The sequence below is a fragment of the Stenotrophomonas terrae genome (genome assembly GCF_039674165.1).
GTDB classification, from domain to species: domain Bacteria; phylum Pseudomonadota; class Gammaproteobacteria; order Xanthomonadales; family Xanthomonadaceae; genus Stenotrophomonas; species Stenotrophomonas terrae_A.
Window position 1 is genome coordinate 1 of the sequence record NZ_JBDJMY010000004.1, and the last position, 111,601, is coordinate 111,601.

Consider the following 111,601-nt stretch of genomic DNA (forward strand, 5'->3'; position numbering starts at 1 on the left):
AGCCATGCTCGGCAGGGGCTCTACCGGTAATGCCCCAGCCGAGCATGGCTCGGCTCTACATTTGCAGGCCCCAGCCGAGCGTGGCTCGGCTCTACATTTGAAGCAGAGCTCGGCCCTAGCGATGCACGCTACCAATGCTCGCCGCCGGGTAACGCAGGCCCGCGGCCGCATCCACCGGGAACACCGCATCAATCCGTGCCAGGTCCTGCGCACTGAGCACCACATCCAGCACACCAAGGTTCTCCTCCAGGTACGCCAGCCGCTTGGTGCCCGGGATCGGCACCAGGTCATCGCCCTGCGCCAACACCCAGGCCAGCGCCAACTGCCCCGGGGTCACGCCCTTGTCGGTGGCAATCGCATTTACCTGCTCCACCAGCGCCAGGTTGCGGGCGAAGTTCTCACCCTGGAAGCGCGGCGAATTGCGCCGGTAATCACCGTCCTCGAAATCGGCAGGGCTGCGGATCGCGCCGGTCAGGAAACCGCGCCCCAACGGCGAGTACGGCACGAAACCGATACCCAGTTCGCGCACCGTCGCCAGCACCTCGTTCTGCTCCGGCTCGCGTGACCACAGCGAATACTCGGTCTGCAGCGCGGTGATCGGGTGCACCACATGTGCGCGGCGGATGGTCTGCGGCGCCGCTTCGGACAGGCCCAGGTAACGCACCTTGCCCTGCTCGACCAACCGCGCCATCGCACCGACGGTGTCCTCGATCGGCACCTGCGGATCGACGCGATGCTGGTAGTACAGATCAATATGATCCACGCCCAGCCGCTGCAGGCTGGCCTCGCAGGCAGCCTGCACGTATTCCGGACGGCCATCGACCCCACGCGCCTGCGCATCGTTGGCATCCAGTCGCACGCCGAACTTGGTGGCCAGGAATACCTGCCCGCGACGGTCAGCGATGGCCTTGCCCACCAGCACCTCGTTGGTATGCGGGCCATACATGTCGGCGGTGTCGAGCAGGGTCACACCACGCTCCAGCGCCCGGTGGATCACCGCAATCGAGGCGGTGTCATCGCCACGGCCACCGTAGAACGCGCTCATGCCCATGCAGCCCAGGCCCAACGCGGAAACAACCGGGCCATCACGGCCAAGCACTCGGGTTTTCATGGGCAACTCCAACTCAGGAATGGGGATGGCCACTGTAGGCGCTCGCCACTATGCCGATAAAGACGGATACTCCGCACTGACCATGAAGCCTGACTTCACAGTAGAACCCTCACTGTTGCCGGCTCTGGCGGCTTTCGCCTGCGTGGCAAGGCATGCCAGCTTCCGCCATGCCGCGATCGAACTGGCGGTGTCGCCGTCGGCGCTGTCGCAGACCATCCGCAACCTCGAACGCCGGCTCGGCACCCGACTGCTGCAGCGGACCACGCGCCGGGTTGGCCTGACCGAAGCCGGCCAGCGCCTGCTGCAGGACACCGCGCCGGCTCTGGCCCGCATCGGCGAAGCCCTGCACGCGGTGGAAGCCAACCGCGACGTCGCCACCGGCCAACTGCGCATCACCGCGCCGCGCTTTGCCATCGAATACCTGCTGCTGCCGCACCTGCCCGCCTTCCATGCCGCCTATCCGCAGGTGGAAGTGGAGCTGGCGATGCAGGCGGCCCTGGTCGATGTGGTCGGCGAAGGCTTTGATGCCGGCATCCGCCTGGGCGAGTCGCTGGCCGATGGCATGATCGCGCTGCCGCTGGGGCCGCCGCTGCGCTGGACGGTGGTAGCCGCGCCCGGCTATCTGCAACAGCACGGCGCGGTGCAGACACCCGAAGCACTGATCGGCCATGCCTGTATCCGCCACCGCAACAGCAACGGCCGGGTCATGCCTTGGGAGTTCAGCCGCGACGGCCGCGACTTCACCCTGGATGTCAGCGGGCCGCTGCTGCTCAACGACAGCACCCTGGCCCTGCAGGCCGCGCGTGAAGGTGTCGGCCTGCTGCAGGTGTTCGAAGCCATCGCCCGTGCCGACCTCGCGGCCGGCCGCCTGCACAGCCTGCTCGATGATTGGCAGCCACCGTTTGCCGGCTTCCACCTGTACTACCCATCGCGCGAACAACTGGCACCAAAGTTGCGGGTTTTTCTCGATTTCATGCGCGCTGCCAACGCGTCCGCGACATGAGAGCTGACTTCCGGACGTGTCGCGCTTGCCTGCATGGCAACAGCACCGCAAGCTGATAGCCCAATACCTCCGCGAGCACCCGATTCCGGCATGCGCCGCCTCGACCGTCACCTGGGCCAGCTCTGGGCCCACGAAAAAGCCAGCTACGGGCTGCGCGTGTTCATCGCGCTCACTGCCGCCATCGCCTATGGCTGGTACGACGGTCATATCGAAGCCATCCCCGGCCTGTTCCTGGGCATCATCGCCAGCGCCATCGCCGAGACCGATGACAACTGGTGGGGGCGCACCAAATCGGTGCTGCTGTCGCTGCTGTGTTTTGCCGCCGCTGCGGCCGCGGTCATCGTGCTGTTTCCGCATCCACTGCCGTTCATCGCCAGCCTGGCACTGGCCGCGTTCGGGCTGACCCTGCTCGGCGCGCTGGGCGAACGCTACGCCTCCATTGGCCAGGCCACGGTGACGCTGGCGATCTACGCGATGATCGCGCTGGACCAGCACCACAATGTCAGCCAGCAGCAGGCACTGCGCGAAGTGGTGCCGCTGCTGGTCGGCGCGGCCTGGTACGGGCTGCTGTCGATCCTGTGGACGGCGATGTTCGCCAACCGCCCGGTGCGCGAGCGGCTGGCGCGGCTGTTCTTCGAACTCGGCCACTACCTGCAGCTCAAGGCCGATCTGTTCGAGCCGGTGCGACAAGGTGATCTGGAAGCACGGCGGTTGGCCCTGGCCGAGCAGAACGTGCGCGTGGTGCAGGCGCTGAACATCGCCAAGACCGCCATCCTCAGCCGCTTCGGCCGCTCCGGCCGGCCCGGCGTGCAGTCCGGCCTGTACTTCCGTCTGTATTACATGGCGCAGGATTTCCATGAGCGCGCCAGCTCCTCGCATTACCCCTACGAAGCCTTGGCCGACGCCTTTTTCCACAGCGACGTGCTGTACCGCTGCCGGCGCCTGCTGTCCCTGCAGGGCAAGGCCTGCCAGACCCTGGGCCAAGCCATCCGGCTGCGCCAACCCTTCGACTATGGCGAGCGCACCCGCATCGCCGGCCAGGACCTGCAGTCGTCCCTGCAGTACCTGCGCGAACAGCGCAATCCGCAGTGGACGCGCCTGCTGGGCTCACTGCAGCTGCTGGCCGCCAACCTGACCAACATCGAGCGGCAGCTGTCCGAAGCCGCCCTGGCCGACACGCCGCTGGAAGGCATCGACACGCGCCTGCGCGATTCCTCGCCGCACACCCTGCGCGAGATGGGCACGCGCCTGCGCCAGGCGCTGACCCCTGGCTCGCTGCTGTTCCGGCACGGCGTACGCATCGCACTGGCGCTGATCGCCGGTTACGCACTGCTGAAGCTGGTGCATCCGGAAAACGGCTACTGGATCCTGCTGACCATCGTCTTCGTCTGCCGGCCCAACTTCGGTGCAACCCGCCTGCGGCTGGTGCAGCGCATCGCCGGCACCCTGCTTGGCCTGGGCGTGACCTGGGCGTTGATGCAGCTGTTCCCCGGCACCGGCCTGCAGTTGCTGCTGGCGCTGGCGGCGGCGCTGTTGTTCTTCATCACCCGCACCGACCGCTACCTGCTGGCCACGGCCGCGATCACGGTGATGGCCTTGCTGTGCTTCAACCTGATCGGCAATGGCTTCGTGCTGATCTGGCCGCGCTTCCTGGACACCTTGATCGGCTGCGCCATCGCCGCCACCGCCTCGCTGCTGATCCTGCCGGACTGGGAAGGCCGGCGCCTGCACAAGGTGATGGCGCAGGTGATTGCCACCAGCACCGCCTACCTCGATGCCGTGCTGGCCCAGTACCGCAGCGGCATGCGCGACGACCTGCCCTACCGCATCGCCCGTCGTGACATGCACAACGCCGACGTGGCGCTATCGGTGGCCCTGTCGAACATGTTGCGTGAGCCCGGCTATGCGCGCGGCAATCTGGATGCGGGCTTCCGTTTTCTCGCCCTGTCCAACACCTTGCTGGGCTACCTGTCGGCCTTGGGCGCACACCGCGCGCAGGCCGATGCAGTCAATGAAGATGCCCTGGTCGCCAGCGGCCAGCGGCAGCTGCAGCAGTCACTGCTGGAGTTGGCTTCCGCGCTGGGCAAGCGCCAACCTGCAGCACCGCAGGAAGATGAGATCGCGCTGGCCGATGCGCTGGAGCAGATGCCCGATGAGATTGATGACAAGTCGCGGCTGGTGCGCACCCAGCTGGCATTGATGTTGCGGTTGTTGCCGAAGCTGCGGGCGGCAGCGGAAGAGGCGATCTTGCCAGCGTCTGTGGGAGCGGAAGCAACAGCGCGTTGAGCTGCTGCTGGGTGAATTGGGCTTTTGGTTTGCGGTTGGCTTTAGCTGTTGCTCTTCTCCTCTCCCCTTGCGGGAGAGGATGCCGAAGGCAGGAGAGGGGAAGCGGCGAAGCCGCTTGGCTCACGCAGCCTCAGATTGCATACACATCGGCCGCGCACTGTCGCCAGCTTCGCGGCTTACGCCGCTCCTACAAACGCGGGGTCACCGCCAACGTTGGCATTACGAGCTTCGCGGCTCATGCCGCTCCCACAACTTTGGCTTTAGCTTTAGCTTTGGCTTTGGCTGTCGTTCTTCTCCTCTCCCCTTGCGGGAGAGGATGCCGAAGGCAGGAGAGGGGAAGCGGCGAAGCCGCTTGGCTCACGCAGCCTCAGATTGCGGACACATCGGCCGCGCACTGTCGCCAGCTTCGCGGCTTACGCCGCTCCTACAAACGCGGAGTCAGCTTCTATCGATGGGTTGCTAGCTTCTCGGCTTACGCCGCTCCTACAAACGCAGGGTCAGCTTCTATCGATGGGTTGCTAGCTTCGCGGCTTACGCCGCTCCCACAAAGGCGGGGGCAGTGCTTACTGCGGATTCGCGGCTCATGCCGCTCCCACAGGCTTGCCGGCCTGCTTGCGCACCGGCAGGAAATACACCAGCAGGCTGATCAGCGCCAATACGCCGCCCAGCATGCAGACGCCGTTCCAGCCATAGCGCGTCCAGGCCATCGTGCTCGCTACCGAGCCGCTGGCGCCGCCAATGAAATAGCAGGTCATATAGGCCGAGGTGATGCGGCTGCGTGCACTCTCGTCCAGCTGATAGATCACGCTCTGGTTGTTGATGTGTACCGCCTGCACCGCGATATCCAGCAACACCACGCCAACAACCAGTACCGCCAGCGACACCGGTGCGAGTGCCAGCAATACCCACGACAGCAGCATCATCAACAGGCCACCTATCGCCACCGCGCGGCCATGGCCGCGATCGGTCAGCTTGCCGCCGCTGCTGGCGGCCAAGGCACCGGCCGCTCCGATCAACCCAAACAAACCGATCGTGGCAATCGAATAGCCGTACGCCGGGCCGGACAACAGAAACGCCAGCGGCGTCCAGAACACGCTGAAACCCGCGAACGACAACGCACCCAGCAGCGAACGCTGGCGCAGCACCGGCTCCTCACGCAGCAACACCAGTACCGAGCCGATCAGTCGCGGGTACGACATGCGGGCGCTGGGCTGATGCGCTGGCAGCAGCCGCGCCAGCACCACCGCCAGTACCAGCAGCGCCACGCAGGCCACCCAGTAAATGGTGTGCCAGGAACCCAGCCCGGCCAGCAGGCCGGAAGCCGTGCGCGCCAGCAGGATGCCCAGCAGCAGGCCGGCCATGACGGTGCCAACTACCCGGCCGCGATGCTCTGGCGCGGCCAGACCCGCCGCATGCGCCAGGATCACCTGCGCCGCAACCGCACACAGGCCGGACAGCGCCGTGCCCACCAGCAGCTGCGTGAAGTGGGTGGCGCTGGCGCAGATCGCCAAACCCACCGCCGCCAGCACGAACAAGCCCACGATCAGGCTGCGGCGTTCCAGCTTGTCGCCCAGCGGCACGATCAGCAGCAGGCCTGCGGCATAGGACAGCTGCGCCACGGTCACCACCCAGCCGGCCTGCTCGGCGCCGATCTGGAACGCATCGGCCAGGATCTGCAGCAGCGGCTGGGCGTAATAGTTACCGGCCACGATCACGCCGGTTGCCGCCGCCAGCAGCAGGACCAGCGCCTGGCTCAAGGGGCGATGGAGGGAAGAGGACACAGGGGTATTCATGGGCAGGCCTGGAGGGGTACGGCGCTCAGTCTGGGCCGCAGCCATTGATGACACAAATGTATTGTTTTCATCCCATCCATCTGTTTCAGTGATGGCATGTTCACATTGCGCCAGCTCGAATTTGCCGTCGCCGTTGCCGAGGAAGGCGGCTTCACCGCCGCCGCGGCACGCTGCCACACCGTGCAGTCGGCGCTCAGCCACCAGATCGCGCGGCTGGAAGATGCCTTTGGCTCACGCCTGTTCGAACGCAGCCACCGGCGCGTACGCCCCACCGCCGCAGGCGAGGTTTTCCTGCACAACGCCCGGCTTACCCTGCAGGCCGCTGCGCGCCTGCAGGAAGAAATGGCGCTGACCCTGGGCACGGTGCGCGGGCGTATCAACATCGGCCAGATCACCTCACTCAACGTGGTCGACGTGCCGGCCCTGTTGGCCGCCTTCCGCGCGGCCCATCCGGCCGTGGAGGTACACCTGAAAGTCGGTATGAGCGATGTGCTGCTGGCCGAACTGGAGGACGGCCGGCTGGATGTGGCCCTGGTCGGCGTCGGCCCGCAGATAAGCCTGCCGCCCCAGCACCGCCTGCTGCACGAGGAAGGCCTGTCGCTGGTGATGCCCATCGACCACCCGCTCACCCAGCAACGCACGATTCCGTTGCAGGCCTTGCAGGGCCTGCCGCTGGCGGCATTGGTGACCGGTGCCGGGGTGCGGCGCATGCTCGATGACGCTCTGCGCGAGCGCGGTATCCAGGCGCAGCTGCAATATGAGGTTACCCACAGCGAACTGCAGCAGCAGCTGGTCGCCGCCGGCCTGGCCGTTGCCGTGGTCCCCGACAGCATGGCCGCCCGCATGCAGCGCACGGTGGTGCGGCCGCTGGTCGAGGACTTCCGCTTCCGCACCTGTGCGGTATGGCGGGCCGATCCCACGCCGGCAGCCCGCGCCTTGTTGGGCCTGCTGCCTGCAAGCCAGGCCTGAGAGGCGTCTGCAATACACGCGCAGCTTGATCAATAGCGACACGCGGTTCTGCTAATGTGCCGCGCAGCACCGAGGAGACACGATGTCCGGCCACAACCAGTTCGCCCTGCTCAAGCAGCGCCGTTTCCTCCCGTTCTTCATCGTCCAGGCGCTGGGCGCGTTCAACGACAACATCTATCGCCAGGCGATCATCGGCCTGCTGTTCTATCTGGGCGTCAGCAGCGAAGAACGCACGCTGTACACCAACCTGGCGCCGGCGCTGTTCATCCTGCCCTACTTCCTGTTTTCCGCCCTGGCCGGGCAGATCGCCGAAAAACTGGAGAAGCAGAAGCTCATCGTGATCACCACCACCATGGAGATCGTGGTGATGTCGCTGGCCGCCGTGGGCTTCCTCACCCAGAACATGCCGGTGCTGCTGATCGCGCTGTTCTGCACCGGCCTGCAATCCACCTTGTTCGGCCCGGTCAAATACTCGGTGCTGCCGTCCATCCTCAAGCCCGAGGAACTGACTGGCGGCAACGGCCTGGTGGAAATGGGCACCTCCATTTCCATCCTCACCGGCATGATCGCCGGCGGCATGATCTTCACCCTGGCCGGTGCCTACGGCCCGATCGTGGCCGCTGTCGCCATCATCGCGCTGGCCCTGATCGGCAATATCACTGCGCGCATGATTCCCCGCGTGGATGCCGGCGCCCCCGAGCTCAAGATCAACTGGAACCCGATCAGCGAATCGCTGGCGGTGCTGCGCCTGGCCAAGAAGCAGAAAGCGGTGCGCAACACGATTCTGGGCGTGTCCTGGTTCTGGTTCTTCGGCACCGTTCTTACCTCGCAGCTGCCCACCTATGCCGTGGTGAATCTCGGCGGCGACGAGGTGCTCTACATCTTCGCGCTGGCGCTGTTCTCGCTGGGCACCGGGGTTGGCTCGCTGCTATGCGAGAAGCTGTCCGGGCGCATCGTCGAGATCGGCCTGGTGCCGTTGGGCGCGTTCGGCATGAGCGCGTTCCTGCTGGATCTTTACTTCGCGCGTACCGGCGTGGTGACCGCCACCGGGTTGGATGTTGTCGGCTTCGTCCAGCAACCTGGCAGCTGGCGCATCATCATCGACCTGCTCGGCATTGGCCTGTTCACCGGCTTCTTCGTGGTGCCGCTGTTTGCGCTGATCCAGAGCCGTACGCCGAAATCGGAAATGTCGCGCGTGTTCGCCGCGCTCAACATCCAGAATTCCGGCTTCATCGTGCTGGCAGCGGTGTTGGGGCTGGTCACGCAGAGTCTGCTCGACTGGACCATCCCGCAGTTGTTCCTGGCGCTGGCCATCGGCAACGCCCTGGTCGCGATCTACATCTTCAGCATCGTGCCCGAGTTCCTGATGCGCTTCCTCAGCTGGGTGATGGTGCACACCCTGTACCGGTTGCGGGTCAAAGGCGTGGAGACCAACGTGCCGGATGAAGGCGCGGCGCTGATCGTCTGCAACCACGTCAGCTTCATGGATGCGTTGATCCTGTCGGCCGTGATCCCGCGTCCGGCGCGCTTCGTCATGTATTACCGGATTTTCAACGTGCCGGTGATGCGCTGGATCTTCAAGACCGCCAAGGCCATCCCGATCGCCAGCCCCAAGGAAGACGCCGCGCTGATGCAGCGCGCCTTCGACGAGGTGGATGCGGCGCTGGCCGAAGGCGAACTGGTCTGCATCTTCCCCGAGGGCGCCTTGACCAAGGATGGCGAGATTGCCGCCTTCAAGTCCGGGGTGGAGAAGATCCTGGCGCGGCGGCCAGTGCCGGTGGTGCCGATGGCGCTGAAGGGCATGTGGTCCAGCATGTGGAGCAGGCGCGACAGTCGATTGGGGCAGATGCGGGTGCCTCGGCGCTTCCGCGCCCACATCGAAGTGGTCGCCGGGCCGCCGGTGGACGGGGCCAGTACCGATGCCCCCCAGCTGGAAATCCTGGTGCGCAAGTTACGCGGAGACGAGGCCTGAGTAGGAAAGACCACTTTCCAGAAATAGGACAAGTGGCTAGGCTAGCCTCCAATGTGTCTGCCGGGGAACGCAGCACAGCTCAGGAGCAAGGGGATAGATGGACAGCACCACGCCAGCACTGCCAGCCGTACCGCCTGCGCCGCCAAGCGCGCCGCAGCAGGTACATCACTACTATCACCCGCAGAAATCCGGCGGGATAGCCGCGCTGCTGGAAGTGCTGCCGGGGTTTTTCCAGGTTTTCGGTATTGGTCATCTGTACGCGGGCAATGTCGCCACCGGGCTGATCATCATGTTCGGCTACTGGGCGCTGGCGTTCGTCAACTTTCTGCTGTGCTTCGTCTTCATCGGTTTCATCACGTGGCCTCTATGCTGGGTTGCCACAATGATCATCTCGCCGCTGACTGCGGCGAATGCCTGCAAGTCGCGCTGATTTTTCAACAAGGAGTTTTACGTGAATACAAGCAGTCCCGCCGTATCCAACAACCTCGTCTGGGCGATCCTGTCCACCCTGTTCTGCTGCCTGCCGCTGGGTATCGTTTCCATCATCCACGCTGCCAAGGTCAATGGCCTGCTGGCTGCTGGCGATATCGCCGGCGCGCGTGATGCCGCCGACAAGGCCAAGAAGTGGGCCATCTATGCTGCTGGTGCGGGCATCGTCGTCAGCATCCTGTACATCGTGCTGGTGATGGTGCTCGGCGTCGGCGGCGCAATGAGCGGCGCTTCCGGCTACTGATGAAACCGACAGGCCGGCCGAATCTGGCCGGCCTGTTGTTGTCCTGACATGCGGTTCCCGCAACACCTGCTGCGCTACATGCCCTTGGCCGCGATTGCCGGCATCGGCGTGGGCGCGGTGGCGGTACTGAGCCGCATCGACCCGAATGCTCCGGGCAACCCGCTCCCCTCCTGTCCCTTCTATGCCTTGACCGGCCTGTGGTGCCCGGGCTGCGGCAGCACCCGCTGCCTGCACGCGCTGGTGCACCTGGACCTGCCCCAGGCGATGGCGATGAATCCGCTGTTGATCGTATCGATCGTGCCGGTGCTGGTGATGGCACTGCATGGTGCAGGGCTGTGGCCGGCAAAGCTGGGCTGGCTGGTACGGTTATTCGCGCAACCGATCCCATGGCTGGTGCTGATCGTGTCCTATTGGCTGCTGCGCAACCTGCCCTGGTACCCGTTCAACCTGCTGGCACCGGGCTGAAGGCCGGCTCGGCATTCGCGTAGCCCGGGTAAGCGCAGCGCACCCGGGGCAGCGGCCAACAGCCAACAGCCTTGGATCCAACCAGATTTTTGCTTCCCGGGTGCGCGGCGCTTACCCGGGTTACGGCCGCTTCCGATTGACGTTGGCTCAGCCCACCCAGCCGGCAATAACCAGCAGCGCCAGCACCGCCATCCACAGCAGCAGCGTGCGCCAGACCAGGCTCATCGCATCGCGCAGTTCCGGATAGCGCTCGTCCACCGGCACCTGCCCGGCCAAGCGCGCCTCTTCTGCTTCTTCGACCAGCTCGGCACCCACGCTGGCACGCGCGGCCTCGGCCAGAAAGCCAAGCTGCAGCGACCAGCGGTTGCCCGCCGCGCGGCGCCAGGCCGAAAACACCGTATCGAAATTGCCCACCAAGGCCATCGACAGCGTCATCAGCTGTGCCACCGGCCATTCCAGCACCGCCAGCAGCCAATCACCTGCGCGCCGCTCCTCGGCGGACAACAGCACCGATTGCGCGCCCTGCGAGGACTGCGCCAGCAAGCGGTATAGCAGCACACCCAGCGGGCCCAGCAGCAGGAACCAGAACAGCGGCGCAAACCAGCGTCGCAGTGCATTGAGCACGGTTGCCTCGACCAGGCCGGGCGCATCCTCGCGCAGGCTGCCGCCGGCCGACTGCAGTTTGGACACCGCCAGCGTGGCGGCCGCAGCGTCCTCGGCATCGATCACCGCTTCAACATCGCGGTCCAGGTCACGCGGCCCCCAGCACAAGGCCAGCACGATGATGCCGAACAACAGCGATGGCAGGCCGAACAGTCGCCCGTCCAGCGCCCATTGCAGCAGGCCCATCAGCACTACGCAGGGTGCGATCGCCAGCAGTACCGCATAGCGGCCCGCCGATTCACCCAGCTGCGCGCGCACCCAGCCCAGGTAGCGCCCGAACCAGCGCCAGTCGCGCAGGCTGGCCAGCAATGTGGGTGCCACATGGCCAAGTACCAGCGCTGCGATTACCGCTACCAAGGTTGTGAACATGCGGGTCCTCCGGCCTGCGATTGTAGGCCCTGGCGGGTCGTCCCCCGCCGCCGCTGCACCTGCCAGCCCGCACTCATGGGCGCTGGCTCTGGTACCAGTGCTCGATCAGGGTGCGAGCAATCGACAGCCGTTGCGGCAGCAGGATGCCCTGCCCGTCATCGTCAGTGTCACGTTGCAGGGCCGCGCCCACTTCCTCGACGCTGAACCAGCGCGCGTCCTCCAGCTCGCCGTCCACGGTCGGCACGTCGTCGTGCGCGCTGGCCCGGAAACCGACCATCAACGCGCCCGGGAACGGCCACGGCTGGGTGCCCTGGTAATCCGCCTGGATCACCCGCACCCGTGCTTCCTCGAATACTTCACGGGCCACGGTCTGTTCAAAGGTTTCACCGGGTTCGACGAAACCGGCCAGCACCGAATAGCGGCGCGCGATCCAGTTGCTCTGCCGCCCCAGCAGCAGCCGGCCATTGTTTTCAACGGCGACGATGACCGCGGGGTCGACACGCGGGTAATGCTCGGTGCGGCACTGGTCGCAATGGCCAATGAAACCGGAACGGCCAAAACGCACCGCCGAACCACACACCCCGCAGAACCGGTTGCGCGAATGCCAGTACGACATGCCGCGCGCATAGCAGAACACGTCGACCACCTCGGCCGGCCAGTTCACCGCTGCCTGCCGCAGGTCCATGCGTTGCGGTGCCTGCACGGTCAGCGTTGCTGCCTCGGCCACGAACCAGGCCCGGCCCTCACGCAACCCAAGAAAGATCGCCACGCCCGGGCCACCGCCCAGCTCGCCACCACTAAACAGCGCCGGCTGTTGGTGATCGTCAGCGAACGCGGTGCCATCGGCATCGAGTACAAGCACCTGTGCATTGGGCCACAAGGCCGCCAGCGCATCAGCGTCACCGCGCACGCCATCGGCACGGTCCAGCGGCGCGCCGACAAAGGCGTGCCCGGCAAAACGGGATTCAGAATTCAGCATCCGCCAGAGCCTGACGACAAAGCGCCGCCATCGCAAGCGTGGCCGGCCGCAAAGCGGCCGCAACGGCTTACATCGAGAAGCTGCTGCCGCAGCCGCAGGTGGTGCGGGCGTTGGGATTGCGGATCACGAACTGGGCGCCGGTCAGGCTTTCGCTGTAATCCACCTCGGCACCCATCAGGTACTGCAGGCTCAGTGGATCGACCAGCAGGGTGACGCCTTCGGTGATCACCGCCAGATCGTCTTCGGCACGGTTTTCATCAAACTCGAAACCGTACTGGAAGCCGGAACAGCCGCCGCCCTGGATGTACACACGCAGGGCGAGCGCATCATTGCCCTCGTCCTGGATCAGCTCACGCACCTTGGCCGCAGCCGCCGGGGTGAAATTCAGCGGACGGTCCAAGGATTGGTAATCAGGCGCCGGCTGAACGCCGGGCAGGGAAACTAGGGTGCTCATGGTGCTCAGGATGGGGGCGGCAGGCCCCTGTTTCAAGCTGCAGCGGCTTCAGCTTTCTTGGACTTCTCGGTGGTCTTGGCATCTGGTGCCGGCAGCGCGGCCATCGCGGCGGTATGCAGCAGGCGGCCATTGAGCTGGGCACCGGCGCTCATTTCGACCACGGTGTAATGCACATTGCCGGTGACACGGGCGCTGGGCGTCAGCTCGATGCGCTCACTGGCGTGCACGTCACCTTCCATGCTGCCACTGAGCACCACCACGGCAGCGCGTACTTCGCCCTCGATCCGGCCATGCTCGGCCAGGGTCAGCATTGCCTTGGCGTCTTCCTCGGCCACCACTTTGCCGATGATCCGGCCTTCCACATACAGGCTGCCGCTGAACACCACGTCGCCGCGGATTTCCACCTGCGAACCGATCAATGCGTCTACGGCCATGTCGCCGTCGTGCTTGGACTTGCTTTTGAACATGTTTATTCCCCTCTGCCGTTGCCGGCGAGTTTCCAATCGAATGTCTGGTTGGAGCCCCCCCCGGGTCCGGAGAGGGAGACTCGCACACGTTGCGGCGTGAAATCCCGGGGCAGCATCACGCTACCGTCCAGTTGTTGAAAATAACGGAAGGAATAATCCTGCCCCGGCGCACCTTTGCGCTGATGTAGGTCGTCCCAGCTGACTGTTGTCAGCTTTCCGTCCTTCACCCCCTCAACCGAGAACCGCAGCTGGCCCTGGCTGATCGCGCCGCGATTCAGGTTCTGGGTCAGCACCACGCTGTAATGCCAGGTGCCGGCCGCTTCCGGGGAAAACTCCACTGAATGGGCGTTCAGCCCCTTGCGCTGACTGGTGGAGCCCACCAGCCGTTCATAGAAAGCCACGTCGGCACGCAGGCCGGCAATCTCTTCATCGCGCTCGCCCAGCGAAGTCTGCACTTCATTGTTGGCGGCGCGGCTGATCTTGTCCGAGGCCTCCAGCGTGGCTTGGCGTTGCCGCAGCTCTTCCAGCTGGCTGCGCTGCTGGCTTGCCAGCGCCTCGCTCTGGCGCAGTTTTTCGCGCATGCCGCCGGCATCGGGCGAGGCGTAGCGCGCCGCCAACCAGCCAACCAGCAGCAGCGACAGCAGCCAGGCGCCAGCCAACAGGGCAATCGGCACCCAGCTCGGGCGCGTACTCGCACCGCCGCGCGGGGTGATCTGGAAACGGGAAGAAGGTCGGTGGGTCATGGCAGGCTCCAGTGGCCCCGGAAGGGCGGCACATGCGCTCAGTCTGAAACGACGGGCCAGTGTAAACGACACGCCTGTACACGCGCTTGCGGGTGGATGGCTGGCAATCACCGCAGCCATGCTCGATAGTTGCGATCCTGCTCACAGTACTCCGGCCGGACTCTCCCCATGACTGAAGCCCATGTATTCGTCATCGGCATCTTGCTGGCCTGGCTGGCCGGCATCCGTGTCTACCTGACCGTGTTCGGCGTCGGCATGGCCGGGCTGATGGGCTGGGTGGACCTGCCCCCGGCGCTGCAGGCCACCGAGTCCTGGTGGGTACTGGGCACCTCCGGCGCGCTGGCCGTGGCCGAGTTCTTTGCCGACAAGATCCCCGGCGTGGATTCGATCTGGGACCTGCTGCAGACCCTGGCGCGGGTTCCGGCCGGCGCCTTCCTCGCTGCCGCCACCCTGTCGCCCAATGGCGAACTGAGTACCGGCGTATTGGCCGCGGGCGCCGGCATCGCGCTGACCAGCCATGGCCTGAAGGCCGGCACCCGCGCCCTGCTCAATACATCACCGGAGCCAGCCAGCAACTGGGTGGCATCGTTTGCCGAAGACAGCGTGGTGATCGGCGCCCTGGCATTGGCCTTTGCCCATCCGTGGTTGGCATTGATCTTCGTGATCAGCGCCAGCGTCATCGGCGCCCTGGTTGTCTGGCTGGTTTGGCGCACGCTCTGGCGTGGGCTCAAGCGCATGTTCGCCAGCGCCGACACGCCAACATCGGCAATCCCCACGCCCGGCGACCACTCGCTGCCGCCCGCCCCCTGAACCATAATCCCCTGATGGCCAGCACCGACACACTCACCGCATCTGCCCGCCCGCTACGCGCGGAAACTCCTCCTGCCGATTACTCGCAGCGCTGGAGCGTGCGCAACGCGCCGCCTACCGAGGCGGTGCAGGCGCAGCTCAAGACCGGCCAGGACAGCGGCGCGGCGGCGCTGGCCAGCGATGTCGGCGATGACACCCCGTACCGGGTGCTGATCGTCGAGGACAACCGCTCGCAGGCGCTGTTTGCGCAGAGCGTGCTGCACGGCGCCGGCATGCAGGCCTTCGTGCAGATGGACGTGGAAGGCGTGCAGCAGGCCATCAGCGAACACCGCCCCGACCTCATCCTGATGGATCTGCACATGCCCGGGCTGGACGGCATGCGGCTGACCGCGATGATCCGCCAGCAGCCGCACCAGCAGCTGCTGCCGATCGTATTCCTCACCGGTGAGGCCGACCCCGACCGCCAGTTTGAAGTGCTCGACTGCGGCGCCGACGACGTGCTGGTCAAACCGATCCGCCCGCGCCATCTGGTCGCCGCCGTTGCCAACCGCATCCGCCGCAACCGCATGCAGCCGCTGGGCAAGGTCGAGGCCGGCCCGCTGTTGAACAACCCCGAAACCGGCCTGCCAACCCGCCACAACGTGATGCAGCAGCTGCACGCCGCTATCGCCGAGCGACAAGCGGCCGGGCTGCTGTTCATCGAGATCGCCAGCGCGCTGGGCCTGCGTGAGCGCTATGGCTACGCCAGCTACGAGCGCTTGATGGTGCAGGCCGGGCAGCGCCTGGCCGAGAACCTGCGCCCGCATCTGCTGGCCCGGCTCAATGACAACAGCTTCCTGCTGCTCAGCCGCGGCATGGACGCAGCCGATGTGCCGGCGCTTGCGCAGCGGGTCCGCGAAGGCCTGTCCGCGCAGCCGTTTGCGCCACGCGAGGAAGAATCGGTGTTCCTTCGCTGCGTGGTCGGCCATGCCCACCTGTCACAGGACCTCAACGACGCCGATGCCGCGCTGGAAGCGGTGGAGCGCACCGCCCTGCAGGCGCGGCTGAGCACGGCCGGCATCGCCGCCTATGAAAGCAACGACGTCGCCATCAACAACGAACACCTGGCCCTGCTGGAAGGCCAGATCGAGCTGGCCTACCAGCCCATCGTCGCCGTCGCCGGCGGCGATACCGCCCAGTACCAGGTGCTGCTGCGCCTGCGCCAGAGCAATGGCACGCTACTTTCTGCCGGCCAGGTTATTCCCGCCGCCGAGGCCGCCGGCCGCATCGCCGACCTTGACCAGCAGGTGGTCGAACACGCGCTGGGGCTGCTGCATCTGTACCAGTTCGCACAGCCGCCAATGCGTCTGTTCCTTTCCCAGTCGATGCGCAGCCTGGCGCGCAGCGCCTATGCGGAATGGCTGCTCAATGCGTTGCAGGAACGCCAGGTGGCCGGCAACGGCCTGGTCATCGACGTGCGCCTGTCCGATGCCCTGGTGCACGCGGTGAGCCTGCAGCAATTCTGCGCGCAGCTGATGCCGGCCGGGGTGCAGTTCTGCCTGAGCCAGTTTGAGCCCAGCGCCGAAGCCAATGCACTGCTCACCCAGCTGCCGTTGAGCTTTGTGCGCATGGCCGCGCGCTACGCCGAAAGCCACACCAACCAGAAGCTGCGCGACGAACTGCGCGGTGCGATCGATCTTGCCCACCGCGCCAACCTGCAGATCATCGGCCAGCAGATCGAAGACCCGCAGGCCGCCGCAGCCATGTGGATGGGGGGCATCGATTTCATCCAGGGCAATGTGGTGCAACGCGCAGGTAGCGAGCTCAACTTCGACTTCCAGAACGCGGTGCTGTGAGCGCGCCCACATCGGCGGCTTCGCGCGTCTGGGCGCTGCTTGCAGCCGGCAGCGCCGCGGCTGCGGGCGCGCTGGTATTTGTGCCGGCAGCACCTGCACTGGCTGTCCCTGGCTGCGCTGCGGCGGCCACGGTCGCGGCATTGCTGGCCGCCTTCTGCGCCAGCCGTCACCTGCGCCAGATCCACGCAATGCAGCTGCGGATCGAGGAAGCGCAGCTGGAAAACAAGCGCCTGCAGGTTGCGGCGCAGGGCCACAGCACGCTGGAACAGGCATTGCTGCAGGCCAAGCAGGCTGCCGAAGCCGCCACCTTGGCCAAGGGTGAATTCCTGGCCACGATGAGCCACGAAATCCGCACCCCCTTGAACGGCATCCTGCCGATGCTGGAGCTGGTCGCACAGGGCCCGCTGAGCCTGGAACAGCGCAACATGCTGGACACCGCCACCGACAGTTCACGGCAGCTGTTCCGCATCGTCGACGACATCCTTGATTACTCCAAGCTGGAAGCGAACCGGCTGGAGCTGGAAATCACCACCTTCAACCTGCGCGAAACCCTGGACGGCATGCTGCGGCTGATGCAGCGCGCCGCCGAGCACAAGGGCCTGCGCCTGTCACTGCAGATCGACCCGGCGGTACGCCTGTCGGTGCGCGGCGACCCGGTGCGGCTGCGCCAGGTGCTGGGCAACCTGCTGGTCAACGCGATCAAGTTCACCGAACTTGGCGAGATCAGCATCCACGTCAAGCGCCTGGGCGAAACCGCTGCCCAGCACCGCCTGCGTTTTGAAGTCCGCGACACCGGCATCGGTCTGGACGCCAGCCAGGCGCAGCGCCTGTTCAACGCCTTCACCCAGGCCGATGCCTCCACCACCCGCCTGTACGGCGGCACCGGTCTGGGCCTGGCCATCTGCAAGCGCATCGTCGACCTGATGCAGGGCAGTATCGGCGTGCAATCCGAACCGCTGCGCGGCTCGACCTTCTGGTTCGAGATCCCGCTGCTGAAAGTGATCGGCGACCTGCACCAGCCCGAACACCTGCGCAACGTCCGCCAGGTGCTGGTAGTCACCCCCGAGCCACGGCTGCGCCAGCGGCTGCAGCTGGTGCTGCCCAACTGGGGCTATGAGCCGGTGATCGCCAACAACCTGCAGGAAGCGCTGGAGCGCCTGCGCAAACCCACCGTCTCCGGCATCTTCCATGCGCTGATCGGCGACTTGGAGCCGCTGCGCAACAGCGCACCAGCGCTGCAGCGCGCAGTCGAGCGCATGGAAGACAACCGCCCGCGCGTGCTGTGGCTATACGGTGACGCGCCGATAGCCGATGCATTGCGCGACGGCGCTACCCTGCTGCCGCGGCAACTGCCCGACACGCAGCTGCGCAACGCCCTGGCCGAACCGCTGCAGCTGGCGCCGAGTCCGGACCCTGCACTGCAGTTGTGGAAAGGCAGTGATATCGCCGCACCGCCGCAGGCAATCCGGGCAACTGCCGCCTCCAGCGCGCCTGCGCTGGCGACGCCGGCCCAGGCTGCAGTCGCGGTTGCTGCACCGGCAACGACCAGCCCGGCCACCGCAGTCGCCGACCTGGCCGGCATGCAGGTACTGCTGGTCGAGGACAACTCGGTGAACCTGATGGTCGCGCAGAAGCTGCTCAAGATACTGGGCGCGCAGGTCGACACCGCCGAGAACGGCGCCATCGCCATCGACAAGATGCACGGCAAGCGCTACGACGCGGTACTGATGGACTGCCAGATGCCGGTACTGGACGGCTTTGCCGCCACCGGCCGCTGGCGCGAACATGAAGCCAGCAGCGGCGCACAAACGCGCCTGCCGATCATCGCCATTACCGCCAATGCGATGGCCGGCGACCGTCAGCGCTGCCTGGACAGCGGCATGGACGAATATCTGTCCAAGCCCATTTCACGCCCGCAACTTCTGTCCTGCCTGCTGGCGTTCAAGCCCGCATCCACTGCAACTACCGATCTGGTTACCCGCATGCCCACCGCCGACCTCTCCGCCAACGCACTGGCTGCCGCCTCCACCGCACATACCGATGGCATCACCGCCTCGGTGCTGGAGCGCAGCGTGCTGGACGAACTGTTTGACATTGCCGGTGAGGAAATCAACGCCATCATCGACGTGTTCCTGGAAGAAACCCCGCAGCTGGTAAGAGACCTGCAGGAAGCTGCGGTAATGCCCGACCTGCTGCGGCTGGGGCAGCTGGCGCACAGCCTCAAATCCTCCAGCGCCAATGTCGGCGTACTGGCCCTGTCCGAAGCCGCTCGCCGGCTTGAGCACGGCGCACGCACCGGCACCCTGGAGCGACCAACAGTGATGGTGGCCTTGATAGTGGCCGAGTTCGGGCGTGCGCGGCTGGCGCTGACCGACTATCAAGCCAGTCAGCGCGGGCAGGCCCCGGCCGCGTACTGATCGCGCTGCTGCGCGATCAGTCTTCCAGCTTGGTGAGCAGGTAGTTCGGCTCGCCGATGCGCGCGATCAGATCGAGCTGGGTTTCCAGCCAATCGATGTGCTCTTCCTCCGAATCGAGGATCTTCACGAACAGCTCGCGGCTGACGTAATCGCTGGTCGATTCGGCATAGGCCACGGCGTCGCGCAGCACCGCCGCCGCTTCGTTCTCCAGCGCCAGATCGCACTTGAGGATTTCGGTGGGGTTTTCGCCGATGCGCAGCTTGCCCAGCGCCTGGAAGTTGGGCAGGCCTTCAAGGAACAGAATGCGATCGGAAAGCACATCGGCGTGCTTCATCTCGTCGATCGATTCCTTGTATTCGTGTTCGGCCAGCTCGTTCAAACCCCAGTTCTTCAGCATCTTGGCGTGCAGGAAGTACTGGTTGATGGCGGTCAACTCGTTGTAGAGGACCTTGTTGAGAAATTCGATGACCTTGGCGTCGCCTTTCATGGCGCTGACTCCGACTATTGGAACCAGCGCACTTTACCGTTTGCCGGCAGACAATGAAGGAACGCGAATCGTGATCATTAGCCAGCGCTGTTGGCGCTGGCGGCAAGGCCGGCTCAGGCCGCCCGCAGCAATGGCAGGGGCAGTTCGCGGCTGGCGCGTGCCTGCTCCAGCAGGCCGGCGGCCATGTCCAGGCAGGACCCGCAATTGGAGCCGCAACCGGTACGCATGGTCAGCTCGGACACGCTGTCGCAGCCGGCAAGCGCGGCTTCACGGATCTGATGATCGGTAACCCCAGTGCAGATGCAAACGTACACGGCTTGACGCCCCTGAACCCGGCACGTATCGGCCGTGTCAGCATTCAATCGCAAATGCGAATGGTTGTCAATTTCGGGCGTTAATCATTATTAATCTTCTTGCCGCGCCACACGCCAGGCCGCCGCGGTCGCTTGCGCGGGCGCTCATGGCCGGCACTGCTGCCAGGCATCCACGCCTCCTGTGCGGCCGCTGGCATCGCCTGCACGCCCTGCCCGGCGATACCCCGCGCCAACGGCGCCAGGTGGCGCAGGGCGCGTGCATAGACGCCACGCTTGAAGATCACCACATGTTCCACCGGGTACCAGAAGTCCACCCAACGCCAGTGATCGAACTCCGGCGTATCGGTTTCATCCAGACGCACATGCGCCTCGTCACCGGTCAGGCGCAGCAGGAACCAGACCTGCTTCTGGCCGATGCAGACCTGTTTTTCGGTGTGCCGGATGGCCCGCGTAGGCAGGCGGTAGCGAAGCCAACCGGGGGTCGCCCCCAGGACTTCAACGTGTTCAGGCAGCAGGCCGGTTTCTTCCTGCAATTCGCGATACATGGCCTCGACCGGGGTTTCGTCGGTATTCATGCCACCTTGCGGGAACTGCCAGCCATCCCGGCGCACACGTCGTGCCCAGAACACCTGCCCGTCTTCCCGCATCAGCACAATGCCGACGTTCGGTCGATAGCCGTCCGGATCGATCACGATGCGGACTCCTAAAATTTCTACTGTCGACGACTCTGCCATGGCTGCTGTCATGCCACAAGCAAAGAAAAACCTGTTGACAAAATGGTGCGACACCACCAGAATTACCGGCTCCCAAGGCTATGTAGCTCAGCCGGTTAGAGCACAGCACTCATAATGCTGGGGTCGGTGGTTCGAGTCCACCTATAGCCACCATGGGACGCAGGTTTGACCTGCACTACAGCCCCGTCGCCAAGCGGTAAGGCATCTGACTCTGACTCAGACATTCGGAGGTTCGAATCCTTCCGGGGCTGCCAGACACAAAAGGGCCTGATCGAAAGATCAGGCCCTTTCTGTTTCATCCCGCTACACCCAGGCCAACCCACCGGCCAGATGTGCGATAATTGCCACACACAATAGCCCCGTCGCCAAGCGGTAAGGCATCTGACTCTGACTCAGACATTCGGAGGTTCGAATCCTTCCGGGGCTGCCATATTGAAAAAGACCTGATCGCGAGATCGGGTCTTTTTTTTGTCTGGCGTTCCGGTACTGGAGAGGCCAGCGGCGCGCCGAATCAAAACCGCCCAGCCAACCCCAAAACGACAAAAGCCCGGCCGAAGCCGGGCTTTTGCTTTCCCAGTGGGATTCCGAAGAATCCCACCCCGAAGCGATTAACGCTTGGAGAACTGGGTGGCGCGACGTGCCTTGTGCAGGCCGACCTTCTTACGCTCGACTTCACGAGCGTCACGGGTCATGAAGCCAGCCTTGCGCAGCTCGGACTTCAGGGTTTCGTCGTACTCGACCAGCGCACGGGCGATGCCCAGACGGATCGCACCGGCCTGGCCGGTGGTGCCGCCGCCGGCAGCAGTGACAAGAATGTCAAAGCTCTCGGTGTTCTGGGTCAGTTCCAGCGGCTGACGCACGATCATGCGTGCGGTCTCACGGCCAAAGAACTCGTCCAGCGGACGGCCATTGACGGTGATGTTGCCAGTGCCCTTGCGCAGGAACACGCGAGCGGTGGAGGACTTGCGGCGGCCAGTGCCGTAGTTTTGAGTGATAGCCATGATTAGATATCCAGAACCTGCGGCTGCTGTGCTGCGTGCGGATGCTCAGTGCCGGCGTAGACTTTGAGCTTGCGGTACATCTGACGGCCCAGCGTGCCCTTCGGCAGCATGCCCTTGACGGCGTGCTCGATCACGCGCTCCGGGTGACGCTCAAGCGCCTGCTCCAGAGTTTCGGTCTTCAGGTTACCGATGTAACCGGTGAAGCGATGGTACTTCTTGTCCTTCAGCTTCTTGCCGGTAACAGTAATTTTGTCGGCATTGATGACGACCAGGTAATCACCGGTGTCAACGTGCGGGGTGTAAACCGGCTTGTGCTTGCCACGCAGGCGGCGAGCCAGCTCGGTGGAAAGACGACCCAGCGTCTTGCCGGCGGCGTCAACGAGGTACCAGTCGCGCTGGACGGTCTCGTTCTTTGCAGTGAAAGTGCTCATAAAGAACTCAGGTAGGTCGGGCTGATTGCGGCGAGATGAACCACCGGAACTTTGCCACGCGTTGTGAAGGTGAAACAGAAGAGGCGGGATTGTACTGGCCGCAGGCCCCCGGCGCAAGCCGCGCCCCTGAACGGCCACCTGCCCGTGGCTTGGCAGGTCAAGGGCCAGCGGCGAGAATCGCCACATACCCCACAGCACTGCCCGCCATGATCACCGCCCGCGTACACACGCCACTGGACCACCTGCTGACCGAAGCCCAGCGCGCCCTGGATACGGTGTTCGGCAATCCGCCGGCCGCCCGCCCCAACCCGGCTGGCGACACCCCCGAGGTGGTACTGGAGCCGGCCGAGGTCCGTCATGCCGCCGGCCTGATGCGCATCAACCACGTCGGCGAGGTCTGCGCGCAGGGCCTGTATTTCGGCCAGGCAGCGGTCGCCCGCGACCCGGCCACGCGCGCGCACCTGCTCGAAGCGGCGCAGGAAGAGACCGACCACCTGAGCTGGTGCGCGGACCGCCTGCGCGAACTGGACAGCCGCCCCAGCCTGTTCAACCCGCTCTGGTATGCCGGCAGCTACACCATCGGCACCTTGGCCGGCCTGCGCGGCGATGGCTGGAACCTGGGCTTCGTGGTGGAGACCGAGCGCCAGGTGGAAGCCCACCTGGACGAGCACCTGGAAACCCTGCCAGCGGCCGATCAGCGCAGCCGCGAGATCCTCAAGGTGATGAAGATCGACGAAGCACGCCACGCAGAACACGCCGAACATGCGGGCGCGCGCAAGCTGCCCTTCCCGATCCCATCGGTGATGGCGCTGGCCTCCAAGGCAATGAAGGCCGTGGCGTCCCGGATGTCGCGCCGAGCCCTGCGCGGCTGGGGCCTTACCTGTTGCGCCGAGCCATGCTCGCCGGTGGCTTTACCGGGAAAGCTGCTGCCGAGATTGGCTCGGCACTACATGGCCACGGTTTCTGCATAAGGCCCTGCCGAGCATGGCTCGGCACTACATGGTCAGGGCTTCTGCATAGGGCCCTTGCCGAGTATGGCTCGGCACTACTAGCTGACCATTTTCAGGCCGATCACACCGGTCACGATCAGGCCGATGCACAGCAGGCGCGGCCAGCTGGCGCTGTCACCGAACAGGATCACGCCCGCGATCGCCACGCCCACGGCGCCAATCCCGGTCCAGATCGCATAGCCGGTACCCACCGGTATCGTGCGCAGCGCCTGGGTCAGCAGCCATAGGCTGATGCCGGCAAACACCACGGTGAACACACTCGGCCAGAGCCGGGTAAAGCCTTCGCTGAACTTCAGGCCCAGCGCAAATCCAATCTCGAACAGGCCCGCAAGCAGCAGGTAAATCCAGGGCATCGCCAACTTCCTTTACAAAAAAAAAGACGGCGGCCCGGTGAATTCACACCGGGCCGCCGTCGGCAAACGTCTGCATCAGATGCAGGGCGGGCCGTCCCGCCTGTTTTTGCGCAGACCGGCACGCCGGCCTGCGCGGTTTTGCTTACTCGGCCAGGTTGCGGCCGTGGAACAGCTCTTCGATCTCGCGGCGCAACAGTGCCTCGATCTTCATGCGTTCCTTGAAGGACAAGTTCTTTGCCTTCTCTTCGAACAGGTACTTGTCCAGGTCAAAGTCCTGCAGGTGCATCTTCGTGTGGAAGATATTTTCCTGATAGACATTGACGTCGAACATCTCGTAACGCGACTTGATGTTCTTGGCCAGGAAGTTCTGGATCGAGTTGATCTTGTGATCGATGTAGTGCTTCTTGCCCTTTACGTCACGGGTGAAGCCACGCACGCGGTAATCCATGATCACGATGTCTGATTCCAGACTCTCGATCAGGTAGTTCAGCGCCTTCAACGGCGAAATCACGCCACAGGTAGCCACGTCGATATCGGCGCGGAAGGTTGCAATACCTTCCTGCGGGTGCGTTTCCGGATAGGTGTGCACGGTGATGTGCGACTTGTCCATGTGCGCGACCACGGCATCGGAGATCAACTCCTTGCCGGCCTGCTTCTTGTCGATCACCGGTTCCTCGGAAATGAGAATTGTGACCGAGGCACCCTGTGGGTCGTAATCCTGACGCGCAATGTTCAGGATGTTCGCACCGATGATTTCAGCTACATCGGTGAGGATCTGCGTGAGTCGATCGGCGTTGTATTCCTCGTCGATGTACTCGATATAACGCTGGCGCTCTTCTTCAGTACGCGCATAGCAGACGTCATAAATGTTGAAGCTCAAGGCCTTGGTGAGGTTGTTGAATCCTTGCAACCTCAGGCGAGGCAACGGCTTGACCACGGCGGTCGATCCTGTAGATGGTGGGAAAGGCGGAAGTATGGGGCAAAGTTCCTCCCTGTGATACTTGCACCGTGATGCCCGTTTGCCCCTTATGCTCAGCGTCGTTAAGCTTGCCCATTAAGCAAGTTCATCCAAACTGTGAACGCCATCATGAGCCAAGGTAACGCCAACACCGTGTCCAACGTGCGTCTTGCCTCCAGCCCGCTGGCGCTGGACATCGCTACCATCGACCGATTCCTGGCCCACAGCCACCGTCGCCGCTACCCGGCGCGCACCGATGTGTTCCGTCCGGGTGACCCTGCAGGAACCATGTATTACGTGATCAGCGGCTCGGTCAGCATCATTGCCGAGGAGGACGACGACCGTGAATTGGTCCTGGGCTACTTCGGCGCCGGGGAGTTCGTCGGCGAAATGGGCCTGTTCATAGAGTCGGACAAGCGCGAAGTCATCCTCCGCACCCGCACCCCCTGCGAACTGGCGGAGATCAGCTACGAAAGGCTGCACCAGCTGTTTCTGGGCCCACTGTCAGTGGATGCGCCCAAGCTGCTGTACGCCATTGGCTCGCAGATTTCCCGCCGCCTGCTGCACACCAGCCGCAAGGCCAGCCGCCTGGCCTTCCTGGACGTGACCGACCGCATCGTGCGCACCCTGCACGATCTGTCCAAGGAACCGGAGTCGATGAGCCACCCCCAGGGCACCCAGCTGCGCGTCTCGCGCCAGGAAATCGCCCGTCTGGTGGGGTGTTCGCGGGAAATGGCCGGCCGCGTATTGAAGAAGCTGCAGGCCGACGGGCTGCTGCATGCCCGCGGCAAGACCGTCGTGCTGTACGGGACGCGCTGACCGGCGCTGATCCGTATTCACGTAGCAAGCCCGCGGGTTTGCGGCCCGCTGTGCGGCGCCGCAGACCGTGTGGCCACAAACAGGCGCGTAGCAACGCGCCTGACCGGGCCGGCGCCTCGAAACTGTTGAGGCACGGCCCCAGCGCATCAGCCTTCAAGGCCCCGCGCCTGACCTCGCCCCCTTTGCCAAAGGGGGCTATGGCCTGATTTACCTCGGGACAGCCCGCTGCCATGCAGCCCGGGCAAGCACCGCGCACCCGGGGCTTTGACGCATTGGTGGGCACAGCCGCCCACCGATGGCGCTTTCGCAAACTTCCCAGTGGCAGTGCGTTTACCGGGACTACAAGGGAGCGCCCTGTTCACCTGACTCGAAAAAGCGTGTTGCCGCGGCGCGCCGGCTACGGCACCGGGGCTCTGTACCCGTCATTTGGCGAACACCACGTGAGTGATTCCACCGACATCCGTTCACAGCATCCCCCTGTTGCGCAAAACAAGACACGGCCATTTGCTGCAGAAAATGACGCCTTCAAACTGTGAACTCTGTCGTCGGCCAAAATCTCAACACGTCCTGCGAATTGATCGATTTTCAGGATCTGTGTGGGTCCGCCGCTTCAGCCCCTTAAAAGCACGATGATTGAGGATATAGCGGCAACTTAGCTGCTGTTTGGCGCTGATTCGCGTAAGGAATCAACTCAATTCATTACTTGCCGATGTAGCTTTCCTTGACCTGCCCTGCCCCGGACCGCAGGCTTGGGGAATGGAATTTGGCAGCGAATTTTACTGGTTCATCCTGATCGGCCTGGGCGCGCAGCTGGTGGACGGCGCTTTGGGCATGGCGTTCGGGCTGATTTCGTCCTCGGTCCTGCTGAGCATGGGGCTGCCGCCAGCGGCGGTCAGCGCCAGCATCCATACCGCCGAGGTGTTCACCACGGGCGCGTCCGGGGTCTCGCACCTGGTCGCCGGCAACGTCGACAAGCGCCTGTTCTTAAGGCTGGCGATACCTGGCGCCGTTGGCGGTGCGATCGGTGCCTATGTACTGACCCAGCTACCCGGTGACGTGGTGCGCCCCTTCATCTACCTCTACCTGCTGGTGCTGGCGATCTTCATCCTGGCGCGCGCGGCGGGCAAGTTCATGGCCACGCAGGAAGTGAAGCGGGTGCCGGTACTGGGCTTCTTCGCCGGCCTGCTGGACGCCACCGGCGGCGGTGGCTGGGGGCCGGTGGCCACTTCCACCCTGCTGGCCCGTGGCGGCCAGGCACGCACCACCATCGGCTCGGTCAACGCCGCCGAGTTCGTCGTGACCTTGTCGATCTCGGCCACCTTCCTGTTGTCGATGGGCCTGCAGCACCTGTCCATCGTCGCCGGCCTGCTGGTCGGCGGGATGATGGCCGCGCCGGTGGCGGCCCTGCTGGTGAAGCGGGTCAAGGAGCGCTGGGTGCTGATCGCCGTCGGCGTGCTGGTGCTGTCGATCAGCCTGTTCCAGATCGGCATGGCGGTGGTGAAGCTGCGCGGGGCTTGAGGCGCTTGAGGCGATCTTGCTCTTAATAGCCCCTCTCCCGTTCACGGGGTGAGGCGTAGCTTGCGAACCACAGGTTCGCTGCCCGTCGAACGACCTTGCGCCAGCGCAAGGGCCGGGGCGCATAGCGGGGGTTGGGGGTGAGGGCAGCTTTTGCCTTGAAGCCTTAAAAGCTCCCCTCATCCGCCCTGCGGGCACCTTCTCCCGCATGCGGGAGAAGGGAGATTCCCACATGCCTGCAATCTGATAGCCCCTCTCCCGTTTAGGGGAGAGGGGTTGGGGTGAGGGCGCTTTTAAGCTCCAAAAGCTCCCCTCATCCGCCCTTCAGGCACCTTCTCCCGTAAACGGGAGAAGGGATGTCGGCTCCGGTGGGCTCTGCAGGTGCGTCAAGAGCGCCCTCATCCGCCCTACGGGCACCTTCTCCCGCAAGCGGGAGAAGGGATGTCGGCTCCGACTGGATCGTTGCCTGCTCCGCTTTGGATTACTTGGGCAGCGGCTCGCCGCCGCGCCCCGGGCAACCCCAGTTGAGGATCGGGGTGCCGGCCGGCAATACCTTGCCGAAGTAGGCCACGCGCGAATGCTTGGGGTTCACCACCACCGGCGCCTTGGCGGCTTGCAGCAACGGCAGGTCGGCGGTGCTGTCGGAATAGGCGATGGCGATGTCACCGTAGCCGCGTTCGCGCAGCATGCGCATCTTCTCTTCGTTGTGGCAGTGGCGGGTGGCGCCCATCGCGCCCAGACGCGGGCCTACTTCACTGCCGATCACCGGCACGCCCTGCTCGGCCACGAACGCCAGGATCGCGCGGGCCAGTTCCGGCGGCGCGCCAGTGGCCACGATCACCCGGTCCCCGGCACGCCGGTGCGCGGCAAATACCTGCAGGGCATGCGGCAGCAGATGCTGGCGGATCTGCGGCTCGTGCCTGAGCACGTACTGGTCGATCACCTTGTTGAACTCACGCGCCTGATGCAAGCCGAAGGTGGCGATCCAGACATAACCGGAAATACCGAAACGGCGCGTCGGCAGCAGCGCGACCAGCGGCCCCAGCAACGGCGTGGCGAGGATGGCCGCCAGCAACCGCAGCGGATTGCGCTTGATCAGCCAGGCGAACAGGTGGCTGCCGGAATCACCGTCATACAACGTGTGATCGAAGTCGAAGACGACCAGCTGCGCGTCGTCGCGGGGGGGCGGATAGGGCTCAGTCATGCGGGGAAGAATAGCTGACGCAGGCCCTCACCCGGCTCTTCAACGCGCATGAAGGTCTCACCCACCAGGAAGGCGTTGACGCCCGCATCGCGCATGATCTTGACGTCGGCCGGGCCCATGATGCCGCTCTCGGTAACCAGCAGGCGGTCACGCGGTACCGCGTCCTTCATCGACAAGGTGTTGTCCAGCGACACCTCGAAGGTGCGCAGGTTGCGGTTGTTGATGCCGACCAGCGGCACCGGCACCTGGATGGCGCGTTCCAGTTCGTCGATGTCGTGCACTTCCACCAGCACGTCCATGTCCAGTTGCATGGCCAGGTCGGACAGCTCGGCCAGCTGCCGGTCGTCCAACGCCGAGACGATCAGCAGGATGCAATCGGCGCCGAGTACGCGCGCCTCGACCACCTGGTACGGATCGATGACGAAATCCTTGCGCAGCACCGGCAATGTGCACGCCTCGCGCGCCTGCCGCAGGTACAGGTCGGCGCCCTGGAAGAAATCCACATCGGTCAGCACCGACAGGCAGCTGGCACCGCCCAGCTCGTAGCTCACCGCGATATCAGCCGGATGGAAGTCCGGGCGGATCACACCCTTGGACGGGCTGGCCTTCTTGACCTCGGCGATCACCGCCGGGTCGCCGTTGGCGATGGCCGCATTCAGCGCATTGGCGAAGCCGCGCACCGGTGAGGCGTCGGCCACGCGCGCCCGCAACTCGGCCAGCGGCACGCGGCTGCGGCGCTCGGCTACCTCCTGCACTTTGCGGGCGAGGATGGTGTTGAGGATGTCGCTCATGGATCTGCTTCCTGGAAGACGGGCGCTGCTGACGCGGTTGATCGGGTGACTACTGGGCAATTATCAGGGATTGCCGGCCAGACTGCGGCTGGTGGCAACGTACTGCTGCATGCGCGCGCGGGCGCTGCCATCGGCAATCACCGCGCGGGCACGGGCCAAGCCGTCGGCGATGCTGTCGGCGACGCCGGCCACATACAGCGCGGCGCCGGCGTTGAGCGCGACGATATCGTTGGCCGGGCCCGGCTGGTTGTCCAGCACCGCGCGCAGCATGGCGATGGATTCCTCAGGATTCTCAACCTTCAGGTTGCGGCTGGCCGACATGGCGATGCCGAAATCCTCCGGATGAATCTCGTATTCGCGCACCTTGCCATCGCGCAGCTCACCGACCAGGGTGCCCGCGCCCAGCGAAATCTCGTCCATGTTGTCGCGGCCCCACACCACCAGCGCACGCTCGGCGCCCAGCTCGCGCAGCACACGCGCCTGGATACCGACCAGATCCGGGTGGAACACGCCCATCAGGATGTTAGTGGCGCCCACCGGATTGGTCAGCGGACCGAGGATGTTGAAGATGGTGCGCACGCCCATTTCGCGGCGTACCGGCGCGACAACTTTCATCGCCGGGTGGTGCATGGGCGCGAACATGAAGCCGATGCCGGTCTGCTCGATGGCCTGCGCCACCTGTTCCGGCTGCAGCTCGATAACCGCACCCAGCGCTTCCACCGCGTCGGCACTGCCAGACTTGGACGACACACTGCGGTTGCCATGCTTGGCCACTTTGGCGCCAGCCGCAGCCACCACGAACATCGAGCAGGTGGAGATGTTGAAAGTATGCGAGCCATCACCACCGGTGCCGACGATATCGACCAGATGGGTCTTGTCGGCCACCTGCACCGGCAGCGCGAATTCGCGCATCACCGTCGCCGCGCCGGCAATCTCGCCCACGGTTTCCTTCTTGACCCGCAGGCCGGTGAGGATGGCCGAGGTCATGGTCGGCGAGATTTCGCCGCGCATGATCTGCCGCATCAGATCGACCATCTCGTCGAAGAAGATCTCGCGGTGCTCGATGGTGCGTTGCAGGGCTTCCTGCGCAGTGATGGTCATGACAACTCCAGAAATCAGGAAATAACGATGTAATCGCTTTGGCTGTGGATGCCAGCGTGCGCGCCGCCGCGCAGCTGCACGTGCAGGCCACCGATCGGCCCGACCGGCAGGCAGCTGTCCACTTCCAGCAGCGCATCGCGGTGCGGCATGATCCACTGCGCTTGCGCCTGTGCCAGCGCCTTGCGCTTGGCCTCGGCGACATCGGCAGCGACCACCAGCAGGTAGCTGTGGGCCTCGCCGAATTCGCCTTCGACGTAGCCGCCGAGATTGACGAAATACAGCGCCGGTGCACCGGCAGCGGGCGCGTCCTGTGACAGGCGCACCTGCCAGTCCTCGACGCCATCCACCGTCATCCACGAATCCAGATGCAGGCCGGCAGCCTCGCCGAACCATTGCTGGCGCAGCTGCGGATAGGTCTGTTCGATCGTGGGGCCGATGGCGAACACCACGTCATGCACTTCGGTGTTGGCACGCGCATGGCGGCCGCCGAGCATCACCACGAATAGACGGAAATCTTCCAGGCTCATGCCGTCGGCCTCGCACTCAGTGCCAGGCGCAGGCCAAAGCCAATGAAAAGCACGCCGGCCAACTTGTCCAGCCATTGCAGGCCACGCGCGGCCCAGCGGCTGCTGCGCACACGGTCGGCAGCCAGCACGTAAGCGGCATTGATCGGCAGCGCATTCACCATGAAGATCAAACCCAGCAGCGCGAACGCCAACGGCTTGTTCTGCACGGAAGGTGCGATGAACTGCGGCAAGAACGCAAGAAAGAACAGCACCACTTTCGGGTTCAGCACATTGGTCAGGAAGCCACCGGCAAACACCTGCCAGAACGAGCCGGCGCTGCCACTACTGGCCGCGATATCGGCCTGCAAGGTGGAGTCGCCGGTGTTGCGCAGCAGGCGCACGCCTACCCACAACAGATAGGCCGCGCCGATCCACTTGATCATCGTGAACAGCATGGCCGATGTCGCCAGCAACATGCCCAGGCCAAACGAGGCCAGCGCCACATGCACCAGGCAACCTGCGTTGATGCCGGCAATGGCGGCAAACCCCGCGCGGCGGCCGCCGCGCAGCGAGCGGCTGATGATGTACAGCACATCCGGGCCCGGCGTCAGGTTCAACAACCAGCCGGCCAGCATGAACAGCAGCAGCTGGCTGGGTTCGATCAACATGTGCGGTCCAGGAAGTTCTTCATCAGCGCGTGACCATGCTGGGTGAGGATGGACTCGGGATGGAACTGCACGCCCTCGACCGGATACTCGCGGTGGCGCAGGCCCATGATCTCTTCCATGGAACCGTCCGGGTTTTCGGTCCAGGCGGTGATTTCCAGTACCGACGGCAGCGTGTTCTTGTCCACCACCAGCGAGTGGTAACGGGTGGCCTCGTAGCGGTCCGGCAGGCCGGCAAACACGCCCTTGCCTTCATGGCGGATCGGCGAAGTCTTGCCGTGCATGATGTTGCTGGCGCGGATCACATCACCGCCATAAACCTGGCCGATTCCCTGGTGGCCCAGGCACACGCCGAACACCGGAATCGTCGGGCCCAGCTGGCGGATAACCTCCAGTGACACACCGGCTTCGTTCGGCGTTTTCGGGCCGGGCGATACCACGATGTGCGAAGGCTGCAGCGCGGCGATTTCAGCAACGCTCATCGCGTCATTGCGCACCACCTTCACTTCGGCACCCAGCATCTGCAGGTATTGCACGAGGTTGAAGGTGAAGCTGTCGTAGTTGTCGATCATCAACAGCATGGTCAGGAACTCATTGGGCGATCAGGAAGATCGCGTAGACGTTTTCGGAAAGAGTGATGCTGCCGGCTTCCAGCGATTCGGCGAGGCCATCAGCTGCGCGTGCATTTGCCTGGATGTCGGTGGGGGGCGCAGGTGGACCCGGAAGGCCGCCGGACCCGTGCGACCCCGGCCATGTCCCCGCTTGAACGCCGTAAGCGAAATTCGGAGCGACCTCGGAAATCGTGTACAGCCCACCCAGGCGCACGCCATAGGAATCAGCCAGTTTCTGGGCCGTATCACGGGTTTGTTGCGCGGCTTGGCGCTTCAACTCGGCGCGCACTGCGGCCTCATCCTTGTAGCTGGTGGTGATACCCGACACCTGCAGTTCTTCGCTGGTTTTCAAATTGCCGAGCAGGCGACGCACCTCGTCCAACGAAGTGAACTGAGCGGACAAGGAGCGCTCGACCTTGGTGCCGGAAAAAACTCGCGCGTTGTTCTCGTACTTGTACTCGGGAGCGATACTAAGCGCGGACGCCTGCACACTGTCGCGCAAGGCGTGCTGCGCCTTGAATGCGGCCAGTATCTGCACCGCATTGGCTTGCGCGCGATCGCGCGCAGCGGCGGGATCCTTGTCAATCGAGCGCAGAGTCACATTGATGCCGAATTGATCCGGCACAACTTCCCGCTGCGCCTGACCTTTCACCAGCAGATGTGGCTGCGACGGAAGGCTGTTGGCCTGCCCCCATGCCTGCGGAGCGACAGCCAGCAACAACGATGACCACAGCAACATGTTCGACAGCTTCATGCGGCACTCCTTGTCAGGGTGAAAAGAACAACGGTGAGATCACTACGGTGCAGTCGGGGGCCAGTTACAGCCCCTTCGCCGCCTGCGCCACCGCACGGAACAGCGCGCGGCCCTTGTTCATGGTTTCCTGCCATTCGGCATCCGGATCAGAGTCGTAAACCACGCCGCCGCCGGCCTGCACGTACAGGTAACCGTCCTGGATCACCGCCGTGCGGATGGCGATGGCGGTATCGGCATCGCCGTTCCAACCGATGTAACCGACCGCGCCGGAATAGACGTTGCGCTTGACCGGCTCCAGCTCGCGGATGATTTCCAGCGCACGGATTTTCGGTGCACCGCTGACGGTGCCGGCCGGGAAGGTCGCGCGCATCACGTCGCTATAGCTCAGCCCAGCCTTCAAGGTGCCGGTGACTTCGCTGACGATATGCATGACATGGCTGTAACGCTCGATCACGAACTGCTCGCCAACCTTGACCGAGCCCGGTTCAGCGACACGGCCGACATCGTTGCGGCCAAGATCAATGAGCATCACGTGCTCGGCGCGCTCCTTGGGATCGGCCAGCAATTCGACTTCCAGCGCCTTGTCCAGCTCCGGCGTAGCACCGCGCGGGCGGGTACCGGCGATGGGGCGCACGGTGACGATGCCATCGCGCAGCCGCGCCAGGATTTCCGGCGAGGAGCCGACCACCTGGGTGCCGCCGACATCGATGAAATACATGTACGGCGACGGGTTCAACGCACGCAGCGCGCGGTACACATCGATAGGCCGCGCACGGAACGGCACGCGCAAGCGCTGGCTCGGGACTACTTGGAAGATGTCGCCGGCACGCACGTATTCCTGCGCCTTGCGCACCACCGCGTGGTATTCCTCGCGGGTGAACGAGGATTGGAAATCCTGCTCGTCGATGGCATCGGATACCTGCGACTGCGGGTAACCGGCACCGCCCTGGCGCAGGCGATGGGCCAGCTCATCGAGGCGACGGTTGGCGCGTGCCCAGGCCTGCGGCTGCGCCGGATCGGCGTGCACGATCAGGTAAAGACGGCCCTTGAGGTTGTCGAATACTGCCAGCTCTTCGGACAGCATCAGCAGGATGTCGGGCGTGCCCAGTTCGTCAGGCTTGTCGCCCGCGCCCAGGTGCGGCTCGATGTACTGGATGCACTCGAAACCGAACCAGCCGACCAGGCCACCGGTAAAGCCCGGCAGGCCGTCCAGCTGCGGCACCGAGTACTGCTTGCGCAGCACTTCCACCTCGGCCAGCGGATCGGCCACTTCGCGGCGCTCGACCACTTCGCCCAGCTCGCTGACTTCCAACGTATGCCCGCGGAAGCTGTAGATGCGACGTGCCGGCATGCCGATGATGGAATAACGCCCGAAGCGTTCGCCGCCTTCGACCGATTCAAACAGGTAGGTATACGGGCCGTCGGCGAGCTTCAGATAGACCGAAAGCGGCGTGTCCAGGTCGGACAGCACTTCGCGGACGACGGGTACGAAATTATGCGGGTGTGCGGCGTGGCCTTCAGCGGCCAGCTGCTGGAACTGCTCTTGCGTGATCAAGACGGCTTTCCTTCCGGGAATCGACGGTGGCGGTACGGACGACGGCAACGGGCCACCATCGCCACCAGCGGCGAGCGGAAGAAAGGGAACGCTTGGTCGTCAAATTGAACACCCTGCAACTCTACCGCAAGAAGGCGCCCGTGTGCATCTGCAACATGGGCAGATGCTTGCAGCAGCAACGATTCAAGCGCCCAGCAAGGGGGTGTGCGCCGGCAGATGCAGGCGCACCCGGCCCACCACGCACTGTATGTGGAAGCGCCGTGCCTGCAGCGGCTCGCCGTCCAGATTCAGCGTCAGCGGCTGCTCCGCCTCGATCCATACCTCGCGCAGCCGCGCGCGTTCAGCCACCTCCTCCAGTGCGGCGTGCTTGCCTTCGCTGAACAAGGTACCCAGGGTCGACATGACTTCACCGGACAGTTCCGGCACCACGGTGAGGTCCAGTAGGCCGTCATCAAGCAGGGCGTCCGGACACAGCTGCTGGCCGCCGCCGGCCTGCCGACCATTGCCGACACCCAACGCGATGAAATCGCCCTGCCAGTCGAAGCCTTCGCCATGGATATGCGCCTGGATCGGCTCGATCCGGCCCAGCTTGGCCACGCCGGTGATGACATAGGCCAGGCCGCCAAGCATTTTCTTCAAGCCATCGTTGGTTTCGACGGTGACTTCGGTACCGAAACCGCCGCTGGCCAGGTTGGCGCACCAGTGCACCTTGCCGTCGCCGTCAACGCGCAGCAGATCGATCAGCCGCGCCGGCGCCTGGCTTGGCAGTTGCAAGGCTGCCAGCGGCTCGATCGGAATACCGGCTGCGGTGGCGAAGTCGTTGGCGGTGCCCAGCGGCAACAAGGCCAGCGCCGGCAGCTGCGCTGCATCCTGGCCGGTATGCGCGAGGGCCTCGGCCACTTCGCTCAAGGTGCCATCACCGCCACCGGCGATCACCACCGGTGCAAGCGCGGCGATGGCTTCGCGCACGTAGCGTTCGGCATCACCCGTTTCCCAGGTCACCCGCACCTGCAAGCCCTGCCCTTGTGCACGCAGCTGCGCGACCGCTTCACGCACGGCATCGTCACCGGCGGATTTACCATTGAGGATCAGGTACCAAGGCGCTGCTTGCATGCGGTTCTCCATTGAAGGCGCTCAGCCTAGCAAGCGGCTCACTGCAGGCAGATGAATGTCACACCCTTGTCATGAGGCATCCGGAGAATGAAAGGCCATAGCAAGGAAGACGGATGGAGGCAGGATCAGCCTCCCACAGCATTCCCCGGCCGCAACGGTAACGTTGCGGCTTTTTTTTGCTTCACCTGTAGAGCCGAGCCAAGCTCGGCTGGAGCATTGCCGGCAGAGCCTCTGCCGAGCATGGCTCGGCACTACCTCATTCGCCTTTGGCGAATTTCTCCAATGCATCGCCTTGCAGGCGATACACCGTCCATTCGTCCTGCGCTACTGCACCGGCCGCTTTGTAGAAATCAATGGCCGGTGTATTCCAATCCAACACCGACCACTCAAACCGCCCACAGCCCTGCTCCACCGCCAGCTTGGCGATGTGCTGCAGCAAGGCCTTGCCAGCACCGCTGCCACGCGCCTCGGGGCTGACGTACAGATCTTCCAGGTAGATGCCGTTGCGGCCCAGCCAGGTCGAATAATTGTAGAAAAACACCGCATAACCGATGGCCTGGCCATCGCGTTCGCAGATCAGCGCCTGCGCCTTGGCATCGGCGCCGAACAGGCTGGCACGGATGCCGGCCTCATCGGTCTGCACGGAAGATTCAGCCTTCTCATAGATGGCCAGTTCGCGGATGAAGTGCAGGATCAGGCCTGCGTCATCGGCAACTGCCGGACGAATCTGCACTTCAGCCGCGCGCATTACTCAGCCCCGTGCCGCAGCGACATTGCCGCGCATCCTGGCAATCATCGCGGCGTAGTCGGGTGCGTTGAAGATGGCCGAACCGGCGACGAAAGCATCCGCACCTGCGGCAGCGATCTCACCGATGTTGTCGGCCTTTACACCGCCGTCCACTTCCAGCATCACCGGCTTGCCGAGCTTGTCGATCATCGCCCGCACTGCACGCAGCTTGTCCAGCGTGGACGGGATGAATGCCTGGCCGCCGAAGCCCGGGTTGACCGACATCAGCAGCACCAGGTCCAGGTCTTCCAGCACCCAGTCCAGCACCTCGACCGGGGTGGCCGGGTTCAGCACCAGGCCGGCCTTGCAGCCGTGCGACTTGATCAGCTGGATGGTGCGGTGGACGTGGCGGCTGGCTTCCGGGTGGAAGCTGATGATGCTGGCACCGGCCTCGGCGAAGTCCGGCACGATGCGGTCCACCGGCTCTACCATCAGGTGCACGTCGATCGGCGCAGTCACGCCGTGCTTGCGCAGCGCCTGGCAGACCATCGGGCCGATGGTCAGGTTGGGCACGTAATGGTTGTCCATCACGTCGAAATGGACCCAGTCGGCACCGGCCGCCAGGACGTTGTCGACCTCTTCGCCAAGCTTGGCGAAATTGGCCGAAAGAATGGACGGGGCAATGATGCAGTTGGACATGACGGAGCCTTTCAGCGCTTGCGCAGGGATTTGATGCGGTCGTAGGCGGCGTTGATCTGCCGGGCCTTCTTCTCGGCCTGGGCGCGCAGTTCAGGCGCGGCGCCGGCCACTTTGTCGGGGTGGTACTGGGACATCAGGCGGCGGTACGCCAGGTCGATTTCCGCATCGGTGGCCTCACGGGTGACCCCCAGTTCACGGTAGGGCAGGTCCTTGCCCAGCTTGAACCAGTCGCTGTCGAAGGCGTGCCCGAGCAGCAGACCAATAATCCCGCCAAACAAGGGGTTGGGCCTGAAAAGCAGGGCCCCGGCGATGAAGCCGAACAGTTTTCCGTACCAGCGCATGAGTGAGTGAATGGCCTGAGGACAATCAAGACGTGCATTTTATGCCACAGCGGCCCGATCCGGCCGTACACTAGGCCGCCCGCCGACCAGCCGCGGGCCCTGCGGGTCCTCCAGACTCGGGTCCTCCAAGCCGGCGGCATTCATTGCCAAGTCCCAGGAGTGCCCGTGCCGACCACGCTGTTGCAATCCGATCTTCCCGGCCTGCCCTTGCGCCATCGCGGCAAGGTGCGTGATGTGTTTGATATCCCGCGCGAACGTCTGCCAGCCGGTACTCCCCCGGGCGAATACCTGTTGATGGTTGCCACCGATCGCCTGTCGGCGTTCGACGTGGTGCTGCCCGACCCGATCCCGGGCAAGGGCGAAATGCTGTGCCAGGTGTCCAACTTCTGGTTCGCCAAGACCGCGCACCTGATGCCCAACCACCTGACCGGCATCGACGTGGCCAGCGTGCTGCCCGAAGGCGTGGACCCGGCGCTGTATGCCAAGCGTGCGGTGGTGACCAAGAAGCTCAAGCCGGTACCGGTGGAAGCCATTGCCCGCGGCTATGTGATCGGCAGCGGCTGGAAGGACTACCAGCGTACCGGCAAGATCAGCGGCATCGCCCTGCCCGACGGCCTGCAGCAGGCTGAAAAGCTGCCCGAAGCCATCTTCACCCCGTCCACCAAGGCGGCGGTAGGCGACCACGACGAGAACATCGATTTCGATGCGATGGTCAAGGCGGTGGGCGCGGACATGGCCGAAAAGGTGCGCGATGCAACGCTGCGCATCTACAAGTTCGCCGCCGAATACGCGGCCGAGCGCGGCATCCTGCTGGCCGACACCAAGTTCGAGTTCGGTACCGACGCCGACGGCCGTCTGTACATCATGGACGAGATGCTGACCCCGGATTCCTCGCGTTACTGGCCGGCCGACGAGTACCAGGTGGGCATCAGCCCGCCCAGCTATGACAAGCAGTTCGTGCGCGACTACCTGGAAACCCTGGACTGGGACAAGACCGCCCCGGGCCCGGCGCTGCCGGCCGAGGTGATCGAGCGTACCCGCGCCAAGTACGCCGAGGCGCTGGACAAGCTGGCAGGCATCAGCGTCGACTGATCGCGCTGTCCATCACGGATGCGCACGGCCACCGTGCGCATCCGTAGGGAAGCCGCGCTATGCTCTGCCGCTCAACCCGGGAGGGACGTGGAATGAGTATTGCGCGACCGGTGGATCGTTACTTCGCCAGCTACTCCGGCGATCACGTCAACCACACCAACCAGGCCATCCACGTGTTCGCGGTGCCCGCGATCCTGTGGTCGGTGATTGCCCTGCTGTGGTGCATCCCGCCATTGGTGCCGTGGTTCCAGCATGGCATCTGGGCCGCATTCGCCATGTTCGGTACCTGGGCCTATTACAACCGCCTGTCGCGCCCGCTGGGCATCGGCATGCTGATCATCTTCTTCGTATTCGGCTGCACCTGCCGGCTGCTGGAAGACCGGCTCGGCATCCAGATGCTGCTGTACATCGCCATCGGCGTATTCGTGGTGGCATGGATAGCGCAGTTCATCGGCCACAAGATCGAAGGCCGCCGCCCCAGCTTCCTCACCGACCTGACCTATCTGCTGATCGGCCCGATCTGGGTGCTGGCCAAACTGTTCCGGCAGTTTGGATGGCGCTACTGAGCGGGGAAGATATTCCTGGCGGGCCTTGCACAGGAATGTCGTTCTCCTGGGAGCGGCCCTGTAGTGCCGAGCCATGCTCGGCAAGAGGCGTCACTGGTAAAGCTTCAGCCGAGCATGGCTCGGCGCTACCTCGGTGGTTCCGGCATTGCGTGCTTCGCGGCTCACGCCGCTCCTACAATCAGAGCGGCCTGGCACAGGAATGTCGTTCTACTGGGCGCGGCCCTGTAGTGCCGAGCCATGCTCGGCAAGGGGCGTCACCGGTAAAGCTTCAGCCGAGCATGGCTCGGCTCTACCTCGGTGGTTCCGGCATTGCCTGCTTCGCGGCTTACGCCGCTCCTACAAGCTGTCAACCCGCTCCGGCGGATCGGAGTGAGCCTCGGCAGTTCGCCACAATGCGGCACTTTTGCGTTTCCCGGCCGCAGCCGCTGGCAGTACTGGCTTGGGCGATCTAACCCGAACGGATCATTCATAAAAAGTCGCGGATCGAAAAAATCGCCTGTTAGACTGCAAAACCCCTTTATGAACCGCGCCCTACATGACGCCAGTCCTGTTGCTGCTGCTTGCGCTGCCCTTTCTGTTGGCAGCGGCCATCGCCCTGATAGGCCGCCTGTCCCGCGGAGCAGCCGCATGCATGGCCGCAGCCGCACCGGTGCTGGGCCTGGCCCTGCTCGGCAGCGTGACGCCGGCGGTGATCGATGGCGAGGTGATCCGCAACAGCTGGCAATGGCTGCCGCAGATCGGGCTGGACTTCAGCCTGCGCCTGGATGGGCTGGCATGGATGTTCACCGGCCTGGTGCTGGGCATCGGTGCGCTGGTAGTGCTGTACGCGCATTACTACCTGTCGGCCAAGGACAGCGCGCGCCGCTTCTACAGCTACCTGCTGCTGTTCATGGGCGCGATGCTGGGCATGGTGCTGGCTGGCAATCTGTTGCTGCTGGTGGTGTTCTGGGAATTGACCAGCATCAGTTCATTCCTGCTGATCGGCTTCTGGTCGCACCGCAAGGACGCCCGCGAAGGCGCACGCATGGCCTTGATCGTCACCGGCGCAGGCGGCCTGGCATTGCTGGCCGGCGTGCTGCTGATCGGGCGCATCGTCGGCAGTTTCGATCTGGACGTGGTGCTGGCCTCCGGTGACCTGATCCGCGCCAGCACCTTGTACCCGTGGGCACTGCTGCTGGTATTGGCCGGCATTTTCACCAAGAGCGCGCAGTTCCCGTTCCACTTCTGGCTGCCGCAGGCGATGGCCGCGCCCACCCCGGTCTCGGCCTATCTGCATTCGGCCACCATGGTGAAAGCCGGCGTGTTCCTGCTGGCGCGGCTGCACCCGGCCCTGGCCGGCACCGAGCTGTTCTTCTACGTGGTCAGCGGCATTGGCGCGATCACCCTGCTGGTCGGCGCCTGGAATGCGATCTTCCAGCACGATCTCAAAGGCCTGCTGGCCTATTCGACCATCTCGCACCTGGGCCTGATCACCCTGCTGTTTGGTCTGTCCACGCCGATGGCGGTGGTGGCGGGCGTGTTCCACATCCTCAATCACGCCACCTTCAAGGCCTCGCTGTTCATGGCCGCAGGCATCATCGACCATGAAACCGGCACCCGCGACATGCGCAAGCTCGGCGGCCTGCGCAAGCTGATGCCGATCACCAGCGCGCTGGCCATCGTCGCCTCGCTGGCCATGGCCGGCATCCCGCTGCTCAACGGTTTCCTGTCCAAGGAAATGCTGTTCGCCGAAGCGTTGGCGACGCAGGGCCCGGACTGGATGCGCTCGGCAATCAGCGCCGCCGCCCTGCTGGCCGGCGTGCTCGGCGTGGCCTACAGCCTGCGCTTCGTCCACGACACTTTCTTCGGCAAGGGCCCGGTCGACATCGACGTGGTGCCGCATGAGCCGCCGCGCTGGATGAAGGTGCCGGTGGAAGTGCTGGTGGTGATCTGCCTGGCGGTGGGCATCGCGCCGGCGCTGACCATTGCGCCGGTTCTGCAGACCGCGGCCGCTTCCATCCTGGGTGCCTCGATGCCGGCGTACAGCCTGTCGGTATGGCATGGCTTCAACCTGCCGTTGGCGATGAGCGCGGTGGGCGTGGTTGGCGGCGTGGCGTTGTATTTCGGCCTGCGTCGTTTCACCGATCTGTACGCCGCGCGCAACCGCCCCACCGGCAAGCACCTGTTCCACCGCGCCCTCGATCTGCTGTTCGGCTTCGCCCACAGCCTCACCACTGCGTTGGCCAATGGCAGCCTGCAGCGCATGTTGTTTGCCCTGGTGCTGGTTGCGGTGATCGTCGCCGCCGCGCCGTACATCGCCAACCCGGCCATGCCGGTGTGGCCGGCGCCGCAATCCTTGCCGCTGCTGGGCTGGACGCTGTGGCTGGTGATGCTGGCGTGCGCATTTGCCGGGCTGTTCCTGTACCAGCAGCGCCTGCTGGCGGTGATCGTGATGGGCGGCACCGGGCTGATGGTGGCGCTGACCTTCGTGTTCCTGTCGGCCCCGGATCTGGCCCTGACCCAGTTGATGGTGGAGATGGTGACGCTGGCGCTGATGCTGCTGGGCATGAACTACCTGCCAACGCAGTCACCGCCGGAACACTCACGCTGGCGCAAGCGCCGCGATGCGCTGCTCGCGATCATTGCCGGCACCGGCATCGCTGCGCTGGCCTATTCGCTGATGACGCTGCCGCCCAACACCATGTCCGGTGAGATGCTGCTGCGCTCCCTGCCCGAGGCTTACGGCCATAACGTGGTCAACGTGATCCTGGTCGACTTCCGCGGCTTCGATACCTTCGGCGAGATCACCGTGTTCGGCATCGCCGCACTGGTGGTGCACGCCATGCTGCGGCGCACGCGGATGGCGCCGGAACAGATCATGCCCGGCCCGCCGATCAAGCTGCCGGTACCGGCCGATCTGGCCCAGATCATGTTCCCGCTGACCCTGACGGTGTCGATCTTCCTGTTCCTGCGTGGCCACAACGCGCCGGGTGGCGGCTTCATCGCCGGCCTGGTGCTGGCGGTGCCGCTGCTGATCCAGTACGTGATCCAGGGCACGGTGTCGGTGGAGTCGCGCTTCGGCTTCGACTACATCCGCTGCATCGGCCTGGGCCTGCTGATCGCCCTGCTCAGTGGCGCGGCCTCGATGCTGTTCGGCGTGCCGTTCCTGACCAGCGGCCACCTGGACCTGGAGCTGCCCTTGATAGGTACCGTGCCGCTGGCCAGCGCCATTGGTTTTGATACCGGCGTCTACCTGGTGGTGTTCGGCGGAGTGATGCTGATCCTGTCGATGATGGGCACCATCAAGCCCTCGCGCACCCGCAATGCCCGCAATGGCGAAATCGATATCCACCGCCGTTCGGCACGCACCGGGGAGATGCACTGATGGAACTGGCACTGGCAAGCGCCATCGGCGTACTGGCCGGCATCGGCATCTACCTGCTGCTGCGTGCGCGCAGTTTCGACGTGATCCTGGGCATGACCTTCCTGTCCTACGCCACCAACCTGCTGATCTTCAGCGCCGGCCGGCCGGTGATCGGCAAGGCGCCGGTGCTCAAGGATGGCGTGGCCACCAGCCTGGCCCATTACACCGATCCCCTGCCGCAGGCGCTGGTGCTGACCGCCATCGTGATCGCCTTTGCGATGACCGCGGTGAGCATCGTGCTGGCCATGCGCAGCCGCAGCGACAACAACAGCGATCACGTGGACGCGCACGAGCCCGAGTTGCCGGCTGACGATGCGACCAAGCCGGGAGCCGGCGCATGAACCACCTGGTGATCCTGCCGATCCTGATCCCGCTGCTTGGCGCTGCACTGTCGTTGTTCATCGAACACCGCCGCTACGGCCCCAAAGTGCAGCGCAGCGTGGCCTGGGCCAGCATGGCGGCGCTGGCGGTGGCGGTGGCATTGCTGGTCGCGCAGACCAGCCAGGGCCAGATCTCGGCCTACCTGCTGGGTGACTGGCCGGCGCGGCTGGGCATCGCCCTGGTGGCCGACGGCCTGGCCGGCTGGATGCTGGCCACCACGCTGCTGCTGGCCATCCCCTGCCTGCTGTATGCCTGTACCGGTTGGGACCGGCGCGCACCGCACTTCCATGCGCTGTTCCAGTTCCAGCTGGTCGGCCTCAACGGCGCCTTTCTGACCGGCGACATCTTCAATCTGTTTGTGTTCTTCGAGGTGATGCTGATCGCCTCCTACGGCCTGCTGCTGTCCGGTGGGCGCGGCCTGCGCATGCGCATCGGCCTGCATTACGTGGTGTTCAACGTCACCGCCTCGACCCTGTTCCTGATCGCGCTGGGCATGCTCTACGCCACCCTGGGCTCCTTGAACATGGCCGAGATCGGCCAGCGTGTGGCCGAGCTGCCGCCCTCGCACCTGAAGCTGGCCAAGGCCGCCTTGGGCTTGCTGCTGCTGGTGTTCTGCTCCAAGGCGGCGCTGCTGCCGATGTACCTGTGGCTGCCCGAGTCCTATGCACGCGCGCCGGCCGCAGTGGCAGCGCTGTTCGTGATCATGACCAAGGTAGGCCTGTATTCGGTGCTGCGGGTGACCTCGCTGTGGTTCGACGCCGACGCCGGCGCGATGAGCGGCTATGGCAGCGACTGGCTGTTGTGGGCCGGCATCGCCACCCTGGTGGTTGGCGCACTGGGTGCGCTGGCAGCCACCCGCATGAGCGTGCTGGTGGCCTACCTGGTGGTGGTATCGGCGGCGACGCTGTTCATCGCCTTTGCCCTGGGCAATGCCGGCACCATCTCCGCCGGCCTGTATTACCTGCCGCACAGCACCTTTGCCGCCGCGGCGCTGTTCCTGATCGCCGACCTGATGCGCCGCCGGCGCGTGCAGGCTGACCGCCGCCGCGAGCATGAGCTCGCCGCCGTACTGCCGAGCAGAACCGTGCCGGGCCTGCTGTTCCTGGTCAGCGCGGTGGCGGTGGCCGGGCTGCCGCCACTGGCCGGTTTCCTGGCCAAGGTAGCATTGCTGTCAGCGGTACCCGATGCGCATACCGGCGTGGTCTGGACGGTGGTGCTGGGCAGCAGCCTGCTGGTGATCATGGGCCTGGCCCGTACCGGCATCCGCCTGTTCTGGCGCGTGCCCGGCGATGATGACGCCGCCATCCCGGACCCCGAACCCGTGGATGCACCAGCGCGCCCCTTTGAAACCACCGCCACCTGCCTGCTGCTGGGCTATGTGGTGCTGATGAGCGTGTTCGCCGCGCCGCTGATGCGGCAGACCGATGCCATCGCCGCGCAGCTGCTGGCACCGGATCAATACCTGCACGATGTACGCGGCACTGCGCCGCAGGTGAGGCAGCCATGAGCGAACGTCGCCCCTTGCTGCGCCGGGTGTTCCCCTCGCCAGCCCTGTCGATCACCGTGGTCGCGTTCTGGATGGTGATGTCCTCCAGCTTCGACCTCGGCCAGCTGGTGCTGGGCCTGTTGCTGGGTATCGTGATCCCGTTGTTCGCCGCGCGCCTGGACCGCGAGTTCGCCCGCCTCGGCACGCTGCGGCCGGTACCCAAGCTGATCGCGGTGGTGCTGTGGGACATCCTGGTGTGCAACCTGCGCGTGGCCGCCCAGGTGCTGGGCCGCGAAGACAAGCTCAAGCCCGGCTTCATCTGGGTGCCGCTGGATATCGCCAACATCCACGGTATCGCCGCGCTGACCAGTTTCATCACCCTGACCCCGGGCACGGTGTCGGCGGCGCTGTCCGAGGACCGGCGCCATCTGCTGGTGCACGTACTGCACCTTGAAGATGCCAATGCCCTGATCAACGAGATCAAGAGCCGCTACGAAGCGCCGCTGATGGAGATCTTCCCGTGAACGGTTACCAGATATTCGAAACCACGCTGGTGGTATGCATGCACGTGGTCGGCATCGCCATGCTGCTGGCGCTGTGGCGGCTGCTGCGCGGCCCCACCGTGCCGGACCGCATCCTGGCGCTGGACACCTTGTCGGTCACCGCCATCGCCGAACTGATGTTGTTCGGCATGTATCTGGACTCGGCCATCTACTTCGAGGCCGCCTTGATCATCGCCATGCTGGGTTTCTGCAGCACGGTGGTGCTGAGCAAATTCGTGCTGCGCAGGGATATCGTCGAATGATCACGTTTCTGCAGATCGCATTGTCGGCGCTGCTGGCCTTTGGCTGCTTCTTCATCCTGGTCGGCGCGCTGGGCCTGGTGCGCTTCTCCGATTTCTTCAAGCGCCTGCACGCCCCCACCAAGGCCAGCACGCTGGGCGTGGGCTGCGTGCTGGTGTGCTCGGTGGCGTACCACATCTTCCTCGGCCAGGACCCGCAGCCGCGCGAGCTGCTGATCACCGTATTCCTGTTCATCACCGCCCCGATCAGCGCCCACCTGATGGCCAAGGCGGCGCTGTCGCTGATGATGGAAAGCCGGCCCGAGCCGCCTAAAGACGACACCTCGCGGTAAGAGCGGTTGTAGGAGCGGCGTCAGCCGCGAAGCCAACAGCGTTCAAAGCGCCGGAATAAATGCACTTACAAGCCCCGTTGCCGCCGCAGTTGCAGTGGCTTCGCGGCTTACGCCGCTCCTACACGGCGAACAACGCCAGCTCTAGGCCGACCCACGCCAGAAACGCGACAAACAACACCGCGCCTTCGCCACGGCTGACCTTCAGGTCGCCGCGCAGCATCGGGTACAGCATCAGCACGAACACGATCGCCGCCGGCAGTTCCAGCCGCACGAACGAGGCCGGCAGCGGCATTGGCCGCAGTGCCGCCATGCCACCAATCACCACCAGCACGTTGAACAGGCTGGAGCCGATCACGTGGCCGACAACCATGTCACCCTGCCCGCGGCGAGCGGCGGCGATGGCTGCGGCAACTTCCGGCAGGGCGGTGCCGATGGCCACCGGCAGCAGGCCGGCCAGCAGCGGCGACATGCCCCAGCCGGCGCCGATCACCGGTGCGGACTGCACCACGAAGCGGGCGCCGTAATACAACACCACCGCGGCGATGGCCAGGCGGATCAGGTTCAAGCCCAGGCCGGTACGGGTGGTGGCGTAGTTGATGATGCTTTCCTGCAACGCCACCGGCTCATGCCGTGCGCGTTTGAGCAGGAAGGCCAGCACGCCGACAAAACCCAGCAGCAGCACGCTGCCTTCGATGCGGTTGATGGCACCGTCCAGGCCAAACACGATCAAGGCCAGCGTGGCCACCGCCAGCAGCACCAGCAAGGGCGAGAGCAGGCGCGTGCGCACCATCAGCGGGAAGGCCAGCGCAGCCAGGCCCAGGGTCAGCCCGACATTGACGATGTTGCTACCAACCGCATTGCCCAGTGCCAGTTCCTGCGCGCCCACCGCGAAGGCGCGGACATTGACCACCAGCTCCGGCAGCGAGGTGCCGAAGGCCACCAGCAACAAACCGGCGACGAACGGCGAGGCACCGAAGCGCTGGGCCAGACCGGAGGCGGCCTTGACGATGGAGTCGCCGCCCAGGGCCAGCAGCACCAGCCCCAGTACAAACCATATGAAAGCTTCGAACATTGCAGCTGACTCCCGGCGTTGATGACGGCAGTGGCGGGGCAATGCCCGCGCTACCGCCCGTTGCCGCAGCAGGGTATCAGCCGCAGCCTTCCACGTAATCCACCTGCGGCGGCAGGCCTACCCGCCACACCGTGGCCTTGCCGTCGGCGCCCAGCTCGAACACCAGCGCCCCCTGGCTGCCGTCGGTTGCCGGCACCCGCAGGACCTTGCCGTCGGCAACGTACTTGTGCGGCTGCACCGGTTCGGCCTGCGGATACAAGGACTGCAACTGGCTCAGATCCATGCCGATCTTGCCGCCGCCCGGCGCGGCGGTATCGCCACCGCGTACGTCATAGCGCACGAACTTGCCCTCTTCGAGCATGAAGAACGGCCCGCCCTCGGTGTGCGCGGCCGGCGAGAGGTAATAACAACCGCCGTCGGCCGCCGCGTCGCCCTGCAGTTCGCTGCCCCACACCGCACGCAGCTGGTCGACGTCGATACCCAGCTGGGCGGCGCCATAGCCTTGCCAATCGGCATCGCTGCTTGCCACCGGCGCGGTGCTTGCCGGCGCTGGCGCGGGCGCCGGCGTGGCCGCGGGTTCGACGGCCAGCGGCTCGGCGGGCGGCGTGCGCTGGCAGGCCACAAGCAACACGGCGGCGAACAATGACATCGGCAGGCTTGTGCGATTCATGCGGTGGCTCCAGGCAGGTCCGGGGCCGAGTCTAGCGGCAAGCATGGCCGCCGCGCGCGAAGACCGTTGTCATCGCGGTTTCACCTGACGGCGACAGGCTGGGCGCCTACGTCGCCCATGCCACCGCCCATGCACCCGCACAAGACCGAACTTGGCCACACCGTGCTGCAGACGCACCGTGCCGCGCTGGACCTGCGCCAACGGCGAGCGCTGATCCTGTGCGATGGCAAGCGCAGCCTGGCCGAACTGAGCGGCATGCTTGGCAATGATGTCCCCGAGCTCATCGCGCAGCTGCGACGCGAGGGCTATCTACAGGCCGATGCCGCCCCTGCCCCGCCCGCTGCAGCGCCCGCAACGGCGACCGTGGCCGCTGCCCTCGCTTCCGCCCCGGCACAGGCCAGCGCGGAACGGCGGCGTTCGATGGTCGCCGCACGCATCTATGTGCTGGATATCCTGGCACTGCAGCGCAATCCCACCGCCGCCCAGCTGCACAAGCTGTTGCAGGCAGCGCGCGAGGAAGGCGATACGGTGAATGCACTGAAGCTGGCGCTCAGCCACCTGCCGGCGATGACGTCGGCTGGCTACACCCAGCGTGTGCGTGGACGCCTGCAGGAAGTGCTGCCCGAGGCGCATCTGACAGCGGTGCTGGAAGCAGCACCGCTGCCGGCCTGACTCAGCCCTTGGGCGGGCTGAAGTTGTTGCGCAGCCCGCTCCAGCAGGCCTGGTAGCCACGCTGGCGGTGCGCGGCGTCCATCGCCTGCTCGGTCGGGCGGATCACGCCACGGGTTTCGAACATGAAGGCCATGGTGTCCTTGATCACATCGGGCTTGGACAGGTCGGCCTGCGAGGCCTTGTCGAAGGTCGCCGCATCCGGGCCGTGGCCGGTCATGCAGTTGTGCATGGACGCGCCGCCCGGCACGAAGCCCTCGGCCTTGGCGTCGTAGGCGCCGTGGATCAGGCCCATGAACTCGCTGGCGATGTTGCGGTGGAACCACGGCGGACGGAAGGTGTTCTGCGCCACCAGCCAACGCGGCGGGAAGATCACGAAATCCAGGTTGCTGGTGCCCGGCGTATCGCTGGCCGAATGCAGCACCAGGAAGATCGAGGGATCCGGATGGTCGTAGCTGATCGAGCCAATGGTATTGAAATGGCGCAGGTCGTAGCGGTACGGCGCGTAGTTGCCGTGCCAGCCAACCACGTCCAGCGGCGAATGGCCGATGTCCGCACGCCACAGCCGGCCCTGGAACTTGGCGACCAGCTCGAACTTGCCGTCCAGATCTTCATAGGCGGCGACCGGGGTTTCGAAGTCGCGCGGATTGGCCAGGCCGTTGCTGCCGATCGGGCCGAGGTCGGGCAGCTTCAACAGCGCGCCGAAGTTCTCGCATACATAGCCACGCGCCTGGCCGTCCGGCAGCTCGACCGCGAAGCGCACACCGCGCGGGATCACCGCGATCTGCTGTGGCTCGATATCGATCACGCCCATCTCGGTGCGCAGGCGCAGCCGGCCCAGCTGCGGCACGATCAGCAGCTCGCCATCGGCGTTGTAGAAATAGCGCCCGCGCATGTCGGCGTTGGCGGCGTACAGGTGGATGCCGGCACCGGCATGGGCTTCGGCCGAACCGTTGCCACCCATCGTGTACAGGCCATCGATGAAATCGGTGGGCGTGGCCGGCAGCGGCAGCGGGTCCCAGCGCAGCTGGTTGGGCGAGGCCGCGGCGTGGCTGAAATCGCTGTGCAGGTGTGGCTGCTCGAACGGAGTGAATTCACCGTGCATCGCCGCCGGGCGGATGCGGTACAGCCAGCTGCGGCGGTTGCTGCCACGCGGCGCGGTGAACGCTGTGCCGGTCAACTGCTCGGCACACAGCCCGTGCGCCACCTGCTGCGGCGAATTGCGTCCAACCGGCAAGGTGCCGGGCACAGCCTCGGTGGCGAACTCATTGCCGAAGCCGGATTGATAAGCGTTGCTGACCATCGCGAACCTGCCTGTATTAGGGCACTTAAAGCCCCTCTCCCTCCGGGAGAGGGGTTGGGGTGAGGGTAAGGCTTTCAGCCATCATAAAAATGGCTTCCAGCACCGCATCCACCTGCAGCAGCACATCGTTGTCCCAGAAGCGCAATACGGTCAAACCTTGCTGCTCGAGAAAGCGAGTGCGTACGCGATCGACGTCTTCATTGTGCTGTGAGCCATCAAGCTCCACCACCAACCGTTTGGCCTCACAGTAAAAATCAACGATATACGGCGGAACCGGATGCTGTCTGCGAAACTTCAGCCCACACAGCTGGCCATTCCTCAATCTGTTCCAGAGCTTGCGCTCGGCGTCGGTCAGGTTACGGCGAAGCCTGCGGGCACGACCAAGGGTGACCGTCGGTAGTGGTGGCTTGCTGCTGTAGCTCATGAAACGGCCTCCTTGCGCCTTTCATGATCTTTAGCAGCTTCGCCCTCACCCCAACCCCTCTCCCGACGGGAGAGGGGCTATGTCCTATAGCGCGTTGCGCCTTACAGCACGCCACGGTCCATCTGGTCGCGCTCGATGCTCTCGAACAGGGCCTGGAAGTTGCCTTCGCCAAACCCTTCATTGCCCTTGCGCTGGATGATCTCGAAGAAGATTGGGCCGATGCAGTTCTTGGTGAAGATCTGCAGCAGCTTGCGCTGCTTGGTTTCCGGGTCGGCGTCGATCAGGATCTTGTTCCTGCGCAGACGTTCCACGTCTTCGCCGTTGTCCGGAATGCGCAGGTCGACCACGTCGAAGTAGGTGTCCGGCGTATCCAGGAAATCAATGCCCTGCGCACGCATCGCTTCAACCGTGTCGTAGATGTTGTCGGTGAAGCAGGCGATGTGCTGGATGCCCTCGCCCTTGTAGGCGTCCAGGTATTCATTGATCTGGCTCTTCGGGTCGGAGGACTCGTTGAGCGGGATGCGCACGACGCCGTCCGGTGCCGTCATCGCCTTGGACACCAGGCCGGTCTTGGTGCCCTTGATGTCGAAATAGCGGATCTCGCGGAAGTTGAACAGGCGCTCGTAGTAATCCGACCACTGCTGCATGTTGCCCAGGTACAGATTGTGGGTCAGGTGGTCGATGAAGGTCAGGCCGAAGCCGACCGGGTTCTGCTCGGCGCCTTCAATGGCCACGTAGTCGGCGTCGTAGATGCTGCCGGCCTGGCCGTAACGGTCCACCAGGTACAGCATGCAGTCGCCAATGCCCTTGATCACCGGGGCCGGCACCGCGCGGGTTTCAGCCAGCAGGTCCACTTCCTCGGCACCGTTGCTCAGGGCCAGCGAAAGCACCTCGGCGGCCGGCTTCTGGAAGCGGATGGCGAAGCCACAGGCGCTCGGGCCGTGCTTGGTGGCGAAGTCGGCGGCGAACGAGTTGGGCTCCTCGTTCACAAGAAAGTTGACGCCGCCTTGACGGTAGACGGTAATAGCACGCTGCCGGTGGCGGAGTACGGCCGTGAACCCCATGTTCTTGAAGTAGGCGTGCAGCTGGGCAGCCTGTCCAGCCGGTGCGGCGAACTCGACGAACTCAAAACCATCGATGCCCATCGGGTTTTCAAAGGTGGTGACCTGCATGCCCAGGTTGGGCGCGTTGGATGCGGTAGGGGTGTTCATGGTGGCCTCCGGAAGCATGGCGGTCGCCGGGGTGCCGGCGATGAAAACAGGAAGATCCGCCGCAAAAAAGCGGGTCTGGACCGAAGGTTATAGTTTCACATGAAACCACCATCAAGGTGCACTGCAGCATGAGCTCTTCCGATTACAGCAAGTCCACCAGCATCCGCGCCTCGCACGTGTTGCTGGATCTTGAGCAGTTCCTGCCTTACCGCATCAGCGTGCTGTCCAACCGGGTCAGCGGCAACATCGCCCGGCTGTACGGCGAGCGCTATGGCCTGGCTATCCCCGAATGGCGGGTCATCACCATCCTGGCGCTGTATCCGGGCTCCTCGGCCAGCGAAGTGTCCGAGCGCACGGCGATGGACAAGGTGGCGGTCAGCCGCGCGGTGGCGCGCCTGCTGGAGCGTGGCTTCATCAAACGCGAGACCCATGGCGATGACCGTCGCCGCTCGGTGCTGGCGCTTTCTGCGGCAGGCTTCGAGGTCTACGAGACCATCGCGCCGATGGTGATCGAGATGGAACGGCGGCTGATGTCAGCGCTCACCGAGGAAGAGGAACAGGTACTCGAACGCCTGATCACGCGCCTGGCCGATGCCGGTCTGCAGCGCATGAACGAGGGTTGATCGTCACCGACGATCAACTCAGGTGCTTGCGCCGCGCATAGATCCACGGCGCGGCAAGGGCCGCGATCGCACCACCTGCAAAACCCAATGCCGCAGCCACCGCCGCCGCTTCCACGCGGCCGGGCAAGGCCAATGCTGCAAGCAGCAACAGGCCGGCCGGCAGGCCGATGAACGAGGCCAGGAAGAACCGCCAGCGCGGCACCCAGGTGTGCAGCTGCATCAGGCTGGCGCCGGTCCAGGCGTCGTTGGCCTGGTCACGTCCGATTTTGTCCACAAGCTTGACCAGGTCAACCTCGGCAGCCGCCTTGCCCATCCGCGCCAAGGCCAAGGCCGCGCCAACTTCGGTTGGATCGGGCCAATTCGAAGGCCATGCCTGCGGCGCGGCAACGCCATAAGCGGTCAACAGCGGCAGCGACAAGGCGGGCACCGGCAGCGCGCGCAGCCGCCGCTTGTCCATAACGCACCAGAACTGGGTCAGGCCATCATGATTGACCTGGTACAACGCCAGCTGCTCCGGCGCCGGATACGGCAAGGCGGTGACCCGCGCGGCCATCGATTCCACCCCCATCGTGCGCAGGAAGCCGACCCGGCTGCGCCCACTCTGCGCCCAGCCCAGGCCCAGCGGCGACAGCAGCATGACCTCGGCGTGATCGCTGGCACCGCCGTTGGCGCGCTCATCGCTGGCCAGAAAAGCCGACAAGGAATTGGGCTCGGCCACGTCGGCCTTGCCCCAGCGCTGCGAATGCCCGAGCAGGAACTTCAATGGCACCCGCGCGGCAACGGTTTCGCCGCGCACGCTGTCGGAGGCGAACGGCACCACGCTGGCGACGAAGGCGCGCAGCTCGTTGCCGGGCGATGCACTCCATTCCGGCGGCAGCAGACCAGCGAGCAGGCCGTTGCGCGCCAGCTGGTCGATCTGTTCCTTCTGCTCGACCAGCCGTGTCACTGCCGACTGCAACATGATGTTCGGCGGTACCGCGGCCTGCGGCAGCCGGTAGCGCGGCGGCGGCGCGGGGTCGTCCGGCGCCGCGCTTTCGTCCAGCAGTTCGTCCACCGTGGGCAGGCTGGTGCCGGACAGGTCCTGTTCGGCGGTCACGGCGGTGCTGGAATCGGAGCTGGCAACTGGCTGCATGATGAGTGAGGGCGATGAGCCGGATGCAGAGGGATTGATCCGTTAGCGGCCGCACGCGAACAAAATGAAGATGAAGGCTGTTGCTTTGCCCCCTCCCTTGCGCATCGCGCAGGGGAGGGTTGGGGAGGGGTGCTTTGGCTTTACTTCCAGCAAACAGCAAACAGCAAAATCAAAGGCACCCCTCCCCAACCCGATGCGCAAGGGAGGGGGCAACGAAAAACGGCGCCTTTCGGCGCCGTTTTCGTTCAATCACATCGCAGGCTTACTTCGCCGGCGGTGCCCATGCTTTCAGGAAGGCATCGAACTTGGCACGGTCGTAACCCTTGCCCTTCTCCAGATCGCCAGTGAACTGCGAATGCAGCAGCTCGCCTTCGGCGTCCAGCACGAACAGATGCGGGTAGCCCTTGATCTGCGGGAAGCGCGAGAGGAACTTCGCGTTCTCGTTCTCCGGGCTGTAGTTGACCTTCATCCACACGTAATTGGCATCGCGGAAGCGGCGCAGCTCCGAATCACCTTCCATGAAGGTGTCCAGCAGGTGGCACCACGAGCACCACTCGCCGCCCACATCCAACATGATCCGCTTGCCACCACGCTGGGCCTCGACCTTGGCCGTTTCCAGATCCGCAGCCGGGTCGCGGGCCGGGTCGAACTGCGCGTTGAGCCCAGCCACCGCAGCGATATCCGCTGCGGTGGGGGTATTGCCCGAGGCCACCGGTTGGCTGGTGTCGGCCACCGGCGCCTTCTGCTCGGAGGTATCCAGTGGCTGCACCTTTTCCGGTGCCGCAGGCGGTGGTTGATTGCAGCCAGCCAGCGCCACGCCAAGCAACAGGGGAACCATTCCGAACAGCAGTTTCATCGCGTAACTCCTTACTTCACACCGTGCATCAGTTTCTGTACCAGCGGGGCGATCAGGAACAGCAGCACGCCGCCGCCGATCAGGATCCAGAAGCCCATCGTGTAACCGGCATGGGCCGACTGTACGGTCATGCCACCGGCGCCGCTGACGTGGCCGGCGAACAGACCGGCCAGATTGTTGCCGATGCCGGTGGACAGGAACCAGCCGCCCATCGCGAAACCGACCAGCCGCACCGGTGCCAGCTTGGTCACCATCGACAGACCGATCGGCGACAGGCACAGCTCACCGATGGACTGGATCCAGTAGACCGCGAACAGGGTCCAGAACGGGATCTTGTTGGTGCCCGGCTCGAGCAGGCTGGACAGGGCGAACATCAGCAGCAGGAACGCCAGGCCGTTGAAGATCAGGCCCAGGCCGAACTTGCGCGGGATCGACGGATTGGCCTTGCCCAGGCGCACCCACAGCCACGCCAGAATCGGCGCCAAGGTGATGATGGCCACCGAGTTGACCGACTGGAACCACGCGGTCGGGAAGGTCCAGTCACCGAACTGGCGGTCGACGATGCGATCGGCCAGGAAGGTGAAGGAGCTGCCGGCCTGTTCGAAGAACATCCAGAACAGCACGTTGAAGGTGAAGATGATCAGCATCGCGATCACCCGGTTGCGCGCAACCTTGCCTTCGCGCACGCCTTCAATCAGCAGCATGATGCCCAGGCCGATGAACATCACCGTCAGGATCACCTGCAACACGTTGGCACCGGCATTGAGCAGGCCGTACATCACCGGGATGGCAACCAGGCAGGCGATGGCGGTCTTGATCACCGGGCCACTACCCTGCTTGTCCGGCAGCGGCGCGCCGATGCCCTTCAGGTGGTGACGTTCGAACTGGAACCACACCAGGCTGATCAGCATGCCGATGCCCGAGGCGATGAACACCATCTTGTAGGCCGGCATGGCCACGGTGCCAAACACCTTCTCAGCCAGGATCTGGGTGAGGATCGGCGAGATCATCGCACCCATGTTGATGCCCATGTAGAAGATGGTGAAGCCCGAATCGCGGCGTTCGTCATCCAGCTTGTAGAGCTTGCCGACCATGGTGGAGATGTTCGGCTTGAACAGGCCGTTGCCGACGATGATCGTGGCCAGGCCGAGGTTGAAAATCTGGTGGTTGGGAATGGCGATCATGAACAGACCGGCCGCCATGATCACCGCGCCCATCAGGATCGAGCGTTGGTAACCAATGATCCGGTCGGCGGCATAACCACCAAAAATCGCGCCCGCATACACCAGTGCCAGGTAGGCACCGTAGGTGTGGCTGGCCGATTCCTCGCCCTTGGCGTCGCCGCCAAAGAACTGCGACACGATGTACAACACCAGCGCCCAGCGGATGCCGTAGAACGCAAAGCGTTCCCAGAACTCGGTCATGAACAGCATCCAGAGCGGACGCGGATGGCCGAGGGTGGTCTTGAACTCCGGCACGGGCGCCGGGGTTGATGCGGAATTCGGCGCGGCAGCGCTCATGCGGTGTCCCCTGATGGTTTGGGCAAATACAAAAAGTCGGCCGGAACCGGCGCGACGGGCGAGGATCACAGAAGCGTCGGCTTCACGTCAAATACATACTGCTGCAACCAACGCCTGCGCCGGGCATGTGCCAGGCCATCAGCACCCGCTCGCGGGCGCTGCGCAAGTTTCTGAATAGGTTGGGTTTTCAACCCTGACGGCGGTCTCAGGCGTCGGCCCGGATGGTGGTGCGCACCTCGAACAACTCGGGGAAGAAGGTCAGCTCCAGTGCCTGCCGCAGGAAGCCCACGCCGCTGGAACCGCCGGTACCGCGCTTGAAGCCGATCACCCGCATCACCGTACGCATATGCCGGAAGCGCCACAGCTGGAACTGGGTTTCCAGATCCACCAGGTCTTCGCACAGCGAATACTCACGCCAATAGCGGTCGGTGTCCTGATAGATGTTCTCGAACACCTGGCGCAGGGCCGGGTCGGTGACATGCGGCTGGGTCCAGTCGTGGCCTTCGTAGGTCGCCGGGATGGCATGGCCGAAGCGCGCCAGGTAGGCCAGGAACTCCTCGTACAGGCTGGGCGCTTCCAGCACCTCACGCAGCTGCGCCTGCCCTTCCGGATCATGGGCGAACACGTTGAGCATGTCGGCGTTCTTGTTGCCCAGCAGGAATTCGATATAGCGGTACTGCAGCGACTGGAAGCCCGAGGACGGGCCCAGCACATCGCGGAAGCCCATGTATTCGGAGGGGGTCAGGGTTTCCAGCACCGCCCACTGCTCGGTCAGCAGGCGCAGTACCTGTTTGGCCCGGGCCAGCACCTTGCGGCACTGCCAGACCTCGTCGCGCTGCATGTGGCCGCGCGCCGCGCGCAGTTCGTGGGCCAGCAGCTTGAGCCACAGCTCGGAGGTCTGGTGCTGGATGATGAACAGCATTTCGTCGTGGTGCGGCGGGTTGGACAGTGGCTGCTGGGCGCTCAGCAGCTGGTCCAGGCGCAGGTAACCGCCGTAGGTGAGCCGGCCCTGCAGGTCGGTATGGATACCGGCTTCGAGCTCACGCTGGTTCTTTTCTACGGTCATCGGCCTGGCCATCGGATGGGGCGGCAAGGGTAACGCAGGCCACGCCATCTGCCCCTCCCTTTTGCCACAGGCAAAGGGGAGGGTTGGGGAGGGGTAAGCCCTTCGCGGACTGATCCGGTGCCAGCTTCGCGGCTTACGCCGCTCCCACAAAAAACCGCGGCGCTGAGGTGTAGAGCCGAGCCGTGCTCGGCTGGGGCATTCCTGGTGGAGCCCCTGCCGACCATGGGTCGGCACGACATGGGCGCTCGTGGTAGAGCCCCCTGCCGAGCCGGGCGCGGCACTACCCGTCTTCCCGCGCAAACGGACTCGAAACACGCTTGAAGCCAAGCGGCGCGACAATGTGCCGCTTGTGTGCTTTCAGCCTGAATACGTTGCGTTTGCTCGCCCATGCTGAGCCCGGCGGAACAAAACCGCCCTGTACCCGGTCAATCTTGCTGCGGCGCAGGACGGCTTTTTCGAAGGGAGTCCTTACCATGTGCAATTCCTATCATTTGAAACCATCTGTCTAAGGTGTTGCTGCAATGACGGTTTCCGCCCAGTTCCAAATCAATTATCTGCAGTACCTCGATGCCGACGGCAACCTGGTACGTGACGATCTCCCCGCCTCGCTGCGTGACCCGCGCTCGCTGCTGCCGATGTTCAAGCAGATGCTGGCCACCCGGGTGTTCGACACCAAGGCCGTGGCGCTGCAGCGCACCGGCAAGCTCGGCACCTTTGCCTCCTGCCTGGGCCATGAAGCCGCCCACGTCGGCATCGGCGCCGCCATGAAGTCCGGCGACGTGTTCGCCCCCAGCTACCGCGAGTACGGCGCCATGTTCATGCGCGGCGTGCGCCCGCGCGACGTGCTGATGTACTGGGGCGGCGACGAGCGCGGCAGCGACTACGACCGCGACAGTGACGCGGTCCGCGATTTCCCCATCTGCGTACCCATCTCCACCCAGTGCCTGCATGCGGCCGGTTCGGCGCTGTCGTTCAAGCTGCGCAACCTGCCGCAGGTGGCGGTCAGCGTCTGCGGCGACGGCGGCAGCTCCAAGACCGACTTCTACGCTGCGGTGAACTCGGCCGGCGCCTACAAGCTGCCGCTGATCCTGTGCGTGGTGAACAACGGCTGGGCCATCTCGGTGCCGCGTTCGGCCCAGACCGGCGCCGAAACCCTGGCCCAGAAGGGTCTGGCCGGCGGCCTGTTCTGCCTACAGGTGGATGGCAACGACCTGATCGCGGTGCTGGCCGCGATGGAACAGGCGCGCGAGCGCGCCCTGTCCGGCGAAGGTGGCACGGTGCTGGAACTGCTCACCTACCGCCTGTCCGACCACACCACCGCCGATGACGCACGCCGCTACCGCGACGATGCCGAAGTGAAATCGGCCTGGTTGAAGGAACCGCTGATCCGCCTGCGCAAGTACCTCACCGCGCAGGGCGTGTGGAGCGAAGAAGAAGAAAAGAACTGGATCGCCGAATGCGGCACCCGCGTGGATGAGGAGGTCAACGCCTACCTCAGCTGCCCGGTGCAGCCGGTCGAAGCCATGTTCGACTATCTATATGCCGATCCGCCGCCGGACCTGCTGGCGCAGCGTGCAGCCGCCATCGCTCTGGAGCAGCGCCATGGATGACATCAAGCGCAGCGCAACGGTCACCCCGGCCAGCCACGATCACGGCGTCGCGCACAGCGCGGCGAGCAACAGCGGAGACAACCCGATGACCGCCACCCCGATCACCCTCATCGAAGCCGTCACCCAGGCGCTGGCCTGGGAAATGGAACACGACCCCTCGGTGCTGGTGCTGGGCGAAGACGTGGGCGTCAACGGCGGCGTGTTCCGCGCCACCGCCGGCCTGCAGCAGCAGTTCGGCTCGCAGCGCGTGCTCGACACCCCGCTGGACGAAACCACCATCGCCGGCCTCACCGTCGGCCTGGCCGCACAGGGCATGAAGCCGGTGGCCGAAGCGCAGTTCGACGGCTTCGTCTACCCGATGGTCGATCACCTGATCTGCCACGCCGCACGCCTGCGCAACCGTACCCGTGGCCGCCTGCATTGCCCGATGGTGCTGCGCGTGCCGTGGGGCGGTGGTATCCGTGCACCGGAACACCACAGCGAAGCCAACGAAGCCATCTTCACCAATGTGCCGGGCATGCGCGTGGTGCTGCCGTCCAGCCCGCAGCGCGCCTATGGCCTGCTGCTGGCGGCGATCCGCGAGCCGGATCCGGTGATCTACATGGAACCCAAGCGCATCTACCGCCAGTACAAGGAAGTGGTCGTCAATGACGGCGAGGCACTGCCGCTGGACGTGTGCTTCGTGCTGCGTGACGGCACCGACGTGACCCTGGTCACCTGGGGCGCACAGGTCAAGGAAGCACTGGAAGCGGCCGACAAGCTGGCCGGCGAAGGCATCAGTGCCGAAGTCATCGACGTGGCCACGCTGCGTCCGCTGGATTTCGCCACCATCGCCGAGTCGGTGGCCAAGACCGGCCGCTGCGTGATCGTGCAGGAAGCGCCGAAGACCGCTGGTTTTGGTGCCGAAATCGCCGCACGCCTGGCCGAAGAATCGCTCTACGACCTGCTGGCACCGGTCGAGCGCGTTGCCGGCTATGACACCCACATCCCGCTGTTCCGCCTGGAAATGAAGTATCTGCCCAGTGTCGAGCGGATTGTGACCGCCGCCAAGCGCGCGGTCGCGGTGGGCTGACATGCTGGCACGTTTGATTGGCAGCTACCGCAGCCAATACCGCAATCCCCTGCAGTTCCGTACCGGGCAGATCGTCGAGCTCGGTGTACGCGACGAGGAATGGCCCGCCTTCGCCTGGGTGAAAACCAGCGAAGGCAGCGCCGGCTGGGCGCCGGTGGCCTGGGTGCGGGTATTGGACAATGGCCGTGCCGAAGCGCTGCGTGACTACAGCGCCCGCGAGCTGGACGTTGACCGCGGTGAGCAGGTACGGCTGCATCACGAACATGGTGGCTGGTGGTGGTCCGAACGCGCCGATGGCGCGCAGGGCTGGCTGCCGGCGCGCGAACTTGAATTGCTGGAAGAGAATTGCACATGAGCCAGACCAAGAATTTCAACCTGCCCGATCTGGGCGAAGGCCTGCCGGACGCCACCATCGTTGAGTGGTTCGTCAAGGAAGGCGACGTCATCAAGCTCGACGAGCCGCTGGTATCGATGGAGACCGCCAAGGCCGTGGTCGAAGTACCCTCGCCGTTCTCCGGCAAGGTGCTGAAGCTGGCCGGCGCTGCCGGTGACATCGTGGTGACCGGCCACGTACTGGCCAGTTTCGAGCTCGACCCCAACCTGCCGCAGCGCGCCGAAGGTCAGGACACCGGCCATCACCACGGCGCACCGGCTGAAGCCGCACCTGCCGCTGCGCCGGCTCCAGCGCCGGCCACCGCTGCCGCCGAACGGGCAGACGAAGGCACCGTGGTCGGCGCCATGGTCAGCTCCAATGCCGTGCACACCGAACAGGCCGTGGCCGTCGGTGGCGTCAAGGCGGTACCAGCCGTGCGTGCGATGGCGCGCAAGCTGGGCGTCGACCTGGCCCGCGTACGTGCCACCGGCGCCGAAGGCGCGGTGACGATGAATGATGTGAAGCAGGCCGCGGCGAATCCGTCGACTTTGCTCCCCTCTCCCACCGGGAGAGGGGCTGGGGGTGAGGGTCCGACCTCCACTGCAGCTGCCGTACCCTCACCCCAACCCCTCTCCCAGGCGGAGAGGGGCTCAAGCGCCCGCACCCCGCTGTCCGCTGCTGGCAAGCCGATGCGCACTGCCCCTCCGGGCGTGGTTGCCAAGGGCCAGCCGGAGCCGCTCAAGGGCGTGCGCCGCAACATGGCGCGGGTGATGGCCGATGCGCACAGCAAGGTCGTGCCGACCACGCTCAGCGACGACGCCGACATCCACGCCTGGGCGCCGGGCAACGACATGACCTCGCGTCTGGTCCGCGCCATCGTCAGCGCCTGCCAGGCCGTGCCGGCCATGAATGCCTGGTTCGACGGTGACAACCTCACCCGCACCCTGCACGCCCAGGTCGACATCGGCATTGCCGTGGACACCGACGATGGCCTGTTCGTACCGGCCCTGCGCAACGCCGACATGCTCGATGCACGCGGCGTACGCGAAGGCATCAACCGTCTGCGCCAGCAGGTGGAAGACCGCTCGATCGCCTCCTCGGAACTGAGCGGCTATACCATCAGCCTGTCCAACTTCGGCATGTTCGCCGGCCGTTACGCCACGCCAGTTGTCGTGCCGCCATGCGTGGCCATCGTCGCCGCCGGCCGTGCCCGCTTCCAGGTCACCCCGGTGATGGGCGGCATTGAAACCCACAAGGTCATCCCGTTGTCGGTCACCTTCGATCACCGCGCCTGCACCGGCGGCGAAGCGGCGCGCTTCCTGCGCGTGCTGATTGATGACCTGGCCAAGGTTCACTGATAGTTTTCGCAGTGTGAATTCGGGCCCGCAGCGATGCGGGCCTTTTTTTGTGCTGGGTTTGGGGTTGCTTTGGGTTTGCTTGCTTGGTTTTTGCTTGATTTGGTTTGCTTTGGGTTTGCTCTGGGTTTGCTTGCTTGAAGCTTCCCCTCACCCCAACCCCTCTCCCGTGAACGGGAGAGGGGCTAATGCACTGCGAGCGCAAGCTTTGCGAGCCCCTCTCCCGCCTGCGGGAGAGGGGTTGGGGTGAGGGCAGCTTTTGATCTTCAACCAAACATCACCCACCGGTAACCCGAACCCACACATCGAGCGCTACGATTGCCCTACCCACACCCGCCATCAAGACCGCCATGGGCACCTGGACCTGCAGCAACTGCAAGGAAATCAACGAAGACACATTCGACCAGTGCTGGAAATGCGGCACCCATGCCGATGGCGCGCCACCGCCACGCGGCTATCAACGCGAAGAAAGCACGTCCTGGACACAGCCACCGCGTCTGATCGAATGCCCGCGCTGCCCTGGCATGCGCATGGAGTTCATCGGCCGCAAGCGCTTTCATGAGGGTTCGCAGTCCATGCCCTTCCTGCTCGGTGACATCAGCGAGTTGTTCGTCAACCGCGAAGAGTTCGACCTGCATGCCTGCCCGAGCTGCGGCAAGGTTGAATTGTTCCTCGCCGACCGGGTCCGCTGAACCCAACAGACAGTGGGTGTAACAATGCGCAGCCGCCGTTGCCTGATCCTGCTGTTTGTCGCCATGTATCTGTTGATGCTGCTTGGCGGCGCCGCGCTCAAGCCCGGCTATTCACCGCTGTCGCAATACATCAGCGAACTCGGCGCCAGCGGCAGCGCGCATGCGCAGCTGATCAGTCTTTTCGGCTTCGTTCCGGTTGGAGTATTGGCAGCAATGCTGTTGTGGTCGTTTGCCGCGATAGTGCCGGTCACTGGAACCAGCCGGCTCGGCTACTGGCTGCTGATGTTCGAGCCCTTGGCGTGGATAGGGTCGGCGCTGGCACCTTGCGATCCTGGTTGCCCCAACAGCGGCAGTCTGTCGCAATCGCTGCATACCCTGCTCGGCGTGTTCACCTATCTTGGCACCGCCCTTGGGCTGATTCTGCTGGCCACCAATTCCGAAATCCGCCCTGCCACGCGCGCCCTGTGGATCGCCTTGGCCGCGTTCTGGTTGCTGATGTTTGCGCTGATGGGGCTGGAACCGCTACAGCCATGGCGCGGCCTGCTGCAACGCCTGGCCGAATGGAGTGTGTACGCCGCACTGTGCATCAGCGCATGGCGATTGAGCGGCCCAGCGCGCGTCGGCCACAGCGCGATAACACGCGCGCCCGGATAGCCGGTGTACGCTGCGCTCCTCTGCCACCGGAGCATCCGCATGAGCCACCGCAGCCGTCTGGCCGGTTTCATCATTGATTGCCAGGGCACCGACAGCGATGCCGCCGCCGCATTCTGGGCGCCCGCACTCGGCTTGCATGCCGAGCCCGCCTACACCGAAGACGATGGTGCGCAGTACGCCGAGCTGTCAGGCGCACCGGCTGAGCTGCATGTCGAGGTACAGCGCGTTGAACATGCACCGCGTGTGCATCTGGATATCGAATCTGACGATATCGACGCTGAAGCAGACCGGCTTGAAGCACTCGGCGCACGCCGCATCGGCAAGATCAAACGCTGGTGGGTGATGGAAGCCCCGACCGGCCACCGCTTCTGCATCGTGCAGATGAAACATCCGGAACGTGGCCCAGTACCCACTACCTGGAAGTGATGAACTTTTTTCACGACTTCATGCGTTGTGATGTGTTGCAATGCGCGTTCAACTTCAAGGAGCGAACAGCATGGGTTTGATCACCGGAATGATTGTGGGCGGTCTGGGCGGTTTGGCCGCCATCAACATCCTCGCGCTGATGGCAAAAAACAGCGGCAGGCCGCACGACATCACCACCTTCAGCTCCGATGAGAACGTGCTGGCCAAAGTTGATGCCTGGGCAAGTGCACATGGCTACCGCCAGGTCAGGGACATCGACGGCACCCGCGTCTATCGCAAGGGCAACAACATCCTGACCTCGCCGATGTACCTGGAAGTCACCCAGGACGGCAACAAGTACAGCGTCAAGAGCTATACCCAGGTCAATGGACTCATCCTCAGGGGTGATCTTGCGCTCACCGGCGACACCTTCATCGCCAAGGTGCCGCGCTCGATGGCCAAGAAAGCACAGAACACCTTGTTCGCTTCATTGAACGTGCCCGGCCTGCCCTGACCGAGCGGGCAGCGCTGCATCCGTCGCCGCTGCGCAACGACACGGGGATAATGTGCGGCCTGGGTCTATCGGAAGCGCAACAATGAATCCCCCTGTTTCTCTACACAATGCACGTGTATTGGTTGCCGGCGGCAGCCGTGGCATCGGCTTGGCCATCGCTGCTGCCTTTGCCCGCGAAGGGGCAAACCTCAGCATCTGCGCACGCGGCGCAGCGGCGCTGCAGCAGGCCGCTGAAATGCTGTTGCGCGAAGGTGTAACCACCGCGCACACGCAGCAATGCGATCTCGCCGATCCGGCGCAGATCCACGCCTGGATCGATGCCGCCGCAGCCGCGCTGGGCGGTGTCGATATTCTCATCAACAATGCCTCCGGCTATGGCAACGGCAATGACGATGCCAGCTGGCAGGCCGGTTTCGATATCGACCTGATGGCCGCGGTGCGCGCCAGCCGCGCCGCCCTGCCCCATCTGCGCCACAGCACGCTGCCGGCCATCCTCAACATCAGCTCGATCAATGCCTCGGTACCCACGCCGCGCGCGGCGGCCTATTCCGCCGCAAAAGCCGCACTGAACTATTACACCGTGTCGCTGGCCACCGAGCTTGCGCGCGAGAGCATCCGGGTCAACGCACTGGCACCGGGCTCGATCGAGTTCCCGGGCGGCCTGTGGGACCAGCGCCGCAGCAGCGCACCGGAACTCTACGAACATATCCGCGCCAAGATCCCGTTCGGCGGCTTTGGCAATGTCGAGGATGTGGCCAGCACGGCAGTGTTCCTGTGCTCGCCAGCGGCGCGCTGGATCACCGGCCAGGTGCTGGCAGTGGATGGCGGGCAGTCGCTGCCGGCGTAAGCAAGCCGTAGGCGGGTGTTTGTAGGAGCGGCGTAAGCCGCGAAGCTTGCGCCGTCACAGATCCAGGGCTTCGCGGCTTACGCCGCTCCTACAAATCATCTGGCTTCGCGGCTTACGCCGCTCCCACAACGCAAGGCTATCGGCCTCACACCAGCTCCGCCGAGCCCACGATCCGCACGCCCGGGCGCGGGCTCAAGGCCGCCTCGACCAGCGCATCGGCAATCCGCGTGGCCGGATTGATCCGCCATGCGCGCGGCAATACCGGCGCCAGCGTTCCCAACACCACACTGGCCAGGTGCTCACCGGCGCGCCGCTGCGCACGTTCGCCGCCTATCAGGCCCGGGCGGACCAGGGTCAACGAGGCAAACCCCAGCGTGCGCAGGTCCTGCTCCAAGGCACCTTTGACCCGGCTGTAAAAAAACGGTGAGCGCGGGTTGGCGCCGGCCGCCGAGTTCAGCGCGAACACCTCGCAGCCATTGCCGCGCACCGCCCGTGCGATGGCCAGTGGGTAGCCATGGTCAATCCGCTGGAAGGCCTCGCGTGAGCCGGCCTGCTTCATCGTCGAGCCCAGGGCACAGATGGCCGCGTCCACCTGCCAACCGCCTGCCACAGTGGCCAGGTCCTCGAAATCCAGCACCGGGTTCAGCAGCCGGGCGTGCGTTTGCGCCAGCGCGCGCCGGCTTGGCGCGATCACCGCGCTGCAGCGCGGGTCGGCCAGCAACCGCTGCAATACCTGCGCCCCGACCAGGCCGGTGGCGCCAGCCAGCAATACCCGCATGATGTGCTCCTGTGATCTGCTGCAATTCAAGCCCGCTGTTACCTTGCCGATAATGGGGCTTGGATACCACCTCCGGTTGCGCACAGGCGCGGCCACAACCCGCCCGGACCTCTTCGCAATGGCCGATAGCCCCGACGACTCTTCCCCCTCCCGCAGCAGCGGACTGGGGCGCATCCTGGCGCGCCGGCCCACGCCGCCGCCGGTAGCGGCCGTGGAACTCGTCGCCAGTGGCGGCGCGGGCGCGGCGATGCTGCAGCGGCTGTTTATCGGTGCCAACGCGCCGGAGCCAGTGTTGGCGGCATTCGCCCAGGGCATGTGCACCCTGCCCGGCGAGTTGGGCGACATGGGCCAGCGCCTGCACAGTGCCCACGCCGAGAAGGACTGGGAGCGTTACGCGCGGCTGTTGCGGCAGCTGATCGACAAATACATCCGCACGGTAGAGCTGGAATCCAGCAACACCCACAACAGCCAGGCCGAGCAGTTGCGCGACATGTTGCGCGATACCCTCGGCGCGGTGCTGGCCAGCCTGATGCAGCAGTCGCCGGAGCTGGAGCAGCAGGCCCAGCGCATGGGCGAGGAACTGCGCAACTGGCGCAGCGGCCAGCCGCTGCAGCCGGTCGCCGTGCATCTGCGCGAGCTCTGCCACCAGGTTGGCGTGCGCAGCAGCAGCCTGCAGGAACAGCGCGACCTGCTGCTCAACCTGTTCGACATGCTGCTGGAAAACATCGCCGAACTGCTCGATGGCGACAGCTGGCTGCAGGGCCAGATCCGTTCGATCCGGCAGCTGCTGGCCGGGCCGCTGGACGCCAGTTCACTGGAGCAGACACGCAACGATCTGCGCGAGGTGATCTACCGGCAAGGGCTGCTGCGCGAAGGCATCGACCAATCCAAGCAGGCGATGAAGGACCTGATGGTGGACTTCGTGCAGCAGGTGGACGGCATGGTCACCGAAACCGGCGAATTCCATGACCGCATTGCCAGCTATGCCATCGCGGTACGCCAGACCCGCAGCATTTCCGACCTCACCCAGCTGCTGCAGGACGTGCTGCAGGACACCGCGCGGGTACAGGCGCAGGCGGCACGTGCACGCGACCACCTGGCCAATGCCCGCGCCGAGGCCAAGGCCGCCGAGCAGCGTGTGCAGCAGCTTGAACGCGAGCTGGAAGAAGCCGGCAGCCAGCTGCGTACCGACCCCCTGACCGGCGCCCTGAACCGGCGCGGGCTTGAGCAGCAGCTGGGCGAATTACTGGCCGACACCAACACACCGTTGAGCGTGGCCATGCTGGATCTGGACCACTTCGGCCAGACCAATGCCCAGCACGGCCATGCCGGCGGCGACCAGGCCCTTCGCCATCTGGTGGCGGTAACCCAGCAGCGCCTGCGCGGCCGCGACTGCCTGGCCCGGCTCGGCGGCGATGAGTTCGTGCTGGTGCTGCCCGGCCTCAATCGCGCCGCCGCCCTGGAAACCCTGCGCCAGTTGCAGCAGCAGCTGGCACAGCGCCCGTTCCTGCACGAAGAACAGCGGGTGCAGGTGCGTTTCAGCGCCGGCGTTGCCCAGGCGCAGCCCGGCGAAGCCCTGCAGGCCCTGCTGCAACGTGCCGACCAGGCCCTGTATGCAGCCAAGCGTGTCGGCCGCAACCAGGTGCTGCCGGCCGACTGACTGGCCGCCTGCCGGGTAATCGACGCGCGCCTGTGATATTTCCTGCGCTGGTGCGAATCACCCGGGCATGGACATCACTGCGACCGACCCCATTGCCGATCTGCAACAGCGCTTTGCCCACCTGCTGGCACAGCATCAGGGCATCGTGCTCAAGGTTGCGCGTGGCTACTGCACGCAGCGCGAGGACCGCAGCGACCTGATCCAGGAGATCAGCACCCAGGCCTGGCGCGCGTTTCCCGGCTTCGACCCGCAGCGCGCACAGTTCAGCACCTGGCTGTACCGCATCGCCCTGAACATCGCCATCTCGCAGCTGCGCGCCCGTGAGCTGCGCCGGCATTACCACAGCGACGTCACCCTCGATGACGCGCAGGCCAGCGTCGCCGACAAGGCCGAGGACAGCGCAAGCCTGGCCCAGCTCAACCAGTTGATCCACGCCTTGCCGGCGTTGGACCGGGCGCTGTTGCTGCTGCATCTGGATGACTGCAGCCACCGCCAGATCGGCGAAGTACTCGGCATCAGTGCCAGCAATGCCGCTACCCGTCTGCACCGGCTGCGCCAGCAACTGCGCAGCCAGTTCGACCCCGTCCCACCCACACCCACCCAGCGAGACTGAGCACATGCAACTGGACCAACTCAAAGCCGCCTGGGCAGATCAGGCGCAACGTATCGATCAGCTGGAAGCACACGCCCTGCAGGCCTGGCAGCAACCACGACAGCACGCCGTGCGGCGCCGCCTGCGCTGGTTCGGTGGCCTGCAGCTGGCCTGGTTGCTGGTATGGATCGGGGTGACCGTGCTGGCTGCCGGCTTCTGGGTCGAACACCGGCAGGTGCCGCAGCTGCTGTTGGCCGGGCTGGCCTTGCATGTGTATGCCATCGCCGCGATCTGGGTCTCGATCACCCGCGCCCTGCTCGCCAGGCATGTGGATATGGCTGCGGCACCGGTATTGATCCAGCAACAACGGCTGGCCCGCCTGCGCCGCTTCACTGCGCTCACCGAACTTGGCCTTGGCCTGCCCTGGTTCTGGCTATGGCTGCTGGCCCTGCAATGCCTGTGCGTGCAGTGGCTGGGACTGGACCTGTATGCGATGGCGCCGGCGTGGTTCCTTGGCACCTTGGGGTTCGGCGTGGTGGTGATGCTGGGCAGCGTTGCTGCAGCACGTTGGATGATGCGACGCGTGCCGGCAAGCCATCGATTGCAGCGGCTGCTGGATAGCCTGTCCGGGCAATCGCTGGCGCGTGCACAGCAGCAGTTGCAGGAGTTGGAGCGAGGCCTGCACTAGTTGTGCCTGCGGTTGTAGGAGCGGCGTCAGCCGCGAAGCAGACAATCTTTCAGACACCTACCGCGCAGTGAATCGCATGGCGGGGCCGGTGACGCTATCTGCTTCGCGGCTGACGCCGCTCCTACAAAATCAAATTCAATGCGCCGCTTTCGCCCCGCGCATACGCTGGATCATGGTTACCACGGTCAGCACTACTGCGCCGATGATGATGCCCACCACCATGCTGCCCAGCGCATTGGCCAGCCATTCCAGATTGGAAGGCGCCAAGCCGATCACGAAGTGATGCAGGGCCGGAATGGCATGCACCAGGATGCCGCCGCCGACCAGGAACATCGCTGCGGTACCGGCAACCGACAAACCGCGCATCAGCCACGGCGTCGCATACAGCAGGCCGCGACCAAACGCTGCCAGTACGCGGCCCTTGTCCAGCAACCAGGCGCCAATGTCATCAAGCTTGACGATGCCGGCTACCAGGCCATAGACGAATACCGTCATGCCCAGTGCAATGGCAATCAAGGTCACAACCTGCTGACTGAACGGTGCGTGCGAGATCACCCCCAGCGACAGCACGATGATCTCCGCCGACAGGATGAAATCGGTGCGCACCGCGCCCTTGATCTTGTCCTTCTCGAACGCCACCAGATCGACCTTTTCGTCGGCGATGGCTTTCAGCCGTTCGGCCTTGTGCGCCTCGTCCTCGTCCTTGGAATGCAGGAATTTGTGCGCCAGCTTTTCCACGCCCTCATAGCAGAGGAAGGCACCGCCGATCATCATCAGCGGCGTGATCGCCCACGGCAGCCAGGCGCTGATCGCCAGCGCCGCCGGCACCAGGATGGCCTTGTTGACCAGCGAGCCCTTGGCCACCGCCCACACCACCGGCAACTCCCGGTTGGCGTTGACGCCGGTCACCTGCTGCGCGTTCAGCGCCAGGTCGTCGCCGAGCACGCCGGCGGTCTTCTTGGCCGCGACCTTGGTGAGGATGGAGACGTCATCCAGCAAGGCGGCGATATCGTCTAGCAGGGCAAACAGGCTGGCTCCAGCCATGGGTCACCGTCAGGTCATAGGTCAGGGGAAGGGGGATTCTCACTCATTCAAGGCGCAATCGGGGCGGAGCGCTGCGTATTCACCCCTCTGCAACCCGCCAGCAGCGACACTGCCAACTCTGCCGACAGGGAGACACCCGCTTGATGGAACCGACCGCCAGCGACAACCCGACCACCGTGGGCGGCAACAGCCGACGCCAACAGATCGTGCGGCTGCTGCTGCGCTATCGCAACTCGGGCGTGTTTTCCGGCATCTCGCTGGATGGCGAAATACCGCGCCTGGGCCGGCCACCGGCCACCGGCAACCCCACCCAGTTCGTCGCCGACCTGGAGGCGCTGGGTACCACCTTCGTCAAGCTCGGCCAGGTGCTCTCCACCCGTCCGGACATGATTCCGCCCGAATACGTGGCCGCGCTGGAGCGCATGCAGGAGCAGGTTGCGCCGATCCCGGTCGAGCAGATCCGGGCGGTGATCGAGGAAGACCTGGGCGTGCCGGTCAACAAACTGTTTGCCTGGTTCGACCCGGAACCACTGGGCTGCGCGTCCATCGCCCAGGTCCATCGGGCCGAACTGCACGATGGCCGCGAGGTCGCCATCAAGGTGCAGAAACCCGATATCGCCGCCCAGCTGCGCTCGGATATCGGCGTGCTGCGCAGTTTCGCCAGCGCCGCCGACCACCTCACCCGGGTCGGCCGCAGGGTGCGTTTCTCTGACTGGCTGGGCGAGTTCGCCAAGACCCTCCGCATGGAGCTGGACTACGAAGCCGAGGCCGCCAACCTGGCACGCTTCGGCCAGCATCTGGCGCCCTACCCCGAGCTATGGGTGCCGCAGCCGGTATGGGACCTGTGCGGGCGGCGGGTGCTGACCATGGAACTGGTGCACGGCGTGCGCGTTGATGCCATCCCGCAGGTGCGCCGCACCGAGCAGTCGATGGTGCCGCTGGCCGCCGCGCTGGTGCGCGGCTATCTGGACCAGATTTTCGTGCATGGCGAAATCCACGCCGATCCGCATCCCGGCAACCTGCGGGTGACGCCGCAGGGCCAACTGGCGATCTTCGATCTGGGCATGGTGGCGCATGTGCCACCGCGCCTGCGCCAACGCCTGCTCAAGGTGTTGTTCGCCGCAGTGGACGGCCGTGGTGAGGAAGTGGCCGACGAAATCATCGGCATCAGCACCCGGCTTGAGGACTACGACGAGGAGCGTTACCTGCGCGAGACCGGGCAGATGATTGCCCGCTACGCCGCCAACGGCACCTTGTCCGAAGGTCATGTGGTGCTGGAGATCGTACGCATCGCCACCGCCAGCAACCTGCGCACGCCGCCGGAGCTGAGCCTGCTGGGCAAGGCCCTGCTCAACCTGGAAGGCGTATGCCGCTTCCTCGCGCCGGAAATGAAAACCCGGCGCGTGGTCGAAAAACAGCTGCAGCATGTGATGCGCGCGCATTTCCGCAAATCCTTGTCGGCGGCAAATCTGGCCAGCGAGGCAATGGAACTGCAGCAGCTGCTGCGCAACGGGCCACGGCGCATGTCCGACATCCTCAGCCTGCTGGCCGAGAACCGGCTGCAGATGAAGGTCACCGGGCTGGACGAATCGCGGCTGATGGAGAACATCCAGAAGGTTGCCAACCGTATCGCCGGCGGCCTGATCACCGCCGCCCTGCTGCTCTCCTCCACCCTGCTGATGCGGGTGCCGACGCGCTTGAACCTGTTCGGCTATCCGGCCTTTGCGATGGTGCTGTTCCTGCTGGGTGTGTTCATCGGCCTGGGCCTGATCGTCAGCTCGCTGCTGTTCGATCGCCGCACCCGCGCGCGTGCACGCGAAGAACGCGGCCACCGCTGAACACAAAGCAGGCCACGTAGCCCGGGTAAGCGCAGCGCACCCGGGACCATGCAACAGATGCACGACTACAGCAGCCGAGCGATCGAATCTTGCTGATGTGATCAGTGCAAGGCATCACTTCGATCATCCCTCACTGTGTAGGAGCTGCATGTCCCGGGTGCGCTGCGCTTACCCGGGCTACGTCGCTGCGCCGCACTACGTGACCAGTTCAATTGCGGCGTGAGAAGCGACAGTGGAAGTCGCCAGTAATTGGCAGAAAAGCACACACTCTCACCTCGCCTCACACGCGTCAGCGCGCCATGCATACCGCGACCAACGGTTGATGAATACAACTCCGCTGTCCGAACATTTCAGTCAGGTTACGGCAGGCAACATCCAGTTGCCTTTGCCACACCGCTGAAACAGCCGTGTGGCAGGCGATAGCGGCTGCGGCCGTTGCCCCTGTCTCCGCTACCCACGTGACCGCATGCATTGGATCATCTGGCTGTCTCTGGCAGCACTGTTTGTATTGTTGATGTTGTCACCCACCCTGGCACGGCTGAAGGCAGGCCTGCTCTCACTGTTGTTGCTGGCCATGAGCGGCTGGTGGCTGATCGACCAGCTCAGCGGCGATGGCATCAACTCGGCCACGCTGTACCACCTGCGCAGCGACATGGAAGGCGCCGGTGTCGGCGATTTCAGCGCCTACATCATCGGCTTCATCGCGCTGCTGCTGCTCTCATTCACGCCTTTGTTGCTGCTGCGTGTGCGCCGCCTGCAGCTGCCGCGTCATGGCGTAGCGATATTTGCCGGGTTTACCTCACTGCTGCTGAGCACCGTGCTGCTCAGCCCCTTGTATGCCGATGCCAAGCGCATCCACCAGCAGATGCAGCCGGTGGATTACAGCGTGGTGGCGCCGGAGTACCAACTGCCGTCCAAGCCGCTGGCACAGCGCCCCAACATCGTCTGGATCTACGGCGAGAGCCTGGAACGCACCTATTTGAACGAGGCCGTGTTCCCCGGCCTGATGCCCAACCTCACCCGGCTTGCCGGCGAAGGCCTGGATTTCCGCAACATCGCCTCGGCCGATGGCAGCGGCTGGACCATCGCCGGCCTGGTCTCCTCCATGTGTGGCGTACCGCTGACCACCGCGCAGGGCGATGAGAACAGCATGGGGCGGATGGGCCGCTTCTTGCCCGAGGCCTTCTGCCTTGGCGACTATCTGAAGCAGCAGGGCTATAGCAATCACTACCTGGGCGGCGCCAATGGCCAGTTCGCGGCCAAAGCCGATTTCCTGACCTCGCATGGCTTCGACGACGTGCGCGACCTGGAGTGGTTCCAGCAGCAGAAAATCGCCAAGCAGCACTTCTCCAACTGGGGCGTGCACGATGACGTGTTGCTGGAGCGCGCCTATGAGCGCTTCCTTGAACTGTCCGAGCGCGGCCAGCCGTTCATGCTGACCGCGCTGACCATGGACACCCACCATCCTGCCGGGCACCTGCCGGTTGCCTGCAGGAACACACGCTATCGCAGCGCGCACGGCAACATCGGCCTGCTCAATGCGCTCAAGTGCAGTGACCGCTTGATCTCGCGCCTGGTGGACCGCATCCGCAGCAGCCAGTTCGCCGACAACACCCTGGTAGTGGTGGCCTCCGATCACCTGGCCATGCCCAATGATCTGAGCCATGTACTGGAACCGCAGAAGCGCGAGAACCTGTTGCTGTTCCTCGGCAACAAGCTGCAGCCGCGCCAGATCAACGTGCAGGCCGGCACCACCCTGGACTCGGGCGCCACCGCACTGCAGCTGCTGGATCCAGCCATTGATGCGATTGGCTTTGGTCGCTCGCTGTTGAACCCGCAGCGCCCGGCCAGTGCCAGCGTCGCCGCCACCGGCGGTGACACCCTGGCCTATGCCCGCTACAGCGCTTTCGCACGCTCGCTGTGGCTGGGCGAACAGACCCGCATGCTGCGGCTGGAGCAGGACCAGCTGCTGGTGGGTGTGCAGAAAGTGCAGCCGCCGGTGTTGCTGGAATACGACCAGCAGTGGGACCTGAAATCGGTGTACCTGGAAAACACCACGCGCAAGTTCGAGGAAGCCGATCCGCAGCACCGCCTGGCCTATGTCGACCGTTGCACGGCATTTGAAGATGGCTCCGGCGATGGCCAGTGGTGCGCGCTACTGCTCGACAGCGACCAAGGCATGCGCCTGTACCGCGACGCGCAGCTGCGCCGTGGCATTGCCGTAGACGCACCGCTGCAGACCTTCAGTGGCCCGCGCCCCAGCGTGCGTCAATCACGCATGATCAGCCAGAAGCCGCGTCATGCCGGCCCCGGCCAGTACGTGCTGGAGTTGTACGCCGCACAGCGGCCGACGCGCGCGTTCTGGGTGGAGGCCGTGTCCTCCAAACGGCAAGTGGTGGTTGCCCAGCAATGGGTGCAGGCCGACAGCCAGGGCCGCATCCGCATGCCGGTGGGCGTGGACCAGGAAATCGACGATCTGGAAATCCGCGCCTGGCTCAACCACGCCGAACAACTGGCCATCGACGACTACGCACTGGTCCCGGCCAGCGATCATCCGAGGTCGTGACAGACCGTCAAGCTGTCTGTAGGAGCGGCACAACCCTGTAGGAGCGGCGTAAGCCGCGAAACCGGAAATGCCGCAGTTACCGGTACATCTGCAATCTGATGAACCATCAGCTTCGCGGCTGACGCCGCTCCTACAACCAAAAGCGGCTGATGAACTTGGCCGCACACGCCGCTTCCTTGTGGGAGCGGCGTAAGCCGCGAAGCCGGGAATGCTGCAGTTACCAGCCCGTCTGCAATCAGATGGACCATCAGCTTCGCGGCTTACGCCGCTCCTACAGCCAAGCGCGACTGATGGATTTGGCCGCAACCGCCGCTGTTTTGTAGGAGCGGCGTAAGCCGCGAAGCCGGGAATGCTGCAGTTACCAGCCCGTCTGCAATCTGCTGAACCATCAGCTTCGCGGCTTACGCCGCTCCTACAGGCTGACGCCGCTCCCACAATTCAACCGCGCGCGATCATTGCTCCGGGTCGCGCACCAGATGGATATCGGTGGGCGTCACCAGCGCGATGCCGGCCGCGGCGCTCTGCTCCAGCAGGGCGAACAGCACATCACTGCGCGTGCCGTAGACATTCCGCGCCGATGACACATAGGCAAAGCTGTTCACCGCCACCTGGCCGCCACTGATCGAATCAATGAAGAACGACGGCGCCGGGTCGATCAGCACGCTTTCGTTGGCCGCGTAGATCCCCAGCAACAAGCTGCGCAGCTGCCCCACATTGGTGCCCAGCGGCACCGAGAACTGCACCTGGATGCGGCCTAGGGCATTGGCCATGGTCATGTTACGGATGGTCTTGGTGATCAGCTCCGAGTTGGGCACGATCAAGGTCGAACGGTCACCGACCTGGATCTCGGTCGAGCGCACCGAGATGCGGCGGATATCGCCTTCCTGGTCACCGATCTTGATCCAGTCACCGATCTTCACCGGCCGCTCGGCCAGCAGGATCAGGCCCGACACGAAGTTCTGGGTAATGGCCTGCAGACCAAAACCAATACCCACCGACAAGGCACTGGCCAGCAAGGCCACCTTCTCGAAACCGATGCCCAGTGCCGCCAGCGCCCACAACGCGGCAAGCACGATGCCCAGGTAATGGGCGACGGTGCTGATCGAATTGCGCGCACCGATGTCCAGCTCGGTCTTGGGCAGATAGGTATCCACCAGCCAGCGCTGCACCACGCGCATCAAGGCCAGGCCCAATGCCAGCACCAGCACCGCGCTGAAGATCGATGCCGGGGTCAGCAGGTTGCCGCCGATCTTGATGCCGGCAGACAGGCGTTCCAGCCAGCTGTACAGCGCACTGACATTGCCGAACGGCGCAACGAACGCGGTGATGCCCAGCATCACCAGGGCAACCCGTGCACTGGCCGACAGCAATACCCCGGCCTGCTCCAGGCGGCTGGCCGACAAGCCGGTGGACAGCCGCAGCATGCGCCCGACCGCACTGTCCGGCGCCAGCAGCCACAACGCGAAGTCATCGGCAAAGCGCGTCAGCAGAGTGGTCGCCAGCACCACCACCGTGCCCCACACCATCTGCTGGGCGATGAACATGGCGAAGTTGAGGTAGCCCAGCAAGGTCGCCACCAGGGCGGCGGAAATGCTCAGGTAGCCGCCCAGCCGGGCGACGATCAACCAGCCGCTACGCGGCGCCCGTGGCGTGCGGCCACTGCTCGCATCCTCCTGCTCCACCCGCGCCGCCTCGGCCGCGCGGCGCCGATGCAGGCCGGCCAGCGTTGCCAGCATGCTCATGATCAGCACCACGTAGGTGAGCGCGATCAGGCCATCCAAGGTCACCGTGCCAACCGCCGAGGTACGCGCGGCGCGATTGACCTCGCGCAGCAGCATGGTCAGCCAGGTCAGGCTGGCCGCGCCCCAGGCGAAGTGGCGCAGGCGTGATGCGGCCACATCATCGATATCCAGCAGCCGCCAGGTGGGCCGCGACGGCACCAGCAGGCTGGCTGCGACCGCACCGATGAAGGCGGCGACAAACGTCGCGGCGACAAAGGTGTTGGCTACCGATTCCAGCCGCGGCGCAATCGCATCGATGGCCTGCAGGCTGGTCACCAGCACCTTGGCGGCCAGCCCCGGCAGCAGGGTGCCGACCAGCAGCAGCCATACCGCAAGCCCGGTACGACGCAGGCGCCCGGCCGGCGCACGCTCGGAAGCGGCATAACGGCGGCCCAGATGACGCAGCCAGATGCGCAGCGGGAACAGCATCAGCAAGGCCAGCGACGCACCCAGCAAGGGAGCGCCCCAACCCTGCTTGCCCACCGCTTTCAGCAGCGTCGTACTGGCCTGGCGGTACAGCGAGTGGAAGCGGCTGTAGTCATCGGGCAGGTGTTGGGCAAACTCCCGCCACAACGCCGGTGACAAGGGCGAGCCCACCTTGCGGCCGAGCTGTTCACCGAACTGCTGCGCACGGGTTTTCTCGATCGACTCGCTGGCCTGCTTGGCCTCCTCGGCCAACAGCTTGCCGCGCTTGATATCGGCATCGATCTGGCTGCGTTGCTGGTCCAACAGTTTGCGCTGGCGGGCGATGTCGGCTTCTTCGCCACCTTCCGGGGCCGGCCCCAGTTGCTCGATGCGGGCATCGAGCTGGCTCAACTCCGGCTGCAGGGCCAGCACGCTGGCCTCGGCTTCCCGCTGCGCCTGGTTGGCACGCTCGGCCAGCGTCTTCAGGGTTTCCGGGGCGTCGGCATCATTGACCGCGCGCTTGACCGACTCGACCGCCCGCGAGGCCTGTTCAATGCGGGCCTGCGGGCTGGACTCGGCCGCCACATTCGGGGCCGCTGCCAGCGCGGTACCGCTGGCAAACAGGCCAGCCTGGGCCACCAGGAAAACAAACAACAGCGCGCGCAGCGGACGCAGGAAACGTTGGGCAGGCAAGGCAGGGCACCGGATCGCGCGGACTACCGCGCCTGCGGGGCACTATATGTCAGCACGTGTTCACATCCTGCAAAACAGCGCCCATTACTCAGTATTTCAACGCCAGTTCGGGGATATGGCCGCGGTTGAGCTCGTAGATTTCCTGGAACTCTTCCTCGGTCAATTCGTCCGGCGCATACACCGCCACCTGCTCCCACACCTGGGTGGTGGGCAGCGGCTGGCGGGGGCCGGCACGCAATGAAAAACCATGCCCTTCGTACTCGACCACCTCGGGCACCTGCTGCCAATGCTCGCGCGCATAGCGGTTCTGCCCCTTGAGCAGGATCACGACAAACATGGATAACTCCCGTCTTCGGATGCGGCCAGCCTAGCGCAGCCATGTTTGCCCGGCGCGAAGAGAGCGCAGCGGCGCCGGTACCGTGCAGTGAATGGCAAATCGACCTGGCCGGCACAATGCCTTAACCGGCGGTGGCCTATAGCTGGTGCCCCGCGCAACCTGCGCCGCAGCCGAAGAGGTCATCCATGAATCAACACTCCTCCCTGGCAACCGTCCCGCACGTGGATCTGCAACGCTATCTGGGCACCTGGTACGAGGTGGCACGCCTGCCGATGCGGCATGAGCCCGAAGATGCCACCGACATCAGCGCCCACTACTCGCTCAACGAAGATGGCAGCGTCCGTGTGCAGAACCGCTGCCTGCGCGGCGGCAACCTGGAAGAGTCCATCGGCCAGGCCAAACCCATCGATGACAGCAACAGCAAACTGGAAGTGAGCTTCCTGCCCGAAGGCCTGCGCTGGATCCCCTTCACCAAGGGCGACTACTGGATCATGCAGCTGGACGCGGCCTACACCAGCGCACTGGTCGGCAGCCCGGACCGCAAATACCTGTGGCTGCTGGCGCGCCTGCCGCAGATGGACGCCACCACCCGCGACCATTACATCGCCTATGCGCAGCAGCAGGGCTTTGATACCGGGCCGCTGATCCATACCCCGCACACCGGCCACCCGACCGGCTGAGCCCGGCTGCATCGGCGCGGAGGCCGGCATGGACCTGAAAAGTGGCTACCCGTTCTGGGCCATCCGCAATGGCCTGATGCAGGCCTTCCCGCCCTTGCAGCAGGATCTGCGCTGCGAGGTGGTGGTGATTGGCGCCGGCATCACCGCCGCACTGATCGCCGATCAACTGCTGCAGCATGGCCACGAAGTCGCGGTCATAGAGCAGCGCGATGTTGGCTGGGGCTCCACCGCCGCCAGCACCGCGCTGCTGCAGTATGAAATCGACACGCCAATGCGTGAGCTGGCAAAACGCCATGGCCTTGACGCGGCCCTGCTGGCGTACCGCGCCTGCGCGCAGGCGATCGAGCAACTGCAGGAACTGGCGGCACAGGTAGGCGAGGTCGATTTCCGCGACGCACAGAGCCTGTACTACGCCAGCCGGCGCCGGCACCTGCGGCCGCTGCTGGAAGAATTCGAGCTGCGCAGCCGCCACGGTTTCGCGGTGGACTGGCTCGATGCTGAAGGTGTTGCCAAAGACTATGGCTTCGCCGCACCCGGCGCCATTCTCAGCACGCCTGCAGCGAGCATGGACCCTTACCGGATGGCTTACCGTCTGCTTGGGCGCGTGCAGGCGCAGGGCGGCCGGGTGCATGACCGCTGCCGTGTGAATCATATCGAGAGCAACGCCAGGCACGTCCATCTGCGCACCACCGAAGGCATCAACATCCGCTGCCGGCATCTGGTCATGGCCGCCGGTTACGCCAGCCAGCGCTGGCTGCAGCAGCGGGTGGCGCGCAACCGCAGCAGCTACGCCTTCGTCACCGATCCATTGCCCGCCGACGCACTGGGGCCACTGCGCAACACTCTGTTATGGGAAACCGCCCGCCCCTATCTCTACCTGCGCAGCACCGCCGACAACCGCCTGTTGATTGGCGGCGAGGACGACGCGGTGGACGTGCCGTTGCGGCGCGATGCACAGGTCGACCGCAAGGCAAAGCGCCTGGCCGGCAAGGTCGCCCGGCTGTTCCCACATCTGCCGATCCAGCCCACCTTCGCCTGGGCCGGCACCTTTGCCGAAACCGAGGATGGCCTGCCGTTCTTCGGCGCACATCCGCAATGGGGCCCGCGCGTGCATTTCGCCATGGCCTACGGTGGCAATGGCATCACCTATTCGATGATCGGCGCCGGCCTGGTGCGCGCCGCCATCGAGCGACGCCGGCACCCGCTGGCGCAGCTGTTCTCCTTCCAGCGACTGGACTGAGGTAGCCGCCGCCACCGGCAGGCGACAGCCATCATTCAAATCATTTCTGGTAGCGTTCAGGCTGCCTCACCATCGCGGTGCGGCCCTGTAGCGGAGCGGTTGCACCATGATCCGAACATTCCTATCTGCGGTTGTGCTGCTGGCCCCGGCTGTTGCCATGGCGCAGGACACCGCAACCGCACCGGGCGGCTTGGACCTGAGCGTGCCGCAGGCGCCGTTGCGCTACCTGGGCGAGACCGACTACAAGGGCGATGCACCAGGCACCTACTACGGCGACCAGAGCGGCCCGGCACCGCGCAAGGACCAGCCCGGCGCCCAGGTGATGGACGACAAACTGCAGGTGCACGGCGCGGTGAGTGCCGGCATCGGCTATTCCAAGGCCTACGGCAACAGCAACTGGCAGGCCGTGGACCTGAACCTGGGCAAGAACTACAACAACGACGAAGGCGAAAGCCGCCGCGTCAACCTGAACATCCACATGAGCAAGAGCGAAGGCCCCGGCCCCTATGGCTATGGCCCGGGCCCGGGTTTTGGCCCAGGCCCCTGGGGCGGCTGGTAAGCCGCACCAAACCCCTTCTGGCGGCTGCCAAGCCGGCACCAAAACCCTTCTGGCGACTGCTGAGCCAGCCGCACGCCACTTGGCTGCGGTAAACCCGTCACTCGCCAGCCGCTAGCTGCTGGCGCGCATCCACAGGCAATCCAGCGCGTCCAGCGCGATATGCACCAACAGGCCGATGCCGAACAGGCGGGTGCGCTTGGGCACGGTCAATCCGGCATACAACACGATGGCTGGCGCGGTATGCAACGGGTGGAAGCCGATGCTGCAACGGCCCGGCGCGTAGATCGGGTCGGCCAGCAGATGGTCCAGGTCGATCACCCAGCCCAACAGCAGCAACATCCACGCCTTGCCGAACTGCGGGCGCCAGAACAACCAGGCCAGCAAGGCCGGCACTGCCACATGCAGGCACAGGTGCAGGATCGCGCGCAGGCTCATCGCCAACCCTGCCCGGCGGGGACAGATCGGGCGGTATTGGGCGCGGCGGGAGCAGGTGCGGAAGGACGCATGCAGGCGGATTTGGCTGAACCGGCCCCAATTGTAGGCCGGAGGCCCGCCGGTGCGGCGTTACACTATGCCCCCGCAGGCAGTTCCGCCGCGGTGGTTCCGGAGTGGCAATGATCAACAACGACGTACTGCGCAGCATCCGCTACATGCTCGACCTCAGCGACAGCATGGTGGTGGACACCATTCACTTGGCCGATCCCAGCTTCGAGGTGGATGCGGCACAGGTGCACGATTTCCTGCGCAAGGACGACGAGCCGTTGTTTGAAGCCTGCCCGGACGCGGTGTTGTCGCGTTTTCTGGACGGCCTGATCTACCACTACCGTGGCCGCGACGAATCGCAGCCGCAGCGCCCGCCGGAAAAGCGCATCACCAACAACATCGTGCTGAAGAAGCTGCGCGTGGCCTTCGAACTGAAGGACATGGACATGCACGCGATCTTCGAGGCGGCCGGCTTCCCGATGTCCAAGCCGGAGCTGTCGGCACTGTTCCGCCAGCCGGACCACAAGAATTACCGCGAATGCGGCGACCAGGCCCTGCGCAACTTCCTCAAGGGCCTGACCCAGCGCGTGCGCCCGGCGTAAGGTTCGCTGCGACCGCTCCCCTGCTTTGTTGTGGGAGCGACTGCTCCCTTGTAGGAGCGGCGTCAGCCGCGAAGCTACCGTTCCACCCGAAGCAGCAGATTATTCAGATCCGGTCGAAGAAAGGCCGTCGCACGGATGCATCCGTTGCTTCGCGGCTGACGCCGCTCCTACAAGCCGGCGCCGACAAGCCCCGAATCCATCCGGCGCTTACAGAATCCGGTAAACCCGCGCCTTCGGCAGGTCTTCATCCACCTGCAGGAACCAGCGCCCGGCGATGCCGGGGATCACTTCGATCTCAGGCGACTGCAAGGTATTGCGCAGGCGCATCTGGCCCTTGAGCACCTTCCACTGCTGGCCATTGGCCAGCACGAACACGGTGCCCGGCTCCCAGCCTTCCACCGCACCTTGCACCTGGCTATGCACCGGGCCTTCCTCCAGGCCGATCTGCATGGGGGCAGGCGTGGGTGTGCCGGCAACGGCTGCAATCGGCGCGGTTTCGCTGAGCATGCGATTGAGCAGCTGCAACTGCTGCGCACTCAGCCCGACCTGCTGAAGCTGTTCGGCGCTCAGGCGCTGCTCCAGCGGCAGATAGTCGCGCTGCTGGCTCCAGGCCAGCGGGGTGATAGACAGCAGGATTGCGGCAAGCAGCAGGCGGGTTTTCATGCTCAAGGTCCTTCCGGCCGATGCCGGTTGAGGCGCACTTTGCTGCAGTTTGGTTGCAGTGGCGTTACATGAAGCAGAGCAGGAGCTTGCCCTCACCCCAACCCCTCTCCCGCACGCGGGAGAGGGGCTCGCATTGCTTGGCCTCGCAGTACATTAGCCCTCTCCCGCAAGCGGGAGAGGGGCTCGGACCGCTTGCGCTCGCAGCGCAGTAGCCCCTCTCCCGCGTGCGGGAGAGGGGTTGGGGTGAGGGGAAGCTTCCAGCTAGAAATCCAAAACCCAAAACCAACCCAAAAGAAAAGGCCCGGCATAAGCCGGGCCTTTCTTCGCTACATGGCGCTAAAGCGCCTTGTGCGTCTTACCAGCTGAAGCGCGGACCCACGGTCCACTGCTTGTCACCGTTGTTGAACATCTTGATGTCGCCATTGATGCCCCAGTTCTGGTTCAACTTCACCTGGCCACCAAGGCGGCCGTAGAAGTCACCTTCCGGGCTGATGTCGTGCTTCTTGCTGAAATCTTCGTAGCCAGCCATTGCATACACTTCAGCGTGCTGGCCGAAAGCGGTGCGGATACCGGCTTCAGCGCTGTAGCCGTTGAAATCCAGGCCCTGGGCAAACTTTTCGTCGTACTTTTCGTAAGCCACGCGAGCAACGAAGTCGGTGGTCGGGGCGATTTCCTTGTTGAAACCGGCACCGACGCGCCACTGGTCGACGTCAAGGTTGGTGCGCGAGATTTCCTGACGGGTGTATTCGCCAAACGCGTGGAAATTCGGCAGGAACGCGTAGGAACCCTTTACACCCCAGCCTTCGGCCTTGCCGTCAGCCGAAGTCTTGGCGTAATCGGCTTCGGCATAGTTGTAGGACAGGCCGTCAGCAGCAGAAGCGGCAAACGGAAGGGCGGCAACCAGCGCCAGGGCAATCAACGAAGTCTTCATGGGGTACTACCTCTGCATTACTGAGCTTGATGGCACGACAGCAAAGAGCTGTCTGCGTCCGTATGTAAGTTTTCCGTTAGTCGCCCCAACAAACCCTGAAACAGCCCCTGCAATAAAACGTCGATTTTTGGCTTCTATTCAGGCGATTTCTGGCACGCGCGGGGCGCGTGCACGTTGAATCGCATTCATTTGCGCAAATGCACGCAATATTCAGCGTGCGCGCTTACCCGCCGCAACGCCGCCAAAGGTGGTCGGCAAGGCCGCGTCATGCAGGGGCACGCCGGTCTCGATGTCCCGCAGGATCGGGCAATCCGGGCGCTCGTCGCCGGCGCAGCAGTTGGCCAGCGCCTGCACCGTCTGCACCATGTCCTGCAGCTCGGCGATGCGCTGCTGCAGCACCTGCACGTGCTCCAGCGCCATGCGCTTCACATCGGCGCTGTGCCGCGAGCGGTCGCGCCACAGCTCCAGCAGTTCACCGATGCGCTCCACGCTGAAGCCCATGTCGCGCGAGCGCTTGATGAAGCCCAGGGTGTGGATGTCGCGTGGCGTATACACGCGGTAACCGGCATCGGTGCGTGCCACCGGCCCGATCAGGCCGGTGTCCTCGTAGTAGCGGATCATCTTGGCCGAGATGCCGGTGGCCTTGGCGGCCTGGCCGATGTTCATGCCTTCATCCATCATCATCGCTCCTCACGCCTCGCTCTGTGGTGCACGGAAACGCTTCAACCGCAGCGCATTGCCGAGCACGAATACCGACGACAAGGCCATCGCCCCGGCCGCGAACACCGGTGACAGCAGGATGCCCCAGACCGGATACAACACGCCGGCAGCAACCGGAATCAGCGCGGTGTTGTAGGCGAAGGCCCAGAACAGGTTCTGGCGGATATTACCCATCGTCGCCTTGCTCAGCGCGATGGCGTTGGGAACGCCCTGCAGGCTGCCCGACATCAGCACCACGTCGGCGGCCTCGATCGCCACATCGGTGCCGGTGCCGATCGCCATGCCGACATCGGCCTCGGCCAGCGCCGGTGCATCGTTGATGCCGTCGCCGACATAGGCCAGGCGGCCATGCGCGGCCTTGAGCCGGCGCACCGCGTCTACCTTGCCTTCCGGCAGCACTTCGGCCACCACTTCGTCGATGCCCAGCTGGCGGGCGATGGCTTCGGCGGTACGGCGGTTGTCGCCGGTGATCATCGCCACCTTCAGGCCCAGCGCATGCAGGCTGGCGATGGCGGCGCGGGTGTCGTGCTTGATTGGATCGGAGACGGCGATGATCGCCGCCAGGCGGCCGTCCAGCGCGGCGTACAGCGGGCTCTTGCCCTCCTCGCCCAGCCGCTGCGCATCGGCGGCAAACACCGTCACGTCCAGGCCGAGTTGCTGCATGAAGCGGTCCGCGCCCACTTCCACGCGCACACCGTCCACGTTCGCACGCACGCCGTAACCGGTCACCGATTCAAACGCATCCACGGCCGGCAGCTGCAAGCCTTCCTGCTGCGCGGCGGTGACGATGGCGCGGGCAATCGGATGCTCGGAGCGGTCTTCCACCGCCGCCACGCGCGCCAGCACATCGCCGCGCTGGAAGCCTGCGGCCAGCTGCAGATCGGTCAGCAGCGGGCGGCCTTCGGTCAGGGTGCCGGTCTTGTCCACCGCCACCACCTGCGCTTCCTTCAGCAGCTGCAGCGCCTCGCCCTTGCGGAACAGCACGCCCAGCTCGGCACCGCGGCCGGTACCGACCATGATCGAAGTCGGCGTGGCCAGCCCCATCGCACACGGGCAGGCAATGATCAGCACCGCCACCGCATTGACCAGGCCGAAGGTCAGCGCCGGATCCGGGCCGAAGATCAGCCATACCACGAAGGTCAGCGAGGCCAGCCCCATCACGATCGGCACGAACCACAGGGTAATGCGGTCGACCAGGGTCTGGATCGGCAGCTTGGCGCTCTGCGCCTGTTCCACCAGGCGGATGATCTGCGCCAGCACCGTTGCCCCGCCCACCGCGGTGGCACGCACGCCGAGCGCACCTGTCTGATTGACGGTGCCACCAATGACGGTACTGCCCGGCGCTTTCTGCACCGGCACCGGCTCGCCGCTGATCATCGATTCGTCGACGTAGCTTTCGCCGTCCATCACCTCGCCATCCACCGCGATGCGTTCGCCGGGGCGCACATCGATCACGTCGCCACTGACGATCTGTGCCAGCGGCAGTTCAACCACGCTGCCATCGCGGCGCACGCGTGCGGTCTTGGCCTGCAGCTTGAGCAGGCGCTTGATCGCCTCGGAGGTGCGGCCCTTGGCCTTTGCCTCCAGCACGCGGCCAAGCAGGATCAGGGTGACGATCACCGCCGCCGCTTCGTAGTAAACGTTCACCGTGCCGGCCGGCAACAGGCGCGGCAGGAAGGTCGCCACCAGCGAGAAACCAAACGCGGCCAGCGTGCCTACCGCGACCAGCGAGTTCATGTCCGGAGCGGCGCGCAGCAGCGCCGGGATGCCCTTCTGGTAGAAGCGGCGGCCCGGGAAAACCAGTACCAGCGTCGTCAGTACGAACTGCAGCAGCCAGCTGTTCTGGGTGCCCAGCGTGGCAGCGATGTAGTGATGGAAAGCGGGCACCAGGTGGCCGCCCATTTCCAGCAGGAACACCGGCAGGGTCAAGGCCGCCGCCACCCACAGGTCACGCTTGAGCACGCGCAGTTCCTCGGCATGCCGCTGCGCCTGCTGGTCCTCGTTGCTGCCGGCGCTGCCAATCACGCTGGCCGCATAGCCGGCTTTGGCGATCGCTGCCAACAACGATGCCGGATCGGCACTGCCCTGCACGCTGGCGCGCTCGGTGGCCAGGTTGACGCTGGCCGACTGCACGCCGGGCACCGCCTTCAGCGCGCGCTCGACACGGCCCACGCAGGAGGCGCAGGTCATGCCTTCAATCAGCAGCTCCAGCGCCTGCGTGGCGGGCACGCTGACCTCGTAACCGGCCTTGTGGATGGCCTGCACCAGCAGCTCACGCGGCACGCTGCCATCGGTTTGGACCGTGGCCCGTTCGGTGGCCAGATTGACGCTGGCCTGGCTGACCCCGGGGACGGCCTTGAGCGCCCGCTCGACGCGGCCCACGCAGGAGGCGCAGGTCATGCCTTCGATCGTCAGGTCCTCGCTGCCGGGGCCGGAACCCGGGCCGCCCGGGTGGGTGCTGCTGCTCATCGGCTCATCTCCATTTCAGGGTCTGGAGCCACCTTAAAGCTTCCAACGATGGGAGGGTCAAGCACGGATCGAGCGCTTGACCTTGCCATCATTGGAAGGTCCACGCTGCCCTCTCCCCAACGGAGAAACCTCATGAAACTGCATATCGAAAGCATGACCTGCGGCGGCTGCGCACGCAGCGTGACTGCCGCGCTCAAGGCCGTGGACCCCGCCGCGACGGTCGAGATCGACCTGCCCGGCAAGAACGTGAAGATCGAATCCAGCCAGCCCGTGGAAAGCTTCACCAAGGCCCTGGAAGAAGCCGGCTTCCCGCCGCGCTGATGGCAGGCTGTAGGAGCGGCGTCAGCCGCGATGCTGATGGATTGTCAGATCCGGGCATTACCGGACCGTCTGCGCTGTCGGCTTCGCGGTTTACACCGCTCCCACAAACAGGCTGCTAGAAGGCCGGCTCCTTGTAGGAGCGGCGTCAGCCGCGAAGCTGATGAATCGTCAGCTCGCGGCATGGCGATGATCTTGCGGGCTACGAGCTTCGCGGCTTACGCCGCTCCTACAAACAGCCTGCTTCCCCTCCCTGCATGCTGAAAACGCCGGTTGCATGTGGGAGCGGCGTCAGCCGCGAAGCTGATGGAGTATCAGCTCGCGGCATGGCGATGATCTTGCGGACTACGAGCTTCGCGGCTTACGCCGCTCCTACAAACGCGATGTTCCCGCAACCGTTTCAGCGGGCGCGTTTCCAGACTTCACGCTCGACCCGGCGCTCGCCATCCCAACGCTCCAGCGTCCACACATCGCCTTCCAACGTATAGTGGAAGCTGTAACTGCCGCCATTTTCCAGCGGGTAGGACGCCATCAATGGCGTTTCCACATACTGGCCGGCGTCGCTGCGATAGGTGCCTGAGCCACCGGCCCAGAACTTGCCATCGCTGGTGGTGGTGAAGGCAAACCGGCCATCAGCCAATATCTTGGTGCCGGCCAGCTTCTTGCTGGCGTAATCCACCAGCGCACCTTCCGGGTTGATGAATTCCCCGGACTGCAGCTGCCAGGCACCTTGCAGGCCATCGGCGCCGTGCGCGCTGGCCGCGCCCAGCAACAGTACCGCGGTGGCGAAAGAACGCAGCAGCATCGGCAACTCCAGATCAGGTCGGGCCCGCATTGTGCGCATTGGCAAGGGATCAGCGCCAATACCGGTGCATCGGCAACCTTTGCCCGTGCCGGCGCAGCGCTATCATTGCCGCCATTACAGGAATCAACGGCGGCCACCCCATGCAGACCCTACTCACCCCGGTATCGATTGGCGAGTTGATCGACAAGATCACCATCCTCGAAATCAAGGCCGAGCGCATCCACGACACCGCCAAGTTGGCCAACGTCCGCACCGAACTGCAGGGCCTGTGGCCGTTGTGGCTGTCGCAGCAGGAATCGCGCCCGTCGCTGACCGCGCTCAAGGACCAGCTCAAGGCCATCAACGAACGCATGTGGGAAATCCAGGACCGCCTGCGCGAGAAGGAAGCCGCGCAGGATTTCGGTGCGGAGTTCATCACCCTGGCACGTGGCGTTTACGGCACCAATGGCGAGCGCATCGTGGTGAAGAACGAGATCAACCGCATCGCCGGTTCGGCGCTAGTGGAAGAGAAGCAGTACCAGGGCGAGTAACCCGCTCAGCGCCCGCCCCACCTGTAGAGCCGAGCCATGCTCGGCTGAGGCTCTACCGGTGAAGCTCCTGCCGAGCATGGCTCGGCACTACCGCCGCTCTTGCAAGCATTGCTGGGCACGTCCCTGTAGAGCCGAGCCATGCTCGGCTGAGGCTCTACCGGTGAAGCTCCTGCCGAGCACGGCTCGGCACTACCGCTGCTCTTGAAGCATGGCTCGGCTCTACCGACCAGGCCTCGGACTGGGCGGCTCAGTCGCGCAGCACTTCGCCGGTGGCGGCGACGCGGATGCGGGTGGGTTGGGCCAGGCCGCCGGTGGTGCCGTCCAGTACGCCATCCAGCAAGGCAAGCAGGGCGGGGTCCAGTTGTTCACGGGCGCGGGCCGGGGGCTGGCCGGCGAGGTTGGCACTGGTCGATACCAGCGGGCCGCCCCAGGTCTCGCACAAGGCCTGTACGAGCGGGTGGGCGCTGACCCGCACGGCGATGCCGGTGTGCTCGCCGGTGATCCAACGCGGCGCTTGCGGGCCGGCCGGGACGATCCAGGTGTTGGCGCCGGGCCAGCTGTCCAACACCGCTTGGCGGCGCGCGTCGGCCAGCGCATCCAGCCGCACCCAGCCGTCCAGCTGCGCCGGGGTGGCGGCAACCAGGATCATGCCTTTCTCGATGGGCCGCTGCTTGAGCGCCAGCAGCTTCATTACCGCCGCTTCGTTGGAAGGATCACAGCCCAGGCCCCAGACCGCTTCGGTCGGGTAGGCGATCACGCCGCCGGCCTTGAGGGCCGGGACGAGGTTGTGCAGGTCGAGTTCGAGCATGGTCAGCACCGTTGGTGGGCCGGCGCACACAAAGCGGCCAACCCGCGAAAGGGACGCAAAACAAAGGCCGCCCGGTGGGCGGCCTGCTGCGGGTGGTGCTGATTATCCGCTTGTTGGCGAGGGAGGGAAGATGAAAGCAGTAGCAGTGCTGGTTCCCACCCTCGGGAGCAAAGCCCACCCTCTTCCGCCCTTCGGGCACCTTCTCCCGGAGGGAGAAGGAAGTGCAGGATCAGAACGGCGGGGCGTCGTCGGCTGCCGACTTCTTCACTGCCTTCTTGGCGACGGTCTTCTTGGTGGCCTTCTTTGCCGCGGTCTTTTTGGTCGCTGCTTTCTTGGTTGCCGCCTTCTTGGCCGGTGCCTTCTTTGCAGCGGCTTTCTTGGGTGCGGCTTCCTTCTTGACCGTGGTCTTCTTGGCGGCCTTCTTGCCGAAGCCCTTGCGTACCGGCTTGCCGGTGTCGGCCATCAGTTGCTCGACCTCGGCCAGGGTCAGCGAGGCGGGCTCGCGGTCCTTGGGGATCTTGCCGTTCATCTTGCCGTCGCTGATGTACGGGCCAAAGCGACCGTTCAACACCTGGATGTCCGAGCCTTCGAACTCCTTGATGATGCGGTTGCGCGCGATTTCTTCCTTTTCTTCGACCAGGAAGATGGCGCGGGTCAGGTCGATCTTGTACGGGTCGTCTTCCTTGGTCAGCGAGGCATACGTGCTGCCACGCTTGGCGAACGGGCCAAAGCGGCCGATGCCGACCGTGACTTCCTCGCCATTGGCGTCGGCGCCGAGCTTGCGCGGCATGTCGAACAGCTTCAGCGCGTCATCCAGCGAGATCGAGTAGATGCTCTGGCCCGGCTGCAGCGAGGCGAACTTGGGCTTCTCTTCGTCATCGACGGTACCGATCTGCACCATCGGGCCGAAGCGGCCTATGCGCGCGGTGACGTCCTTGCCGCTGACCGGGTCCGGGCCGAGCACGCGCGCGCTGCCGGCGTCGGTGCGGTCCAGCGATTCGCTCTTGTCGGTGACCAGTTCCTTGAACGGGCCCCAGAAGCGTTCCATCAGCGGTATCCAGTCTTCCTCGCCACGCGACACCGCATCCAGCTCGTCTTCGAGCTTGGCGGTGAAGTCGTAATCGACGTACTGGGTGAAATGGCTGGAGAGGAATTTGCTCACCGCGCGGCCGACGTCGGTCGGCTTGAAGCTGCGGCCTTCCATCTCGGTGTACTTGCGGAACAGCAGGGTCTGGATGATCGAGGCGTAGGTGGACGGACGGCCGATGCCGTATTCCTCCAGCGCCTTGACCAGCGCCGCTTCGGTGAAGCGCGGCGGCGGCTGGGTGAAGTGCTGGTCGGCGACGATGCGGTCCAGCGGCACGCGGTCGCCGGGCTTCATCAGCGGCAGCTTGCGGCCTTCGTCTTCGTCCTCGGCACTCTTGTTGTCCTTGCCTTCCTCGTACACGGCGAGGAAGCCGGGCACCACCACGGTGGTGCCGCTGGCGCGGAACACGTGCTCGCTGCCGGCCGAGAGGTCGACGCTGACGGTGTTCAAGGTGGCCGGGATCATCTGGCAGGCGACGGCGCGCTTCCAGATCAGCTCGTACAGCTTGCGCTCGTCGTCGGTGAGGTACTTGCCCACCTGTGCCGGGGTGCGCAACGCGGAGGTCGGGCGCACGGCTTCGTGGGCTTCCTGCGCGTTTTTGGATTTGGTGGTGTAGGTGTTGGGCTTGTCCGGCAGCGAGCTGATGCCGTAATCGCGGGCGATCACGTCGCGGATCTCGGCCAGCGCATCCTGTGACAGGGTCACCGAGTCGGTACGCATGTACGAGATCAGGCCGACCGTGCCTTCGTCGCCGATGTTCACGCCTTCATACAGCTTCTGCGCAACCTGCATGGTCTTGCGGGTGGTGAAGCCGAGCTTGCGCGAGGCTTCCTGCTGCAGGGTGGAAGTGGTGAACGGCGCAGCCGGGCGGCGCTTGCGCTCCTTGCTGGCCACGTCGGTGACGTGCAACGTGCCCTGCGCGGCCTGCTGGATGCGCAGGCGGGCGGCTTCGGCGGTGTCGCCGTCGGTGACGGTGAACTGTTCGAACTTCTGCCCGTCCAGCTTGATCAGGCGTGCATTGAAATGCTGCGAAGGATGCGCGCAGTTGGCTTCGATGCTCCAGTACTCGCGCGAGATGAAGGCTTCAATCTCTTCCTCGCGTTCGACGATCATGCGCAGCGCCGGGCTCTGCACGCGGCCTGCGGACAGGCCGCGCTGCACCTTTCGCCACAACACCGGCGACAGATTGAAGCCGACCAGATAGTCCAGCGCGCGGCGTGCCTGCTGGGCATCGACCAGGTCCGCGGCGATTTCACGCGGCTGGGCGATTGCTTCCTTGATCGCACGCGGGGTGATTTCAGTGAACACCACGCGCTGTACCGGCTTGCCGTCGGACAGGCCGCGCTCTTTCAGGATCTCGGCGATATGCCAGCTGATGGCCTCACCCTCGCGATCCGGATCGGTCGCCAGCAGGATGTCATCGGCGCCCTTTGCGGCTTTGGCGATGGCTTCGACGTGTTTTTCGTTCTTTTCGATCAGGTCGTAACGCATGGCGAACCCGTTCTCGGGGTCGACCGCGCCTTCCTTGGGGACCAGATCACGCACATGCCCATACGAGGCCAGGACCGTGTAGTCCTTGCCGAGGTATTTATTGATCGTCTTGGCCTTGGCCGGCGATTCGACGATGAGCAGGTGCTTGGGCATGTCAGTACATTCTTGGGGCGGAACGCCCGTGTGGGGGCGCTAGGGTGGCTTAAACCGGGACGATAGTGAAGCCGATGTTTGAGTTGTGCATAAGCCGACGCCCGGGTTGCGGCCCGGGCGTTCAGCTTGGTTCCTTATTAGAGGAATCATGCCGGAGGGGCTGATGTCAAGCCGCCCCCGGCAATTTGTCAGTTGAAGCCTGCTGCGGCAACGCCGATAAGCACCAACAGCCCGATCAGGCAAAGGATGCCCAGGCCGGCCAGCGACAGGATCACGATGGTCACCGTACCCAGGCCCTGCTGCTGCCATTCCGGGTGCTCGGTGAAGGCGAACTTGTCCACCACCAGGGTGTCGCAGATGATGTCATGCAAGGCCTGCTTGCGCTCGGTGAAGGCGGCCATCACAAAGCCTATGCACAAGGTGATGCTGCTCAGGATGTAGGCGAAGAAGCGGCCAATCGCGCGGCCCAGGGTCAGGCGCTCGCCGTTGCTGCGGACCACCTTGATGCCCACGGCCATCTTGCCCAGCGTGGCCTGGTACTTGGACGAATGCATCCATGCCGGGTACATCATGTTGGCGGCAAAGATGATCAGGTAGCCGATGCCCAGGGTCAGGAACATGCCGATCGAGCCGGCGGCGGAATCCGAGTTGCCCGATACGCCACCGACGATCGCACCGAGGATGCTCAGCGGGATCAGCACGATGTAGGTAAACACCGTCATGATCACGTAGTCGATGAAGTAGGCGGCCACCCGCTTCCAGAAGCCTGCCTGCACCACCAGCCCGCCCTGTACGGCGGCCGGGTCCACATCCTGCGGACGGCTGGCAGGTGCGGTGTAGGGCGAATAGGTTTCGCTGGGCGCGGCTGCAGGAGCCACGTTTTCAGCAGCCGGTGCCTCCAGCGCCTCGCCACTTTCGATGGCGGCGTAGTCCTTGCGCAGATCGATGCCGGTGCTGGCCTGGGCCAGCAGCTGCAGCTCCTCGCTCACCGCTGAAAGCGGCTGCCACTGCTGCATGCCTTCGCGCCACACCAGGGTGCCCAGGTCGATCTCGCCTGCGCGGAATTTCTCGCGCAGATCATCCGCTTCAATCGGCCCATGCCGTTCGCGCTGGCTGTCAGCGTAGTACCACTGGCTCATCGTTTTCCCCGTAGAAGTTCTGGCCGCCGCCAATCAGCCGCGACAGTTGATTGGCAGGTATTTGTCCTCGACATCGGAACTGCATTCCCACGTGTCGGTATGCATATCGTAGTCGAGCCAGATGCTTTTGCCGTCAAGCTTCGATTGCTTTGGGACACGCAGGAAGGCTTCCAGCCCGCAATGCCCCTCTTCAAACCGGCCGATATGGACCTGGGCGACATCGCCATTGGCGTAGCTGTCCGGGTCGCCAAAGCCGTCGTCATCGTTGATCGGGCAGCGCTCGTGGGCGGCGGCGAATTCGGCAACCTGCTGCTTCAGGGCGATCAGCTGGCCATTGGCTGCCGCGGTCTTGGAGCGCAGTACATACTCCTGATAGGCGGGCATGGCGATGGCCGCCAGGATGCCAACAATGGCGACCAGGGTTACGCCGACCACCGCGGCGATGATGCCGGCAATGGCGCAGCCGGACAGGCCCTGCTTGGGCGCTGTGGCGGGCGAGGCGGCATGCTGCGCCTGGGTCTGCAACGGTGGCGGCAGTGATGGCGGGCCGGCAGTGGCGGCGGCTGCAGAGGGTTCGGCCGTGGCCAGATCCAGGCCGAGTTCACTGGCGAAATCACGCAGCGGCCGCCAGTCACCGGCGCCTTCGCGCCAGACCAGGGTGTCTTCATCGATGCGGCGGGACTGGAACAACGCGACGATGTTCTCGTCGGTAATCGGGCCCCGGCGTTCGCGGTTGCCCTCGGCGTAGAACCATTGGCTCACGTAGGTGTTGTCCTTATGCATCCCTGCACGCCGCGTGGGCTCAGTGCAGGGGTTCGGGTTCGTCGACGAACATCTGGGTTTCCATCCAGGCATAGGCCGCTTCGGCGCCGGGTTGGTTGAACAGCACCATCAGCACCACCCACTTCAGGTCGTCCAGATCCAGTTCGTCCTGGTCCAGGGCCATGGCGCGGTCCAGCACGAGTTCGCGCTGGTCGGCATCGAGCACGCGCTGTTGTTCAAGGAACAGCAGAAAGCCGCGGCTTTCCACGTCCAGCTTGTCCAGCTCGGGGCCGTGGAAAACGCGTACCGGCCCGTCAACGCGTGGCTGGGCCACGGCTGGGCGTTGTTCGGCCAAGGCATCGAGCCAATCGAAGGCCTTGTTGATTTCGGCGGGACTGAAACCGGCCTGGATCAGGCCGTTCTGAAGCGAGTCGCGGTCTCGGATGAGATCAGCATCTTCGCTGAAATAGTGTTCAAACAGGTACAACAGGACGTCCAGGATGCTCTCTTTCATTGCCCCTCGGCCTGCGCCATTGGCGCTGTGGAGGTGAAGAAACCTTCAGGTGCGGGTGTAGCGGCCGTGTGCGGACGCGACCCTGCCTTCCAATTCCATGAGCAGCAGCATGGAGGACAGGCTGGCGGCCGTCAATCCAGTGCGCTCGATCAGTAAATCCATACCGGTTGGGTCATAACCCAAGGCATCCCACAATCGCTTGTAGTTTGGATCCACTGGTGTGACGGCCGGGTGCTGGCCGGACGGTACAGGGGAGATGGGGGTATGAAGCCGGGTTTGCAAGGCGCAGGCCAGTTCGCCGGCCAGATTGGCCACGCCTTCAAGAATGTCGTCGGCATGTGTCACCAGGGTTGCACCCTGGCGTATCAGCCGGTGGCAGCCGCGCGCCATCGGGTTGTGGATGGAGCCGGGCACGGCAAAGATCTCGCGCCCGGCCTCGCTGGCCAGTCGCGCGGTGATGAGCGCACCGGAGCGCTCAGCCGCCTCGATCACCACCGTGCCCAGCGCCAATGCCGCCAACAGCCGGTTGCGGGCGGGGAACTGGCCGCTGCGTGGCACAGTGCCCGGCGGGTATTCACTGACAACCGTGCCTTGGCTGGCGATCTGCGCCTGCAGCTGGCGGTGGTGGCGCGGGTAGGCCAGGTCGGGGCCGGTGCCGATCACCGCGTAGGTGCTGCCGCTGCAGGCCAATGCCGCGCGGTGCGCGGCAGCGTCGATACCGGCGGCCAGGCCGCTGGCGATGGCAAGGCCGTGGCCTGCCAGCGCGGTGGCGAAATCGCGCGCGCTGTCGCGGCCACCGGCGGTGGGGTTGCGGCTGCCGACGATGGCGATCGCTGGTTGCCATAGCCGGGTTGGTTCGCCGGCGATGAACAGCGCCAGCGGCGGGTTTGGGCTGTCGCGCAACAGCGGCGGATAGTCGGGCTCGCCCCAGCCGAGCAGGTGGTGGTTGTCGTCCTGCAGCCAGGCATTGGCCTTGGCCCAGGCGTCGGCGTCCGGACGTGAAAGCGCTTGGCACTGGGCAGGTGTGCAGCCTGCCGCGCGCCATTGTGCCGGGCCGGCGGCGATGGCGGCAGCGCTGCTGTCGTACTGATCGCGCAGCTGGCGTAGTGGTTCCAATGGGCCGCCGGCCAGTGCCAGGCTCAGCAGCGCCGGGCAACAGGGCAGGGTGTGTGTATCCAGGGCATTTGATCGGGGCATGCCCCACAGCCTGCCGCCACATGCAACAACGGCGCCCTCAGGCGCCGTTGTCGTACATCGTAAGGCTAGGCCGCAGGCGCTTACTGCGCGTCCGGATGCTTCAGTTCATAGCCAAGGCGTGCCGGCTTGGTGCCTTCCATGATCAGCGCGTAGCTGACCTTGTCGAAGGTGCGGAACACCATGGCATGCGCGGCATACTCATCAGGCAGGGAGACCCGGCCTGCACCCGCCTTCATTGCATCGTCCGCGCGCGAAGAGCCCGGCGAATGCATGCGGTCAGAGACATGGCTGCCGTTGCGCCAGATCGAGAACACCGTGCCGTTGTTGATGCCCTCGCGTGCGCCGCCGGAAATGGCGATCACATCGCGTGGACCACCGCTGGTGAAGGTGTCGGTAACTGCCAGCACACGCAGCTGGCCCGGTGCCGTGGCGGTGGCCGGGGCATGCGGGATGAACTGCAGGTCGTACGGATTGATCTGCACCGGCATCAGGCGGTCGCCCCTGCGCACCTCGCTGCCGCTGTCTTCCAGCTGCAGGGTGGAGGCTTGCACGTCGCCGCTGGCGACCTGGGTCAGGGTGCCGACATTGACCTTGGCCAGCTCATAGCCGAGAACTTCCTTGCGGTCACTGGAGGCAACATAGCTGCTCCACAGATTACCGCTGCCCGGGGTGACCTTGCCGCGGCTGTCCAGGTCCTCGGTGGGCTTGGGCTGGGCAAAGCGCACGGTTGGACGAACCACCATGTAGCGCTGGCCGGGCTGGGCCGCGTCGAGGCCTACGACGTAAGCCTTCTGCCCGCTGCTGGCGCGCAGACGGTTGTCTTCCAGGCCAACCACGTAGGGCAGGTCCTCGAAGCTGTCTACAACGTTCAGGTTTCTGAGGAACGGTTCAACGTCCGACAGCGGTACGCCGGTGATCGGTGCTTCCTGGCGCGGGCCGGCCTGGGCCGTGACACGGTCCAGATAGGCCAGGCTCAGAACATCGCCCGGATAGATCAGGTGCGGATTCTTGACCTGCGGGTTTGCCTGCCAGATTTCCGGCCAAAGCCACGGCTTTTTCAGGAAACGTGCCGATATGTCCCACAAAGTATCGCCCTTGCGCACCACATAGGTGTCAGGGTGAGTGCCGTTCATTTCGACGGCCACGGCATAGGTCGTGACGGTCAGCATCGCCACGGCGGCGACCGTACGTAGTTGTTTCAACATGGTTGCGCTCTGCCTGATTCCCCAACAGGTTGGCGCACTATATTGCAGAAACGGGCGCGCCGGGCAAGCGCAAGCGTTAGAATTGCGACATCTTGCCGAAATAAGCGGCATTCCCAGATTGGTACCACCATGGCCCTCCTGCCCATTCTTGAGTTCCCAGATCCGCGCCTGCGCACCAAGGCGGCCCTTGTTGAAGCGGCCGAAGTGACCACGCCTGCGTTCCAGCAGCTGCTCGACGACATGCTGCAGACCATGTACGACGCCCCCGGCATTGGCCTGGCCGCCAGCCAGGTGGACGTGCACAAGCGTTTCATGGTCATCGACGTCAGCGAAGAGCACAACGAGCCGCAGGTGTTCATCAATCCGCAGATCATCAACGCCAGCGAAAGCGGCCGCGTGTATCAGGAAGGTTGCCTGTCGGTGCCCGGCATCTATGCCGATGTCACCCGTGCCGATTCCATCGTGGTGCGTTTCCTGGACCGTCAGGGCAAGCAGCAGGAACTGGCTGCCGAGGATCTGCTGGCCACCTGCATCCAGCACGAAATGGATCACCTGGACGGCAAGCTGTTCATCGACTACCTGTCGCCGCTCAAGCGCGAGATGGTGCGCAAGAAACTGGCCAAGTCGCGCAAGCACGTGGCTTGATCCGGGGCCGGGGTTGGGGATGGTAAGAGCAGGCTTGGCCGCGCTTCCTGCAGTCCTGGCGTTCTGTTCTGGATCCCGGATCTGCACCTTCCTTTTTCGATTCGTGAGGGCTGATGGCTGCCGCTGCGCCGCTGTCGCCCCTCCCGCATCCCGCATTGCGAATCCCGCCCAATGAAAATCGTCTTCGCCGGTACGCCGGACTTTGCCGTCGCCTCCTTGGCTGCCGCCGCCCGTCTGCATGAAGTGGTGGCGGTCTATACCCAGCCGGACCGCCCCGCTGGCCGTGGCCGCGGGCTGATGCCCTCGCCGGTGAAGCTCGACGCGATCGCACGCGGCATCCCGGTATTCCAGCCGGAAAGCCTGAAAACACCCGAAGCCCAGCAGCAGCTGCGCGACCTGCAACCCGATCTGATGATCGTGGTGGCGTATGGCCTGATCCTGCCCAAGGCGGTGTTGGCCATCCCCACCCACGGGTGCTGGAACGTGCATGCCTCGCTGCTGCCGCGTTGGCGCGGCGCTGCGCCCATCCAGCGCGCGATCGAGGCCGGCGATGCCGAAACCGGTGTCTGCCTGATGCAGATGGAAGCGGGCCTGGATACCGGCCCGGTGCTGCTGCGCCAACACACACCTATCAGCGACAGCGATACCGGCGGGCAGCTGCATGACCGTCTTGCGCAGATGGGTGCACAGGTGCTTTCCGACGGCCTGGGCCTGTTGCGTGCCGGCCTCAAGCCGGTGCCGCAGCGTCAACCCGAAGCCGGCGTCACCTACGCACACAAGCTGGACAAGGCCGAAGCCAAGCTCGACTGGGCCGAACCTGCGGCCGCGTTGGCGCGGCGCGTGCGCGCCTTCAACCCGTGGCCGGTGGCCGAAGCCACCCTGGCCGGCGAGCGCGTGCGCATCCATGGCGCGGTCGCCCTCGATGACAATGCGGGCCAGGCACCGGGCACGGTGATCGGCGCAACGCGCGAGGGCATCGACATTGCCTGCGGGCAGGGCGCACTGCGCCTGCGGGTGGTGCAGCGCGAAGGTGGCAAGGCAATCACCGCAGCGGATTATCTGAACGCACGCCGCGATCTGCGGATCGAGGGCTGAGCGGATGACGGCTGCTACTTCCTCACCGTGGGGTAAATCCGCGGCGGCGCAACCCGGCGTGCAGACCCGCGCGCTGGCGGCCAAGGTGCTGGCGGCGGTCGTCGGCAAGGGCCGCTCGTTGAAAGCCGAGCTCGGTGCGGCACTACCCAAACTCGACGACAGTCGCGACCGCGCGCTGTTGGAAGCCATCTGTTTTGCGGCACTGCGCCGCCGGGTGGTCTACGACCAGGCATTGCGGCAGTGGCTGCAGAAACCGCTTGGCCCGCGCGACAGCGATCTACGCGCGCTGCTGATGGCCGGTTTCGCCCAGCTCGACGTATTGCAGCTGCCCGCCCATGCTGCGTTGTCGGCGACGGTGGATGCAGCGCGTGCACTTGGCCGCGAGCGTCAGGCCGGCATGGTCAACGCCCTGCTGCGGCGTGCCCAGCGCGAAGGCTTTGCCGAGGCGCGCGCCGAAGACGCATGGCCGGCGTGGCTGCTTGCACAGGTACAGAACGATTGGCCGCAACAGGCCGCTGACATCATCAGCCAGAGCCTGCAGCCGGCCCCGATGTGGCTGCGCGTGAACCGCCAGCAGTACACCCGCGAGGCGTATCTGGAATTGCTGGCCCAGGCCGGTGTCGACGCTGCTGCCGAGCCCTTGTCGGCCGACGCGGTGCGCCTGCCGGCCGCAGTGCCGGTGAGCAGCCTGCCAGGCTTCGCGCAGGGCGCGGTGTCGGTGCAGGACCTGTCGGCGCAACAGGTGGCCGATGCCCTGCAGGCGCCACCCGGCGCGCGGGTGCTGGACGCCTGTGCGGCGCCCGGGGGCAAGTCCGCGCATCTGCTGGAGCGCGATCCATCGCTGCGTCTGCTGGCGCTGGACGTTGATGCGCGGCGTCTGCAGCGCATCCGCGAAACCTTTGCCCGTACCGGTGTTGGCGCGCAGGCGCAGGTGGTCGCGGTGGATGCCGCCGATACCGCTGCCTGGTGGGATGGAACCGCCTTTGATGCGGTGTTGCTGGATGCGCCGTGTTCGGCCACCGGCATCATCCGCCGCCAGCCCGATGTGCTGTTGCACCGCCGCGCCGAAGACATCACCGCATTGGCCGCGCTGCAGGCACGCCTGCTGGATGCCTTGTGGACGGTGCTGCGCCCCGGCGGCGTGCTGCTGTACTCGACCTGCTCCATCCTGCGCGCGGAAAACGGCGGGCAGGTGGCGCAGTTCCTCGCCCGTACCCCGGATGCGCAGGTGCAGGCATTACCTGATTCATTCGGGCATGACGTTGCGGGCAGCCGCCAGCGATTGCCCGGTGAGCAGGGCGGCGATGGCTTCTTCTATGCGCGGTTGGTGAAACTGGCATAGGTATTTGTCCGTGGATTACGGACAAATACGATCAAGCTGGCGGCGTCGCTGCCGATGAATGGAAAGCCCCGCTGCAAGTTGTTGGCGGGCTGGTATTGAAAAAGGTGGCAGCGTGTTGATCAGGTACTATCATGGCTCGCAGCTGTGCTCAGGATGGCTCCTGAAGCGTCGGGAGCCTGTGTTGATTCTTTTCCAGGATCGCTTCGCGCAATGACCCGGCCGTCCGCAGACCTGCCCCTGTATGTGATCAATCTGCCAGCATCGGCGGATCGTCGTGCCTCGGTCCAGCGGCAGGCGGCAGCATTGGGTATCGAGCTGACGCTATGGGAAGCCGTCAACGGTAGTGTCCAGCATCCGCTGTTTGCCAAGGTAGACGAAAAGCGTCGGCTGGCCTGCAAGGGGCGGCCGTTCCGCGCGGGCGAAATCGGCTGCTGGGCCAGCCACTATCTGCTGTGGCAGCAGTGCGTGGACAGTGGTCGGCCGATGATCGTGTTTGAAGACGACATCACCATCGATCCGCGCTTTCTGGATGTCTTGCGTGACCTGCCTTCATTACCGGATTCGGTAGGCTACTTCCGCCTGCATGCCGCGGACCGGCCCAGCTCGCCCTGGGTCCAGTTTGGTGACTTCGTACTGCACCGTTATTGGCGCAGCCCGCTGTGTGCATTTGGCTATTACCTGGCACCGTCGGCGGCGGAAAAATTCCTGCGCCATGCCGAGCGCTGGGTGCTGCCGGTCGACGATTACATGGACCTGGCCTGGTTGCACGGCGTGGAGTGCCTGGGGCTGAAGCCCGGCGTGGTGCGCAGCGGTGACCTGTTCGCATCGGTGATCCAGGCGGGTCGCAAGACCAAGCCGGGTGTCGGTGTATTGGGGTGGTTGAGCCGCGAGAGCTACCGTGCGCGCCTGAGCGTGCGCTGGTTTGTGCACAACCTGATGTCCCGGCTGCGCTGGCGCGCGCCCAGCAGCAACGGTTGATTGCCTGCGCACGTCACGCGCATTGCTCAAGGGCGTTGTTGGGTACGCCCGAACAGAATGCTGATGGCTTGTTCGTAACGCTCCCACCAAGGCGCATTGCCGCGCAGCGCAATGCGTGCATAGCGGCGCCGCTCCTTGCCGCTGGGTTGCGGTTTGGTGCGGTATTCGCGCTTGCCCAGGCTGCAGCAACCTTCGTCCAGGCTATTGCGCGCCGCGTACACACGGACAATGCCGTAGTTGCGCAAGCTGTTGCGGTAGCGGCTGGTTGGTTCGCGGCGGCCGGCCCACCAGCCGTTGTTGCCGTGGGTGCGGTACTCCACGCAGGCGGTGGGCAGGTAGTACTTGCGTGCGCCCAGGATGCTGGCGCCATGCACCACGCAGGCATCGGCACACAGCTTCCATTGGCGGCGGAAACTGTGCGGCAGGTCGAGCACGTCGACAGCCCAGCTGCGGCGCAGTGACAGTGCCGAGGTGGGCGCGCCGTACCACGGCAGCAGCAGGTAAGTGCTTACCGCGGTGTAGCCCAGATCGATGGGTTGCGGGCTGTTTTCATAACGAATGCTCAGCTGGTCGATGCCGAAGGTCTGCAGGTCGCTGAAGACAAAATCCACATCGCGGCGGGCGTCATAGATAGCGCCGACTTTTTGCAGGTACTCGGGCTTCCAGCGGTCATCGGCATCAAGGAAGCAGACCACATCGGCATTGGCGGCAGCCACACCGCGCTGGAACGCCGCCAGCTGGCCTTCGTTCTCGCCAAACAGCAGGCTTACCCGCGCGTCGTCGCCATAGCGCTGGCGCAGCAGTTCCGGCGAGCCGTCACTGGAGCCGTCGTCGATCACGAGGATCTGTGTAGCCGCGCGGGTCTGGGCCAGCACGCTGTCCACCGCTTCGAAAACGAAGCTGGCGTAGTTGTAGTTGGTGATGACTACCGCAAACGTGGTCATGCGGCGTCCTCCGCCAGCAGCTTGCGGAAGTAACCAATGGTTTCCTTCAAGCCGTCTTCCAGTGCGACCTTGGGTGTCCAGTCCAGTTTTTCACGGGCCAGGCGAATGTCCGGCTGGCGTTGACGCGGGTCATCCGAAGGCAGTGGCCGGTACACCAGGCGCGAACGCCCGCCGACCAGCCGCAGCACGGTTTCAGCCAGTTCCAGCATGCTGAACTCGCCGGGATTGCCGATGTTGATCGGCCCGGTGAAGCCCGCTTCGGTATCCATCATCCGCAGCATGGCTTCGATAAGATCATCCACATAGCAGAAGCTGCGGGTCTGGGTGCCGTCGCCAAAAATGGTGATGTCTTCGCCGCGCAGCGCCTGCACGATGAAGTTGCTCACCACGCGGCCATCATTGGGATGCATGCGTGGGCCGTAGGTGTTGAAAATGCGCACGACCTTGATGTCCAGCGCGTGCTGGCGGTGGTAGTCGAAGAACAGGGTTTCAGCGCAGCGCTTGCCCTCGTCGTAGCAACTGCGCAGGCCGATCGGATTGACCCGGCCCCAGTAGCCTTCCTGCTGTGGATGCACTTCCGGGTCGCCGTAGACTTCGCTGGTGGATGCCTGCAGGATGCGGGCGTTCAGCCGCTTGGCCAGGCCCAGCATGTTGATCGCACCATGCACCGAGGTCTTGGTGGTCTGCACCGGATCGTGCTGATAGTGCACCGGTGAGGCCGGGCAGGCGAGGTTGAAAATGCGGTCCACCTCCACATACAGTGGGAAGGTGACGTCGTGCCGCAGCAGCTCGAATTCGGGTCTACCCAGCAGGTGCGCGATATTGCGCTTGCTGCCGGTGAAGTAGTTGTCCACGCACAGGACCTCATGTCCTTGCTGGATGAGTCTGTCGCATAGATGAGAACCAAGAAATCCCGCACCACCTGTGACCAGGACGCGTTGCATAAAAGACTCTAGATTGGGAGGTAGCCGGTGCTGTACTCAGCCCCCATCCGGCAACGCCATTCTGCCACGGTCTGTACCCGGGCCGGGGCAGTCAGTGCTGAATCAGGCGTTGGATACCGGGGACGCAGGCGCAGGCTTGCCTCGCCCTGGTACCAGGTCCAGCCCCAGTGCGGCGGAGAATGCCGCCGATCCCCATGCCGCCCACTTGATCACGTCACGGCGTCGCAGCAGCAGGCTGTAGACCACCACTGCCGGCAGCGCCGCGACCATCAGCTTGGCCAGGTGCAGGCGCCCGGCGCCATTGCCCATGTAGCGGCGGATCGCAATCTGCCGTGAGCGGGCGTAGTGGAAACGCTTGATGAAATCGGTGCGGATGCTTGGAGCGGAGGAGGCGCCACCCTTATGGAAGGCGCGTGCGGCAGGTTGCAGCAGGCATTGATAGCCGGCCTGGGCCATGCGCAGGCACAGGTCATCGTCTTCGTAGTACAGGAAAAATATCTCATCGAAGCCGCCAATCTCGCGGAAAGCGCGGGTTCGCAGCAGCTGACAGCAGCCGTGGATCCAGTCAGCGACGACGATCGTGTCCGGCACCTTGCAGGTGCTGTCGACATCGGGCTTGAAGAAGGCATCACGGTGCGAGATCTGCGGGACGGTTTCACTGCGCCAGTTCTGCGGGCCAACCACCCCGGCCTGCGGGTGATCCTGCATGCAGTCCAGCAGGTATTGCAGGTCCTCTGGCGCGATCAGGCAGTCTGGATTGAGCAGCAGGGCGAAGGGGGTCTGTACAAGCGCCATCGCCTGGTTGTTGGCGCTGCCATAGCCGGCATTGCCTGCGCGCGTTACCAGCCGGGCATGGGGGATGCGCTGGGCGATGTGCGTGGTGGTGTCGTCGCTGCTGCCGTTGTCGATGATGACGACATGCGGAAACCTGGCCAAGGTGCTGGCCATCGCCTCCACAAGGGTCGAACTGTTGTAGGTGACGCAGACTACGGTCACCTCATCAAACGACGGGCAGGGATTCATGACGTGGGTTCGCGCTCTTTAGCAGCACCGTACCAAGGGAAGCTGCCCAACGGGATGCAGGCCAGCAGCAGGACAAAGACATGGCGATGGGTGAAGTTGCTCCAAAGCCCATTGGCCAGGCCGGCGGCGACATAGATGATCAGGATGCTGGCAAAGATACCCTTTTGTGGATCGGGCAGCTTGCGCGTATGGACGGCAAAGCCCAGCAGCAGGCCGGCAAAGACCAGCAGGCCTGCGGTGCCTTCCTCAGCCAGGATGAGCAGCGCTTCCTGGTGCGGGTGGCCGGTGATGAATGGCGCCGAGCCCGGAATGTCGCGCATCTGTTCCAGATAGAGGGGTTCCCACTGATTCAGCCCGTGGCCGAAGACCGGCGCATCGGCAATGATCGGCAGGGTTTGCTGCCACAACCAGAGACGGATCCCGCTGGAGGTCGGCTCCTGGGTGATCAGGTAGCTGTCGACTTCTTCGCTGATCGAGCTGAGCATGCGTTCGCGGATGCTGGGGGTCGACCACAGTGCGGAAATGGTGACAAGGATCAGGCCGCCGCTGATCAGCAGCGTGCGCCAGCCGTTGAAGCGATGCGCGACCAGACGGTAGATCCAGTAGCCCAGCAGCGGCAACAGCACGAGATAGGTTGTCCGGCTCTGTATCAGCAACACCACGTTGGCCAATACCACTGCCGCCGCCAGCAGGGCCACGTTGCGCCAGCGTCGGCTGGGGCTGCTCATTGCTGTGGCCACCAGCATCGACATCAGGATCAGGCTGGCCAAGCCTTGCTGGGTGTATTCCTTGAACACGGTGTTGCGCATGGAAGGCTGGATTTCAGCCACTGCGCGCTGCGGCACCAGGCCGAACTGCATCAGGTAGGAAATCACCACCACCAGGCCGGCAGCCACGGCAAACGCGGCCAGCGCGCGCCAACGCCAGCGCGAATCGCGCAGCAGGCTGGCGATCAAGGCCGGGTAAAGACAGCCCCATAGCGACGCTTCGCTGAACACCGAGGCGCCGGTGCTGAGGGTGGAATGCAGCGCGCTGGCGAGCAGTACGGCAAACCAGACCAGAAAACCGATCACCACCGGCTCACGCCAGGCGGCGCGCCAACGCGCCAGCAGCTCGGTGCCGGCCAACGAACACAGCAGGCTCAGGCCGATCAGGATATTGGTGGCCGGCTTGTTGATGGGCGCGGCAAACAGCGAGAGCACCGCGCACCACTGACCGATCGTCAGCAGCCGGGCTCGAAATGCGTACAACAACGGGGGGGATTGGACCGCAGTCAAATGATTCACGTAATGGATCACACCGGTGGGGCGTGGAGACGCCGCTGGGAGGGTGGCAGTGACAGCGGGACGGCCACCGTGCAACCAGTCTGATTCTCAGTCGCTAGAACGAACAATTCTAGCGATGCGAACCTGCATCTTCAACGAACAGAATTGCATGTGCGTGGCAATTGCCGGGCAGGGTTCAGTAAGTACTGTGACCCTTGGCAGGCTTACTTGCCCTGGCTGTTCCCGGCGGACGGGGTCACCAGCGGCTGCCCGTTCTGCAGCAGCCACAGCATGATGGTTTTCTGCCGCACGTAATTGGCGCTGACGAAGGCTTCGATCAGCCCCGGCCAGCCATCCAGGAAGCCGCGTTTGACCACGTAGCTGCGGACGAAGCGCCAGCTCGGGGCGATGATCAGCTTGCCCAGGCTGGCACGCTTGCCCTTGCCGAACTCGTGTTCGGCCATCATCCGCGCGTATTTCTGCTTCTTGTCCAGCAGTTGCAGGAAGCTGCGGTAGGGGTGGTGCAGCAGGTCGCCCTTGAGCAGGGCGGCTGGGCCGTCCAGCGATACTGCTTCATGGATCTCGCGATCACCGCGCCAGCCGCCATGACGGCGGTCGAACAGGCGCAGCACGCGGTCGGGATAGGCCGTGCCATGGCGCAGGAAACGGCCAAAGTATTCCGAACAGCGCGCGAACCGGTAGCCGACGGCGCGGGGAAAGCCGGCATCGCGTTCGGATTCGATGGCCTTACGCAGTTCCGGGTTGACCCGCTCATCGGCATCCAGGCACAGCACCCAGTCGTGGCTGGCCTGTTCAACGCAGAACGCCTTCTGGCTGCGGAAGCCATCAAAGGCCCGCTGCACCACGCGCGCGCCGGCCGCCTCGGCGACGGCAACGGTGGCGTCGCTGGAAAACGAATCCACCACCACGATCTCGTCGCAGAACGCCAGCGAGGCCAGGCAGTCACCAATGCGGTCGGCTTCATTGAAGGCGATGATGCAGGCGGACAGGCGCGGGCGCTGGGTGGGCAGGGTGGTGCTTGGGCTGGGCATGCGGCGTCTGGCACGGGGGATGGGCCAAAGCCTAGCAGCGACGGCTCCCACTGGCGATGCGATAATTGCGCAATATCCGGGATATTCAGGAGTTCCCCGCCGTGCCACGCCACTATCTGCTGTACGGGTCCGAGCGTTATGCCCTGGCCATCCTCCGCCCGCTGCAGGCGGCGATCCGCTCACGTGGCGATGAGGCGGCATGGTTTTTCGACGGCCCCGGCGCGGAAGACCTGACCGCCGATGAAACCCTGCTCACGGTGGCCCAGGTGCGCGCATGGAACCCCTGCGCGGTGATCACCTCGTCCAACGCGGTGCCGCACTTCTTCCCCGGGGTGAAGGTGGAAACTTTCCACGGCTTCGACGCGGGCAAGCCACGGCATATCTACATCCGCGGCTTTTTTGACCTGTACTGCACCACCGGGCCGCGCGATACCGCCGCTTTTTCGGAACTGGCACAGAAGACCGGACATTTTTCGGTGGTGGAGACCGGCTTCCCGAAGATCGACCCGTTCATGAGCCAGCTCAAGGACCAACCCGACCCGGTGCGCGAGCCGCCGGTGATTCTGTACCACTCCACCTTCTCGCCGTCCTGGAGTGCCGCCGGCATCCTCTACGACGAGATCAAGCGGCTGTCGCAGACCGGCGAATGGCGCTGGATTGTCACCTTCCACCCGAAGATGGACCCGGAAATCGCCGCCAAGTACCGCGCGCTGGAAGGCCCGTACCTGCGCTTCGCCGATGACGACAACATCCTGGACCTGTTCCCGCAGGTGGACATGATGTGCTCGGACACCTCCTCTGCACTCAACGAGTTCCTGCTGACCTACAAGCCGGTGGTCACCTTCAAGAACCGCCGGCCGGGCCCGCAGCTGATCGACATCGATGACCCGGCGCAGTTTGAAGGCGCTATCCGCACCGCCTTGTCGCGGCCGCCCGAGTTGATGGCGGCGGTGCGCCAGTTTGCCGATCAGCTGCATCCCTACCGCGATGGCCAGTCCAGCGAGCGCATCCTGCAGGCCATTGATGACTTCATCGCCAAGGGCGGGCGCAACCGCAAGCCCAAGCCACGCAACTGGTGGCGCAAGATCAAGCTGCGCAAGCGCATCGGCTATTGGGGGCCGGCGCGGGTTTAGTTGCTGAAGCTTTCTTCCTCTTCCGCTCCTTCGGAACCCTTTCCCGCAAGGGGAGAGGGGGAAAGCTGCAATCAGGGGCAATGCTTCAACTCGCGATGACCGCTCACTCTCCCATCGCGGGAGAGGGTGGCCCCAAGGGGCGGGAGAGAAGGGGAGCGCTCACCAACGCAGCTTGCGCCGCACCATCTCCCGCTCAAGCTGCGCCATCAATGCACGCGCCTGTGCTTCTTCCAGGAAGCGCAGTTGCAAGGCCGGCGCGCCGGCCGCGCCTGCGGTATCCAGGGTCAGCGTCGCGGTGCCGAAACGCCGGTCCAGCGGCGAGCGATCCAGTCGCAAGGCCTGCAACTTGTCCAGCTCGGCCACGCGCCACCAGCGGTTCCACCAACCGCCGCGGATGGCGACACGCTGCGCATCGATGTTGTAACCGATCCGGCTTACCTGGCGATGCGCCTTCAGTGCCGACCACGGCAGCCACAGCAGGGGCAGCAGGCCCCATGCGCGCCCGGTCTCGTAGACCAGCAATGCCGACAGGCTGCCCATCAACAGCAGCGCGGGCAGACATAGGCGCCACCAGCCGCGGGTGCTGACCGGCTGCCATTGCGCCGGCGGCCATTGCAGTTGCGGCAGCAGATGCTGCAGCAGGCCGTCACAGGTGGCCGGCGGTGCCAGCGGCGCAAGTTCCTTCAGCGCGCGCCCGTCCTGCTCCTGCTGCTGGCCGCCACTGGCGATGTCCACCCGCAGTTGCCGGCGTTTGAACAGACGATGCAGTGCGCCTTCGCGCAGCGTCCAGGCCTGGATGCGGCGCTGGGCGACGCTGCTGCGCACACGGGTAAACAGGCCGCGCTCGACAGTAAGGCGGCGGTCGGCCTCGCTCAGGCGGAAGCCGTAGTACTGCACGATGGCCAGGCCGACCGACAGCAGCCGCATCAAGACCAGTGCGAACGCCAACAGCAACAGGCCGCTGGCGACCATTGTCAGTGTGCCCAACTGCAACTGGCTGGCATAGCCGAAGGCATGCCGGCCTTGTTCCTCGATGAAATCAGAGGTGGCCCGGCGCGGAAACAATTGATACGCCGCGCCGATCGCCGCCACCAACACCACCATCGCCCGGTTGGAAATCAAGCCTTGGCGTACCAGTTCTGACAAGGGCAGGCTGAGCAGCACGCCGTCGCTTGTGATCTCGGTCTGCGTGGTTGCCGCGGCCCCACTGCCGCCTTGGCGGATCAGCTGCTCCAGCTCCAGCGCCTGCGCCAACTTGAGCACGCGCATTTCCGCCTCGGGCTTGTCGCCGCCGGCCGATTCCAGGCGCAGTTCGGCCACGCCGAACATCCGGTGCAGCAGGTTCTGGTGCACCACCACGTTGTGGATGCGCGCGAACGGGATTTCGCGGCGGGTGCGCTCAAAAATGCCGCTGCGGATGCTCAGCGCATCGCTGCCGATGCGGTAGCGATAACTCAGGTATTGCAGCACCGCTGTGGCCACCAGCGCCAGCACGATCGCGCCGCTGATCCAGTGGTGGTAGGGCAGGTCATCATCGCGGCGGCTGCCGAATACCAGCAGCGCCAGCAAGGGCAGCAGGAACTGCTGCACCTGCTGCTGCAGGGCAAACAGCCACGACCACGGGTGCAGGCGTTGCTCTTCGTTGGGCAGCGGCGGTGGCAGCTCGCTCACAGTGCGTCGTCGTCGTGGTCGAGCTGGCGCGCCAGGCGGTCACGCAGGCGTTCGGCGTCGGCCTGTGCCAGCCCAGCCACCGCCACGGTGTTCATGCGGGTGCCGGCGGTGTGCACGATCAGCGTGGCCAGCCCGGCCATGCGCTCCAGCGGGCCGCGGCGCAGGTCCAGGTGTTGTACGCGCGATACCGGTACATGGCTTTCGCTCTGCCACATATGGCCGCGGCGCACGCCCAGCGACTGGCTGTCCAGCCGCCAGAAGGTGAGCCGATGCCGACGCCAGCCAAACCATGCGCCGAGCAGGGCGCCAACGGCGGCGGCCGCCAGCGGGACGACAAACAGGTGGGATCGATCGATGGCCAGCATCACCACCAGGCAGGCTACGCCGAGCAACAGCGCCATGCTCAGTGCCGTACCGGCGGCGGCAAACAGCGCGCCGCGTGGCGGCAGGGCCTGCCATTGTTTGTCGTCCAGCGCGGGTGTATCGAAGGCAGGGGGTTCAGTCATGCACAGACGATATAACGGCGGGGCCGTACAACGGTAGTTGGGGTGGCGATGGCTGTTGTAGGAGAGGCTTAAGCCGCGAAGCTGGCGAGGCGGCAGGACGCCGGAAAGCCTGCGCTCGGAATTTCAAGGTGGGGCGCCGTCGCGGCGCCGGGTGGTGTGGTGGTTTCGCGGCTTACGCCGCTCCCACAAATACCGCGAAAAGCAGGGCCGTTACTGCGCCGCCATGATCAATGCATCCACATCCAGGTGGTGGCCGGCACGTGCAGCCTTGGTGCGCAGGTACTGCTCGTTCTCGTGGGTGATCTCGCCGGTGATCGGCACGCAGCCCACTACTTCAATGCCGGCGTTGCGCAGGCGCTGCACCTTGGTGGGATTGTTGGTCAACAGCTGGATGCGCTGTACGCCCAGCGCGCGCAGCATGGCCACCGCGCTGCCATAGCGGCGCTCGTCGGCACCAAAGCCCAGCTGCGCATCGGCATCAATGGTGTCCAGGCCTTCGTGCTGGTAGCCGTAGGCGCGCATCTTGGCGGCGATGCCAGTGCCGCGGCCTTCCTGGTCCAGATACAACAGGATGCCGCCGCCCAGGTCCTTGAGCGTGCGCAGGCCGCGCCGCAGCTGGTCGCCGCAGTCGCACTTGAGCGAGCCGAACAGGTCGCCGGTGAGGCAGGACGAATGCACGCGCACCGGTACCGCGCCGCCCATGTCGGGGGTGCCGACAATCACCGCGACCTGGTCGCGCTGGGCCACGCCGCCACGGAACACGGCGAACTCGCTCATGCCGACATCACGCAGCGGCACCGGCGAGCGGGTGACCAGTTCGTAGTCCTGGCCGGCCTGGCCGGCACCTTCATACAGGGCGGTGGTGTCCAGCTGCAGGCAGTCATCGAACGGGCTGGCGGCCGCGTCCAGTTCCACCGACACCATGGCCGGCAACAACAGGCCCAGTCGCGCTACTTCCATCGTTGCTGCGTCCAGGGCGTTGCCGCTGGCTGCTGCATCGGCCGACGCGACGGCATCGCGCAGGTAGGCCAATGCCGGCAGCTCGGCAAAATCGCGGCCGGCCAGCGGTACATGGATGCCGTTGGCGGCGCTGATGCCAAGGGTCTGCGCGCGCGCTGCGCTCAGGAACAGGTAATGGCGGCCTTGCGCGGCCCCCGCAAAGGCGGCGAAGCCCTCCGGTGAGCTGCTGTCCAGCGCGATGCTGGCCAGCCGCTGTTGACCATCGCTGATCACCACCGGGCGCCCGGCGCGGAGTTCGGCGGCAGCGCGCTCGCAACGGATGGCGGCGGTCTGGCCGAAGTAGGACGGGCGGGCGAGGGCAGGGCTGTTCATCTGAAACCTTATGGGGGCCGTTGGCTGTCGAATCAATCAAGCAGCACGGGTGATGCAGTGTTGCAGGAGCAGGTTCAATGCGGGTGACGGGCGGTGGCGTAGGGGTCGTGCTCGCCACTGCCGGGTGGCCGCAGGGTGTAGCGCTTGTAGGTCCACTGGTATTGCGCCGGATCGCGGCGGGCGATGCGCTCGATGCCGGCGCTGAGGGTGGCGGCGGCCAGCTGCAGGTCGGGGTCGGCGATTTGCGCTTCGGCCGGTTCGATATGCAGGGCGAAGTCCAGATTGGGCCCGATGCGCTCGCACCAGCCATACAGAATGGTGGCGCCGGTGCGTTCGGCCAGGCGGTTGACCAGGGTCATGGTGAGCGCCTGGATACCGAAGAACGGTACGAACACGCCGTCGCCGTTCTTGGGTTGCTGGTCGGGCAGGATGCCGGTGGCGCCGCCATCCTTGAGTACCTTGAACAACTGCCGCACCGCCGGGCCTTCGGCACGCACCTGGCGTACGTTGTCGCCGCCGCGCACCAGCTGCAGGAATTCATCGCCAACCGGGTTTTCCGGCGGCGCATAGACGATGGCGATGGGGCCGCGCGATGCCAGCCATTGGTTCAGCAGCTCCCAGTTGCCGTAATGCGGGGCGACCACGATCACGCCTTTGCCCGAGGCCAGCGCGGCGTCATACAGCTCTTGGCCATGGCGCTCACGCAGGTGCCGGGACAGGTTGCTGGCCGGGTCGTGGGTCCACAGGTACAGGGTTTCCAGGGCCTGGCGGGCGGTGGTGCGCAGTACCTCGCGGTGCAGGCGCGCGCGCTGCGCCGCGTCCAGCTCGGGGTAGGCCAGCTCCAGGTTGCGGCGGGTCACCCGGCTTTCGCGGGCGTTGATGCTGCGCCACAGCCACGCCACCGTATCGGCCAGGGTTCGCTGCCAGGACCAGGGCAGGTGGGTCAGGGCACAGGCGAGGCGGTAATAGAGCTTGGCGACGGATTGCGGTTTCATTCCCCCAAGTTTAGCCGCTGGCGCACGGTGCTATGGTGCCCGGCCCCCACTGCAGGAGCTGCCATGCTTTGCCTGATCCAGCGCGTTACCCAGGCCTCGGTCACTGTCGACGATGCCGTAGTCGGGCAGATCGGCCCTGGGCTGCTGGCCTTGGTCGGGGTGGAGCCGGGGGATGACGAGGCGATGTTGTCGCGGATGGCGGACAGATTGATCGGTTACCGGGTTTTCGCCGACGATGCCGGCAAGATGAACCGTTCTTTGCGCGATACCGGCGGCGGGCTGTTGCTGGTCAGCCAGTTCACCCTGGCCGCCGATACCCGTTCAGGCATGCGTCCGAGCTTCACCAGCGCCGCCCCGCCGGCCGAGGCTGAACGGCTTTTCAATCGTTTGGTGGCTATCTGCCGTGAAAAGCACGCGCCGGGGGTGGAAATTGGTCAGTTTGGTGCCCATATGGTTGTCAGCCTGATCAACGATGGGCCCGTAACCTTTCTGCTCAGACCATAACGCGCCGCGAACCCACCGCCCCGGCAAGCGTTATGCTGCGCTGGTATAATGCTAGGTTCCCATCTTCACAATCGCCGGTGGCGCGAGCATTACATGGCCAACGAACGTCCTGCCCAGCAAAACGACATCAAGCTTCTGATCAGCAAGGGCCTGGAACAGGGCTACCTGACCTACGCCGAAGTTAACGACCATCTGCCCGACGACATGGTCGATCCGGAGCAGATCGAAGACATCATCGGCCTGATCACCGGCATGGGCATCGATGTCCACGAAGTTGCCCCCGACGCCGACACGCTGATGCTCAGCGACGGCAACACCGGCAACCGTGAAGTCGATGATACCGCCGCTGAAGAAGCAGCTGCCGCACTTACCGCACTCGACACCGAAGGTGGCCGTACCACCGACCCGGTGCGCATGTACATGCGCGAAATGGGTACCGTCGAGCTGCTTACCCGCGAAGGCGAAATCGCCATCGCCAAGCGCATCGAAGAAGGCCTGGGCCAGGTGCAGGCTGCATTGGGCACCTTCCCGCTGGCCGTTGAGTCGGTGCTGGCCGATTACGAACTGCACAAGGAAGGCAAGAAGCGCCTGGCCGAAGTGATCGTCGGCTTCAACGACCTGGTCGAAGAAGCACCGGCTCCGGCCGTTGCTGCCGAAGACACCAGCGATGACGCTGCCGAAGACGCCGACGAAGACGCTGACGGTGACGACGTCGAGGAAGAGGCCGGCCCGACCGGTCCGGATCCGGTCGAAGTTGCCAACCGCATGGAGCAGCTGGCCAGCGATCTTGCCAAGTTCAAGAAGGCTCACGCCAAGGGCGACACCAAGGCCCAGACCAAGCTGCGCGAAGAAATCTCGGCCACCTTCGTGACCCTGAAGCTGCCGCTGCCGCTGACCGACGTGCTGGTGCGCCTGCTGCGCGAGACCATGGGTCAGGTCAAGTCGCAGGAGCGCCGCGTGCTGCACCTGGCCACCATCACTGCCCGTATGCCGCGTAAGGATTTCATCCGTTCGTGGGAAGGCAACCAGACGAATCTGGAGTGGGTGGAAGACGCGATCAAGCGTAAGCAGAAGTGGTCGTCGGCCCTGCGTGACGTCAAGGACCAGATCGTGTCCGAGCAGCAGGCCACCATCGACCTGGAAAAGAACACCCAGCTGAGCCTGGACGAGCTGAAGGAAATCAGCCGCGTCATGGCCTACGGCGAAGCCAAGGCGCGCAAGGCCAAGAAGGAAATGGTCGAGGCCAACCTGCGCCTGGTCATCTCCATTGCCAAGAAGTACACCAACCGCGGCCTGCAGTTCCTGGACCTGATCCAGGAGGGCAACATCGGCCTGATGAAGGCCGTCGACAAGTTCGAATACCGCCGCGGTTACAAGTTCTCGACCTATGCCACCTGGTGGATCCGCCAGGCGATCACCCGTTCGATCGCCGACCAGGCCCGCACCATCCGTATTCCGGTGCACATGATCGAGACGATCAACAAGTTGAACCGCATTTCCCGCCAGATGCTCCAGCAGTACGGCCGCGAGGCCACGCCGGAGGAGCTGGCCAAGGAAATGGACATGCCGGAAGACAAGATCCGCAAGGTGATGAAGATCGCCAAGGAGCCGATCTCGATGGAAACCCCGATCGGCGACGACGAGGATTCGCATCTGGGCGACTTCATCGAGGACACCAATGTGGAGTCCCCGATCGAGAACACCACCAACATCAACTTGTCGGAAACCGTGCGTGACGTACTGGCTGGCCTCACCCCGAGGGAAGCCAAGGTGCTGCGCATGCGCTTCGGCATCGACATGAACACCGATCACACGCTGGAAGAAGTGGGCAAGCAGTTCGACGTGACCCGCGAGCGTATCCGTCAGATCGAGGCCAAGGCGCTGCGCAAGCTGCGTCACCCGAGCCGTTCGGAGCAGCTGCGCAGCTTCCTCGACATCGAGTGATCGCTGGTTTGCAGGTGACGGCTGGCGCGTAAGCGCCGGCAAGGAGAAACCCCGCCCCGGCGGGGTTTTTCTTTGGGCGTGCGGCGGTGGGGTGCGCACAGCGGCGTTGCTGTCCGGCGGCAGCCGGTGCTGCGCCCCTGCAGTCGAGCGCTGCAGTGCGCAATACGCGCACATCAAAAGCAGACACGTGGAAGTAGTCGCACGCAGCCGGCTCCACTACACTGTGTCGTCGCTAAGGGCCTATAGCTCAACGGTTAGAGCAGAGGACTCATAATCCTTTGGTTCCAGGTTCGAATCCTGGTGGGCCCACCAAGCGAATCAAATTCTTGCGGTGTTTTTCCCCGCCAGGCATGCCTCCGCAGAATTTTCTGGTGCCCGTTTGGTGCCCGTACTGCCAGAGCGAAATGCGCACATCAGTTTTCGACGAGGCGACAGGTACTCTTCAGTGCGCCTTGATTGGCCTTCTCGCAAGTGTCGGTGAAAACGGCGGGTGAACCCGCTTCGGTACATTGAATTTCACCAACTACCTCAATTTGGAACGCCAAACCTAGTAGGGGATATCGAGCGCCGACGCGGCTAGTTTCGCTACCTCAATGTTGCTC

The 111,601-nt window shown here is 64.7% G+C and carries 111 protein-coding genes, 4 tRNA genes and 1 pseudogene (1 of these 116 cut by a window edge); 54 read left to right on the forward strand and 62 right to left on the reverse strand.

What is annotated here, in order from left to right; genetic code table 11:
- Positions 1–115: 115 nt before the first annotated feature.
- A complete protein-coding gene (locus ABE493_RS02610; protein WP_346497011.1) occupies positions 116–1,111 on the reverse strand; it encodes an aldo/keto reductase in 996 nt (331 codons plus the stop codon).
- An 82-nt stretch (positions 1,112–1,193) separates the two neighbouring features.
- On the opposite strand from ABE493_RS02610, the gene ABE493_RS02615 reads away from it, so the two are divergent.
- Together ABE493_RS02615 and yccS are read left to right on the forward strand one after the other, a co-directional pair.
- On the forward strand, positions 1,194–2,114 hold the full coding sequence (locus tag ABE493_RS02615; protein ID WP_346497013.1) for a LysR family transcriptional regulator: 921 nt from the start codon (positions 1,194–1,196) through the stop codon (positions 2,112–2,114).
- 90 nt (positions 2,115–2,204) lie between these two features.
- Complete coding sequence (yccS, locus tag ABE493_RS02620; protein WP_346497015.1) at positions 2,205–4,400, forward strand: YccS family putative transporter; 2,196 nt, start codon at positions 2,205–2,207, stop codon at positions 4,398–4,400.
- A gap of 581 nt (positions 4,401–4,981) precedes the next feature.
- Here the strand turns inward: yccS and ABE493_RS02625 are convergent.
- Positions 4,982–6,181, reverse strand: coding sequence for an MFS transporter (locus tag ABE493_RS02625; protein WP_430980700.1), 1,200 nt, complete (start codon positions 6,179–6,181; stop codon positions 4,982–4,984).
- 108 nt (positions 6,182–6,289) lie between these two features.
- Here ABE493_RS02625 and ABE493_RS02630 point away from each other — a divergent pair, with 108 nt between their 5' ends.
- The 5 genes from ABE493_RS02630 (at position 6,290) to ABE493_RS02650 (ending at position 10,332) form a co-directional block, all read left to right on the forward strand.
- The gene (locus ABE493_RS02630; protein ID WP_346497019.1) at positions 6,290–7,162 is read left to right on the forward strand and encodes a LysR family transcriptional regulator; all 873 of its coding nucleotides are present in this window, start codon (positions 6,290–6,292) and stop codon (positions 7,160–7,162) included.
- An 82-nt stretch (positions 7,163–7,244) separates the two neighbouring features.
- Positions 7,245–9,134 (forward strand): MFS transporter, encoded by a 1,890-nt coding sequence (locus ABE493_RS02635; RefSeq protein WP_346497021.1) that lies wholly within the window; start codon positions 7,245–7,247, stop codon positions 9,132–9,134.
- A gap of 97 nt (positions 9,135–9,231) precedes the next feature.
- Positions 9,232–9,564 carry a hypothetical protein gene (locus ABE493_RS02640; RefSeq protein ID WP_346497023.1) on the forward strand — a complete coding sequence of 111 codons (333 nt, stop codon included), beginning with the start codon at positions 9,232–9,234 and terminating at the stop codon, positions 9,562–9,564.
- 21 nt (positions 9,565–9,585) lie between these two features.
- Entirely contained in the window at positions 9,586–9,867 is a 282-nt protein-coding gene (locus ABE493_RS02645) for a CD225/dispanin family protein (protein ID WP_346497025.1), read from the forward strand.
- Between the two features lie 48 nt (positions 9,868–9,915).
- A complete protein-coding gene (locus ABE493_RS02650; RefSeq protein WP_346497027.1) occupies positions 9,916–10,332 on the forward strand; it encodes a DUF2752 domain-containing protein in 417 nt (138 codons plus the stop codon).
- A gap of 147 nt (positions 10,333–10,479) precedes the next feature.
- Here ABE493_RS02650 and ampE read toward each other — a convergent pair whose 3' ends face one another.
- The 5 genes from ampE to ABE493_RS02675 all read right to left on the reverse strand — a co-directional run bounded on the left by ampE (position 10,480) and on the right by ABE493_RS02675 (position 14,007).
- On the reverse strand, positions 10,480–11,364 hold the full coding sequence (gene ampE, locus ABE493_RS02655; RefSeq protein ID WP_346497029.1) for a regulatory signaling modulator protein AmpE: 885 nt from the start codon (positions 11,362–11,364) through the stop codon (positions 10,480–10,482).
- Between the two features lie 73 nt (positions 11,365–11,437).
- Entirely contained in the window at positions 11,438–12,343 is a 906-nt protein-coding gene (gene nudC / locus ABE493_RS02660; protein WP_346497031.1) for an NAD(+) diphosphatase, read from the reverse strand.
- A gap of 67 nt (positions 12,344–12,410) precedes the next feature.
- On the reverse strand, positions 12,411–12,797 hold the full coding sequence (gene erpA / locus ABE493_RS02665) for an iron-sulfur cluster insertion protein ErpA (RefSeq protein WP_057626417.1): 387 nt from the start codon (positions 12,795–12,797) through the stop codon (positions 12,411–12,413).
- Between the two features lie 32 nt (positions 12,798–12,829).
- Positions 12,830–13,264: a bactofilin family protein gene (locus ABE493_RS02670; RefSeq protein ID WP_346497034.1), complete on the reverse strand. Its 435-nt coding sequence runs from the start codon at positions 13,262–13,264 to the stop codon at positions 12,830–12,832.
- A 2-nt stretch (positions 13,265–13,266) separates the two neighbouring features.
- Entirely contained in the window at positions 13,267–14,007 is a 741-nt protein-coding gene (locus ABE493_RS02675) for a DUF6776 family protein (protein ID WP_346497036.1), read from the reverse strand.
- Positions 14,008–14,175: 168 nt separating this feature from the next.
- Between ABE493_RS02675 and ABE493_RS02680 the strand changes: the two genes are divergently transcribed.
- From ABE493_RS02680 to ABE493_RS02690, 3 genes are read left to right on the forward strand one after another with little or no spacing between them, the layout of a single operon-like run.
- Entirely contained in the window at positions 14,176–14,817 is a 642-nt protein-coding gene (locus ABE493_RS02680) for a DUF4126 domain-containing protein (RefSeq protein WP_346497038.1), read from the forward strand.
- Between the two features lie 14 nt (positions 14,818–14,831).
- The gene (locus ABE493_RS02685) at positions 14,832–16,652 is read left to right on the forward strand and encodes an EAL domain-containing protein (RefSeq protein ID WP_346497040.1); all 1,821 of its coding nucleotides are present in this window, start codon (positions 14,832–14,834) and stop codon (positions 16,650–16,652) included.
- The gene (locus ABE493_RS02690; RefSeq protein WP_346497042.1) at positions 16,649–19,069 is read left to right on the forward strand and encodes a hybrid sensor histidine kinase/response regulator; all 2,421 of its coding nucleotides are present in this window, start codon (positions 16,649–16,651) and stop codon (positions 19,067–19,069) included. Before ABE493_RS02685 ends, ABE493_RS02690 begins: the two co-directional genes overlap by 4 nt.
- A gap of 16 nt (positions 19,070–19,085) precedes the next feature.
- Here ABE493_RS02690 and bfr read toward each other — a convergent pair whose 3' ends face one another.
- From bfr to ABE493_RS02705, 3 genes are all read right to left on the reverse strand, one after another.
- Positions 19,086–19,556, reverse strand: coding sequence for a bacterioferritin (gene bfr, locus ABE493_RS02695; protein WP_346497044.1), 471 nt, complete (start codon positions 19,554–19,556; stop codon positions 19,086–19,088).
- Positions 19,557–19,669: 113 nt separating this feature from the next.
- Positions 19,670–19,870: a (2Fe-2S)-binding protein gene (locus ABE493_RS02700; protein WP_057626424.1), complete on the reverse strand. Its 201-nt coding sequence runs from the start codon at positions 19,868–19,870 to the stop codon at positions 19,670–19,672.
- Positions 19,871–19,950: 80 nt separating this feature from the next.
- Entirely contained in the window at positions 19,951–20,562 is a 612-nt protein-coding gene (locus tag ABE493_RS02705; RefSeq protein ID WP_057626425.1) for an RNA pyrophosphohydrolase, read from the reverse strand.
- A 118-nt stretch (positions 20,563–20,680) separates the two neighbouring features.
- Between ABE493_RS02705 and ABE493_RS02710 the strand changes: the two genes are divergently transcribed.
- The 3 genes from ABE493_RS02710 (at position 20,681) to ABE493_RS02720 (ending at position 21,034) form a co-directional block, all read left to right on the forward strand.
- Positions 20,681–20,757, forward strand: a tRNA-Met gene (locus ABE493_RS02710).
- A 26-nt stretch (positions 20,758–20,783) separates the two neighbouring features.
- Positions 20,784–20,858 (forward strand) — tRNA-Gln (locus ABE493_RS02715).
- Positions 20,859–20,959: 101 nt separating this feature from the next.
- Positions 20,960–21,034 (forward strand) — tRNA-Gln (locus ABE493_RS02720).
- Between the two features lie 178 nt (positions 21,035–21,212).
- Here the strand turns inward: ABE493_RS02720 and rpsI are convergent.
- Positions 21,213–21,605 carry a 30S ribosomal protein S9 gene (gene rpsI / locus ABE493_RS02725; protein WP_057626426.1) on the reverse strand — a complete coding sequence of 131 codons (393 nt, stop codon included), beginning with the start codon at positions 21,603–21,605 and terminating at the stop codon, positions 21,213–21,215.
- Positions 21,606–21,607: 2 nt separating this feature from the next.
- Positions 21,608–22,036 carry a 50S ribosomal protein L13 gene (gene rplM / locus ABE493_RS02730; RefSeq protein WP_346497047.1) on the reverse strand — a complete coding sequence of 143 codons (429 nt, stop codon included), beginning with the start codon at positions 22,034–22,036 and terminating at the stop codon, positions 21,608–21,610.
- 206 nt (positions 22,037–22,242) lie between these two features.
- On the opposite strand from rplM, the pseudogene coq7 reads away from it, so the two are divergent.
- A pseudogene (gene coq7 / locus ABE493_RS02735) lies at positions 22,243–22,884 on the forward strand (2-polyprenyl-3-methyl-6-methoxy-1,4-benzoquinone monooxygenase); the annotation flags it as partial.
- 200 nt (positions 22,885–23,084) lie between these two features.
- Here the strand turns inward: coq7 and ABE493_RS02740 are convergent.
- Positions 23,085–23,399 (reverse strand): DMT family transporter, encoded by a 315-nt coding sequence (locus tag ABE493_RS02740; RefSeq protein ID WP_057626429.1) that lies wholly within the window; start codon positions 23,397–23,399, stop codon positions 23,085–23,087.
- A 142-nt stretch (positions 23,400–23,541) separates the two neighbouring features.
- Positions 23,542–24,336, reverse strand: a complete 795-nt coding sequence (speD, locus tag ABE493_RS02745; RefSeq protein WP_057626430.1) for an adenosylmethionine decarboxylase — start codon at positions 24,334–24,336, stop codon at positions 23,542–23,544.
- A 150-nt stretch (positions 24,337–24,486) separates the two neighbouring features.
- Between speD and crp the strand changes: the two genes are divergently transcribed.
- Together crp and ABE493_RS02755 are read left to right on the forward strand one after the other, a co-directional pair.
- Positions 24,487–25,176: a cAMP-activated global transcriptional regulator CRP gene (gene crp / locus ABE493_RS02750; protein WP_346497049.1), complete on the forward strand. Its 690-nt coding sequence runs from the start codon at positions 24,487–24,489 to the stop codon at positions 25,174–25,176.
- A gap of 756 nt (positions 25,177–25,932) precedes the next feature.
- The gene (locus ABE493_RS02755; protein WP_346497051.1) at positions 25,933–26,694 is read left to right on the forward strand and encodes a sulfite exporter TauE/SafE family protein; all 762 of its coding nucleotides are present in this window, start codon (positions 25,933–25,935) and stop codon (positions 26,692–26,694) included.
- 478 nt (positions 26,695–27,172) lie between these two features.
- On the opposite strand, the gene ABE493_RS02760 is transcribed toward ABE493_RS02755, so the two are convergent.
- The 12 genes from ABE493_RS02760 to ABE493_RS02815 form a co-directional block, all read right to left on the reverse strand.
- On the reverse strand, positions 27,173–27,895 hold the full coding sequence (locus ABE493_RS02760; RefSeq protein ID WP_346497053.1) for a haloacid dehalogenase-like hydrolase: 723 nt from the start codon (positions 27,893–27,895) through the stop codon (positions 27,173–27,175).
- Positions 27,892–28,686: an indole-3-glycerol phosphate synthase TrpC gene (gene trpC, locus ABE493_RS02765; RefSeq protein WP_346497055.1), complete on the reverse strand. Its 795-nt coding sequence runs from the start codon at positions 28,684–28,686 to the stop codon at positions 27,892–27,894. Before trpC ends, ABE493_RS02760 begins: the two co-directional genes overlap by 4 nt.
- Before the next feature lie 63 nt (positions 28,687–28,749).
- The gene (trpD, locus tag ABE493_RS02770; protein WP_346497057.1) at positions 28,750–29,787 is read right to left on the reverse strand and encodes an anthranilate phosphoribosyltransferase; all 1,038 of its coding nucleotides are present in this window, start codon (positions 29,785–29,787) and stop codon (positions 28,750–28,752) included.
- Between the two features lie 14 nt (positions 29,788–29,801).
- Entirely contained in the window at positions 29,802–30,314 is a 513-nt protein-coding gene (locus ABE493_RS02775; RefSeq protein WP_346497059.1) for a DUF1543 domain-containing protein, read from the reverse strand.
- Positions 30,311–30,961: a LysE family translocator gene (locus ABE493_RS02780; protein WP_346497061.1), complete on the reverse strand. Its 651-nt coding sequence runs from the start codon at positions 30,959–30,961 to the stop codon at positions 30,311–30,313. Before ABE493_RS02780 ends, ABE493_RS02775 begins: the two co-directional genes overlap by 4 nt.
- Positions 30,955–31,539, reverse strand: a complete 585-nt coding sequence (locus tag ABE493_RS02785; RefSeq protein WP_346497063.1) for an anthranilate synthase component II — start codon at positions 31,537–31,539, stop codon at positions 30,955–30,957. Before ABE493_RS02785 ends, ABE493_RS02780 begins: the two co-directional genes overlap by 7 nt.
- A 10-nt stretch (positions 31,540–31,549) precedes the next feature.
- Positions 31,550–32,317 (reverse strand): SIMPL domain-containing protein, encoded by a 768-nt coding sequence (locus ABE493_RS02790; RefSeq protein ID WP_430980703.1) that lies wholly within the window; start codon positions 32,315–32,317, stop codon positions 31,550–31,552.
- 70 nt (positions 32,318–32,387) lie between these two features.
- Positions 32,388–33,878: an anthranilate synthase component I gene (gene trpE / locus ABE493_RS02795; RefSeq protein WP_346497067.1), complete on the reverse strand. Its 1,491-nt coding sequence runs from the start codon at positions 33,876–33,878 to the stop codon at positions 32,388–32,390.
- Between the two features lie 183 nt (positions 33,879–34,061).
- Entirely contained in the window at positions 34,062–34,991 is a 930-nt protein-coding gene (gene yegS / locus ABE493_RS02800) for a lipid kinase YegS (RefSeq protein ID WP_346497069.1), read from the reverse strand.
- A gap of 256 nt (positions 34,992–35,247) precedes the next feature.
- Positions 35,248–35,739, reverse strand: a complete 492-nt coding sequence (locus ABE493_RS02805) for a GNAT family N-acetyltransferase (protein WP_346497071.1) — start codon at positions 35,737–35,739, stop codon at positions 35,248–35,250.
- A 3-nt stretch (positions 35,740–35,742) separates the two neighbouring features.
- Positions 35,743–36,417, reverse strand: a complete 675-nt coding sequence (gene rpe / locus ABE493_RS02810) for a ribulose-phosphate 3-epimerase (RefSeq protein ID WP_346497073.1) — start codon at positions 36,415–36,417, stop codon at positions 35,743–35,745.
- An 11-nt stretch (positions 36,418–36,428) separates the two neighbouring features.
- Positions 36,429–36,758 carry a J domain-containing protein gene (locus tag ABE493_RS02815; RefSeq protein WP_346497075.1) on the reverse strand — a complete coding sequence of 110 codons (330 nt, stop codon included), beginning with the start codon at positions 36,756–36,758 and terminating at the stop codon, positions 36,429–36,431.
- 165 nt (positions 36,759–36,923) lie between these two features.
- Here ABE493_RS02815 and ABE493_RS02820 point away from each other — a divergent pair, with 165 nt between their 5' ends.
- The 8 genes from ABE493_RS02820 to ABE493_RS02855 all read left to right on the forward strand — a co-directional run bounded on the left by ABE493_RS02820 (position 36,924) and on the right by ABE493_RS02855 (position 44,820).
- Positions 36,924–37,850, forward strand: a complete 927-nt coding sequence (locus ABE493_RS02820) for a phosphoribosylaminoimidazolesuccinocarboxamide synthase (protein WP_057626444.1) — start codon at positions 36,924–36,926, stop codon at positions 37,848–37,850.
- Between the two features lie 92 nt (positions 37,851–37,942).
- Entirely contained in the window at positions 37,943–38,416 is a 474-nt protein-coding gene (locus ABE493_RS02825; protein WP_346497078.1) for a DUF962 domain-containing protein, read from the forward strand.
- 535 nt (positions 38,417–38,951) lie between these two features.
- Complete coding sequence (locus ABE493_RS02830) at positions 38,952–41,780, forward strand: monovalent cation/H+ antiporter subunit A (RefSeq protein WP_346497080.1); 2,829 nt, start codon at positions 38,952–38,954, stop codon at positions 41,778–41,780.
- Positions 41,780–42,160 carry a Na+/H+ antiporter subunit C gene (locus ABE493_RS02835; protein WP_346497082.1) on the forward strand — a complete coding sequence of 127 codons (381 nt, stop codon included), beginning with the start codon at positions 41,780–41,782 and terminating at the stop codon, positions 42,158–42,160. Before ABE493_RS02830 ends, ABE493_RS02835 begins: the two co-directional genes overlap by 1 nt.
- Positions 42,157–43,707, forward strand: coding sequence for a monovalent cation/H+ antiporter subunit D (locus ABE493_RS02840; protein ID WP_346497084.1), 1,551 nt, complete (start codon positions 42,157–42,159; stop codon positions 43,705–43,707). Before ABE493_RS02835 ends, ABE493_RS02840 begins: the two co-directional genes overlap by 4 nt.
- Entirely contained in the window at positions 43,704–44,210 is a 507-nt protein-coding gene (locus ABE493_RS02845) for a Na+/H+ antiporter subunit E (protein ID WP_346497086.1), read from the forward strand. Before ABE493_RS02840 ends, ABE493_RS02845 begins: the two co-directional genes overlap by 4 nt.
- 38 nt (positions 44,211–44,248) lie before the next feature.
- On the forward strand, positions 44,249–44,491 hold the full coding sequence (locus ABE493_RS02850) for a K+/H+ antiporter subunit F (RefSeq protein ID WP_312371080.1): 243 nt from the start codon (positions 44,249–44,251) through the stop codon (positions 44,489–44,491).
- Positions 44,488–44,820 (forward strand): Na+/H+ antiporter subunit G, encoded by a 333-nt coding sequence (locus tag ABE493_RS02855; RefSeq protein WP_346497088.1) that lies wholly within the window; start codon positions 44,488–44,490, stop codon positions 44,818–44,820. The genes ABE493_RS02850 and ABE493_RS02855 overlap by 4 nt, the downstream gene beginning before the upstream one ends.
- A gap of 118 nt (positions 44,821–44,938) precedes the next feature.
- Here the strand turns inward: ABE493_RS02855 and ABE493_RS02860 are convergent, their stop codons facing one another.
- Together ABE493_RS02860 and ABE493_RS02865 are read right to left on the reverse strand one after the other, a co-directional pair.
- The gene (locus ABE493_RS02860; protein ID WP_346497090.1) at positions 44,939–45,892 is read right to left on the reverse strand and encodes a calcium/sodium antiporter; all 954 of its coding nucleotides are present in this window, start codon (positions 45,890–45,892) and stop codon (positions 44,939–44,941) included.
- A gap of 76 nt (positions 45,893–45,968) precedes the next feature.
- On the reverse strand, positions 45,969–46,535 hold the full coding sequence (locus tag ABE493_RS02865; RefSeq protein WP_430980704.1) for a lectin: 567 nt from the start codon (positions 46,533–46,535) through the stop codon (positions 45,969–45,971).
- Positions 46,536–46,691: 156 nt separating this feature from the next.
- Between ABE493_RS02865 and ABE493_RS02870 the strand changes: the two genes are divergently transcribed.
- Entirely contained in the window at positions 46,692–47,234 is a 543-nt protein-coding gene (locus ABE493_RS02870) for a hypothetical protein (protein ID WP_346497094.1), read from the forward strand.
- Between the two features lies 1 nt (position 47,235).
- Here the strand turns inward: ABE493_RS02870 and hmgA are convergent, their stop codons facing one another.
- The 3 genes from hmgA to hppD form a co-directional block, all read right to left on the reverse strand.
- Positions 47,236–48,534: a homogentisate 1,2-dioxygenase gene (gene hmgA, locus ABE493_RS02875; RefSeq protein WP_346497096.1), complete on the reverse strand. Its 1,299-nt coding sequence runs from the start codon at positions 48,532–48,534 to the stop codon at positions 47,236–47,238.
- Between the two features lie 25 nt (positions 48,535–48,559).
- The gene (locus ABE493_RS02880; RefSeq protein WP_346497098.1) at positions 48,560–48,958 is read right to left on the reverse strand and encodes an endonuclease domain-containing protein; all 399 of its coding nucleotides are present in this window, start codon (positions 48,956–48,958) and stop codon (positions 48,560–48,562) included.
- Positions 48,959–49,059: 101 nt separating this feature from the next.
- Entirely contained in the window at positions 49,060–50,169 is a 1,110-nt protein-coding gene (hppD, locus tag ABE493_RS02885) for a 4-hydroxyphenylpyruvate dioxygenase (RefSeq protein WP_346497100.1), read from the reverse strand.
- A gap of 128 nt (positions 50,170–50,297) precedes the next feature.
- On the opposite strand from hppD, the gene ABE493_RS02890 reads away from it, so the two are divergent.
- Positions 50,298–50,792, forward strand: a complete 495-nt coding sequence (locus tag ABE493_RS02890; RefSeq protein WP_057626456.1) for a MarR family winged helix-turn-helix transcriptional regulator — start codon at positions 50,298–50,300, stop codon at positions 50,790–50,792.
- Positions 50,793–50,805: 13 nt separating this feature from the next.
- On the opposite strand, the gene ABE493_RS02895 is transcribed toward ABE493_RS02890, so the two are convergent.
- From ABE493_RS02895 to ABE493_RS02910, 4 genes are all read right to left on the reverse strand, one after another.
- Positions 50,806–51,924 (reverse strand): hypothetical protein, encoded by a 1,119-nt coding sequence (locus ABE493_RS02895; RefSeq protein ID WP_346497103.1) that lies wholly within the window; start codon positions 51,922–51,924, stop codon positions 50,806–50,808.
- A 262-nt stretch (positions 51,925–52,186) separates the two neighbouring features.
- The gene (locus ABE493_RS02900) at positions 52,187–52,780 is read right to left on the reverse strand and encodes a thioredoxin family protein (RefSeq protein ID WP_430980701.1); all 594 of its coding nucleotides are present in this window, start codon (positions 52,778–52,780) and stop codon (positions 52,187–52,189) included.
- Positions 52,781–52,791: 11 nt separating this feature from the next.
- A complete protein-coding gene (locus tag ABE493_RS02905) occupies positions 52,792–54,300 on the reverse strand; it encodes a peptide MFS transporter (RefSeq protein ID WP_346497105.1) in 1,509 nt (502 codons plus the stop codon).
- Between the two features lie 205 nt (positions 54,301–54,505).
- Entirely contained in the window at positions 54,506–55,366 is an 861-nt protein-coding gene (locus ABE493_RS02910) for a tryptophan 2,3-dioxygenase (protein ID WP_346497107.1), read from the reverse strand.
- A 521-nt stretch (positions 55,367–55,887) separates the two neighbouring features.
- On the opposite strand from ABE493_RS02910, the gene pdhA reads away from it, so the two are divergent.
- The 9 genes from pdhA (at position 55,888) to ABE493_RS02955 (ending at position 62,888) form a co-directional block, all read left to right on the forward strand.
- Positions 55,888–56,976 (forward strand): pyruvate dehydrogenase (acetyl-transferring) E1 component subunit alpha, encoded by a 1,089-nt coding sequence (gene pdhA / locus ABE493_RS02915; protein ID WP_346497109.1) that lies wholly within the window; start codon positions 55,888–55,890, stop codon positions 56,974–56,976.
- Positions 56,969–58,048, forward strand: coding sequence for an alpha-ketoacid dehydrogenase subunit beta (locus ABE493_RS02920; RefSeq protein ID WP_346497111.1), 1,080 nt, complete (start codon positions 56,969–56,971; stop codon positions 58,046–58,048). Before pdhA ends, ABE493_RS02920 begins: the two co-directional genes overlap by 8 nt.
- Before the next feature lies 1 nt (position 58,049).
- Positions 58,050–58,403, forward strand: coding sequence for an SH3 domain-containing protein (locus tag ABE493_RS02925; RefSeq protein ID WP_346497113.1), 354 nt, complete (start codon positions 58,050–58,052; stop codon positions 58,401–58,403).
- Positions 58,400–59,779: a dihydrolipoamide acetyltransferase family protein gene (locus ABE493_RS02930; RefSeq protein WP_346497115.1), complete on the forward strand. Its 1,380-nt coding sequence runs from the start codon at positions 58,400–58,402 to the stop codon at positions 59,777–59,779. Before ABE493_RS02925 ends, ABE493_RS02930 begins: the two co-directional genes overlap by 4 nt.
- Before the next feature lie 347 nt (positions 59,780–60,126).
- The gene (locus ABE493_RS02935) at positions 60,127–60,468 is read left to right on the forward strand and encodes a hypothetical protein (protein WP_346497117.1); all 342 of its coding nucleotides are present in this window, start codon (positions 60,127–60,129) and stop codon (positions 60,466–60,468) included.
- A 24-nt stretch (positions 60,469–60,492) separates the two neighbouring features.
- The gene (locus ABE493_RS02940; RefSeq protein WP_346497118.1) at positions 60,493–61,122 is read left to right on the forward strand and encodes a DUF998 domain-containing protein; all 630 of its coding nucleotides are present in this window, start codon (positions 60,493–60,495) and stop codon (positions 61,120–61,122) included.
- 39 nt (positions 61,123–61,161) lie between these two features.
- A complete protein-coding gene (locus ABE493_RS02945; protein ID WP_346497120.1) occupies positions 61,162–61,548 on the forward strand; it encodes a VOC family protein in 387 nt (128 codons plus the stop codon).
- 70 nt (positions 61,549–61,618) lie between these two features.
- Positions 61,619–62,041, forward strand: coding sequence for a hypothetical protein (locus ABE493_RS02950; RefSeq protein ID WP_346497122.1), 423 nt, complete (start codon positions 61,619–61,621; stop codon positions 62,039–62,041).
- A gap of 82 nt (positions 62,042–62,123) precedes the next feature.
- Complete coding sequence (locus ABE493_RS02955) at positions 62,124–62,888, forward strand: SDR family NAD(P)-dependent oxidoreductase (RefSeq protein ID WP_346497124.1); 765 nt, start codon at positions 62,124–62,126, stop codon at positions 62,886–62,888.
- A gap of 145 nt (positions 62,889–63,033) precedes the next feature.
- Here ABE493_RS02955 and ABE493_RS02960 read toward each other — a convergent pair whose 3' ends face one another.
- On the reverse strand, positions 63,034–63,666 hold the full coding sequence (locus ABE493_RS02960) for an NAD-dependent epimerase/dehydratase family protein (RefSeq protein WP_346497126.1): 633 nt from the start codon (positions 63,664–63,666) through the stop codon (positions 63,034–63,036).
- 118 nt (positions 63,667–63,784) lie between these two features.
- Between ABE493_RS02960 and ABE493_RS02965 the strand changes: the two genes are divergently transcribed.
- From ABE493_RS02965 to ABE493_RS02975, 3 genes are all read left to right on the forward strand, one after another.
- The gene (locus ABE493_RS02965) at positions 63,785–65,326 is read left to right on the forward strand and encodes a GGDEF domain-containing protein (protein ID WP_346497128.1); all 1,542 of its coding nucleotides are present in this window, start codon (positions 63,785–63,787) and stop codon (positions 65,324–65,326) included.
- A gap of 67 nt (positions 65,327–65,393) precedes the next feature.
- Complete coding sequence (locus tag ABE493_RS02970) at positions 65,394–65,939, forward strand: RNA polymerase sigma factor (RefSeq protein WP_346497130.1); 546 nt, start codon at positions 65,394–65,396, stop codon at positions 65,937–65,939.
- A 4-nt stretch (positions 65,940–65,943) separates the two neighbouring features.
- Positions 65,944–66,606 carry a hypothetical protein gene (locus ABE493_RS02975; protein WP_346497132.1) on the forward strand — a complete coding sequence of 221 codons (663 nt, stop codon included), beginning with the start codon at positions 65,944–65,946 and terminating at the stop codon, positions 66,604–66,606.
- Between the two features lie 135 nt (positions 66,607–66,741).
- Here ABE493_RS02975 and ABE493_RS02980 read toward each other — a convergent pair whose 3' ends face one another.
- Positions 66,742–67,650 carry a DUF808 domain-containing protein gene (locus ABE493_RS02980; RefSeq protein ID WP_346497134.1) on the reverse strand — a complete coding sequence of 303 codons (909 nt, stop codon included), beginning with the start codon at positions 67,648–67,650 and terminating at the stop codon, positions 66,742–66,744.
- 143 nt (positions 67,651–67,793) lie between these two features.
- On the opposite strand from ABE493_RS02980, the gene ABE493_RS02985 reads away from it, so the two are divergent.
- Together ABE493_RS02985 and ABE493_RS02990 are read left to right on the forward strand one after the other, a co-directional pair.
- Positions 67,794–69,488, forward strand: coding sequence for an ABC1 kinase family protein (locus ABE493_RS02985; RefSeq protein ID WP_346497136.1), 1,695 nt, complete (start codon positions 67,794–67,796; stop codon positions 69,486–69,488).
- Positions 69,489–69,954: 466 nt separating this feature from the next.
- Complete coding sequence (locus ABE493_RS02990; protein WP_346497138.1) at positions 69,955–72,054, forward strand: phosphoglycerol transferase I; 2,100 nt, start codon at positions 69,955–69,957, stop codon at positions 72,052–72,054.
- Between the two features lie 452 nt (positions 72,055–72,506).
- Here ABE493_RS02990 and ABE493_RS02995 read toward each other — a convergent pair whose 3' ends face one another.
- Together ABE493_RS02995 and ABE493_RS03000 are read right to left on the reverse strand one after the other, a co-directional pair.
- Positions 72,507–74,933 carry a DUF3772 domain-containing protein gene (locus ABE493_RS02995; protein ID WP_346497140.1) on the reverse strand — a complete coding sequence of 809 codons (2,427 nt, stop codon included), beginning with the start codon at positions 74,931–74,933 and terminating at the stop codon, positions 72,507–72,509.
- Between the two features lie 88 nt (positions 74,934–75,021).
- The gene (locus tag ABE493_RS03000) at positions 75,022–75,270 is read right to left on the reverse strand and encodes a hypothetical protein (protein ID WP_346497142.1); all 249 of its coding nucleotides are present in this window, start codon (positions 75,268–75,270) and stop codon (positions 75,022–75,024) included.
- 185 nt (positions 75,271–75,455) lie between these two features.
- Between ABE493_RS03000 and ABE493_RS03005 the strand changes: the two genes are divergently transcribed.
- The 3 genes from ABE493_RS03005 to ABE493_RS03015 all read left to right on the forward strand — a co-directional run bounded on the left by ABE493_RS03005 (position 75,456) and on the right by ABE493_RS03015 (position 77,749).
- The gene (locus ABE493_RS03005) at positions 75,456–75,950 is read left to right on the forward strand and encodes a lipocalin family protein (protein WP_346497144.1); all 495 of its coding nucleotides are present in this window, start codon (positions 75,456–75,458) and stop codon (positions 75,948–75,950) included.
- Between the two features lie 28 nt (positions 75,951–75,978).
- Positions 75,979–77,190, forward strand: a complete 1,212-nt coding sequence (locus tag ABE493_RS03010; protein WP_346497146.1) for an NAD(P)/FAD-dependent oxidoreductase — start codon at positions 75,979–75,981, stop codon at positions 77,188–77,190.
- Positions 77,191–77,296: 106 nt separating this feature from the next.
- Positions 77,297–77,749, forward strand: coding sequence for a hypothetical protein (locus ABE493_RS03015; protein ID WP_346497148.1), 453 nt, complete (start codon positions 77,297–77,299; stop codon positions 77,747–77,749).
- Positions 77,750–77,860: 111 nt separating this feature from the next.
- On the opposite strand, the gene ABE493_RS03020 is transcribed toward ABE493_RS03015, so the two are convergent.
- Positions 77,861–78,184, reverse strand: a complete 324-nt coding sequence (locus ABE493_RS03020; RefSeq protein ID WP_346497150.1) for a DUF6122 family protein — start codon at positions 78,182–78,184, stop codon at positions 77,861–77,863.
- Between the two features lie 179 nt (positions 78,185–78,363).
- Here ABE493_RS03020 and ABE493_RS03025 point away from each other — a divergent pair, with 179 nt between their 5' ends.
- A complete protein-coding gene (locus ABE493_RS03025; protein ID WP_057626481.1) occupies positions 78,364–78,834 on the forward strand; it encodes a DUF1456 family protein in 471 nt (156 codons plus the stop codon).
- Between the two features lie 207 nt (positions 78,835–79,041).
- On the opposite strand, the gene ABE493_RS03030 is transcribed toward ABE493_RS03025, so the two are convergent.
- From ABE493_RS03030 to ABE493_RS03045, 4 genes are all read right to left on the reverse strand, one after another.
- Positions 79,042–79,497 (reverse strand): hypothetical protein, encoded by a 456-nt coding sequence (locus ABE493_RS03030; RefSeq protein WP_346497152.1) that lies wholly within the window; start codon positions 79,495–79,497, stop codon positions 79,042–79,044.
- A gap of 355 nt (positions 79,498–79,852) precedes the next feature.
- A complete protein-coding gene (locus ABE493_RS03035) occupies positions 79,853–80,428 on the reverse strand; it encodes an Ax21 family protein (protein WP_346497154.1) in 576 nt (191 codons plus the stop codon).
- A 210-nt stretch (positions 80,429–80,638) separates the two neighbouring features.
- Positions 80,639–81,094: a Cu(I)-responsive transcriptional regulator gene (cueR, locus tag ABE493_RS03040; RefSeq protein ID WP_346497296.1), complete on the reverse strand. Its 456-nt coding sequence runs from the start codon at positions 81,092–81,094 to the stop codon at positions 80,639–80,641.
- A gap of 24 nt (positions 81,095–81,118) precedes the next feature.
- Positions 81,119–83,617, reverse strand: a complete 2,499-nt coding sequence (locus ABE493_RS03045; protein WP_346497156.1) for a heavy metal translocating P-type ATPase — start codon at positions 83,615–83,617, stop codon at positions 81,119–81,121.
- Between the two features lie 132 nt (positions 83,618–83,749).
- On the opposite strand from ABE493_RS03045, the gene ABE493_RS03050 reads away from it, so the two are divergent.
- The gene (locus ABE493_RS03050; RefSeq protein WP_346497158.1) at positions 83,750–83,938 is read left to right on the forward strand and encodes a heavy-metal-associated domain-containing protein; all 189 of its coding nucleotides are present in this window, start codon (positions 83,750–83,752) and stop codon (positions 83,936–83,938) included.
- A gap of 397 nt (positions 83,939–84,335) precedes the next feature.
- On the opposite strand, the gene ABE493_RS03055 is transcribed toward ABE493_RS03050, so the two are convergent.
- A complete protein-coding gene (locus ABE493_RS03055; RefSeq protein WP_346497160.1) occupies positions 84,336–84,740 on the reverse strand; it encodes a hypothetical protein in 405 nt (134 codons plus the stop codon).
- Between the two features lie 140 nt (positions 84,741–84,880).
- On the opposite strand from ABE493_RS03055, the gene ABE493_RS03060 reads away from it, so the two are divergent.
- Positions 84,881–85,270 (forward strand): DUF6165 family protein, encoded by a 390-nt coding sequence (locus ABE493_RS03060; protein ID WP_346497162.1) that lies wholly within the window; start codon positions 84,881–84,883, stop codon positions 85,268–85,270.
- A 247-nt stretch (positions 85,271–85,517) separates the two neighbouring features.
- On the opposite strand, the gene ABE493_RS03065 is transcribed toward ABE493_RS03060, so the two are convergent.
- The 7 genes from ABE493_RS03065 to ABE493_RS03095 form a co-directional block, all read right to left on the reverse strand.
- Positions 85,518–86,078 (reverse strand): Sua5/YciO/YrdC/YwlC family protein, encoded by a 561-nt coding sequence (locus tag ABE493_RS03065; RefSeq protein WP_346497164.1) that lies wholly within the window; start codon positions 86,076–86,078, stop codon positions 85,518–85,520.
- Between the two features lie 229 nt (positions 86,079–86,307).
- On the reverse strand, positions 86,308–88,809 hold the full coding sequence (locus tag ABE493_RS03070) for a DNA topoisomerase I (protein ID WP_346497166.1): 2,502 nt from the start codon (positions 88,807–88,809) through the stop codon (positions 86,308–86,310).
- Between the two features lie 188 nt (positions 88,810–88,997).
- Positions 88,998–89,948, reverse strand: a complete 951-nt coding sequence (locus ABE493_RS03075) for an RDD family protein (RefSeq protein ID WP_346497168.1) — start codon at positions 89,946–89,948, stop codon at positions 88,998–89,000.
- 33 nt (positions 89,949–89,981) lie between these two features.
- Positions 89,982–90,731 (reverse strand): GYF domain-containing protein, encoded by a 750-nt coding sequence (locus tag ABE493_RS03080; protein WP_346497170.1) that lies wholly within the window; start codon positions 90,729–90,731, stop codon positions 89,982–89,984.
- 19 nt (positions 90,732–90,750) lie between these two features.
- On the reverse strand, positions 90,751–91,224 hold the full coding sequence (locus tag ABE493_RS03085) for a DUF494 family protein (protein ID WP_282268100.1): 474 nt from the start codon (positions 91,222–91,224) through the stop codon (positions 90,751–90,753).
- A 45-nt stretch (positions 91,225–91,269) separates the two neighbouring features.
- The gene (dprA, locus tag ABE493_RS03090) at positions 91,270–92,421 is read right to left on the reverse strand and encodes a DNA-processing protein DprA (RefSeq protein ID WP_346497173.1); all 1,152 of its coding nucleotides are present in this window, start codon (positions 92,419–92,421) and stop codon (positions 91,270–91,272) included.
- 80 nt (positions 92,422–92,501) lie between these two features.
- Positions 92,502–93,626 carry a LysM peptidoglycan-binding domain-containing protein gene (locus ABE493_RS03095; protein WP_346497175.1) on the reverse strand — a complete coding sequence of 375 codons (1,125 nt, stop codon included), beginning with the start codon at positions 93,624–93,626 and terminating at the stop codon, positions 92,502–92,504.
- 129 nt (positions 93,627–93,755) lie between these two features.
- On the opposite strand from ABE493_RS03095, the gene def reads away from it, so the two are divergent.
- The 4 genes from def to ABE493_RS03115 all read left to right on the forward strand — a co-directional run bounded on the left by def (position 93,756) and on the right by ABE493_RS03115 (position 97,686).
- Positions 93,756–94,271, forward strand: a complete 516-nt coding sequence (gene def, locus ABE493_RS03100; RefSeq protein WP_346497177.1) for a peptide deformylase — start codon at positions 93,756–93,758, stop codon at positions 94,269–94,271.
- Positions 94,272–94,442: 171 nt separating this feature from the next.
- Positions 94,443–95,366 carry a methionyl-tRNA formyltransferase gene (gene fmt, locus ABE493_RS03105; RefSeq protein ID WP_346497179.1) on the forward strand — a complete coding sequence of 308 codons (924 nt, stop codon included), beginning with the start codon at positions 94,443–94,445 and terminating at the stop codon, positions 95,364–95,366.
- A 4-nt stretch (positions 95,367–95,370) separates the two neighbouring features.
- The gene (gene rsmB, locus ABE493_RS03110) at positions 95,371–96,708 is read left to right on the forward strand and encodes a 16S rRNA (cytosine(967)-C(5))-methyltransferase RsmB (protein WP_346497181.1); all 1,338 of its coding nucleotides are present in this window, start codon (positions 95,371–95,373) and stop codon (positions 96,706–96,708) included.
- Between the two features lie 210 nt (positions 96,709–96,918).
- The gene (locus tag ABE493_RS03115) at positions 96,919–97,686 is read left to right on the forward strand and encodes a glycosyltransferase family 25 protein (RefSeq protein ID WP_346497183.1); all 768 of its coding nucleotides are present in this window, start codon (positions 96,919–96,921) and stop codon (positions 97,684–97,686) included.
- A 26-nt stretch (positions 97,687–97,712) separates the two neighbouring features.
- On the opposite strand, the gene ABE493_RS03120 is transcribed toward ABE493_RS03115, so the two are convergent.
- The 5 genes from ABE493_RS03120 to ABE493_RS03140 all read right to left on the reverse strand — a co-directional run bounded on the left by ABE493_RS03120 (position 97,713) and on the right by ABE493_RS03140 (position 102,914).
- A complete protein-coding gene (locus tag ABE493_RS03120; protein ID WP_346497185.1) occupies positions 97,713–98,630 on the reverse strand; it encodes a glycosyltransferase family 2 protein in 918 nt (305 codons plus the stop codon).
- A complete protein-coding gene (locus tag ABE493_RS03125; RefSeq protein ID WP_346497187.1) occupies positions 98,627–99,574 on the reverse strand; it encodes a UDP-glucuronic acid decarboxylase family protein in 948 nt (315 codons plus the stop codon). Before ABE493_RS03125 ends, ABE493_RS03120 begins: the two co-directional genes overlap by 4 nt.
- Positions 99,575–99,676: 102 nt before the next feature.
- Positions 99,677–100,597, reverse strand: a complete 921-nt coding sequence (locus tag ABE493_RS03130; RefSeq protein ID WP_346497189.1) for a glycosyltransferase family 2 protein — start codon at positions 100,595–100,597, stop codon at positions 99,677–99,679.
- Positions 100,594–101,847 (reverse strand): O-antigen ligase family protein, encoded by a 1,254-nt coding sequence (locus ABE493_RS03135; protein ID WP_346497191.1) that lies wholly within the window; start codon positions 101,845–101,847, stop codon positions 100,594–100,596. Before ABE493_RS03135 ends, ABE493_RS03130 begins: the two co-directional genes overlap by 4 nt.
- A 239-nt stretch (positions 101,848–102,086) precedes the next feature.
- Positions 102,087–102,914, reverse strand: coding sequence for a glycosyltransferase family 2 protein (locus tag ABE493_RS03140; RefSeq protein ID WP_346497193.1), 828 nt, complete (start codon positions 102,912–102,914; stop codon positions 102,087–102,089).
- Between the two features lie 101 nt (positions 102,915–103,015).
- Between ABE493_RS03140 and ABE493_RS03145 the strand changes: the two genes are divergently transcribed.
- Entirely contained in the window at positions 103,016–104,047 is a 1,032-nt protein-coding gene (locus ABE493_RS03145; protein WP_346497195.1) for a CDP-glycerol glycerophosphotransferase family protein, read from the forward strand.
- Between the two features lie 159 nt (positions 104,048–104,206).
- On the opposite strand, the gene ABE493_RS03150 is transcribed toward ABE493_RS03145, so the two are convergent.
- The 4 genes from ABE493_RS03150 to ABE493_RS03165 all read right to left on the reverse strand — a co-directional run bounded on the left by ABE493_RS03150 (position 104,207) and on the right by ABE493_RS03165 (position 108,551).
- The gene (locus tag ABE493_RS03150) at positions 104,207–105,718 is read right to left on the reverse strand and encodes a PH domain-containing protein (RefSeq protein WP_430980702.1); all 1,512 of its coding nucleotides are present in this window, start codon (positions 105,716–105,718) and stop codon (positions 104,207–104,209) included.
- A complete protein-coding gene (locus ABE493_RS03155; RefSeq protein ID WP_346497197.1) occupies positions 105,715–106,224 on the reverse strand; it encodes a PH domain-containing protein in 510 nt (169 codons plus the stop codon). Before ABE493_RS03155 ends, ABE493_RS03150 begins: the two co-directional genes overlap by 4 nt.
- A gap of 210 nt (positions 106,225–106,434) precedes the next feature.
- Positions 106,435–107,556 (reverse strand): GTP cyclohydrolase II RibA, encoded by a 1,122-nt coding sequence (gene ribA, locus ABE493_RS03160; protein ID WP_346497199.1) that lies wholly within the window; start codon positions 107,554–107,556, stop codon positions 106,435–106,437.
- A 74-nt stretch (positions 107,557–107,630) separates the two neighbouring features.
- Complete coding sequence (locus ABE493_RS03165) at positions 107,631–108,551, reverse strand: lauroyl acyltransferase (protein ID WP_346497201.1); 921 nt, start codon at positions 108,549–108,551, stop codon at positions 107,631–107,633.
- Positions 108,552–108,614: 63 nt separating this feature from the next.
- Between ABE493_RS03165 and dtd the strand changes: the two genes are divergently transcribed.
- The 3 genes from dtd (at position 108,615) to ABE493_RS03180 (ending at position 111,311) form a co-directional block, all read left to right on the forward strand.
- On the forward strand, positions 108,615–109,055 hold the full coding sequence (gene dtd, locus ABE493_RS03170) for a D-aminoacyl-tRNA deacylase (protein WP_346497203.1): 441 nt from the start codon (positions 108,615–108,617) through the stop codon (positions 109,053–109,055).
- A 93-nt stretch (positions 109,056–109,148) separates the two neighbouring features.
- Positions 109,149–110,999 (forward strand): RNA polymerase sigma factor RpoD, encoded by a 1,851-nt coding sequence (gene rpoD, locus ABE493_RS03175; protein WP_346497205.1) that lies wholly within the window; start codon positions 109,149–109,151, stop codon positions 110,997–110,999.
- A 236-nt stretch (positions 111,000–111,235) separates the two neighbouring features.
- A tRNA-Ile gene (locus ABE493_RS03180) sits at positions 111,236–111,311 on the forward strand.
- Positions 111,312–111,546: 235 nt separating this feature from the next.
- Here ABE493_RS03180 and ABE493_RS03185 read toward each other — a convergent pair.
- Positions 111,547–111,601 carry the 3' end of an aminoglycoside phosphotransferase family protein gene (locus ABE493_RS03185; RefSeq protein WP_346497207.1) on the reverse strand. Its footprint extends 746 nt past the window's final position, so only the last 55 of its 801 coding nucleotides appear in the window; its start codon lies off the right edge, out of view; it ends in the stop codon at positions 111,547–111,549.

Bases quoted from the DNA above. Each gene is read 5' to 3' on its own strand.
- ABE493_RS02980 (WP_346497134.1), bottom strand. From the start codon at position 67,650: ATGGCTGGAGCCAGCCTGTTTGCCCTGCTAGACGATATCGCCGCCTTG.
- ABE493_RS02740 (WP_057626429.1), bottom strand. From the start codon at position 23,399: ATGCCCTGGATTTACCTGCTGCTTGCGGGCCTGTTCGAGATTGGATTT.
- ABE493_RS03015 (WP_346497148.1), top strand. From the start codon at position 77,297: ATGATCCGAACATTCCTATCTGCGGTTGTGCTGCTGGCCCCGGCTGTT.
- fmt (WP_346497179.1), top strand. From the start codon at position 94,443: ATGAAAATCGTCTTCGCCGGTACGCCGGACTTTGCCGTCGCCTCCTTG.
- ABE493_RS02825 (WP_346497078.1), top strand. From the start codon at position 37,943: ATGAGTATTGCGCGACCGGTGGATCGTTACTTCGCCAGCTACTCCGGC.
- ABE493_RS02670 (WP_346497034.1), bottom strand. From the start codon at position 13,264: ATGTTCAAAAGCAAGTCCAAGCACGACGGCGACATGGCCGTAGACGCA.
- ABE493_RS02610 (WP_346497011.1), bottom strand. From the start codon at position 1,111: ATGAAAACCCGAGTGCTTGGCCGTGATGGCCCGGTTGTTTCCGCGTTG.
- ABE493_RS03020 (WP_346497150.1), bottom strand. From the start codon at position 78,184: ATGAGCCTGCGCGCGATCCTGCACCTGTGCCTGCATGTGGCAGTGCCG.
- ABE493_RS02650 (WP_346497027.1), top strand. From the start codon at position 9,916: ATGCGGTTCCCGCAACACCTGCTGCGCTACATGCCCTTGGCCGCGATT.
- ABE493_RS03080 (WP_346497170.1), bottom strand. From the start codon at position 90,731: ATGCATAAGGACAACACCTACGTGAGCCAATGGTTCTACGCCGAGGGC.
- ABE493_RS02965 (WP_346497128.1), top strand. From the start codon at position 63,785: ATGGCCGATAGCCCCGACGACTCTTCCCCCTCCCGCAGCAGCGGACTG.
- ABE493_RS02760 (WP_346497053.1), bottom strand. From the start codon at position 27,895: ATGACTGAGCCCTATCCGCCCCCCCGCGACGACGCGCAGCTGGTCGTC.
- ABE493_RS03035 (WP_346497154.1), bottom strand. From the start codon at position 80,428: ATGAAGACTTCGTTGATTGCCCTGGCGCTGGTTGCCGCCCTTCCGTTT.
- crp (WP_346497049.1), top strand. From the start codon at position 24,487: ATGAGCCAAGGTAACGCCAACACCGTGTCCAACGTGCGTCTTGCCTCC.
- ABE493_RS03125 (WP_346497187.1), bottom strand. From the start codon at position 99,574: ATGCAACGCGTCCTGGTCACAGGTGGTGCGGGATTTCTTGGTTCTCAT.
- ABE493_RS02805 (WP_346497071.1), bottom strand. From the start codon at position 35,739: ATGCGCGCGGCTGAAGTGCAGATTCGTCCGGCAGTTGCCGATGACGCA.
- ABE493_RS03140 (WP_346497193.1), bottom strand. From the start codon at position 102,914: ATGCCCAGCCCAAGCACCACCCTGCCCACCCAGCGCCCGCGCCTGTCC.
- ABE493_RS02935 (WP_346497117.1), top strand. From the start codon at position 60,127: ATGGGCACCTGGACCTGCAGCAACTGCAAGGAAATCAACGAAGACACA.
- ABE493_RS03045 (WP_346497156.1), bottom strand. From the start codon at position 83,617: ATGAGCAGCAGCACCCACCCGGGCGGCCCGGGTTCCGGCCCCGGCAGC.
- hppD (WP_346497100.1), bottom strand. From the start codon at position 50,169: ATGAACACCCCTACCGCATCCAACGCGCCCAACCTGGGCATGCAGGTC.
- ABE493_RS02975 (WP_346497132.1), top strand. From the start codon at position 65,944: ATGCAACTGGACCAACTCAAAGCCGCCTGGGCAGATCAGGCGCAACGT.
- ABE493_RS03165 (WP_346497201.1), bottom strand. From the start codon at position 108,551: ATGAAACCGCAATCCGTCGCCAAGCTCTATTACCGCCTCGCCTGTGCC.
- ABE493_RS02850 (WP_312371080.1), top strand. From the start codon at position 44,249: ATGCACGTGGTCGGCATCGCCATGCTGCTGGCGCTGTGGCGGCTGCTG.
- ABE493_RS02945 (WP_346497120.1), top strand. From the start codon at position 61,162: ATGAGCCACCGCAGCCGTCTGGCCGGTTTCATCATTGATTGCCAGGGC.
- def (WP_346497177.1), top strand. From the start codon at position 93,756: ATGGCCCTCCTGCCCATTCTTGAGTTCCCAGATCCGCGCCTGCGCACC.
- ABE493_RS03070 (WP_346497166.1), bottom strand. From the start codon at position 88,809: ATGCCCAAGCACCTGCTCATCGTCGAATCGCCGGCCAAGGCCAAGACG.
- ABE493_RS03060 (WP_346497162.1), top strand. From the start codon at position 84,881: ATGCAGACCCTACTCACCCCGGTATCGATTGGCGAGTTGATCGACAAG.
- ABE493_RS02985 (WP_346497136.1), top strand. From the start codon at position 67,794: ATGGAACCGACCGCCAGCGACAACCCGACCACCGTGGGCGGCAACAGC.
- hmgA (WP_346497096.1), bottom strand. From the start codon at position 48,534: ATGGTCAGCAACGCTTATCAATCCGGCTTCGGCAATGAGTTCGCCACC.
- ABE493_RS03065 (WP_346497164.1), bottom strand. From the start codon at position 86,078: ATGCTCGAACTCGACCTGCACAACCTCGTCCCGGCCCTCAAGGCCGGC.
- ABE493_RS02940 (WP_346497118.1), top strand. From the start codon at position 60,493: ATGCGCAGCCGCCGTTGCCTGATCCTGCTGTTTGTCGCCATGTATCTG.
- ABE493_RS02615 (WP_346497013.1), top strand. From the start codon at position 1,194: ATGAAGCCTGACTTCACAGTAGAACCCTCACTGTTGCCGGCTCTGGCG.
- ABE493_RS03055 (WP_346497160.1), bottom strand. From the start codon at position 84,740: ATGCTGCTGCGTTCTTTCGCCACCGCGGTACTGTTGCTGGGCGCGGCC.
- nudC (WP_346497031.1), bottom strand. From the start codon at position 12,343: ATGCTGAATTCTGAATCCCGTTTTGCCGGGCACGCCTTTGTCGGCGCG.
- ABE493_RS02680 (WP_346497038.1), top strand. From the start codon at position 14,176: ATGACTGAAGCCCATGTATTCGTCATCGGCATCTTGCTGGCCTGGCTG.
- ABE493_RS02920 (WP_346497111.1), top strand. From the start codon at position 56,969: ATGGATGACATCAAGCGCAGCGCAACGGTCACCCCGGCCAGCCACGAT.
- ABE493_RS03115 (WP_346497183.1), top strand. From the start codon at position 96,919: ATGACCCGGCCGTCCGCAGACCTGCCCCTGTATGTGATCAATCTGCCA.
- ABE493_RS02755 (WP_346497051.1), top strand. From the start codon at position 25,933: ATGGAATTTGGCAGCGAATTTTACTGGTTCATCCTGATCGGCCTGGGC.
- ABE493_RS02900 (WP_430980701.1), bottom strand. From the start codon at position 52,780: ATGAAACTGCTGTTCGGAATGGTTCCCCTGTTGCTTGGCGTGGCGCTG.
- cueR (WP_346497296.1), bottom strand. From the start codon at position 81,094: ATGAACATCGGCCAGGCCGCCAAGGCCACCGGCATCTCGGCCAAGATG.
- ABE493_RS02905 (WP_346497105.1), bottom strand. From the start codon at position 54,300: ATGAGCGCTGCCGCGCCGAATTCCGCATCAACCCCGGCGCCCGTGCCG.
- ABE493_RS03095 (WP_346497175.1), bottom strand. From the start codon at position 93,626: ATGTTGAAACAACTACGTACGGTCGCCGCCGTGGCGATGCTGACCGTC.
- ABE493_RS02635 (WP_346497021.1), top strand. From the start codon at position 7,245: ATGTCCGGCCACAACCAGTTCGCCCTGCTCAAGCAGCGCCGTTTCCTC.
- trpC (WP_346497055.1), bottom strand. From the start codon at position 28,686: ATGAGCGACATCCTCAACACCATCCTCGCCCGCAAAGTGCAGGAGGTA.
- rplM (WP_346497047.1), bottom strand. From the start codon at position 22,036: ATGAGCACTTTCACTGCAAAGAACGAGACCGTCCAGCGCGACTGGTAC.
- ABE493_RS02960 (WP_346497126.1), bottom strand. From the start codon at position 63,666: ATGCGGGTATTGCTGGCTGGCGCCACCGGCCTGGTCGGGGCGCAGGTA.
- trpD (WP_346497057.1), bottom strand. From the start codon at position 29,787: ATGACCATCACTGCGCAGGAAGCCCTGCAACGCACCATCGAGCACCGC.
- ABE493_RS02910 (WP_346497107.1), bottom strand. From the start codon at position 55,366: ATGACCGTAGAAAAGAACCAGCGTGAGCTCGAAGCCGGTATCCATACC.
- ABE493_RS03030 (WP_346497152.1), bottom strand. From the start codon at position 79,497: ATGAAAACCCGCCTGCTGCTTGCCGCAATCCTGCTGTCTATCACCCCG.
- pdhA (WP_346497109.1), top strand. From the start codon at position 55,888: ATGACGGTTTCCGCCCAGTTCCAAATCAATTATCTGCAGTACCTCGAT.
- ABE493_RS02835 (WP_346497082.1), top strand. From the start codon at position 41,780: ATGGAACTGGCACTGGCAAGCGCCATCGGCGTACTGGCCGGCATCGGC.
- ABE493_RS02955 (WP_346497124.1), top strand. From the start codon at position 62,124: ATGAATCCCCCTGTTTCTCTACACAATGCACGTGTATTGGTTGCCGGC.
- yegS (WP_346497069.1), bottom strand. From the start codon at position 34,991: ATGCAAGCAGCGCCTTGGTACCTGATCCTCAATGGTAAATCCGCCGGT.
- ABE493_RS02775 (WP_346497059.1), bottom strand. From the start codon at position 30,314: ATGAGCCTGGAAGATTTCCGTCTATTCGTGGTGATGCTCGGCGGCCGC.
- ABE493_RS02880 (WP_346497098.1), bottom strand. From the start codon at position 48,958: ATGAGCTACAGCAGCAAGCCACCACTACCGACGGTCACCCTTGGTCGT.
- ABE493_RS03075 (WP_346497168.1), bottom strand. From the start codon at position 89,948: ATGAGCCAGTGGTACTACGCTGACAGCCAGCGCGAACGGCATGGGCCG.
- rpoD (WP_346497205.1), top strand. From the start codon at position 109,149: ATGGCCAACGAACGTCCTGCCCAGCAAAACGACATCAAGCTTCTGATC.
- ABE493_RS03000 (WP_346497142.1), bottom strand. From the start codon at position 75,270: ATGTTTGTCGTGATCCTGCTCAAGGGGCAGAACCGCTATGCGCGCGAG.
- ABE493_RS03050 (WP_346497158.1), top strand. From the start codon at position 83,750: ATGAAACTGCATATCGAAAGCATGACCTGCGGCGGCTGCGCACGCAGC.
- erpA (WP_057626417.1), bottom strand. From the start codon at position 12,797: ATGAGCACCCTAGTTTCCCTGCCCGGCGTTCAGCCGGCGCCTGATTAC.
- ABE493_RS02930 (WP_346497115.1), top strand. From the start codon at position 58,400: ATGAGCCAGACCAAGAATTTCAACCTGCCCGATCTGGGCGAAGGCCTG.
- ABE493_RS02815 (WP_346497075.1), bottom strand. From the start codon at position 36,758: ATGCGCTGGTACGGAAAACTGTTCGGCTTCATCGCCGGGGCCCTGCTT.
- ABE493_RS03025 (WP_057626481.1), top strand. From the start codon at position 78,364: ATGATCAACAACGACGTACTGCGCAGCATCCGCTACATGCTCGACCTC.
- ABE493_RS02840 (WP_346497084.1), top strand. From the start codon at position 42,157: ATGAACCACCTGGTGATCCTGCCGATCCTGATCCCGCTGCTTGGCGCT.
- ribA (WP_346497199.1), bottom strand. From the start codon at position 107,556: ATGAACAGCCCTGCCCTCGCCCGCCCGTCCTACTTCGGCCAGACCGCC.
- yccS (WP_346497015.1), top strand. From the start codon at position 2,205: ATGCGCCGCCTCGACCGTCACCTGGGCCAGCTCTGGGCCCACGAAAAA.
- ABE493_RS02830 (WP_346497080.1), top strand. From the start codon at position 38,952: ATGACGCCAGTCCTGTTGCTGCTGCTTGCGCTGCCCTTTCTGTTGGCA.
- ABE493_RS03085 (WP_282268100.1), bottom strand. From the start codon at position 91,224: ATGAAAGAGAGCATCCTGGACGTCCTGTTGTACCTGTTTGAACACTAT.
- ABE493_RS02890 (WP_057626456.1), top strand. From the start codon at position 50,298: ATGAGCTCTTCCGATTACAGCAAGTCCACCAGCATCCGCGCCTCGCAC.
- rpe (WP_346497073.1), bottom strand. From the start codon at position 36,417: ATGTCCAACTGCATCATTGCCCCGTCCATTCTTTCGGCCAATTTCGCC.
- ABE493_RS02640 (WP_346497023.1), top strand. From the start codon at position 9,232: ATGGACAGCACCACGCCAGCACTGCCAGCCGTACCGCCTGCGCCGCCA.
- ABE493_RS03130 (WP_346497189.1), bottom strand. From the start codon at position 100,597: ATGAATCCCTGCCCGTCGTTTGATGAGGTGACCGTAGTCTGCGTCACC.
- dprA (WP_346497173.1), bottom strand. From the start codon at position 92,421: ATGCCCCGATCAAATGCCCTGGATACACACACCCTGCCCTGTTGCCCG.
- dtd (WP_346497203.1), top strand. From the start codon at position 108,615: ATGCTTTGCCTGATCCAGCGCGTTACCCAGGCCTCGGTCACTGTCGAC.
- ABE493_RS02925 (WP_346497113.1), top strand. From the start codon at position 58,050: ATGCTGGCACGTTTGATTGGCAGCTACCGCAGCCAATACCGCAATCCC.
- ABE493_RS02630 (WP_346497019.1), top strand. From the start codon at position 6,290: ATGTTCACATTGCGCCAGCTCGAATTTGCCGTCGCCGTTGCCGAGGAA.
- ABE493_RS02675 (WP_346497036.1), bottom strand. From the start codon at position 14,007: ATGACCCACCGACCTTCTTCCCGTTTCCAGATCACCCCGCGCGGCGGT.
- ABE493_RS03005 (WP_346497144.1), top strand. From the start codon at position 75,456: ATGAATCAACACTCCTCCCTGGCAACCGTCCCGCACGTGGATCTGCAA.
- ABE493_RS02855 (WP_346497088.1), top strand. From the start codon at position 44,488: ATGATCACGTTTCTGCAGATCGCATTGTCGGCGCTGCTGGCCTTTGGC.
- ABE493_RS02785 (WP_346497063.1), bottom strand. From the start codon at position 31,539: ATGCTGTTGATGATCGACAACTACGACAGCTTCACCTTCAACCTCGTG.
- ABE493_RS02860 (WP_346497090.1), bottom strand. From the start codon at position 45,892: ATGTTCGAAGCTTTCATATGGTTTGTACTGGGGCTGGTGCTGCTGGCC.
- ABE493_RS02970 (WP_346497130.1), top strand. From the start codon at position 65,394: ATGGACATCACTGCGACCGACCCCATTGCCGATCTGCAACAGCGCTTT.
- rsmB (WP_346497181.1), top strand. From the start codon at position 95,371: ATGACGGCTGCTACTTCCTCACCGTGGGGTAAATCCGCGGCGGCGCAA.
- ABE493_RS02685 (WP_346497040.1), top strand. From the start codon at position 14,832: ATGGCCAGCACCGACACACTCACCGCATCTGCCCGCCCGCTACGCGCG.
- ABE493_RS03120 (WP_346497185.1), bottom strand. From the start codon at position 98,630: ATGACCACGTTTGCGGTAGTCATCACCAACTACAACTACGCCAGCTTC.
- ABE493_RS02895 (WP_346497103.1), bottom strand. From the start codon at position 51,924: ATGCAGCCAGTTGCCAGCTCCGATTCCAGCACCGCCGTGACCGCCGAA.
- ABE493_RS02990 (WP_346497138.1), top strand. From the start codon at position 69,955: ATGCATTGGATCATCTGGCTGTCTCTGGCAGCACTGTTTGTATTGTTG.
- ABE493_RS02870 (WP_346497094.1), top strand. From the start codon at position 46,692: ATGCACCCGCACAAGACCGAACTTGGCCACACCGTGCTGCAGACGCAC.
- ABE493_RS03010 (WP_346497146.1), top strand. From the start codon at position 75,979: ATGGACCTGAAAAGTGGCTACCCGTTCTGGGCCATCCGCAATGGCCTG.
- bfr (WP_346497044.1), bottom strand. From the start codon at position 19,556: ATGAAAGGCGACGCCAAGGTCATCGAATTTCTCAACAAGGTCCTCTAC.
- rpsI (WP_057626426.1), bottom strand. From the start codon at position 21,605: ATGGCTATCACTCAAAACTACGGCACTGGCCGCCGCAAGTCCTCCACC.
- ABE493_RS02845 (WP_346497086.1), top strand. From the start codon at position 43,704: ATGAGCGAACGTCGCCCCTTGCTGCGCCGGGTGTTCCCCTCGCCAGCC.
- ABE493_RS02780 (WP_346497061.1), bottom strand. From the start codon at position 30,961: ATGTTGATCGAACCCAGCCAGCTGCTGCTGTTCATGCTGGCCGGCTGG.
- ABE493_RS03155 (WP_346497197.1), bottom strand. From the start codon at position 106,224: ATGACTGAACCCCCTGCCTTCGATACACCCGCGCTGGACGACAAACAA.
- ampE (WP_346497029.1), bottom strand. From the start codon at position 11,364: ATGTTCACAACCTTGGTAGCGGTAATCGCAGCGCTGGTACTTGGCCAT.
- ABE493_RS02950 (WP_346497122.1), top strand. From the start codon at position 61,619: ATGGGTTTGATCACCGGAATGATTGTGGGCGGTCTGGGCGGTTTGGCC.